This window comes from Kineococcus endophyticus (assembly GCF_040796495.1).
Classification (GTDB): Bacteria; Actinomycetota; Actinomycetes; order Actinomycetales; family Kineococcaceae; genus Kineococcus; species Kineococcus endophyticus.
Genome location: NZ_JBFNQN010000004.1, coordinates 110,530 through 224,718, shown reverse-complemented (window position 1 = coordinate 224,718; position 114,189 = coordinate 110,530). Strand labels below are relative to the sequence as shown.

Below are 114,189 nucleotides of genomic sequence, written 5' to 3'. Positions count from 1 at the left end.
GACGTCCTGCGCCGGTTGGGGCTCGGCAGCGCGGTCGTCGTGCCGTTGCGCGCGCGGGGAGCCGTGACGGGGTCCCTGACCCTGCTGTCCGGTCCGGACCGCCCGCCGTTCACGCCCGACGACCTCGCGACGGCCACCGACCTCGGTGCCCGTGCCGGCGTCGCCCTGGAGAACGCCCGGCTCTACGCGCAACAACGGATGGCGTCGGAGACGTTGCAGCGCAGCCTGTTGACACCACCCACGCCGTCGCCGGGGCTGTCCGTCGCGACGCGGTACCACCCGGCGGCCGAGGCCGCGCAGGTCGGTGGCGACTGGTACGACGCGTTCACCCAGCCGGACGGGTCCACCGTCGTCGTCATCGGCGACGTCATGGGCCACGACGTCCTGGCCGCCGCGGCGATGGGGCAGCTGCGCACGCTCGTGCGGGCGCTGGCCTACGACCGTTCGGCCCAGCCGGCCGAGGTCGTGCGCCGCCTCGACGAACTGCTCGAGGGTCTGGGCGTCACGACGCTGGCGACGGGCGTGGTCCTGCAGCTCGACGCGGGTCCCGGGGAACGCGGCATCCGCTGGTGCACCGCGGGCCACCTGCCCCCCGTCGCCGCCGCTCCCGACGGCGAGGTCCGCATGCTCGAGGGCGACGGCATCGTGCTGGGCCTGGGCTCGGGACAGCAGCGGGACCAGCACGAGGACGTCCTCGCGCCCGGGTCCCTGCTGCTCCTCTACACCGACGGCCTCGTCGAGCGCCGCGACCGCTCGATGGAGGACCGACTCGCCGAGCTGCGGTCCGTCGTGTGCGACCTGTCCGACCTCGACGTCGAGATGGTCTGCGACGCACTGCTGGACCGGATGCTGCCCGACGGCAGCGACGACGACGTCGCCATCGTCGCGGTCCGGGTCGGCTGACCGGTCCGGTCAGTCGGCCCGTTCGGCCAGGTCGCACCAGACGGTCTTGCCGGGCTGTTCCTCGCGCACGCCCCAGTCGGCGCACACCGCCGCCACCAGACCCACGCCCCGGCCCGACTCCGCCGACGTGTCCGGTGAGGTGTGCTGCGGCGGAGCGGAACTGCCGTCGCTGACCTCCAGGTGCAGCACGCCGTCGCGGCAGTCGAGGTGCGCGTGCAGCGGTGGGGCGCCGTGCTCGACGGCGTTGACCGTCAGTTCCGACACGGCCAGCAGGGCGCGGTCGAGGTTCTCGCCGCCGTGGTCGGGGCAGGCGCTGTCCCGGACGAAGGCGCGGGCCCGACGCGCGGCGCTGAGGTCCGCGGGGAGGTCCATGTCCGCTCCCGGAGTGGTTCTGCACACCCCACCATCGTGCGGCCCGGGGACCGTCCCCGCTTCTGGTAGAGCGTGCAACCACCCCGAGGGGCGGCACCGGTTGCCCGGGGTTAGCGTGGTGCACGAGCGCAACGGTGCGCACGTCCCCCCGTCCATCCGACCCCATGGAGCAGTCGTGCCCACCACCGTCAAGGCGTACGCCGCCACGTCCCCGACCGACCCGCTGACGCCCTTCGAGGTCGAGCGTCGCGACGTCGGACCCAAGGACGTCAAGATCGACATCAAGTTCGCCGGCATCTGCCACTCCGACATCCACACCGCCCGCAGCGAGTGGGGCCCCGCGACGTACCCCGTCGTCGTGGGCCACGAGATCGCCGGGATCGTCGAGGAGGTCGGCTCGGAGGTCACGAAGTTCAAGGTCGGCGACCGCGTCGGCGTCGGTTGCATGGTCGACTCCTGCGGGGAGTGCGAGAACTGCGTCGCCGGCGACGAGCAGTTCTGCGTCAAGGGCATGATCGGCACCTACAACAGCGTCGGCAAGGACGGCCAGCCCACCCACGGCGGGTACTCCCAGGCCATCGTCGTCACCGAGGGTTTCGTCTGCGGGATCCCCGAGGGCATCGACCTCGACGTCGCCGCGCCCCTGCTGTGCGCGGGGATCACCACGTACTCGCCGCTGAAGCAGTGGGGCGCCGGCCCCGGCAAGAAGGTCGCCGTCGTCGGCCTCGGCGGGCTCGGCCACATGGGCGTCAAGATCGCCCACGCCCTGGGCGCCGAGGTGACCGTGCTGTCGCAGTCGCTGAAGAAGCAGGAGGACGGTCTGCGCCTCGGCGCCGACCACTACCACGCGACGTCCGACCCGGACACCTTCAAGGCCCTGCGCGGGCAGTTCGACATCATCCTCAACACCGTCAGCGCGATGCTCGACTTCGACGCCTACCTGTCGCTCCTGCGGCCCCACGGCGCGATGGTGAACGTCGGCCTGCCCGACAAGCCGCTGTCCCTCAGCATGTTCTCCGTCGTCGGCGGCAACAAGAGCTTCGCCGGTTCCAACATCGGCGGCATCCGCGAGACCCAGGAGATGCTGGACTTCTGCGCCGAGCACGGCATCGGTTCCGAGGTCGAGGTCATCGCAGCCGACACGGTGAACGAGGCGTACGAGCGCGTCCTCGCCTCCGACGTCCGCTACCGGTTCGTCATCGACACCGCGACGCTCTGACGACCGCTCACACCGCCTGACCGCGCCCTCCGGGGGCGGGATCGTTGTCCAGCGCTAGACGACGATCCCGCCCCGGAGGGCGTTCGCCGTTCCCCGGACGTAGCGTCGCGACCATGGACATCGGCATCATCGGCGCCGGCAACATCGGCGGAAACCTCACCCGCGCGTTCTCGCGCCTCGGCCACACCGTCAAGGTCGCGAACTCCCGCGGACCCGAGACGCTCGCCGACCTCGCGGAGGAGACGGGGGCGACCGCGGTCACCGCGGAGGACGCCGCGCGCGGCGTGGAACTCGTCGTCGTGACGATCCCGCAGGGCAAGGTCCCGGACCTGCCCACCACCCTCCTCGACCCGCTGCCCGACGGCGCGGTCGTCGTGGACACCGGCAACTACTACCCGCAGCAGCGCGACGGCAGGATCGACGCCATCGAGGACGGGACCCCGGAGACGGTGTGGACGGCGCAGCACCTCGACCCGCGCGGGCGCCTGCAGTGGGTGAAGGCGTTCAACGGGATCATGGCCGAGCACCTCCTCACGGCGGGCCGGCAGCCGGGCGACCTCGAACGGCGCGCCCTGCCGGTCGCCGGGGACTCCGCCGACGCCAAGCAGGTCGTGGGCGGTCTCGTCGACGAGCTCGGGTTCGACGTCGTGGACGCGGGCTCCCTCGCCGACTCCTGGCGCCAGCAGCCCGGGACCCCCGTGTACGGCGCCGAGGCCGGCGTGGAGGGCATCACGAAGGCCCTCGCCGACGCCCCGGCCGAACGTCCCGCGGAGTTCCGCGCCTAGACCGTCAAGCCTCCCGCGGAACGTGTCGATCACCAGGCATGACCCCCGCGGGAGGTACCCGGCTGCGCCACGCCTGGCGCGACGCCGGTCTGCGCCGGAAGCTCAACGCCCTGACCGCCGTCGCGGTCGTCGCCGTCGCCTCGCTCAGCGTGCTCACCGTCAGCGTGCTGCGCGACACCGCGACCGCCACCGACGAGCTGCAGCGGGCCACGACGGCCACGCGCGCGACGCTCGAGGCGGACATGGCGCACGACGCCCTGCGCGCCTCGGTCCTGCAGGCCCTGCTCTTCGGCACCGGCGAGCGCTGGGAGCAGGCGCGCGAGGGCGGCGCCGAGGCCGCGACGAGCCTGCTCGACCAGCTCTCCACGGTCCACGACGGCCGCATCGGCGCCGACGTCGACTCCGCCGTCGCCGCCGCGGAACCGGCCGTGACCGCTTACGGCGCAGCGGGTCGCGACCTCATCGACCTCGCCGCGAAGGACCCCGCCGCGGCCCGCGAGGCCTACCCGGCGTTCCTCGACCGGTTCGAGGAGGTCGAGGGTCTGCTGCCGACCGTCGCGGACACCGTGGCCACCCACGTCACCGCCCAGACGCACGAGGTGCAGGCCACCCGCGCGCGCAGCTACCGCGTCCTCGGCGGCGTCGCGGGCGCCACCGTCCTCGCCGCGATCGTCGTCGCCTGGCAGGTCACCCGCAGCGTCGTGCACCCCTTGAACCGCGTCGGTGACGTCGTCGCGGCCATGCGCGACGGCGACCTCACCCGCCGCAGCCGTCCCGAGGCGCGCGACGAGGTGGGCCGCACCGGCGCCGCCCTCGACGAGGCCCTCGACGTCCTCGCCGACCTCGTCCGCGGCATCGGCGGCACCGCCGACCGCCTCGAGGCCGCGACGGGGCACCTCAGCACGGTGTCCGCGGAGATCGAGCGCTCCAGCGCCGACTCCCGCCGGCTCGCCACCTCCGCCGTCGACGAGGCGCACGAGGTCTCCACGGCCGCCGAGGGCATGGCCGCCGCGGGCGAGCAGATGCTCGGAGCGATCTCCGAGGTCTCCTCCAACGCGCACGCCTCCCGCGAGGTCGCCGGGCAGGCCGTCACGGCCGCGCAGGCGACGACGGAGGCCGTCCACCGCCTCGCCGCGTCGAGCGAGGAGATCGGCTCGGTCGTGCAGACCATCGCCTCCATCGCGGCCCAGACGAACCTGCTCGCGCTCAACGCGACCATCGAGGCCGCCCGGGCCGGGGACGCCGGACGCGGTTTCGCCGTCGTCGCCGACGAGGTCAAGACGCTGGCGATGGAGACGGCCACGGCGACGGAGGAGATCACCCGGACCGTCGCGGCCCTGCAGGCCGACAGCGCGGGCGCGCGGGAGCGCATCGCGGAGATCGCCGCCGTGGTCGACCGCGTCTCGGAGTTCCAGGGCTCCATCGCCGCGGCGACCGAGGAGCAGACGCAGGTCAGCGCGGACACCAGCCGCCAGGTCGCGCTCGTGGCCGCGTCGACCCGCACCTCCGTGCAGGACCTGACGACGCTGGCCGCCAGCGTCGGGGAGACCGCCGACCGGGGCCGGCGCAGCGGGGAGGCCGCCGTCGAGGTCGCCGGGCTGACCGGCGAGCTGCGGGCGGCGGTGGGGCGCTTCCGCGTCTGACCGGGCCCCGCCCCGGGCAGACTCCGGACCGTGCCCCGGATCCTCGTCGTCCCCGTCGGCAGCACCCCCGACGTCGCGCCGCTGCACGCGCTGGCCGACGTCGAGGTCCGCGGCCCCGAGGACGCCGGACTCCCCGACGCCCTCGCCCGCGCCGACGGCCTCGTCGCCTGGGACGGCGTGCACCCCGCGCTGGAACGCGCGTGGGCCCTCGCGGACCCGCGGCGGTTGCGGTGGGTCCACACCTCCAGCGCCGGGCCGGACCGCCTCCTGTTCCCCGCCCTGCGCGCCCACCCGTGCGTCCTGACGTGCAGCCGCGGCGTGCTGGACACCGACATCGCCGAGTACGTCCTGGCGGGCGTGCTCGCCGTCCTGAAGGACCTGCCGGGGACGGTGCGCCGGCAGACCGAGCACCGCTGGGAGCACCGCACGACGCGCAGCCTCGCCGGGACCCGGGCGCTCGTCGTGGGCGCGGGGTCCATCGGGACGCGGGTGGGGCAGGTGTTCGCCGCCCTCGGGGTCGCCGTCGACGGGGTCGTCCGTACGCCCCGGCCCGCGACCGCCCCCTTCGGCGGGCTGTTCGGCCCGGGCGACCTGGCCCGTGTGGCGGGTGACTACGACCACCTGCTCGTGACCGCACCGCTGTCGGAGGCCACCCGCGGACTCGTCGACCACCGCGTGGTGGACGCGCTGCGCCCGGGGGCGGTCGTCGTCAACGTGGGCCGCGGGCCCGTCGTCGACGAGGACGCCCTGCTGCGGGCCCTGCGGGCGGGGCGGCTCGGCGGGGTGGTCCTGGACGTGTGGACCCGCGAACCGCTGCCGGCCGGCAGCCCGTGGTGGGACGAGCCCGGTGCCGTGGTCTCCCCGCACCTGGCCGGGGACGCGGCGGGTTTCCGCGAGCGCCTGGAGGCGCTGCTGCACGAGCAGGTGCGCCGGTTCGTCACCCGGGCGGAGCTGCTGCACGTGGTCGACAAGGAGCACGGGTACGCGATCACCCCTACGGTGAGCGCGTGAGCTCGGACATCCGTCGTGTCGTCGTCGTCCTGAACCCCAACAGCACCGGTGACGGGCCCGCGAACGCCGAACGGCTGCGCGGGGAACTGGACGGGACCGTCCCCGTCGAACTCGTGGAGACCCAGCACGCCGGGCACGCCGAGGAGATCGCCCGCGACGCCGTGCGCGAGGACGACGGCACGCTCGTCGTGTCGGCCAGCGGCGACGGCGGGTACCACGAGGTCGTCAACGGCGTCACCACCGCGGGGCGCGGGATGGCCGCCGTCCTGCCGTCGGGGAACGCGAACGACCACGCCACAGCGACGCAGGACCGCCCTCTGGCGCAGGCGATCCGGGACGTCGTCGAGGGCGGGCGCCCGACGCGCATCGACCTGCTGCAGGTCAGCGGTGAGGGCCGGTCGCGGGTCGCGCACTCCTACGCGGGCGTCGGCATCACCCCCGTCGCGGCGGCCGCGCTCAACGAGCACGACCTCGACGCGGTGAAGGAGTCGTTCCTCGTCGTGCGGGCGTTCTGGCGCTACCGCCCGATGACCATCACGCACGACGGGCAGCAGATCAGCCTCGACAGCCTGGTGTTCGCGAACATCGACCGGATGGGCAAGTACGCGCAGCTGTCCGACGACTCCGCGCCCGACGACGGCCGGTACGAGACGCTGCTCATCCCGCACCGCAGCAAGCTGCGCCTGCTGGCCGACTTCACCCGCGTCCTGCGCGGTACGCACCCGGTGAAGTCCCGGTCCGAACCCTTCGAGTTCCTCACGCACTCCCCCATGCCGCTGCAGCTGGACGGCGAGGTGTTCCACGTCGACGGCGGGTCGACCGTGACGGTGCGCTGCCTACCGCTAGCCCTGCGCACGGTCGCCTGACGCGGTGCGGCCCAGCGCGTCCTGCGTCTCGTCGAGGACCTCCCCGGCGCGCCGCAGGGACGCGCCGAGCGCGGCCGGCCCTCGTCCCGGCGCGGCCAGCAGGGTGTGGACCCGTTCGGTGAAACCCGTCGGTGCGCCGGGGAGGCGACCCGTCGCGGTGACGGCTCCCTTCTCGTTGAGGACGAACCGGCCGGCGCCCGCGTGCAGGGCGTGCGCGCACAGCAGCAGGACGCGGAACAGGCACCCCGCGACGTAGGCGCTGTCCCCGCGGGGCACGGCCTTCGCCGCCCCGCCGAGGAGGAACCGCGCCTCGTCGAGCCGCCCGACGACGGCGTCGCGCAGGGCGGGCGGGAACTCCTCCACGCTGCGCCGCACCGAGGCGAGCTCTCCCGTCGGGTCCGCGAGCAGCACCCCGTGGGCGAGTTCCCCGGCGTAGGTGGTGCCCGGGAAACCCAGCGGGTGCCCCACCTGGAAGTGCCACTCGAACCGTCCGGCGACGGCGTCGGAACAGCTGCGGGCGACGCGGTCGACGTCGCGGTACAGCCAGTCCACGGCCGTCCCGTCCACCCGCAACCAGCCGCCGCCGTCGACCCACGGCCCCCACCCGCCCGGGTCGACGAGACCGGCCGGGACGTCCGCGACGTCGTCGGCGAGGGACCGGAGGGCGTCGAGGTCCAGGGGCGCGCGGTAGTACAGGCCGAGGTCGACGTCGGAGTCGGGGGTGTGCTCGCCGCGGGCCCGGCTGCCGCCCAGGCTCACCCCGACGATCCCGGGGACGCGGACGAGGCGGTCGGCCAGGCTCTTCAGGGTGTTCAGGTCCGGGGACACCCGGGGAGCCTCACCGCAGCGTCGGGGCGGTGTCCAGGGGTTTCAGGCGAGGAACCCGCCCACGAGGCCCGCGACCTGCGTCCGGAACTCCTCGACGTACCCGTGCCGGGCGCCGTCGAGCACGACGAGCTCGGCCGCCGGGACGCGGTCGGCGATCAGCCGCGCGTTGGCCGGGGGCGTCAGCCGGTCGTCACCGCCGTGGACGACGAGGGTGCGGGCGCGGACGAGCGGCAGCAGGTCCCAACCGTCGTGGCCGGTGCTGGCGCCGTGGTGGGCACGCCGCACGCGGGGCGTCCCGGTCGGGGCGAACCGGGCCGCCACCTCGGGGTTCCGCGCCGACCACGCCGGGGTGAAGAACAGGTCGGCCAGGGCTTGCCGACCGGCGGGCGACCCGGCGTGCCGCAGGGTCCGGGACACGTCGTCGTCGCACGGGACCTCCTGCGCGCCACCGGGTCCGGTCGCCCCGAGCACCAGCCGGTCGACGCGCTCGGGGGCGCGGGCCGCGAGCACCTGCGCGACGCGGCCGCCCATCGAGAACCCGTGGACGTGGGCCCGGGCGACCCCGAGGGCGTCGAGGACGACGACGGCGTCGGCGGCGAACAGGGTCGTCGTCCAGCCGGCCGGACCCGGCACACCCGTGCTCGCCCCCGTCCCGCGGGTGTGGACGACGACGCGGGTGAGCCCCGGCAGGGCGTCCGCCAGGCCGGCGGCCGTCGCGGGTCCCAGGCTCTGTCCCGCCAGGAGCAGCAGGACGGGACCGGTGCCGGTCACGTCGGCCGCGACCTCGACGGGCCCGTCCGCCCCGGCCGGGTCGACGGGCACCACCACACGTTCGGTCGGGTCGGTCGGCACCGGCCGAACCTACTGCTCGACCCCCACGGGCCCCCGGTGTGCCCGCTTCACCACGTACATGCGCGCGTCCGCCGCGGCGAGCAGCGCCTCGACGACGGCGGGGACGAGGTCGGCGTCGTCCGGTCGCCCGGTCGCGAGCGCACGGGGTTCCTCCCGGACGGCGCCGATGCTGGCCGACGCCTGGACGACGGTGCCCTCGACGGTGAACGGCTCGGTCAGCGCCGCCCGCAGCCGGTCGACGACGGCGTCGGCGCGCGCTTGCGGGTCGGTGACGAGGACGGCGAACTCGTCCCCGCCCCACCGGGCCGCGCAGTCCTCCTCGCGGACGCAGGCCCGCAGCCGGGCCGCGACCCCGCGCAGCAGCTCGTCGCCGGCGGCGTGGCCGAGGGTGTCGTTGACGGCCTTGAACCGGTCGAGGTCGACGAACGCGACGACGACGGTGCCCCCGGTGCGCAGCGACGAGCGCACGGCCTCGGCCGTGCGCTCGGAGAAGCGGCGTCGGTTCTCCAGCCCGGTGAGCGGGTCCACGTGGGCCAGGACGTCGAGCTGGCGTCGCTGCCGTTCGGCCGTCAGCAGCAGGCGGCGGTGCTCGTCGAGGGCGAGGAACTGCCGGCCCATGACGAGGACGGCCATGAGGAGCAGCGCCACCAGGACGAGGCGGTCCGACGTCGCCCACAACCGGACGGCGCCGAGCACCGTCGCCGGGCCCATGGCCAGGTAGGGCACGAACCAGCCGAGGGACCCGACGCTCGGCGCCCGGTCCACCCGCGGCCGGTGCGGGTGGTGGCGCGCGCCGATCGCGAACGTCCCGAAGGCCACGATCCAGGCGAAGTCGGAGAACCCGCCGGTGGCGAAACCGCCCTGGGCCAGGACGCCGTAGACGTAGACGGCGTCGGCCAGGGTCTGCGCACTGGCCGCCACGAGGCAGAAGACGCCGACCCGGGTCGCCCCGAGGCGGGCCATCTGGATGATCGTCGTGGTGAGGAAGACGAGGTCCAGCAGCGGGTAGCTCAACGGCAGGACGAGCTCGGCAGGACGGAAGGAGGAGAGCCGCACGGCCTCCCCCAGCCAGCCGACCCAGACCACCGTCAGCAGGGCGGTGCCCAGGAGCAGGCCGTCGAGCAGCGCGGCCAGACCGAGGTGGGAACGTGCGCGGCCCCACAGGTGGACGAGGCCGGAGCCGACGAGGGCGAGGGAGAACCCGAGGAAGGGACCGTCGGCCCACGTCGTCGCGTCCTCGATGAGGCCCAGGACGTCCTGCGCGGTGTAGACGACCTGGCCCGTCCCCCACAGCCCGCAGGCCGAGGCCAGCAGCACCCAGCTGCGGCGCGCCCAGCCCGAGGGCACGTCCCGCCACGCCGACCGGGCCAGCAGCCCCGCCGCGAGGAAGGCCGCCACGGCCTCGCCCACCCCGAAGAGGAGCAGCGAGGTCGTCGACCCGCGCCCGAAGAGGGACTGGGCGACGGCGAGGCCGACGAGGACGGCGGCGAGAACGCCGAAGTCCGCGCCGAGGCGACCGGTGGCGCTCAGCGCGTCCCACCCTCGCCTCGACCAGGTCCGCACGATCTGTCGATCGTCCCAGGTGCTCGCCGACTGGACCCCCCGTCACCCGTCGGCCGGGTGGTGTCACCCGTCCGGCGGTGGGGCGTCAGCCCTCGGACGCCCCGGGGACGTCGCCGGCGCTCGGCGGGCGCATGAGGCTCAGCAGCGGCGCGGTGGTCAGCCGCTGCCGGACGAGCGCGGCCGACGCGAGCAGGACGACGAGCCCGAGGAAGGCGAGCGGCCAGAAGTTCGTGGCGAAGGCGACACCGAGCAGCGCGAGGACGACGACGACGGGGACGACGAGCGGCACGCGGTTGTACCAGCGCGGCTGCAGGACCGCCGCTGCGTACCACCAGGCGACGGCCGCGACGCGCTCGTCGGGGTGCCGCCGGCCCTGCCGGGCCAGGGCGATCGCGTCCTGCCGGTCCTCCCGCGGCAACGTGTGGAAGGCGCGCAACGCCGTCTCCCGCCGCTGGGGGGTCATCTCCGGCCCCACGACCGCGCCCATCGTCCTGCTCCCCTGCTGCCGTCCGTCCGCGCGCCTCGGCGTCCGCGGGTGCCGTCGTTCCCGCCCGGCGCGGCCTCACCCTAACGCCGGGCGCGGACGGGCTCCGGCCCGTGCAGGTCAGTCCGTTCGTGGAAGCGCCGCGACCTGCAGGGGCCGGAGGCTGGCCCCGTGCCGGACCTCCTCGTGAAGCTCAGCTGGTCGCTCCTCTGCCTGGCCCACCTGGTCCCGGCGGCGGCTCTCCTCCAGCCCTCCCTGCTGGTGCCCCTCTACGACGTCGACCCCGCGAGCGGGGCCGGCCTGCTGCTGCGGCACCGGGCGGCCCTGTTCCTCGCGGTGGCCCTGGTGTGCGCCTACGCGGCCCTCGCCCCGGACGGTCGCCGAGCCGCGGGCCTCGTCGTGTCCGTGAGCGTCGTCGGCTTCCTCGTCCTCTACGTGGGGGCCGGAGCGCCGGCGGGTGCCCTGCGGACCGTGGCGCTGACCGACGCGCTGCTCCTGCCTCCGCTCACCGTCGCGGTGTGGTCCGCCTGGCGCGCGTGAGGGACGGGGAGGTCGGACCGGACCGTGGCCCCGAGGGCGAGCAGGTCGGACGGCGTGAGCCCGAACATTGTCCGGAACGTGCCGCTCAGGTGCGCCGACCCGGCGAACCCGGCGGCGTGCGCGGCCTCCGTCAACGACTGTCCCGCAGCGCTTCCCGTGATGGCGACGGCGAGCCGCCGCCAGAGCCGGTAGCGGCGGAACGGCACCCCCACCGCACGCCGGAACCGCGCCTGGAACCGCGACGGCGACAGCCCGACGAGCGCGGCCGCCGCGGCCACGGACGGCACGTCCTGGGGGCGGACGTCGAGGCGCCGGACGGCGGCCACGAGCCCGGGGTCCACCGGAGCACGACGCCGGACGCCGAGCGCGTCGAAGACCTCCTCCACGCCCCCGTCGAGGTCGAGGTCCGGCACTGCGACGTCCCCGTCCCGGTGGTGCGCGAGCGCCGCCACGTCGTCGCTGAGCGCGTCGAGGTAGGCGAACAGCACCGGGCCGGTGGCCCGGACCCGGTGCAGCGTCCCGGGCGGCACGAACGCGGCGGACCGGGACGCGGCCGGACCCAGCGCCGTCCCACCCCCGTCCGGCAGGCACAGCCGGAAGGGGGCGTCGAGCGTCACGACGAGGGTCGCGGCGGCGTTGCGGTGCGGGCTCAGGTCCAGGCCGGGCCCCGCGTAGAAGGCACGCGCACCCGCGATCCCGATCCGGGTGGGCACCGCGGAACCGACCACGACCGACGACCGCACGCGGCCATCATGGCCGTCGGCGGTGGCGGAGGGCATGGGATTCGAACCCATGAGGAAGGAGTGGGTACCTCCCTAGCGGTTTTCAAGACCGCCGCCTTCAACCACTCGGCCAGCCCTCCCGGCCGCTCCGTCCCCCACGAGCGGGTCGGCGCGGGGCCCAGTCTGCCAGCTAGCCCGACGCCCTCGACCGGGTTCCCGCCCGCGAGCGCAGCACGACCCCTTCGCGCAGCAGGAGCTTGCGGACGCGGGTCAGGCTGTAGCCGGTGTCGAGGGAGATCTGGGCGATGCTGCGGCCCTGCTCGTACTGCTCGCGCAGGACCCGCTGGGCGAGCAGGCGCTTCTCCTCGGTGAACCACTCGCCGAGCTCGGCGGGCGGCAGGTCCTCCAGTCCCATCACGCCTCCTGCAGCGCGGCGACGCGCGCGACCATCGCGTCGAGCCGGTCGCCGTCGCCGGCGAGGACGAGGTGCTCGACGTTGCGCAGCCGGCCCACGGACCCGACCTTCTCCCCCGCCCGGTTGTGGATGCCGATCTTCGCGCCGACGTAGCGGTCGCTCTCGAAGGACAGGGTCCGCACGTCCTGGCCCCGGGCGCGGCACATCTCGACGAGGTCGGGCAGGGCGACGTAGCCCTCGTCGGAGAAGCTGAGGACGACGGTGTCGGCCCGCACCCGGCGGACCGTCTCGGCGAGGGCGGCCGGCATCGTCCGTCGGCCGTTGAAGACGCTGCGGCTCACGGCGTCCCGGCAGTCGGCGCGCTTGGCCGCGACCCCGTACGGCTCGGGGCGGTCCCAGCGGACGAGCGTCTCCCAGACGTGGTAGTTCGCGAAGTAACGGTGCTTGTTGTACGGCGGGTCGAGGTAGGCGACGTCCACGTGCGGCAGGTCGTCGACGACGCTCGCCGCGTCGGCGCGGACCGCGCGTCCCGCCCCCGGCGTGAGGACGGGCGGCCGCAGGACCAGCTCGCGGGCCGAGCGGCGCGACCACTCCTTGAGGTAGGCCATCTGCACCCCCACGGTGGAGTCGACGGCGTCGGCGGCGCGCAGCAGGCTCGTCAGCAGCAGCGACCGCAGCGGGGAGTCGCCGTACAGGTCGTCGATGCCCTGCCGGACGGCGTCGATCCGCATGCCGTTGCGGGGCTGGAAGTACCGCGAGCGTTCGCAGAACACCTCGGTGACGTACCCGCGGACGGGCTCCAGACACGCCAGGCGGTCCAGCGCCCCGGCGACCTCGGCGGCGTCGACGGTGTCCGCGTCGGCCTCCACGTAGCACTGCGCGAGGACCTCCGAGTAGCTGGCGGTGTCGACGGCCGTGACGTCCATCCCGCGGCGGCACATCTCCTGCGCCACGCGCGTCGTGCCCGTGAACAGGTCCAGACCCGTGCGGGCGCCGCTGCCCGCGAACAGCTCGCCCAGGACCGGGACGAGCCGTCGTTTCGAGCCCAGGTACTTGATCACGCGACCCCCTCCGCAGCAGTCGTCCAGCCCGGGGCCGATCGTGCCGCACGGGTGCGACACGACGCCCGGACCGCCGCGCGGACACGCCGCGCCCGGCGGGACGGGCGGTGCGGGTGGGGTAGCGTCGGGCGACCCGTCCGCCGATCACCGAGCGAGTTCCCGTTGGCCGAAGCCCTCCGCTGCGTCGTCGTCCTGCCCACGTACGACGAGGCCGACAACATCACCGGCATGCTCGAGCGGATCCTCGGCTCACCGGTCGCCCCCGACGTCCTCGTGGTGGACGACTCCTCCCCCGACGGCACCGGCGCCCTCGTCGAGCAGGCCGCGGCGCAGTACGCGCAGGGGCGCGTGCGGTTGCTGACCCGGACGACGAAGGACGGCCTCGGCGCCGCCTACCGCGCCGGTTTCGCGCACGCCCTGGCCACCGGCGACCACGACGTCGTCGTGCAGATGGACGCCGACGGCTCCCACCCCGTCGAGGCGCTGGAGCGGATGCTGGCGCAGATCGCGGCGGGTGCGGACCTGGTCCTCGGCGCCCGGTACGTGCCCGGCGGCGCCCTCGACGACGCGTGGCCCTGGTACCGCAAGGCGCTCTCGCGGGGCGCGAACGTCTACGCCCGCGTGCTGCTGCGCGCCCCCGTCGCCGACCTCACCGGCGGGTTCAAGGCGTGGCGCGCCGACCTCCTCCGTTCGCTGGACCTCTCGCAGCTGACGGCCGCGGGGTACGCCTTCCAGATCCAGACGACGCTCGCCGCCCTGCAGCAGGGCGCGACCGTGCGCGAGGTGCCGATCCTCTTCACCGAGCGGACGCACGGGACGTCGAAGATGTCGAAGGCGATCATCCGCGAGGCGATGGTCGCGGTGCTGCGGATGCGCCGCCACGGCCCCTCCGGCCGTCCCTGACGCCCCCTCACCCCCCGTCTCCCACCCCCGTCGCACCGATCTGGGGCGCGCCCCCGGCAGGTGGGTCAGGAGGAGGCGGCGGGGGCGGAGAGGTTCACCATCCAGTGGATCCCGTACCGGTCGACGAGGGCGCCGTACTCGTCGCCCCACATCTGCGCCTCCAGCGGCGTCTCGACCGTCCCGCCCTCGGCCAGGGCGGCGAAGGCGGGGCGCAGGACGTCGGCGTCGTCGCCGGTGAGGGCGACGGTGATGCTGGCGCCGGGGGTGAAGTCCATCCCGGGCGGCACGTCGGAGCCCATGAGCAGCCAGCCCTGCGGCGTGGAGAGCTGGGAGTGCATGACGAGCTCGGGGTCGACGCCGGGCGGGGCGCCGAACTCGCCGAACGTCGTCAGGTCGAGGGTGCCACCGAGGACGTCGCGGTAGAAGGTCATCGCCTCCTTCGCCTGGCCGCGGAAGCTGAGGTAGGGCGACAGGTTCGAGGGCACGACGGCCTCCTGGGACGCACGGACCGGACCCCGTGAAGCTACTGGGGCCACGGGCCCCGCGACCAGAGGCAGCCCGCCGCCGGACTGCGGGGAGTGACGGTCGGTGACTGTGACCTCTTCGTGATTGTGTCGACCCGACCGGTCTGGGATGGTCGAGCGGACAGCAGTGTCACGGGCAGTTCGCGCCGTTCCCGCACGGTGCGTTCCGTCGGGTCCGCGCGGTCACCACGACACGACCAGCGACGGACGGCACGACCGCGGGAGGACCACCGGTGCGAGGTCAGGGCGACGACGCGGACGCCGTCGCCCAGCTCCTGGACCTGGCCCGGGACATCTTCGGCACCCCCGTCGCCGCCCTCACGCGACCGACCCGCGCGAGCCCGCACCACGTCGAGCAGACGAGCAGCGTGCTGGACCCCCACGCCACCGTCCGGCTGCTCGCCGACACCGACCTCGCCGCCGCACCGCTGGGCGTGGACGTCGTCCGGCCCGACGGGGTGCCCGGCGGCCGGCTCGTGGGGGTCGGCCCCGCCGACACGTCCGAGGACGACCTCGCCTCCCGCCAGCTCGAGGCCCTGCACGTCGTGGCGGCGCTGGTCGCCGGGGTGCTGCACCACCGGGACCGCCGCCGCGCCGAGCGGGACGACCGGCTCGCCTCCCTCGACGCCTTCGTCGCCGGCGCCGGCCGCACCACCGTCCTGCAGCCGATCGTCGACCTGCGCACGGGCGCGACGGTCGGGGCGGAGGCGCTGAGCCGCTTCACCGGGCCGGAGGGGTCGCCGCGCCGCCCCGAGCAGGTCTTCACCGACGCCCGGACTTCCGGTGTCGGCGTCCGGCTCGAGCAGGCGGCCATCGCCTCGGCCCTGCCCCTGCTGCGGTCCGTCCCCGCCGGCGCCTACCTGAGCGTCAACGCCTCCGCCGAGGCCCTGCTGGACGGCTCCACCCACGACCTGCTGCTCTCGGGGTTGCCGGACCGGCTCGTCGTCGAGATCACCGAGCACGACCCGGTCGACGACTACGACGCCCTCACCGAGGCGACCGCGGAACTGCGCCGGCACGGCATCCGCATCGCCGTCGACGACACCGGCGCCGGGTTCGCCAGCCTGCAGCACGTCCTGCAGCTGACCCCGGACATCGTCAAGCTCGACATCGCCTTCGTGCGCGGCATCGACGGCGACCCGGCCCGGCGCGCGGTGGCCCGGGCGCTGGTGGGTTTCGCCTCCGAACTCGGCTCGACGATGGTCGCCGAGGGCGTCGAGCGTCCCGACGAGCTGACCGTGCTCGGCGAGCTCGGCGTCGAGTGCGGTCAGGGGTACCTGCTGGGCCGCCCGACCACGGACCCCGTCTGGGGCGGCGGGCCGGACGCGACGACCGCCGTCGTCACGAGCTGACGCGCACCCCGCGGGAACGACGGGAACCCCCCGCCCGGCAGGGCGAGGGGTTCCTGGTCCAGCGCGTCAGAACGTGACGATGCTCAGCGCGCCCTTGCCGTAGCGGGCGACCGAGACCGTGAGGTCCAGGCGGCTGCCCGTGCGGGTCGCCCAGTCGGCCACGTCGGGGCGCAGGGCCTCGCCGGGCACGTAGGACGCGTACAGCTTCAGGTGCGCGGCACCCTCGACGTTGAACAGCGACGCCATGATGTTGAGGACCTCGCGCGAGTTCACCGCGAGGTTCTCCGGCAGTTCCTTGTCGTCGATGGCGTCCTCGCTGGCCCCGGGGGGCAGCAGGCCGATCGCGGCACCGGCGTGGGCGGCCAGCGCGAAGTCGAAGACCACGACGGCCTTGGACTTCAGGTGGTCGTCCACGTACAGGCCGACGAGCGACCCGGGCTTGCCGCCGACGGGCAGCGGACGCCCGTCGGACAGGTCGACGTCGCGGTTGAGCAGGTCCGAGAGCAGGTTGCGGATCGCGAGGTTCGACGGCAACGGGTTGACGTCGAACTTCACCTCGCCCTGCGCCACCGACGTCTCGACGGCACCGGAACCGGCGTCACCACCGAGGACCGGGGCCAGGGCCGCGGCGAACGCCTCGGGGGTGAACGGCTTGGCGATGAGGAACAGGGCGCCGGCGGCCGCCGCCTTGTCCCGCATCTCCTCCGAACCCTCCGACGTCACGAAGCCGAACGGCACGTCGATGCCGGAACCGCGCAGGTTCTGGAGCATCTCGATCCCCGTGGCCTCGGGCATGTTCCAGTCGGAGAGGACGATGTCCGGGTTCTCCTTGCGGACCGCGTCGAAACCCTCCTTGCCGTTCTCGGCCTGGACCACCTCGACCCAGTCGTACCCGGCCTGGCGGAGGGTGCGGATGACGATCTGCCGCATGACGCGGCTGTCGTCGACCACGAGGGCCTTCACGTCGTCATCCCCCCACGTTCTCGGAACCGTTGCCGCCGGCCAGCCACACCTCGAAGGTCAGCCACTGACCCTTCCAGTTGGCGTCCAGACGCGCCGCGAGGCGGTCGGAGGCGCCGTGCAGGGGCAGGGCGGTGGAGACGACCGGCAGACCCAGCGGACCCGCGTCGGGGACGAGGGCCTTGATGTTGCCGCCGACGATGTTGGCGACCTCGCCGAGGGAGTCGTAGACGTCCTCGTCGGTCAGCTCGCCGTCCTCCTGGAGGAGGGCCTGCGCCAGCGGCAGACCGAGCGTGCGCTCGACGCTGACGGTGACGATGCCCGGGCGGGCGCCGGAGATCGTGACCGACGCGCAGAAGATGTCGCCCTCGATGTCGTGCTGGTCGAACGACGGCAGCAGGAACTCGGTGTGCGCGAAGTACGACGCCCACATCGCGTCGACGATCTGGCCCAGGGCCTCGTCCTCGACGTAGTCGGTGGGTTCGTCGTAGAACTCCTCGACCAGTTCGGTCATGCCTGGACCCCTTCCGGGAGCAGGCCGAGCAGGGAGAGCTTCTCCTCCAGCGACTCGACCGTGAACGGCTTGATGAGGTACTCGTGGGCACCGGCGGCGAGGGCGCGGACGATCTGCCCGTGCTCGGCCTCCGTGGTCACCATCATCAGCGTGAGCGCGCGGTAGTCGCGGTTCGCCCGGACCTGGGTGACGAACGTGAGACCGTCCATCACCGGCATGTTCCAGTCGACCGTCGCGAGGTCGGGCAGGGGGCCCGCCTCGAGGACCTTCAGCGCCTCGGCGCCGTCGGCCGCCTCGACCGTCTCGTACCCGAGCTTGCGCAGTGCACCTGCGATGATCTTCCGCATGGCGCGGGAGTCATCCACGACCAGAGCCTTCATGCCTGACCTCCGTTCTTGGGACGGTGGACCGAAACCCGTCCGATGAGTTCGCGGTCCCAGTTCTCATCGACGCCCAGCGTCGTTTCTGCACCCCCGAGGAACATGTATCCCCCGGGCTTGAGCACCTTGCGCACGCGGGACAGGATGTCGCGCTTGGTCTCGAGGTCGAAGTAGATGAGGACGTTCCGCAGGAACACCACGTCGAACTGGCCCAGGGCCGCGTACGAGCTCGTGAGGTTCAGCTGCTGGAAGCGCACCATCCGCTTGATGTCGTCGTTCACCTGCCACTGCGTCCCGACGCGCGTGAAGTGGCGCACGAGCATCGGGGCCGGCAGCCCGCGGTTCATCTCCAACTGCGAGTACCGGCCGGCCTTGGCCTTCTCCAGCACCTCGTTGGACAGGTCGGTGCCGATGATCTCGGCCCGCCACCCCTCGGCGATCAGGCTGTCCTGCAGCGAGATCGCCAGGCTGTAGGCCTCCTGGCCGGTGGAGCTGGCCGCCGACCAGATGCGCAGCGACCGGGTCGTGGCGCGCGCCTGCTTCAGCGCGGGCACGACCGAGGTCGAGAAGGCCGTGAACGGGGCGCCGTCGCGGAACCACGACGTCTCGTTCGTGGTGAGCGCCTCGACGATCGCCGTCTGCGCACGACGGTCCGGACGCAGCCGGATCCCGTCGACGTAGGCCGAGACGTCGCTCGCGCCGGCGGCCCGCGCCAGCGGGACCAGACGCGACTCGACGAGGTACTCCTTGCCCTTCTCGAGGACGATCGCACTCTCCTTGCGCACGAGTGTGCAGACCCAGTCGAAGGCTGTGGTCGTGAGTGCCATGTCACCACCTGCCTTGGGAGGGACGGGCCGCGGGGGCGGCCGGACGGAACGCCGGCGGTCGTGCCGGCGGAAGGGAACTGGTGCGGGCGGGGCTGGGGGTGGTGCTGGGGGCGGGGCGGGTGGTGCTGCTCGGGGTGGTGCTCGCGGTCGCCCGCGGTGGCGGTGCGGACACCGACCGGGCGGGCCCGAGCCGGCGCTGGATGGCGTCGGCGATGGACCCCAGGGGCAGGACCTCGTCCGCGACGCCCTCGCGGGCCACGGCTCCCGGCATCCCCCAGACCACCGAGGTGGCCTCGTCCTGCGCCAGGACCTGCCCCCCTGCGGCGGCCAGGGCCTTGCAGCCGAGCTTCCCGTCCGAGCCCATGCCCGTGAGGATCACGGCCAGGAGCTCGCCGCCGTAGGCGGCGACCGCCGAACGCACCATCACGTCGACGGCGGGTCTGCAGAAGTTCTCGGCAGGACCCTGGTTCAACTTGATCGCCATCGCCGGGCCCCGGCGGACGACCTCCATGTGGAAGTCACCGGGGGCGACGTAGACGGTGCCCGCCACGACGGGTTCGCCGTCGGTGGCCTCCACGACCCGCAGCGCGGACGACTTGTCGAGCCGCTGGGCGTAGAGCCGGGTGAACACCGGCGGCATGTGCTGGGTGACCAGGACGGGGACGCCGAGACCGGCGGGGAGCTTGGCCAGCACCGCCGACAGGGCCTCGGGCCCACCGGTGGAGGAGCCGATGACGAGGGCGCGCGGGGCCTTGGCGGCCGAGGTGCGCGTGCGGGTCGTGACGGGCGTCGCGGGCCGCGCCGGAGCGGGGGCCGCGGCGACGGGCGCGGCGGCGGCCGCAATCCCCGGCACGAGCGCCTTGATCTTGGGGATGAGCTGCTGGCGGACCGACTCCATCGACTCGTTGACGCTGCCGACGTTGGCCGGCTTCGTGACGTAGTCGGACGCACCGGAGGACAGGGCCTCCAGGGTCGCGGTGGCGCCGCGCTCGGTGAGCGTGGAGAACATGATGACCGGGAGCTTCCGGTCGATCTTGCGGATCTCCTTGATCGCCTCGAGGCCGTCCATGACGGGCATCTCGATGTCCAGGGTCACCACGTCGGGCTTGAGCTGGACGATCTTGTCGAGCGCGATCTTGCCGTTGGGGGCCGTTCCGACGACCTCGATGGCCGGGTCGGACGCCAGCACGTCGGTGACGATCCGGCGGACGACGACGGAGTCGTCCACCGTGAGCACCCGGATGCGTGGGCCCACGTCGCACCTGACCTTCCTGCCGCCGGCGCTCCGCGCCGTGGAACACCACCCGGGAGCGGGTGGCTCCCTGTTCATCGGCGCCTGGCCCGCAACCCTGAACCCCGACCCCGACCGGTGTCCGACCCGTTGTCACCCTCGGCATGTTCGTCGTGACGATCCGTACACCTCCACTGTGGCGCGGGCCCGGCGGGAGCGTCGAGCGGACCCGCGTCGTCACGCCCTCGCCGCCCCTCGCAGGCTCGGTCCAGCCACGACCGGGATGATGTGGCCCGTGCGTCGCCTGACCCCCGAGGACATGCCCAGCGGACTGACCGTCCGGATCGACCGGGTCCGTCGGGGCGGCGTCTGGCTGCGCACCTGGACGATGTGGATCGCCGAGACCGAGGACGTCCCGCCCGAGCACCGGCACGACGTGGTCCTCGTGCACGGCCTGGGGGTCTCCTCGGCGTACTTCCAGCGCCTCGCCGTCGTCCTCGCCCGGTTCGGGACGGTCCACCTGGTCGAGCTCCCCGGCTTCGCCGGCATCCCCCACCCCGACCGGCGCATGTCCACGCAGGAGATGGGCGCGCTGGTGGCGTCCTGGATCCGGGACCAGCACCTGACCGCCGTGCTGCTCGTGGGGCACTCGATGGGGGCGCAGGTCGTGACGGAGGCGGCCCTGGACGACCCGGGCGCCGTCGCCCACGTCGCGCTCATCGGCCCGCCGGTGAACCTGCAGGAGCGGTCGGTGCCCCGCCAGGGCCTGCGGCTGCTGCAGTCGGCCGTCTTCGAACCCGCTGCGGTGCGGCGGATGTCGCTCGAGGGCTACGCCAGCTGCGGGTGGCGCTGGTTCGCCCACACCCTGCCGTCGATGATGACCTACCCCATCGAGGAGCGGATCCGGGAGCTGGAGGTGCCCGTCCTCGTCCTGCGGGGCCGGCACGACGCCGTCGCTCCCGCTCCCTGGGTCCGGATGCTCGCCGACCGCGCCCCGCGCGGTCGCTGGGCGGAGGTGCCCGGGGCCCACTCGGTCGTCTTCGACCACGCCGAGGAGGTCGTCGAGCAGCTCGCCGACCTCGTGGGGCGGTGACCGTGGAGGTGACCCCGTGGACGTGACCGCCCGGCTCGCCGACTACGCCTGGCTCGCCCGGGCCCAGCTGCGCCCCGGCCGTCCCGACTGGACCGGGGGCGAGGGGTGCCCCGTCGTCCTCGTCCCGGGGATCTGGGAGACGTGGCACGTCCTCCGCGACCTCGGCGACGCCCTGCACCGCGCCGGCCACCGGGTGCACGTCCTGCCCGGCCTCGGCACCAACTCGGCCGAGCTCGCCGTGGGCGCGGAAGTGCTGCGGCGCACCGTCGAGCGGCTCGACCTGCACGGTGCCGTCGTCGTCGCCCACTCCAAGGGCGGCCTCATCGCCAAGACCGCGCTCGCCCTGCCCGGGGTGGCCGAGCGGGTCGCCGGCCTCGTCGCCGTGGCCACCCCGTTCGAGGGGTCCCGGTACGCGACGTGGTTCCCGGCCCGGTCGGTGCGCCGGTTGTCCCCGCGCGACCCGGCCATCCGCCGGCTGGCCGCCGACCTCACCGCGCACCCGCGCATCGTCGCGATCCGGCCCCGGTACGACCCGCACGTCCCGCGCGCCGTCGACGCGGCCGCACTGGCCGGGGCGGTCGAGGTGGAGGTGCCGCTCGACGGCCACTTCCGGCTGCTGGGCGACCCGCGGCTGCACGAGGCCGTCGTCCACGCCGTCGAGGGGTTGAGCGCGTGACGGCTCGCTCCACCTGGCGGGCGGTGCCGGGACCGGTCCGCCTGCTGCTGTTCAGCCAGTTCGCCTTCAACACCGGCTTCTACCTCGTCGTGCCGTTCCTGGCCGTCCACCTGTCCTCCGGCCTGGGCATGGCGGGCTGGGTCGTCGGCCTCGTGCTGGGGCTGCGCACCTTCAGCCAGCAGGGGTTCTTCTTCGTCGGCGGGGCCCTCACCGACCGGTTCGGCGTCCGGCCGGTCCTGCTCACCGGCTGCCTCGTGCGGATCGCGGGGTTCTGCACGCTGGCCGTGGGCCAGTCCCTGCCGGGCGTGCTCGCCGGCACGGTGCTCACCGGGTTCGCGGCCGCCCTCTTCTCCCCCGCCGTCGAGACGGGTCTCGCGCACGCGGGAGCCCGGCTGGAGGAGGCGGGCGCCGTGACGCGCGCGGAGCTGTTCGCCCTCGACGACGTCGTCAGCAAGGTGGGGTCCCTCGCCGGGCCGGTGCTGGGCGCCGCCCTGCTCGGGGTCCCGTTCTCCACGACGTGCTTCGTCGCGGCCGGGGTCTTCGCCGTCGTGCTGGTGGCCAACGCGCGCTGGGCCCCGCGCGTCGACGGGGTGCCGCGCAGCACGTCGGTGACGGCCGGCTGGGGATCGGTGCTGCGCAACCGGCGGTTCCTCGTCTTCGCCGCGCTGTACTCGACGCTGCTGCTGGCCTACAACCAGATGTACCTGGCGCTGCCCGTGGAACTGGTGCGGGCCACCGGGTCCCAGCGCGCCCTCGGGGCGATGTTCGTCGTGGCCGCGGTCGTCACCGTCCTCGTGCAGGTGCCGGTCGCGCGGTGGGCCCGGCGGCGCGGGGCCCGGCACGCGCTGCCCGCGGGGTTCGCCGTGACGGCGCTCGCCTTCGCGCTCGTCGCGGCGGCCACCGTCCTGCCCCGCCCGGACCTCGTGCCGGCCCTGGCCCCGGCCGTCGGGTTCGTCGTCGTGCTGCACCTCGGGTCGGCCCTGGCCCGACCGGTGGCCCGCGACCTCGTCCCGCCGCTGGCCGGCGAGCGCCACGTCGGCGCCCACTACGGCGTGCTGGCCTCCCTCGGCGGGGTGGCGGTGCTCCTCGGGTCGGGCGTCGTCGGGGCGGTGCTGGAACCGGGGGCGGTGACCCCGTGGGTGCTGCTCGCCGCCGTCGTCGCGGTCTCCGGCGTCGGCCTGGCCGCGCTGTCGCGCCGGCTGGGTCCCGCCGCCGGACGGGCCTGACCCGGCGGGAGGAACGTGACGGCCAGCCCGCCGTGCGGGCCGGTCGCGACGTGGGCGTCGACGCCGTAGACGTCCTGGATCAGCGCGCGTGTCAGCACCTGCTCCGGCGTCCCCGCAGCCACGACGGACCCGGCGCGCAGGACGACGACGACGTCGCAGAACGTGGCCGCGAGGTTGAGGTCGTGCAGGGCGACCACGCTCGTGACCGGCAGCGCGGCCACGAGCGCGAGGAGTTCCAGCTGGTGGCGCACGTCGAGGTGGTTGGTCGGCTCGTCGAGCAGCAGCTCGGCCGGCTCCTGGGCGAGCGCCCGCGCGATGTGGGCGCGCTGGCGCTCCCCGCCGGAGAGCGTGTGCCAGGAGTGGGACGCCTTGGCGCTCAGGTCGACCTGGTCCAGGGCGGCGTCCACGACGGCCTCGTCGCGCGGGCCGGGCCCGCCGAGCAGCCGCCGGTGCGGCGTGCGGCCGAGGCGGACGACGTCGCGCACCGTGAGGTCGACGTCGGTGTCGGCGTGCTGGGTGACGGTGGCGACGCGGCGGGCGACGTCCCGGCGCGGGGTGCGGTGCAGCTCGCGGCCGTCCAGCAGGACGGTCCCGGCGTCGGGGCGGGCGGCACCGTGCAGGAGCCGCAGCAGCGAGCTCTTGCCGGACCCGTTGGGCCCCAGCAGACCCACGGTCGAGCCGGGGTCGGGGCGCAGGGTGACGCCGTCGACGACGATCCGGGTCCCGCGTCGCCAGGTGACGGCGTCGGCGTGCAGGGTCACGACGCCCGCCCGCGGCGGACGAGGAGCAGCGCGAAGACGGGGACGCCGACGAGGGCCGTCCCGACGCCGACGGGCAACGGGGTCGGGGCGAAGGCGACGCGGGAACCGGCGTCCACCCACACCATCGCGACGGCGCCGACGACGATCGTGGCGGGCACCGTGCGGGTGTGGGCGTGGCCGACGAGCAGGCGCGCGACGTGCGGCAGGACGAGCCCGACGAACCCGACGGCGCCGGTGACGCTGACGAGCGTCGCGGTGACCAGGGCCGTCAGCAGCAGCAGGACCGCGCGGGTCCGCGCCACGGGGATGCCGAGGGAGGAGGCGATCTCCTCCCCGAACGCGAACGCGTCGAGCCGGCCCGCGTACCCCAGGCACACCGCGGCGCCGACGGCCACGACCGCCCAGCACAGGACGACGTCGTCCCAGCGCACGCCCTCCAGCGACCCGAGCAGCCAGAACATCACCCCCCGCGTCTCGTCGGAGTCGGCGACGGCGAACACGACGAGGGAGGTCAGGGCGGAGAACAGGTGGGTTCCCGCCAGGCCGGCGAGGAGGATCCCGGCCGTGCCGCCGCGGGTGGCCCGGGCCAGGGCGAGCGTCAGGGCGAAGGCGAGGCAGGCGCCGACGAAGGCCCCGCCCGACAGCCCGATCCCGCCGATCCCCAGGACGGCCACGGCCACCGCGCCGGTGGAGGCGCCGGAGGAGACGCCGAGGACGAACGGGTCGGCCAACGGGTTGCGCAGCAACGACTGCAGCACCAGGCCGCACAGGCCCAGACCCGCCCCGCACGCCGCGGCGACGAGCGCGCGGGGCACCCGGTCCTGCCAGACGATCGCGTCCTCGGAGACCCGGACGGGCACCTGGGCGAGCCCGAGGTGGTTGAGCAGGACGTCGCGGACGTTGACGAGGGACACGTCCGCCGCCCCCAGCGTCGCCGCGGCACCGACGGACAGGACGAGCGCCACGAGACCGCCCACGACGAGGACGGCCGGGTGCAGCCGGCGGCGCTCGAGGACCTGGGGGCGGACGGGGGCCTGGACGCTCACAGGTCCTGACCGTGCTCGCGCCACCACGCGCCGAGCTTCGCCAGGCCGTCGACGTACCGGATGGACGGGTTCAGCTCCGCGCCGTGCAGCGCGACGTACCGCTGCGCCCGCGCGGCGGACAGCACGCTCGCCACCGGGTCGGTGCGCAGGAACTCCTCCTTGGCCGCGAGCCGGTCCCCCGGGAAGCGGTCGCGGCGCAGGTCCCCGAGGACGAGCACGTCGGGGTCGGCCGCGACGACGGACTCCCAGGACACCGACGGCCAGTCCTCGGCCTGGTCGGCGAACACGTTGCGCAGCCCCGTCGACGTCGCGAGCAGCGAGGCCGCGCCCTTGCCGCCCGCCACGAACGGGGTGTCGAGGTTGGCGAACCAGAACGCCACGGTGCGACCGCCGACGTCGACGCCCTCGGTGGCCTCCCGGGCCCGCCGCTGCAGGTCCGCGACGAGGTCCTCGCCGCGCTGGGCGACGTCGAAGACCTGCGCGAGCTCGCGGACCTCCTGGAACAGGCTGTCCACCGTCAGCGGCGTCGTCCGCGCCTTCTTCCCGCCGTTGACGCTCTGGCCGTCGTCGAGGTCGGTGGGCGAGAGGTAGCTCGCGATCCCCGTCTCGGCCAAGCGGTCGCGCGTGACGACCCCGCCCTGCTCGGCGAAGTGCCGGCCGAAGGAGGCGGTGACGAGGTCCGGGTCCGCGCCGAGCAGCACCTCGTACGTCGGCGCGTTGTCGGCCAGCCGCGGCACCCCCTCGTTCGCGGCGGCCAGGGAGTCCAGGACGGGGTCCGTCCACGACGCCGTGCCGACGATCCGGTCGGCCAGGCCGAGGGAGAGCAGGATCTCCGTGGAGCCCTGGTCGAGGGAGACGACGCGCTGGGGGGCCCGCTCGAACCGGACCTCGCGGTCGCCGTTGCGCAGGACGAGCGGGTACGTCGTCCCGCCCTCCCCGGCGCTCGCGGTGCTCTGCGGCGGAACGGCTTCGGAGGCTCCGCACCCGGCGAGGGCGAGGACGGCGGCGCCGGTCAGCGGACCGAGCTCGCGGCGGGAGAGGGGACGCATCGACGACTCCAGGGCAGGCGAGGGCTGTCCCTCGACGAGTTCCAGGGCGTCAGTGAGGCTAGCCTATCCTTTTCCGGGAGCCGGTTCCGGGCGGTGGGGCACCAGGGCGGACTCGTCGCCGCGCCGGGGGCGGCCCCCGCCGCTGGGGGCCTCGTTGCCTCCGCGAGGGCGATCGCCCGCGCCGGAGACGTCCTCGTTGGCCCACCGCGGCCGATCACCGACCGCGGGGAGCCAACGAGGCGTCTCGCACCACGCTGGCCCACCGCGGCCGATCACCGACCGCGGGGAGCCAACGAGGACGGACAGGCAGGCGACGCGTCAGGCGCGGCGGCGGCGCAGCAGGACGAGGACGAGCGCGGCGAGGCCGAGGACGAGGCCGCCGCCGGCGAGCCCGCGTGCGACCGGGTCGGACCCGGACGCCTGCGACGTGCTCGCCGAGGTGGCCGACACCGCCTCCGTCGAGCCGTGGGCGGCGTGGTCGTCCCCGTCCCCGTCGCCGGACGCCTTGGCCGTCGTCGTGAACTCCGGTGCGGGGTGCTCGGGTTCGGCGGCACCCGCGGCGGCGACATCGGTCCAGTTCGCCACCTCGCCGTCGGCGTACGTCTGGACGGCGGGCAGCAGGACGCGCGTGCCCGCGTCCGGCAGGGGGCCGACGTTCACCTCGAACTCCTCGAACTGCCCCACGCCGATCCCCGCGGCGCCGGGCTGGGCGGTCCAGGTGATCGACAGCGGGGCCTGGGTGAGCGTCACGCCGTCGGCCGTGACCGGCTTCGGCAGGGCACCCTTCGTGACGGTCGCGACCCACCCGGGGACGGGTTTCGTCGCGACGTAGGTGAGGGGGTGGTCGGTCGGCAGCGAGACGCGGACCGAGGTGGTGGCCGAGGAGTCGGACTCGTTCGGCACGCGGAACGTCACGACGCTGTAGCCGCCGGCGGCGGTCGAGGACGGGTCGGCGTGGACGTGCGCGGAGGCCGGCACGGCCGCCAGGACCAGTGCGCCGCAGGCGGTCACAGCGGTCGCCAGGGTGACGGCGAGGGCGCGGGTGGGCAGGGTGGAGCGCTTCACGGAGGTTTCTCCAGGGGGTGTCGTCAGGACGAGGTCGCGAGGGCGGGAACCCTCGGTGGACCTCGCCGGCGCACCCGGCGCGCGACGACCGACCGCGGCCGCGTGGGCTCGGCGGCCGGCGCGACCGGCCGCGGCGCGACCGTGCGGACGAGCCGCACGAGCAGCCGCACCACCGGTCGCAACCAGGCCCACACCGACCACAGCAGCGACTCGCCGTGCAGCAGCGCCGCGAGGGCCAGCCCCGTCGCCGCGACGTGCGCGAGGGTCATCGCCGCGCCGGGGTCGGCGGACGCGACCGACGGGCCGGAGAACGCGAGCGTCTGGTGGTGCCCCGTCCCGACGACCGTGGCGGCGGGACCGGCGCACGCGTCGAAGACCGTGTGCAGCGCGACCTGGCCGCCGCCGAGCAGCGCGGTGAGGACGGGCCAGGAGAACCGCCGTCCGGCCAGCAGGAGGCAGACCGCGCCCAGCAGGAGCGCGACGGCGGAGAGGAGGAAGGGGCCGGGCAGGTCTCCCCCGGCGCTCAGGTGCGCCCCGGCCGCGAGGCCGAGGACGGTCGCCGTGACGGCTCCGGCCCGCACCCCTCGCCACGCCCCGCGGGACGGACCGGCGGGGCCGGTCCCGTCCGGGAGTCCTGGCAGCGGGCTGGGCACCGGATCACGGTACCCGGCGGGCCGGGGCGCTCAGGCGGCGCCGAAGGCGGCTTCCCACGGGCGCAGCAGGACCGCGCGCGCGTCCGAGCTCAGCAGGTCGGCGACGACCTCGGCGTGCACGACACCGCTGACGACGTTCCACAGGCCCTCGGCGCCGTCGGCGGCCTCCAGGCCCCCGGCCCGGAAGGCGCGGACGGCGAGGAGCTGGGCGACGGCCGCCGTGCGGACGCGGTCGGACAGGTGGACGGCCCAGGACGCGTCGTGGACGGCGCTCGCCCACTCCCCCGCCGACGGGCGGCTGGTGGCGGCGACGGCGCGCAGGCACGCGCGGTCGGTCCCGTCGAGGCGGCGCAGGGTGTCGAGGACGCGCGCGACCCCGGCCTGCTCGGGCCCGAGGCCGACCGGGTGCTCCGGCAGCGGGGCGAGGTCGCGGGAGGCCTGCAGGTAGGGGTGGGCCAGGACGCGGCGGACGTGGTCGGGCAGCCGGTCGCCGAGGTAGGCCGAGACGGCGGCGTCGGCCAGGACGTCGGCGGCGCGGCCGGCGTCCTCGGTGCGCAGGCGCGGGCCGCCGTCCAGGGACGAGGACCAGGTCCAGTCGAAGACGTCGTGGTGGACGAGCCGGACGAGGGCGTCGGCGTCGGCGATGGTGCTCGTCTGCAGGACGCGGACGACGCCGGCCTCGACGCGCGCGGCGGTCTGCTCGTCGGTGGCCTCGCCCGTGAAGTCGCCGTGGGCCAGGCCGTTGGCGACCTGGTGCAGGACGTCGGTGATCTGGGGGACGTTGCCGGCGGCCGCGCGGACCGACTCCCACGCGCGGGTGCGGGTGGCCGCGTCGTGGCGCGCGGCGAGGACGTCGATCTCGCGGGGGCCGCAGTCCAGGGCGCGCAGCAGTACCTCGGCGGCGGAGTCGCCGTGGGGCAGGCGCACCAGGTCGAACCCCAGGACGGGGGAACTCACCAGGGAGTAGTGCACGGTCGTCGCCTCCAGGCCTGGAACCACCACCGCCGGTCCGGCGGAGTGGAACCACCCTGACACTGCGTGACGCCTCGGACCAGGCAACGTCCACCGTCCGGCCCTGCCCCGGCGTGTCGGACCCTCCGCTCGGCCCACCCAGGGCGACGGCGCTGCGCCGTCCGGGCGACGTGGGCCGGGTCCGGTCGTAACGTCGAGTCGTGAGGGACGACGGGCAGGTCACCGGCGCGGGCGCCACCGCGGAGCGCATCCCTGCGGACGACCCCGACCGCGACGGGACCACCGAGGAGCCGCGCGGGGGCTGGCCGTCCTGGGTCCTCGTCGCCGCGTGCGTGGTCCCGCCGCTGGTCCTGGCCGAGGCCGCGCGCCGTGTGCTGACCGGCGCCTACGACGAGGAGTTCTACGGGGGCTACCCCTCCGGTGCCGGGGCGTTCGACGGCGCGGCGCCGGAGATCTCCACGGGACGGCGGTTCGGCATCCTGTGGGCGCTCGTGGGGGCGCCGGCACCGCTGTGGGGTGGCGTCGTCGCCGCCCTCCTCGCGCTCGTCGTCGTGCTCGCGGGCCGGCCGTCGTGGCTGGTGCCGGACCGGTGGGGCCGCCGCGTCGCGGCCGTCGGGTCGTGGGTGTCGGCGGCGCTGGCGCTGGGGTCCCTCGTCGGGGTCGTGGAGCACGCCAGCGCACCGGCCGACGACGCGGGCCCGGGAGCGCTGCGGTTCTTCCTGCGCACCGGCCTGCCGGACGACCTGCCGGGCGTGGCCGGGGCCCTCGCGGTGCTCGTCCCCGCGCTCGTCGTCCCGGCCGTCGCCGGGGCCGTGCTCTGGCGCGTCCCCGCCCGAGGGCACGGGGAACGGCGGGCACTCGCAGAACCCCGGCAGGCGCGAGAGCTCGAGGAACCTCGGGACGCCCGGGAACTGCCGGAACCCCAGGAGGTGCGGGAACCCCCCGCGCTGCAGGAGGTTCCGGAACCGCCCGCCGGTCCCCCGACGGTGTCCGACGCCGAGCGCGCGTTGTACCGCCGCCCGGGGTGAACGAGCGGGAACGCAGGACGGGGTGGAGCCGCAAGGCCCCACCCCGTCCACGTGCACTGCGTCAGGCCGCGGTCTCCGCACCCTCGATCTCGAGCGCCTTGTCGACGTCGAGGACGAGCAGCAGCGCACCGTCCAGCTTGTAGGCCCCGCGGATGAGTTCGCGGATCGGCCCGGACAGCGTGTCCGGCGGCGGCTCGAACGTCGAGTCGGTGACCTCGATGACGCCCCCGATGGAGTCGACGAGCAGGCTCCAGACCTCCTCGGCGGCACGGACGACGACGTTCATCGCGACCTTGCCCTCCTCGCGGTCGGGCATGTTCAGCCGGCGGCGCAGGTCCAGCGCCGTGACGACCTGACCGCGCAGGTTGATCAGACCCGCGACGGCGTACGGCGCCAGCGGGGCGGGCGTGCGGGGCTGCTCGGTGAGCACCTCCTGCACGCGCCGCACCTCGACACCGAACAGGTGCCCGGCGAGGTGGAACGTGGCGTACTGCGTGGACACGTCAGACCCCCAGTCGCTTGGAAGCTTCGGCGAGCTCGTGCTGAGCCTGCTCGGTGAAGAAGTTCGGGTCCGCCGCGAGGATCGCGGAACGGACGTCGAGGAGTTCGGTCACGCGGTCGCGGATGACCGCGGACCCGACCAGGCCGGCGTCGTCGATGTCGCTGTGCGCGTCCTGCCCGGAGACGATGTCGACGATCTCGTCGACGACGATCGCGACCGACCGGCCGCGCGCGGAGTACACGACACCCGGCACCGACGCGGCTTCCTGGCCGCCGTAGGAGGCGCGGGCGCCGCCACCGAGGTGGTGGGACAACCGCACCAGCGGGAGGATCTCGCCGCGGTAGCGGACGACCTCGCGCCGGCCGACCCGCTCGATCGACTCGGTGCGGAACTCCTCCAGGCGCGTGACGACGTCCAGCGGGATCGCGACCCGGCGGTTGTCGCCGAGGCCGACGACCAGCAGGCGCTGACCGTCGCCGGTCGCGGTCTGCTGCGTGGCGGCCTCGTCGGAGGCGTGCTCGATGCCGTCCGAGCGCATGGTGCGGCGGGCGAGGGACTGCACGTCGAGGATGAGCGAGACGCGCCCGTCACCGAGGATCGTCGCGCCGGCGTAGGCACCGATCGCCTTGAGCGCGCCCGAGAGCGGCTTGACGACGATCTCCTCGGTGTCCAGCACGCGGTCGACCAGCAGGCCGAACCGGCGTCCGTCGCACTCCAGGACGGCGATGACGAGGTTCGTCGGGAGTTCCACGTCGGCGGGGCGCTGCAGTTCCAGCGCCTCCTCCAGGCGGATGAGGGGCAGCAGGGCGCCGCGCAGGCGGTACACCTTGGCGCCACCGACGTCCTCGATCGCCTTGCTCATGCGCTCGGTGTCCAGGCTCACGAGTTCGAGCAGGTTCACCTGCGGCATCGCGTAGCGCTGACCGGCGCACTCGACGGTCAGGGCCGGGACGATCGCGAGGGTCAGCGGGATGCGCAGGCGCCAGACGGTGCCCTGGCCGTTGACGGACTCGACGTCGACGGACCCGCCGATGCGCTCGATGTTCGTCTTGACGACGTCCATCCCGACGCCACGGCCGGAGACGTTCGTGACCTTGGCGGCGGTCGAGAAACCGGGCAGGAACAGGAACTGCAGGATGTCGTTCGGGGTGAGCGACTCCAGCTTGCCGGCCGAGACCAGGCCCTTCTCGACGGCCTTGGCCCCGATGATCGCGGGGTCGATCCCCTTGCCGTCGTCGCGGATCTCGACGACGACCTGGCCACCCTCGTGCGCGGCGCGCAGCTTCAGGGTGCCGACCTCGTTCTTGCCGGCCGCGCGACGGACCTCCGGCGGCTCGATGCCGTGGTCGACCGCGTTGCGGACGATGTGGGTCAGCGGGTCCTTGACCGCCTCGAGCAGGGTGCGGTCGAGTTCGGTCTCGCCACCCTCCATCTCGAGCTTGATCTTGCGGCCCAGCATGTTCCCGAGGTCGCGCACGACGCGGGGCAGCTTCGACCACAGGTGGTCGATGGCCTGCATGCGGGTCCGCATGACCGTCTCCTGCATCTCGCTCGCGACGAGGTTCAGGCGGTGGCAGGCGCGGGTCAGGTCCTCGTCGCGCAGCGTTCCGGCGCGCTGGAGGATCTGGTTGCGGGCCAGGACGAGCTCGCCCGCCTGGCGGACGAGGGACTCCAGGAGTTCCACGTCGACGCGGATGGTGGCGTCGGCGGCCGAGGCCTTCTCCGACGGCGCACCCGCGGCGGGCGCAGGGGCGGCGGCGGGGGCCGCCACGGGCGCAGGCGCGGCGACGGGCGCGGGAGCCGCCTCGACGACGGGTTCGGGCGCGGGGGCCGGCTCGGGCTCGGGCTCCGGCTCGGGGGTCACCTCGGCGGCGGGCTCTTCGACGGGCGCTTCCACGACGGGAGCGGGCGCGGCCACGGGCGCGTGGACCGGGGCGGGGGCCTCGACCTCGGCACCGGCGCCGGCCGACGGCGGCAGCTTGGGCTCCTCACCGTCGAGCACGGCGCGGATGGCGGCGACGACCTCGGCGACCTCGACGGGCCCCTCGGAGTGCGAGGACTCGATGGAGGCGAGCAGCGCGCGGATGGTGTCGACCATGCGCAGCAGGACGTCGGTCGTGGTCGGCGTCATGACCAGCTGGCCGTCGCGGAGGCGGGCGAGCAGGTTCTCACCGACGTGGGCGACGGACTCCAGCTTGGAGAACGCCAGGAACCCGGAGGTGCCCTTGATCGTGTGGATGGTGCGGAAGACGCTGGCGAGCAGCTCCCGCGAACCGGGCTGCTGCTCCAGCGCCACGAGGTCGGAGTCCAGCTGGTCCAGGTTCTCGTAGCTCTCGACGAGGAACTCTTGGACGATCTCGTCCATGTCGTCCACGTGGCGCTCCCACTTCTCGCGTCGGACGGCCCCGGCTGTGGGACCGCTTGTTCTCGTGCTCTGGAGACTCATCGGCACTGGCCGGGGAAAGCTGAAACGCGCCCGCCCGGCGCCTCGACTCAGCCGACGTCGAGGTGGTAGCGACCAGCTGCTCGCGATGGCCTGCGTGAACGTCGCCGGTGGGCCCCCCGATGGGCAAGGCATCGGACATTGACAGGACTTTGAGGACGCCGACAAACTGTCACTCCCCTCAAAAGGAGCTCAAAGCGATGACCGATCCGCGCATCACCTAAGCCCTCGAGGCCATCCACTCCGGGCGCCGGTCCGCAGCGAGCCTCGAGGACGAGACGCTCGACTTCACGACCGAGAAGAGCAACGACAAGGAGACCGCGCAGGACCTCGCCGAGGCAGCTGTCTGCTTCGCGAACGCATCGGGGGGCACCATCGTGGTCGGTGTGCGAGACCGGACGACGGGGCCTGAGGCGTTCATCGACGCGACGATCAGTCGCGACCTCCTCCGGTCCAAGATCCACGAACTGACTGAGCCGGCCATGGTCGTCGACGTCCAGGACGTCTCGCTCCACGGCCACCGCCTGCTGGCGGTCGTCGTGCCCGCGGGCCTCGACGTCTACGCGACACGCAAGGGACTCGTGCTCCGTCGCTGGAACGACCAGTGCCTGCCCCTCAGCCCCACCGGGGTGAGCCGACTGGACGACGAGCGACGCGGTACCGACTGGTCTGCTGGGCGCAGCGGGCGATCGACGACCGAGGTCGACCCGGACGCCATGCACCGCGTCCGCCAGCTCCTGCGTCAGACGGGAGACGAGACACGAGTTCGGCTCGCGTCGGCCTCCGACCAGGACTTGATCACCGCTCTGCGCCTCGACGTCGGTGGGAACGAGCTCAACCGCGCCGGCGAGGTGCTCCTCTGCCGGAACGCGGTCGCCGCGGCAGCGGACGTCCTCGTCTACCAGTACCGCGCGACGCCAGGAGGTGAAGCCACGGCCTCACGACGTTGGGGTACCCCACTGGTCACGGCCTTCGCAGAGGCACTCGACGCGGTTTCCGCCCGGTCCGAGATCACCCCCCTGAACACCGTGCGGGGCCAAGTGCTCCAGATCGCGGACTTCCCCCTGGCAGCTGTCCGCGAGGCGGTGGCGAACGCACTGCTCCACGGAGACCACCGGGAACGCCGGCCCGTGCACATCGAACACTCCCCCTCCACGCTGCACGTTCGATCCCCGGGGCCCCTGGTGACCGGCATCACGCCGGCCAACATCCTGACTGCCGGATCCAAAGCCAGGTTCCCAGCGCTTGCCGGCTCCTTTCGGCAACTGGGCCTCGCCGAGGAGCTGGGTCAAGGTGTCGACCGGATGTACCGCGAGATGGTCCGCTCCGGGCGCCAGGCACCTGAAGTCCTCGTCGCCAGCGGCGGCGGAGAACCCGAGACCACCGTGGTCCTCCGCGGCGGTCCGCCCAACGTCCGCATCGCCCGCTTCGTCGCGGAGCTCCCGGACGCCGAGCGGAACGACACCGATGCCCTGCTCATCCTCCTCATGCTGTGCGAGAAGCGGTCCGTGACCGCCAAGGACGTCGCCCCAGTGGTGCAACGAGATGTGGCCGCGACCGAAGACATCCTGCGTCGTCTCGTCCACGGACCCGCTGGGCTGTTGGAGGCGACCGCCGGGACCCACGCCCGACGCAACCCGAACTACCGTCTGCGGGGCCAAGCGCTCGCAGCTCTGGGACCGGCGGTCACGTACCACCGACGCAACCCCAGTGACACGGACACCAAGGTCGTCGACCACGTCCAGGAGTACGAGTCGATCAACAACGCCACCATCCAGCGAATCTTCGACGTGGACGTCTACCAGGCTCGTGACATCCTCCGAGACCTGGTCGGCCGAGAGATCCTGACCCGGACGTCGACCCAGACGCGCGGGCGTGCCGTGAAGTACGGACGTGGTGCCAGGTTCCCCGAGAAACGACGACGTCGCTGAACGCAGGAGGGCCGGCTCCCGATCGACGGGAGCCGGCCCAGTTCTCGTGCGGTGGCTCAGGAGGCGTTGAGCCGGGCCAGAGCGGTCTGCACGAGGGTGATGAGGCTGTGCTTGGTCGCGGCCTTGGAGCGCGCGTCGGTGTAGACGAGCGGCACGTGGTCCGGCACCGCGAGGGCCTCGCGGACGGAGTCCAGGTCGTGCTGGGCCACGCCGTCGAAGCAGTTCACCGCGACGACGAACGGGATGCCGCGGGACTCGAAGTAGTCCACGGCCGGGAAGCACTGGTCGAGGCGGTCGGTGTCCACGAGGACGACCGCGCCGATCGCGCCCTTGACCAGGTCGTCCCACATGAAGAGGAAGCGGTCCTGGCCGGGGGTGCCGAACAGGTACAGCCACAGGTTCCCCGGCAGCGCGATGCGGCCGAAGTCCATGGCGACCGTGGTCGACGTCTTGCGGTCGGAGTTCTGGCCCGCGTCGTCGACGCCGACGGAGTGCTCCGTCATGGCGGCTTCGGTGCGCAGGGGCTCGATGTCCGAGATCGAGCCGATGAACGTCGTCTTGCCGACGGCGAACCCGCCGGCGACGACGATCTTGACGACGGTGGGCGGCGCTTGGACGTCGGTTCCCGCGGGCGCTCCGGCTCCGGCGGGGCTCACGTCAGAGCGAGGAAATGCCATTGAGAACACTCTCCAGGACGCTGATGGTGGTCGCGGGTTGGGGGGCGGAGGTCATGGTCAGGCCGTGGATGCGGACCTTGCCCGACTGGGCGAGGTCGCTCACCACGACCCGCACGACTCCGACCGGCAGGTGGACGTGGGCGGACAGTTCCGCGATCGACAGGTAGGACGTCTTCGTGAGTTCGAGGATCTTGCGCCGCTCCGGGGTCATCCCGATCTCCGGGACGGCCACGGCCTCCACGAGCGCCTCGACCGGCAGGTCGGCGTTGCTCGGGCGGGTCCGGCCACCGGTCACGGTGTACGGACGGACGGTGAACTCCTCGACGTCCTGGTCGTCGTCGTCGGACCAGAGGTCCGCGCTACCAGGTGCTGTCACTGGATGTCACCACCGCGCTGCGACCGGCGTCGACGTGGGCAGGGCAGCCCGCATCTCCGACACCAGCTGCGGGGTGAGGACGGTCTCGGCGCGCTGGACCAGCATCGCCATCTCGTAGCCGATGAGCCCGACGTCGCAGCCGGCCTCGGCGGCGACGGCCAGGACGGACCCGTCGGAGATGTTGACGAGGAAGAAGAACGCGTCGTCCATCTCGATGATGGCCTGGCGCACCTCGCCGGACTGCAGCTGGTTCGCCGCGCCACGGGCCAGGCTGGAGACGCCCGAGACGATGGCGGCGAGCTGGTCGCCCGCCTCGCGGTGCAGCTTGTCGGACATGGCCATCAGCAGACCGTCGGCGGAGACGACGACGGTGTGGGTGACGCCGGGGACGCTCTTGACGAAGTTGTCGAGGAGCCAGCTGAAGTCGGCGGCCTCGGAGCTAAGCGCGGTCACAGTGGGGTTCCTCTTCTCGGGGCGATCTGCTGGTTGTCCGTGCGGTGGTGGGTGGTGCGCGAGGTCGTGCTGGCCCGGAGGGTCCTCCGGGAGTTCGGGTCAGGCCTCACCGGCGGCTCCGCTCTCGGGAGCGTCGCCGGCCGGGGCGTCGGCCTGGGAGTCCCCGGCGCGACCGCGGGACACGCCGGCCTGGAAGCCGGACAGCATCGAGCGGACGTCGGCGGGAGCGCGGCGCTGGCGGTTGGCCGCCGCACGGGCCGGGGCGGGCTTGGCCGCGGCCGCCGTGGCGCCCGCCTGACGGCGGACCAGCGGAGCCGAGCCGGTGCCCCGCGAGGGGGTGAAGTTCTGCCCCTCGGTGAGGGCGTTCAGCGCCTCGGCCGCGAGGGCGTTGCGCTGGCGCAGGGCCTCGCCGACGGTGCGACCCGCCGTCGACCCCTCCGCGGGGGCGACCGGCGCGACCGGGGCCTCGACGACCGGGGCGACGGGGACGGCCGGAGCCGGAGCCTCGACCACGGGAGCCGGGGCCTCGACGACGGGAGCTGGAGCCTCCACGACCGGGGCCGGAGCCTCGACCACGGGGGCCTCGACCACGGGAGCCGGGGCCTCGACGACCGGGGCCGGGGTCTCGGCGGCCGGGGCCTCGCCGCGGGTGGCGTCGAGGGCGTCCAGCGCCGAGCCCTTGAGCTCGCCGTCGGCGCGCTTGCGGGAGGTCCAGAAGGCCTCGGCCGCGGTCTTCGGCGGCGTGGCGGACTCGCGGACCTGACGCGGCTTCTTGCCGGCCTTGGGCAGGATGTCCTGCGCCGCAGCCAGAGCCGTGGGCGCGGGCTCCTTGCGCTCGCGCTTGGGCATCGCCCCGCCACCGCTGGTGGCGGGCGCCGCGGCGGGCTTCCAGTCCGTCTCGGGGACGGGCGGGAGCACCGGGGCGACCGGCAGGACCGGGGCGGGGGCCGGAGCGGCGTCGACCTTGGCCTGCGCCTGCGCGGACCGCTTGCGGGTCGGCAGCTGCCGGCCCTCGACCTTCGCCTTCGGCGAGGTGACGCCGACGTCGGAGCTCGCGGCCGCCTCGGCCGCGGACTTCGACAGCGTCTCCGACAGCGCGTCACCCAGGCCGGTGGCCGCCAGCGGGTTGCTGACGATGCTGTTCGGCCCGGTCGGGGCGGGGGTGCGGGTCGGCAGGCCGCCGGCCGGGGCGCCACCGGGCAGGGCTGACGGCGCCTGGGGCAGGGCCGAGGGCTGCGGCAGGGCCGAGGCACCGGCGGGGCCGGGCTGACCCAGCTGCGGCAGACCGGAGTCCAGCGCGGCGAGCTCGGGCTGACCGCCCTTGACGCTGCCCGGGGTGAAGAGGGCGGCGGGCAGGACGAGGGTCACGGTCGTGCCCTGGCCCTCGGCCGTCTCGAACTCGACCTCGACGTCCAGGCGGCCGGCGAGGCGGCCGACGACGTAGAACCCGAGGCGCTGGGCGCCGACGAACTCGGAGGCGCGGCCACCGGAGATGCGCTGGTGGGCGGTCTCGACCTCCTCGCCGTTCATGCCGAGGCCGGTGTCCTTGATGGTGACCTCGACGCCGCGGTCGGTCTCGGCGGTGCCGACGACGACGCGGGTGCCCGGGTCGGAGAAGTTCGTCGCGTTCTCGAGGAGCTCGGCGATCATGTGCGAGGCCGAGAGCGCGAGGTGGCCGACGACCGGCGGGTCCACCTGGAGGGCGAGGTCGACGCGGTCGTAGTGCTCGATCTCACCGGCGGCCGTGCGGACGACGTCCGACAGCGGCAGCGGCCGGCGCAGGCGGCGGCCGGTGTTGATGCCGGCGAGGACGAGCAGGGACTCGGCGTTGCGCCGCATACGGGTCGCGAGGTGGTCGAGGGTGAAGAGGTCCTCGAGGGTGTCGGGGTTCTCCTCGGTCCGCTCGAGCTGGTCGAGGAAGGCGAGCTGGCGGGCCAGCAGCGTCTGGTCGCGGCGGGCGACGTTGACGAACATCTCGGCGATGGAGGCGCGCAGCGCGGCCTGCTCGCCGGCGATGCGGAAGGTGGTCTCGTTGAGGTCGTTGATGACCTTCGTGACCTCGCCGATCTCGTCCTGGCTGCTGATCGCCAGCGGGGTGAACTCCACGCCCGGGCCCTCGCCCGGGGTCTGCATGCGCTCGACCATGCGGGGCAGCTCGTCGCGGACCTCGGTCGCGGCGACGGCCAGGCCGCGCAGGCGGCGGCCGATGCTGCGGGCGACGCGGACACCGAAGAGCGTGACGGCCGCGAAGACGAGCAGCGTGCCGGCGAGCAGGGCGATCGTGCCGAGGAGGTCGCTGCGGGCGGCCGCGGCGGCGCGGGTGGAGACGTCGTCGCCGATGGCCGTGGTGGCGCCCTGGTAGGCCGAGATGACGTCGCCGGTCGTGCTCTCCCAGTCGCCCTGGGCCAGGGTCGGGGTGCCGCCGGCGGCGAAGAGGTTGCGGTCCTGGTTGAGGAAGGCCAGCGCGGACGTCGCCGCCCCGCCCTCCAGCTTGCTGTCGAGCAGCGCGACGCCGCGGGCGCCGAGGCGGTAGCGGGCCTGCTGCTCGAAGTACGCGCCGCGCTCGATCGCGGTGCTGCGCAGGTCGTCCAGCGCGGCGGAGGAACGGCCCTGCAGGACCAGGACACCGGCGGTCTGCTCGACCGAGAGGGCGTCGACGCGCTTGAGCAGGTACCCGAAGGAGCCGATCTCCTGCGCCATGTCGCGGTCGGAGGCGTCCTCGGCGACCGCGACCGTGAGGTCGGTGGCCGCGTTGGAGATGCCGCTGTACGCCGACAGCGCGGCGATCGGCGTCGTGGAGGAGTTGTCCACGGCGCTGCGCACCTGCGGGAGCGTCTGCCCGAGGGCCACCTGCACGCTGCCGTAGACGCTGCGCGCGGTGCCCTGCGTGAGGTCGAGGCCGCTGTCGGCGACGGCCTTCGTCACCTTCGCGGTGGCGGCGTCGGTCGCGGCGCGGTCGGTGACGACCTTCGCCTTGGCCGCCTCGCTCGGCGCTGCGAGGTACTCGACGGTGTCCTTGCGCTCGGTCTGCAGCGCCGTGAAGAACTCGTTGATCGTCGCCGTCGACCCCGCGTACGCGGCCAGGTGACGTCGCTCCGACGTGGCCACCGCCTCCCGCGCGCTCGTGGCGACGACGGCGACGAGCAGCAGCACGAGGGGCACCACCAGGAGGACCGCGAGCTTGGCTCGGATGCTCAGGTTCCGCAGCATGTCAACCTTCCGTACACGTGGTGAGCGGTCGAAACTGCTCACCGTGGGTCGAGCAGACTCGTGAGTGATCGGGACGCAGACCCGCGAGGTGTAACCCGCGGGGGCGAGACCCCTCGTTCGGCCCATCGGCAGTCCGGCGCGCCGCTTGACCATTCCGGTGAAACGTGCAACTCCTGCGGGGTGGGCGACGGGGTGGGACCAGGGGTGCGGGAGACGTCGGCGGGGGTGGCGGTCGTGGTGGTCGCGGGCGGTTCCGGCCGCCGCTTCGACCCCTCCGGCGGGCCTGGGGACGGGGTCCTCGCTGCGAAGCTGACCGCTCCCCTGGGAGGGTCGACCGTCCTGGGCACCCTCCTGGAGGGGCTGGACGAGTGGTCGGCCGGGCGCGGCGTCCCCGTCGTGGTGGTCGGTCCGGGGGGCGTGCGGGAGGACCCGCCCGGCGGTGGCCCGCTCGCCGGCTTCGCCGCGGGTCTGGCCGCGCTGCCGGAAGGCCCCGGCGCCGACGTCGTGGTGCTGCTGGGCGCCGACCAGCCCTTCGCCGCGCCCGCCGTCCCCCGGCTGCTGGCGGCCCTGGCGGCCGATCCGTCGCTGGACGCGGTGCTGGGCGTCGACCCGGACGGCCGCCGGCAGCCGCTGCTGTCGGCGCACCGCCTCACCGCCGCCCGCCGCCTCCTCGACGGGCTGCCCGCCGTCCACGACCAGCCGTTGCGCGAGCTGTTCCGCGGCCGCGTCGCCGAGGTCGCGGTCTCGGCGCGCGAGAGCCTGGACGTGGACGACCCCGACGACCTCGTGCGGGCGGCTGAGGCGCTGGACGGCTGAGGTGCTGGACGGCTGAGCGGAGGCGGGCGCGCAGGCCCGGACGTAGTGTCCGCAGGGTGCGCGCCGTGATCGTCGATCCCCCCGGTTCCCTCCGCCTCACCGAGCTGCCCGACCCCGTCGCCGGGCCCGGCGAGGTCGTCGTGCGGGTCGCGGCCGCCGGGGTCAACCGGGCCGACGTCATGCAGCGGCAGGGCAAGTACCCCTCCCCGCCCGGCGCCCCCGAGCACCCGGGGCTGGAGGTCTCGGGCTGGATCGCGGAGCTCGGGCCCGGTGTCAGCGGCTGGCAGGTCGGCGAGCCGGTCTGCGCGCTGCTCGCCGGCGGCGGCTACGGCGAGGAGGTCGCGGTGCCGGTGGGCCAGGTGCTGCCGGTCCCGCAGGGTGTGTCCGTCGAGGACGCCGCGGCGCTGCCCGAGGTGACGTGCACGGTGTGGAGCAACGTCTTCACCCTCGCCGGGCTGCGCCCCGGGGAACTGCTGCTCGTGCACGGCGGCTCCAGCGGCATCGGCACGATGGCCGTCCAGCTGGCCCACCAGGTCGGCGCGCGGGTGGCCGTGACGGCGGGGTCGGACGACAAGCTGGCCCGGTGCGCCGAGCTGGGCGCGGACGTGCTCGTGAACTACCGCACCGAGGACTTCGTCGAGCGGGTGCGGGCCGTCGAACCCGCCGGTGCCGACGTCGTCCTGGACGTCGTGGGTGCCCCGTACCTGGCCCGCAACCTCGACGTCCTCGCGACCGGCGGCCGGGTCGTGGTCATCGCGACCCAGGGCGGGACGCAGGCCGAGGTGGACCTCGGACTGCTCATGCGCAAGCGGATCTCCCTGCACGGCACGACGTTGCGGGCACGTCCGGCCGAGGAGAAGGCCGCCGTCGTGGCCAGCGTCCGCGACCACGTCTGGCCGCTCGTCGTCGACGGCGGCGTCCGGCCCGTCGTGTTCGACCGGTTCCCGCTCGCCGAGGCGGCCCGGGCGCACGAGGTCCTGGAGGGGTCCTCGCACGTCGGCAAGCTGCTCCTGACGACCGGGGCGCAGGCGCCGGCGTGAGCTCGGCCGAGGAGTTCTGCCGCCAGTTCCCCCCGCACGTCCTGCGCGACTACGCCCTCGTCGCCGACGGGGCGCGCGGGGCGGTCGTCGGCCCGGCCGGGGACATCGCGTGGATGTGCGCGCCGCACTGGCACGACGACGCGGTCTTCGCCGCGCTGCTCGGCGGCCGCGGCGGGTTCTCGGTGACGCCGTCGCACCCGTTCACGTGGGGCGGCTGCTACGAACCCGGGACGCTCGTGTTCCGGCACCACTGGACCTCCCGCGGCGACGGCACGATCGACTGCCGCGACGCGATGGCCATGCCCAGCGACCCCGACTGCGCCGTCCTGCTGCGCGAGGTCACCGCGGTCGAGGGCGACGCCCACGTCGACGTCGTCTTCGACCTGCGCGCGCAGTTCGGCGCCCGGGCGCTGCGGTCGCTGAAGCGGGACGACGCCGGTCGCTGGACGGGCCGGACGGGCGACCTGCACGTGCGGCTGTCCGGGCTGGGCGAGGCCGACGTCGACGACGGGGTCCTGCGCGCACACCTGCGGGTGCCGGCCGGTGAGCGCCACCACCTCGTCCTGGAGGTCGGCACCCGGCTGCGCGACGCGCCCCCGGACCCCGAGCACGCCTGGACCTCCACGGTGCACACCTGGCGCTCCGCGGTCCCGGAGGTGCGCGGGAGCGTGGCCCCCACCGAGGCGGCGCACTCGATCGCCGTCATCCGCGGGCTCACCTCCGACGACGGCGGGATGGTGGCGGCCGCGACGATGTCGCTGCCCGAGCACGCCGACAAGGGCCGCAGCTACGACTACCGCTACGCCTGGATCCGCGACCAGTGCTACGCCGGGATCGCCCTCGCCGAGGCCGGCGGGGCCGACCCCCTGTTCCGGACCCTCGTCGGGTTCGTCACGCGGCGGGTGCTGGAGGACGGTCCCGACCTGGTGCCCGCCTACACGGTCCTCGGCGACCCCGTCCCCGACGAGCGGTCGACGGGTCTGCCGGGGTACCCCGGCGGGTGGGACATCGCCGGCAACCACGTCCGCGGGCAGTTCCAGCTCGACGCGTTCGGCGAGGTGCTGCAGCTGCTCGCCGCGGCCGCGCGGGTCGACGCGCTCGACACCGACGGCCGCCGCGCCGTCGCGGTGGCGGTCTCGGCCATCGAGAAGCGCTGGGAGGAACCGGACGCCGGGATCTGGGAGATCGAGGACGACTGGTGGGCCCACTCGCGGCTGGAGTGCGTCGCGGGCCTGAAGGACATCGCGCGGTACTCCGAACCCGGCGAGGCCGCCCGGTACGCGGCCCTGGCCGACACGATCCTGGCGCGCACGTCGCGGGACTGCCTGCACCCCACCGAGGGACGCTGGCAGCGCAGTCCGGGGCAGCCGGGGGTCGACGCCGCCCTGCTGCGCCCGGCGCTGTACGGGGCGGTCCCCGTCGACGACCCGCGGACGCGCGCCACCCTCGCCGCGGTGCGCCGCGACCTCGTCGAGGACCACCACGTCTACCGCTACTCCCCCGACTCGATGCCGCTCGGCACGACGGAGGGGGCGTTCCTGCTGTGCGGTTTCGTGGTGGCCCAGGCCCTGCACGCCGACGGCCAGGAGGTCGAGGCGTTCCGGTTCTTCGAGCGCAACCGCGCGGCCTGCGGTCCGGCCGCGCTGCTCAGCGAGGAGTGGGACGTGCGGCAGCGCCAGCTGCGCGGGAACCTCCCGCAGGCGTTCGTCCACGCCGCCCTGCTGTCGACCTCGGTCCGCCTCGCCCGCTGACCCCTCCCGGGCCCCCGTTCCCGCGTGGAAAACACTCTTTCCGCCCTCAGAAAGCGATTCCCGAGGGCGGAAAGTGTGTTTTCCACGCGGAGGTGGGGGTCCGCGCCCGCTCCCGGGGACCGGCCTGGAGCGGGCGCGGGGTCTCAGGAGGCGGTCGTGCCCGCCTTCTGCAGGGCGTCCTGGTACTCCGTGCGCATCGCGTCGCCGACGGAGTTCCGCCAAGTCGTGACGAGCGTCTTGAGCTCGGAGAACGGCCGCCGCTCCTGGATGACGTCGTTGACGCCGTCGTTGAAGGTCTTGTCCGCCGTGGCGTTCTTGCTCGAGGCGGTGTTGGAGTACAGCCCCGTCGTCGGGTTGGAGATCCCGGTCGGGACCTCCAGCGACTGGTAGGCGTGCTGGGTGTCCGCGTCCTGCGGCCGCCCCGGGACGTAGATGTTGTACGGGCTGTCGGCCAGGTACCGGATGGGCAGGACGGTGTTCGCCGTCCCCGTGGAGGTCAGGACGGGGTTGCCGTCCGCGTCGTTCTCGTGGTCGACCCCCTCCTGCCCGAAGAGCCGGTACTTGTACTCCTCGGTGCCGAACGGGGCGGCCAGCCAGTTGAGGACGCGCAGCGCCGTCTTGGTCTTCTCGGGGTCGTCCTGCTTCTTCAGCAGCGTGATGGAGAAGAACCCGCTGCCGAGGTTCCACTTCGCGAGCTGCCCGCCGGTGCGCGCGTACGCGGGCATCAGGCCCAGCTCGAAGTCGGGGTTGCCGGCGTTGTCGAGCTGGTACTGGACCCAGCCCGGGTAGCCGTCGGCCGCGTTGATCGCCACCGTCCCGGCGTTGAACAACTGCTTGAAGGGCTGGGCCGGGTTGAAGGAGTCGGGGTGCATGACCCCTGACTTCCACATGGCGATGAGGTCGGTGACGGTCTGGGCGTACTGCTCCGTCTCGTAGACGTGGGTGAGCTTGCCGCCCTCCTCGGCCCAGATGTTGGGTTCGTCGTTCATCCGCCCCAGCAGCTGTCGCGGCTGGTTCACGAGCCCGAAGGCCCAGCGCCGCTGCTTGGGGTCGGTGAGCGCCTTCGTCGCGTCGACCAGTTCGTCGTAGCTCTTCGGCTCGGTCGAGACCCCGGCCTTCTCGAACAGGTCGGCGCGGACGAAGTGGTAGTTCGCGATCGCCCCGCGCGGGATGGGGATGCCGTAGATGCCGGAGTTGTAGACCGTCGACAGCCAGTGCCGCGTCGGGATGTTCGCCAGGTTCGGGTACTCCTTGACGGCGTCCCCGGACAGGTGCTCGGACAGGTCGGCGAAGCGCTTCTCGAGCAGCTGCGGCATGTTGGGCACGGGCGGCGGCGCCCCGTTCGGCACCTGCAGCAGGTCGGGCAGCTCGTTGCCGGCGATGACGGTCGGGAACTTCTGCAGGTAGTCGGCGTTGCTGACCATCTGCAGCTGCAGGTCCACACCGAGGCGGTCGTTGAGCCCGGCCCAGTAGCTGTTGCGGTCCGGGCCCGGCGGGACGGCGAAGTAGATGTTCGCCATCCCCGTGATCGTCTCACCGTGCCCGGGGATGTCCTCCACCGACCGCGGGTTCTCCGCCGGGAACCGCCGGTAGGCGGGGTCGACGCCCTGGTCGGTCCCGGGCAGGTCGGGGGTGACGCCGGTGTAGGGGACGTAGGTCGGCAGGGTGGCGGTGTTCTCCCCGCTCCCCGATCCCTGGCTGCCGCCGCTGGAGCAGCCGGTGAGTCCGCCGGCCGCGGCGAAGGCCGCGAGTCCGGAGGTGCCGGCGATGAGCGAGCGGCGGCTGACGGGGCGGTGGGACATGGATCCTCCTCGATCCTGGGAACGGGTGGGGTGGGCACCGGCGACGCGCGGGTCAGCCCTTGACGGCGCCGATCATCACGCCCTTGGCGAAGTGCCTCTGCAGGAACGGGTACACCAGCAGGATGGGCACGATGGCGATGACGAGGATCGCCATCTGCAGGGGCAGTTGCGGCGGCAGCGCCTCCCCGGAGGACACCTGGTCACCGCCGATGGTCGTCTGGTTGACGACGTACGTCCGCAGGACGAGCGCCATCGGCCACTTCTCGCTCGACTGGATGTAGAGCAGGGCGTTGAAGAACGCGTTCCAGTAGGCGACGGCGTAGAACAGGCCGATCACCGCGAGCACGGCCTTCGACAGCGGCAGGACGATGCGCAGCAGGACCGTCCCGGCGCCGACCCCGTCGATGGCGGCCGACTCGAACAGCTCCTTGGGCAGCTCCTGGAAGAAGGCCCGCATGACGATGACGTTGAACGCGTTGACCAGCACGGGCAGCACGAGCGACCAGTACGAGTCGAGGAGGTGGAACTCCTTGACGACGAGGTAGCTCGGGATGAGGCCCGGGGAGAACAGGACCGCGCCCAGCACGAGCATGAGGACGGGTTTGGCCCCCCACGCCCGCGGCCGGGACAGCCAGTACGCCAGGCCCGCCGTCGCGGCGAGCGAGAGCAGGGTGCCGACCACGGTGATCGTGACGGAGATGACGACGGCGCGCGTGACCACACCCCCGGACAGCACGGCCTGGTAGGCGTCGAGGCTGATGCCGCCCGGCCACATGACCATCCCGCCGCCGGCGGCGTTGATGGTCTCCTGGTCGGCCAGGCTGGTCGCGATGACCGACCAGAACGGCACGAGGACGACCGCCACGGCGAAGGCCAGCACGACGAACTTCAGCGCCTGGGTGATCGGGTGCGGTTTCTCCATCCACGGCGGCCGGCGGCCGTCCTTCGTGAACGTCCGGACGGTGTCGTCCCCGATGGTCGCGTTCTCGAGCGTGGTCACTTCTCGTACACCCCTCTCTCACCGAAGACGTGGGCCAGCTTGTTCGCCCCGATCACGAGCAGGACGCCGACGAGACCCTTGACGAGACCGGCCGCGGCCGAGGTCCCCCAGTTCCCGCCGAGGATGCCGTTGTTGTAGACCCAGGTGTCGAGCACCTCGCTGGCCTGCAGGCCCACCGGTCCCTGCTGGAGGATGATCTGCTCGAAACCCACCGACAGGCTGCTGCCGAGGCGCAGGATGAGCAGCAGGATGATGAGTCCCTTGAGCGCCGGCAGCGTGACGTACCACAGGCGTTGGCGGGCTCCCGCCCCGTCGACGGCAGCGGCCTCGTACTGCTCCTGGTCGATGCGGGAGATCGCGGCGAGGAACAGGATCGTGCCCCAGCCCGCGTCCTTCCAGATCACCTGGCTCGTGATGAGCGCCTTGAACAGTTCCGGGGAACCGATGACCTGCAGGACCGGCAAGTCGTTCTGCACCAGGAACGTGTTGAGCATCCCCGCGTTGCCGAGCATCTGCTGGAACAGCGCGACGACGATGACCCAGGACAGGAAGTGCGGCAGGTACAGGACGGACTGCAGGGTCCGCTTGAGACGTTCCCCCGCCAGGCTGTTGAGCGTCAGCGCGAGGGCGAGCGGGACGGGGAACACGAGGACCGTCTGGATGACCGTCAGCACGACCGTGTTCCACAGCGCGTTGCGGAACTCGGGGTTCCCGTCCCACAGGAACGAGAAGTTCTGCCAGCCCACCCAGTCGGACTCGGTGAGGCCGAGGTAGGGCTGGTAGTCCTGGAAGGCGATGACGTTGCCCAGCAGGGGGACGTAGTGGAACACGAGCAGGGCCAGCCCACCGGGGACCCCGAGGCAGACGAGCAGCGCCTGGTCCCGGGTCAGCCGCGGCCGGCGGCGGCGGACCTCCAGGCCGGTGTCGGTGCGGCCCCGCGGGCCGGCGGCCGCGGACCTGGTCCCCTCGCGGGTCGGCTGCGTTCTCACTGTCGGGCTCCTGCCACGAAGGGGATGGGTGAGGGGACGGGTGAGGTCGGACGCGCGCTCGCACGCGAGCGCGGTCCGGGGGGTGGGCGCCCGACCGGTCGGTGCGGGCGAGGGTGCGCTCAGGGGGCGGTGGACGCCCCGAGCACCTCCTGGGCCCACGCGAAGGACAGGCGGTGCGACTCCACGACGTCGCCGACGCTGGGGAAGTCGACCTCGACCATCCAGTCGCCGTCGTAGTCGTCGGGCAGGGCCGCCAGGACGGCGCCGAGGTCGAGGACCCCCCGGCCGGGCTCGGCCCACAACCGTCCGCTGCGGGACAGCGTGCGGTAGTCGCCGGTCGCGTCCTGCGCCGGGAGGTGGTCGGGGTGCAGGTCCTTGAGGTGGATGGCGCCGGTCCGGTCGGCGTAGCGCCGCAGCAGGGCGACGGGGTCGGCCCCCGCCCACGCCAGGTGCCCGGTGTCCGGCCCGAAACCCAGCAGGTCCGGTCCGAGGGCGTCCAGCAGACCGGTGACCTCGGCCTCGGTCTCGAACACCCCGCCGACGTGGGAGTGGTGCAGCGCCCGGACTCCCTCGGCCCGGAACACCTCGCACACCCGTCCGGCGAGGTCGACGGCGTGGTCGAACCGCCCCTGGTCGAACGCCGCGCCGACGGCCGGCCGCTGCATCCGCTCGGGGACGGACATCGACGAGAGCATCGTCCGGTCCAGTCCGAGTGCGGCCTGCTGCGCGGCGAACCGGCGGGCGTCCTCCAGCAGGTCCGGCGGCCGCACCGTGTCGTCCAGCGGGCTGCTGAACAGGCCGGTCGAGGGTTCGAGGCCGAACCCGTCGAGCCAGGAGCGGTACTCCTGCGTGCCCATGCCGTCGGGGACGTCCGCCTTGACCGCGGTGAACCCGATGTCCTGCAACGCCGTGAAGGCGTCCTCGAACACCTCGCGGGTCTTGCCGGCCTGCGACCACCAGGGGATGGGGTTCGCAGCGATCCTCCGCGTCACGGTTCCTCCCGGCCGGTCACGGGCCCCGCGTCGTCGTGGCGCCCTGAGAGCCCACACCGTGCCCGGGGATTCCGGAACCGGTCAAGATCGATCGATCAGGGCTGATCGATCGATCGGACTGCTGGCCCGGGCGCGCCCCGGGCCGTCCCGTCCGGCAGCATCGCCCCCATGGACTACGTGAAACTCGGATCCTCCGGTCTCGAGGTGTCCCGCCTCGTGCTCGGCTGCATGAGCTACGGCGACCCCGGGCGCGGCAACCACGCCTGGACGCTGCCCGAGGAGGACAGCGTCCCCTTCCTGCACCGCGCGCTCGACGCCGGCGTGACCTTCTTCGACACCGCCAACGTCTACTCCGACGGCTCCAGCGAGGAGATCGTCGGCAAGACCCTCCTGTCGGCCGTCCCACGCGACCAGGTCGTCATCGCGACCAAGGTGCACGGTCGCATGCGACCGGGCCCGAACGGCGCCGGGTTGTCACGCCAGGCCATCCTCACCGAGGTCGACAACTCCCTGCGCCGGCTCGGGACCGACCACGTCGACCTCTACCAGATCCACCGCTTCGACGCCTCGGTGCCGCTGGAGGAGACGCTGCAGGCGCTGCACGACGTCGTCCAGGCGGGCAAGGTCCGCTACCTCGGCGCGAGTTCCATGTGGGCGTGGCAGTTCGCCAAGGCGCTGCACCTGCAGGAGCGCCACGGGTGGGCGCGCTTCGTCTCCATGCAGGACCACTACAACCTCCTCTACCGCGAGGAGGAGCGGGAGATGCTGCCGCTGTGCGCCGACCAGGGCATCGGGGTCGTCCCGTGGAGCCCGCTGGCGCGCGGCAAGCTCACCCGCGACTGGGACGCCGTGACGAACCGGTCCGAGACGGACGAGTTCGGCAAGACGCTCTACCGCGACAGCGACGCCCAGGTCGTCGAGGCGGTCGCCCGCGTGGCCGAGGGCCGAGGCGTCTCCCGCGCGCAGGTCGCCCTCGCCTGGGTCGCGCGCAACCCCGTCGTCACGGCCCCCATCGTGGGCGCGACGAAACCGCACCACCTCGAGGACGCCCTGGCGGCGCTCGACCTCGTCCTCACCGACGAGGAGGTCGCCGAGCTGGAGGCGCCCTACGAACCCCACGAGGTCGCGGGGTTCTGAGGATCGGGCGGTCGGCCCGGGTCACACGTCGCGGCGCATGGTCTCCCGCCGCGTCGTGCCGGACACCGGGTCGGCCGTCGTCACGCTCGTCGTGCGCTGGGTGCGCGGACGGAACATGGCGAACTCCAGGACGATCCCGAGGACCCCGATGACCATGAGGATGACCCCCACGGTCTGCAGGTCGACACCGGCCACCGAGTAGGTGACCGCGAAGGTCAGGATCGCCCCGACCGCCAGCAGGAAGATGCTCGTTCCCAGACGCATGGGTCGACTGTGGACCCGGGGCGTGCACGCCGCGAGCCGGCGGTGGGGCGAACGGGTGAGCCGCCCGTCACCCCTCGGCGGTCCAGACCTCCTCCCCCTCTCCCGACGGCGGTTCGAACCGGGCGAGGAACCCGTCGAGGGTGGCCGCGTCGATGGGGAACGCGGCGTTGGCGTCGAACCGGGAACTGCGGACGGCCAGCCGCCGCAGGAGGACGTCCCGCGGCACGTCGAGGTGGACGAGCCGCCAGCGCGCACCCATCTCCTGCACGACCCGCTTGTAGCGGTCGCGGCTGGCCCGGCTCCAGAAGCCGAAGTCGACGACGACGTCCCGGCCCTGCGCGACGAGGCTGCGCAGACGGTCGAGGAGGACGTGCTCGGCCACGTGGCTGTACTCGTCGTAGACCTCCGTCGGGTAGTCGAGGCCGTACCGGCCGAAGCGCGACCACAACTCCTCGTCGATCGACAGCCGCACGTACCCCTCGCGTTCGAGACGCGTGGCGAAGGTCGTCTTGCCGGCGCCGACCATGCCGCACAGCAGCACGACGACCGGCCCCTCAGCGTCCACCACGGCTCACCGGTCGGAGTCGAGCACGGCCCGCGCGTGCGAGGCGTGCGTCACGAGGGTCGAGACCATCCCGCTGCGGAGCACGCTCGCCGTCGCGTCGGCGCGGGCCGGCAGGTCCCCGCACGCCATGGCCGTCACGTCGGGGGTGGCCTTCAGCTGGGCGCCTGTCACCCCGATCACCCGGTCCGCCAGCGCGTCCACCTCGCGCCCGTCACGACCGACGAGGACACCCGTCACCTCGGCGACGACCCCGGCGGCGGTGAGCGCCTCCTGGTCGGCCGTGCCGAGGGAGTCCAGCGCGGTCGACTCCCCCGGGCGCCAGGCCCCGACCGAGACGACGGCCTTGGTCAGCCGGTCGAGCTCGGCCAGCGCCTCGCTGATGCCGGACTGCGAGCGCAACCCCTCGGCCGTGGCGGCGTCGGGGACGGCGAGCGGGGCGTAGAACGTCGTGGCCGACGAGCGGGTCGCGTCGGCCGCCCGCCGGACGAGGTCGACGGCACTGCCCTCGACGTCGGGGCGCGGCAGGGCGCCGGCCAGTTGCACGAAGCGGCACCCGAGGTCCGCTCCCAGCGCGTCCGTCAGCAGCGAGATCGTCCGTCCCCAGGCCAGACCGACCACGTCGTCGGCCGTGACGCTCTCCTCCAGCAGCCCGGCCGTGAACTCCGCGACGACGCGTCGCTGTCCGACCAGCGTCTCCTCCCCCGTCCTCACCACGTAGGCCGCGCGGAGGCCGAACTCGGCGCGGACCGCCTCGGCCAGGTCCCCGTCGAGGGAGCTGGGGGTGACCACCTGGATCTGCACGAGCCCCGACTCCTGCGCCTCCGTCAGCAGCCGGGCGACCTTGAACCGGCTGATGCCGAGCTGCCGGGCGATCTCGACCTTCGTCAGCCCCTCGACGAAGAAGCGCCGCGCCACGACGGCGGCCAGCGCCTGTGCGCCCAGCGACGGGCGACCGGCTGTGCCGGTGCGGACTGACGTCTTCGGCATGACTGCTCCTCGGCGGGTCCTCGGACGGACACCGCACTCGCGGGTGGGGCGGGACTACAGAGTGCCGCCCTGAGGTCGGCGGCGACCAGGGAGGTACCGGCGGGATGCGAGCGACGGACACGGACGCGGTTGACAGCCCCGGTCGACCCGGGCACCATCGTCACAGCTGAGAGTAGCCCGCTCAGATGAGCGGACGCAACGACGGCGGACCCCGCCGGCGAACGGCCCGAGCGCGGGGCTTCGACTGCACCTGTCGACGGAGACACTGGAGAGATCACGATGGCTGGACGTCACGGCATCCACCTGCCCACCACCCTTCCCGGGTCGACCTCGCGCGTCAGCCGCCGCGCCGCCCTGGGGGGTGCGGCCGGCCTCGGCGGCGCCGCGTTCCTCAGCAGCTGCTCGGGCGCCGGCGGAGGGGGCACAGCAGGTGGCGGAGGCGGCGGAGGCGACGACAAGACCGTCAACGTCATCATGGTGAACAACCCGCAGATGGTGGACCTGCAGAAGCTCACGAAGGACAACTTCACCAAGGACACGGGCATCACCGTGAACTACACGGTCCTGCCGGAGAACGACGTCCGCGACAAGATCAGCCAGGAGTTCTCGAGCCAGGCCGGTCAGTACGACGTGGCCTCCATCTCGAACTACGAGGTGCCGTTCTACTCCAAGAACGGGTGGCTGGCCCCTCTGGACGACTTCATCTCCGGGGACTCCGGCTTCAACCAGTCCGACATCATCAAGCCGCTCGCCACAGCCCTGACGGGTGAGGACGGCAAGGTCTACGCCGAACCCTTCTACGGCGAGTCCTCCTTCCTCATGTACCGCAAGGACGTCTTCGAGTCCAAGGGCCTGACGATGCCGGACAAGCCGACGTGGGCCGAGGTCGCCGCCTTCGCCGCCCAGCTCGACGGTGCGATGCCGAACATGAAGGGCATCGCCCTGCGCGGCCTGCCCGGGTGGGGCCAGGTGTTCGCCCCCCTCACCACCGTCGTCAACACCTTCGGCGGGACCTGGTTCGACGAGGACTGGACCGCGAAGGTCAACGCCCCCGAGTTCGTGGAGGCCACGAAGTTCTACGTGGACCTCGTCCGGGCCCACGGCGAGAACGGCGCACCCCAGGCCGGGTTCACCGAGTGCCTCAACGGGATGACCCAGTCGCAGGTCGCCATGTGGTACGACGCGACCTCCGCCGCGGGTTCCCTCGACGCCGAGGGGTCCCCGGTCGCCGGCAAGGTCGGCTACGTCGCCGCCCCTGTCGACCAGACGGAGTCGTCGGGCTGGCTCTACACGTGGGCCTGGGGCGTGCAGAAGGCCTCCAAGCGCCAGGACAACGCCTGGAAGTTCATCTCCTGGGCCTCGAGCCAGAAGTACGAGGAGCTGGTCGGCGCGCAGGTCGGCTGGGCCAGCGTCCCCGCGGGGAAGCGCAACTCGACCTACGAGAACGCCGACTACCAGAAGGCCGCGGCCCCCTTCTACAAGGAGACCCAGACCGCGATCAACGCGGCGAACCCGGCCAACCCCGGCGTGCAGCCCCGCCCGGCCCCCGGCATCCAGTTCGTCGCGATCCCCGAGTTCGCCGACCTCGGCACGCAGGTCTCCCAGTTCGTCTCCTCGGCCATCGCCGGCCAGACGAGCGTGGAGGACGCCCTGAACCAGGGCCAGGAACTCGCGACCAAGCTCGTCAGCGACAAGTACAAGAAGTGACCCGGCCCGCGGCCCCCGGCACGTCCGGGGGCCGCGGTGACCGCACGCCACTCCCCCCGTCACCTCCCGGCGACCCGTCGGTTCCCCCAAGCGTGGAGGACGTCCTTCCATGAGTGCCAGCACCGCCCCCAGTCACCCCAGGGTGGGCCCGGACCGCCCCCAGGGCTCCGCCGGATCGGCGCGCCGGGCCGCGGACTGGGCCCGCCGGGCCCCGCTCCTGCCCGCCCTCCTGTTCACGATCGTCGTGACGCAGCTGCCGTTCGTGGCGACGATCGTCATCTCGTTCATGAACTGGAACTCCTACTACCCCCAGGACCGCGGGTTCGGCGGCGTCGACAACTACGTCTCCGTCTTCACCAACGCCCAGCTGCGCCAGGCCGTCGTCAACACCGTCGTCCTCACCGTGACCGTCGTCCTGGTCAGCCTCGTGCTCGGGATGCTCATCGCGCTGCTGCTGGACCGCAAGTTCGCCGGTCGGGGCGCCGTCCGCACGATGATGATCGCCCCGTTCCTCGTCGTCCCGATCGCCGCCGCCCTGCTGTGGAAGCACGCCCTCTTCAACCCGAACTACGGCCTCTTCAACGGGACGATCAACGCCGTCTGGAAGCTCTTCGGATCCGACTCCGCGCCGCAGGTCGACTGGCTCTCGACGGCACCGAAGATCGCCATCGAGGTCTCCCTCATCTGGCAGTGGACCCCGTTCATGATGCTGATCCTGCTGGCCGGGCTGCAGTCCAAGCCCGCCGACGCCGAGGAGGCCGCGCGCATGGACGGCGCGACGAGCTTCCAGATCTTCCGGTACCTCACGTTCCCGCACCTGCGGCAGTACCTCGAGCTCGGCGGCCTGCTGGGCGCCATCTACATCGTCCAGAACTTCGACGCCGTCTTCACCATCACCGCCGGCGGACTGGGGACGGCCAACCTGCCGTACACGATCTACCAGACCGTGTTCTCCGCCCACGACTACGGCCTCGCCTCGGCCATGGGTGTCGTCGTCGTCATCGCCACCATCATCATCGCGACCTTCGCCCTGCGCGTGGTGTCGAGCATGTTCAAGCAGGAGGTCGGCCGATGAGCACCCTCAGCGTCGGAGGAACGGCCCCGACGGGCGCCACGATCCCCGGGACCAACGTCCCGACCTCGCGCCGCGAGCAGCGGGCCCGCTCGATGAACCGCAGCAAACCGCTGTGGACCGTCCTGGCCTGGGTCGTCGGCGTCCTGTTCGTCCTCCCCGTCCTGTGGATGGTCCTGACGTCCCTGCACTCCGAGACGGACGCCGCGACGAACCCGCCCTCCATCGCGGCCGCGCTCACCCTCGACGGGTACCGGTCCTTCCTGTCCGCCCAGCCGGTCGCACCGCTGCTGAACTCGGCGATGGCGTCCGTCATCTCGACGGTGCTCGTCCTCTGCCTGGCGATCCCCGCCGCGTTCGCCCTGTCCATCCGGCCGGTCCAGAAGTGGACCGACGTCATGTTCTTCTTCCTGTCCACGAAGTTCATGCCGCTGGTGGCCGGCCTCCTGCCGCTGTACCTGTTCGCGACGAAGACGGGGACGCTGGACAACATCTGGCTGCTCATCGTGCTGTACACCTCGATGAACCTGCCGATCGCCGTGTGGATGATGCAGTCGTTCCTGGCCGAGGTGCCCGGGGAGATGCTCGAGGCCGCGTCGATCGACGGGGCCGGACTGATCCGCATGCTGTGGTCCATCGTCCGCCCGGTCGCGATGCCGGGTGTCGCGGCCACGGCGCTGATCTGCTTCATCTTCAGCTGGAACGAGTTGCTGCTGGCCCGCACCCTGACGGCGACGGTCGCCGGGACCGCGCCCGTCTTCCTGACCGGCTTCGTCACCAGCCAGGGGCTCTTCCTCGCCCAGCTCTGCGCGGCGGCTACCGTGATCTCCCTGCCCGTGCTCGTGGCCGGATTCGCCGCCCAGGACAAGCTCGTCCAGGGTCTGTCCATGGGCGCGGTCAAGTGACCCGCACCGCCGACCACGCAGGACGATCCGAGCCCCGGGAGACGACCGTGACCCCGCCCGTGCCCCTGAACACCCAGAACCTGGCCGAGATCGGCAAGGACGTCCCGGTCCCGTCCTACGACCGCTCGCAGGTGACGCCGGGGATCGTGCACCTCGGCGTCGGGGGGTTCCACCGCGCCCACCAGGCCATGTACCTCGACCGGCTGATGAACGACGGCAAGGCGCTGGACTGGGGCATCCGCGGGATCGGCGTGCTGCCGCACGACGCGCGGATGAAGGAGGTCATGGACGCCCAGGACGGCCTCTACACGCTCGTCCTGAAGGACCCCGACGGTTCGCGCGAACCGCGGGTCATCGGCTCCATCCTCGACTTCCTGCACGCCCCGGCCGACCCGGACGCCGCGGTGGAGGCGATGGCCGATCCTCGGATCCGCATCGTCTCGCTCACCGTCACCGAGGGCGGCTACAACATCGACGCCGTCACCGGGGAGTTCGTCCTCGACGAGCCCGCGGTGGCCGCCGACCTCGCCGAGGGGGCGGTCCCGGGGACGACGTTCGGTCTCGTCACCGAGGCCCTGCGCCGCCGCCGCGACCGCGGCGTGCCGCCGTTCACCGTCATGTCGTGCGACAACGTCCAGGGCAACGGGCACGTCGCGCACAAGGTGTTCGTCGCCTTCGCCACGGCGAAGGACGCCGAGCTGGGCGCGTGGGTCGACGCGAACGTGCGGTTCCCCAACTGCATGGTCGACCGCATCACCCCCGGCACCACCGACGACGACCGCGCCGAGGTCCGCGACCGGTTCGGCGTCGAGGACGCCTGGCCCGTCGTCTGCGAGCCGTTCGTGCAGTGGGTGCTGGAGGACGACTTCGGCCTGGGCCGCCCGCCCTACGAGGACGCCGGCGTGCAGGTCGTCGACGACGTCGAACCGTACGAGCTGATGAAGCTGCGGCTGCTGAACGCCAGCCACCAGGCGCTGTGCTACTTCGGGTACCTGGCCGGCTACCGCCTCGTGCACGAGGTCGCGCAGGACCCGCTGTTCGCCCGCTTCCTCCTCGGCTACATGGAGCGCGAGGGCTCGCCCACGCTGCCGCCGGTCCCGGGGATCGACCTCGACGCCTACCGCCACGAGCTCGTGCACCGGTTCTCCAACGGCGAGGTGCGCGACACCGTCGCGCGCCTGTGCAACGAGAGCTCGGACCGCATCCCGAAGTGGGTGCTGCCCGTCATCCGCGAGCAGATCGCCGCCGGAGGGGAGTTCCACCGCGCCACGGCCGTCGTGGCGAGCTGGGCCCGTTACGCCGAGGGCGTCGACGAGCAGGGCGAGCGCATCGAGGTGTCCGACCGCATCGCGGAGCGGCTCGTCGCGACGGCGCAGCGCAACCGCGAGGAGCCGACGGCCTTCATCGCCGACCGTTCGCTCTTCGGCGACCTCGCTGACGACGAGGCCTTCGTCGCCGAGTACACCGCCACGCTCGCGTCCCTGCACGCCCGCGGCGCCCGCGCGACCCTCGAGGAGATCGTCGCCCGCGGCTGACCCCTGCCCTCCCCGGCCCACCCCGGGGAGGGCGCAGAGCACGACATCCGCCCTCCACGGCGCCTCCGGAGGGCGGAAAGAGTGTTTTCCACGCAGGACGGGGGCCGCCCTACGATGACCCCATGGCTTCCAAGGTGGTCCCCGCACGGGGCATGCGCGACGTCCTGCCGGTCGAGAAGGCTCGCCGGGAGCACGCGCTGCACGTCATCCGCGAGGTCTACCGCTCGTTCGGCTTCGACGAGGTCGAGACGCCGGCGCTGGAGGACCTGTCCCGCATGGAGTCGGGGCAGGGCGGCGAGAACGAGAAGATGCTCTTCAAGGTCTTGCGCCGCGGTCTGGCCGCCGACGAGGCCGTCCTGCCCGCGGACGCCGCCGACCTCGCGTTGCGCTTCGACCTGACGGTCCCCCTCACCCGGTACGTCGCCTCGAACGCCGGTGCCCTGCGGATGCCGTTCAAGGCGCTGCAGATCGGGCCGGTGTGGCGGGCGGAACGGCCGCAGAAGGGCCGTTACCGCCAGTTCGTCCAGTGCGACATCGACATCCTCGGCGAGGCGGGCAGCCTCGCGGAGGTCGAGCTCGTCACGGCCACCCACACCGCCCTCACCCGGCTGGGTCTGACCGGCACGACGCTGCGGCTCAACGACCGCGGGGTGCTCACGGGGTTGCTGACGGGGTGCGGGTTCGACGAGTCCGACCACGGCAGCGTCCTCATCACCGTCGACAAGAACGACAAGGTCGGCCTCCACGGGGTCGTCGCGGAACTGCGCTCGAAGGGTTTCGGCGACGAGCCCGTCGCCGCGCTGGAGAAGGCGCTGACGGACCTGCTGCCCCTGCGTGACGTCGCGCGCCTCGGGGACGGGGCCCTGCCCGAGACGGTTCCCGCCGCGTCGATCGAGCGGCTGCAGGAGATCGCGGCGGCCGTCGCCGTCGCGGCCCCGGACCTCGACGTGCAGTTCGACGTCACGCTCGTGCGCGGCATGGGGTACTACACCGGGCCCATCTTCGAGATGTCCCTGCCCGGTGGGGGTTCCTCCATCGCCGGCGGCGGCCGGTACGACGGCATGGTCGGTCGGTTCACCGGCCGCGACGTGCCGGCGGCGGGTTTCTCGATCGGGTTCGAGCGCATCATCGACGAGGTCTCGCTGCCCGCCGACGCGGCGCCGGCCGTGGCCCTCGTGCACCCCGCCGGCGTCGACGCGGGGGAACTGCTGCGCAAGCAGCGCGAACTGCAGGCCGGCGGCGCCCGGGTGGCCCTGGTCAAGCAGGCCAAGCGGCTGCAGCCGTTGTTCGACGCGCTCGTCGCCGAGGGCTACTCGCAGGTCGTGCGGGCCCGCGTCGAGGACGGCCGGCTCACGTTCTCCGAGCCGTCCCCCCTCGAGGCGAGCTGAGGAACTCCCGAGCGGGCCCCGGCGTCACTGCGGCCGGGGCCCGCTGAGGTGCTTGCTGAAGAAGGCGAACACCTCCGGCATCGCCGCCTTGAACGACGTCGTCAGGTGCTTCCCCCCGTCCTGCAGGGAGACCTGGGCCGTCGAGGGGGACTTCACCAGGCCCGAGAACCGCTGCGCCTGCGTGACGTCCTCGGGGCTGTCGGTCCCCGCGACGAGGAGCCAGGCCAGGGTGCCGGGGAACGTCGGCGCGAGGGCGGTGGGGTACTGCGCGAGCGTCGCCGCGTCCTTGTGGGGGAGCTTGGTCTCCATGTCGAAGTACCCCGCGATGCTCACCACCGCCCCGTACTCCCCGGGTTTGCGCAGCGCGATCGCGGCCGCGCAGTAGGCCCCGGACGACGCGCCCGCGGTGCCCCAGCCCTTGCCCGGCGGCAGCACCCGGAAGTCGTGCTGCACCATCGCCGGGACGTCGGTGTCGAGGAACGTGCCGACCTTCGGCTGCCCCGGGATGTCGGTGCACTCCGTGTCGACGTCCTTCGAGACCTGCATCTCCGGCATGACGAACACGAAGGGCAGGACCGAGCCGTCGCGGGAGCCGGAGTCCACGACCTCCTGTGCCGAGTAGGACCGGTCGGTCCAGTTGTTGTACGTGGCGCCGTCGCCCCCGGGGTACAGGAACAGCACCGGGAAGTCCTTGTGCACGTAGGCGGGGTCGTCGTACTGCGGCGGGGTCCAGACCCAGACCTTCATCGTCACGCCCGACGCCGCGCCCTGCAGCGTCGTCTCCAGCACGTTCTCCGCGCCGAAGTTCTTGGTGACGAACTGCTGCCCGTCCGGGGTGTGCGTGCGGGTGGCCGTGGGGGTCTGCGACGACGGGGACGCCGGGCCACCCGCGGCGGTCGCGGAGGACCCGCCCGCCCCGGGCGGCATGGTGCGGTGGTCCGGGGCCGTGCCGGAGCAGCCGGCGACGAGGACGGTGGCGGCGAGCAGGGCCGGGAGCGCGGGGAGTGCACGGAACCTCACGCGCCCGATCGTCCCGTCCTGCGACCGCGACCGGACCCGGCCGCACCGACCTGCACGGTTCCGCCACCGGTCCCCCGCGAAGCGCTCCGCGGGGGGACCGGACGGACTCACGCGGGGGTGAGCCTGGTGGCCGGGGCGCCCTGCCGCGTGGCGGCCAGGGTCAGCTCCTGACGGTCCTCGAGGGCCTCGTCCTGCGATGCGCGGACCTCGCGCGCGTCGAGGAAACCGCGGAGCCGGCCCGGGTCGTCGGTGATGATCCCGTCGACGCGGTGGCGCAGCAGGTCCGCCCAGAGGCGGGGTTCGTCCACCGTCCACGGGTACGTCGCCACCCCGGCGGCGTGGTGCTCGGCGACGACGTGCGGGCTGGCGACCAGCGTCGCGACGTACGGGTTGACCGCCATGACGCCGAGGTCGGCGACGGCCCGCTCGGCCTGCACGCGCGCCTGCCCCGCCGGGGTCGACAGCGCGGTGAACGGGTCGTGCGCCAGGTCCCGCAGCGACGGCTCCAGCCCGTCGGCCGCCGCGGGCGGGCCGGGGTGCAGGACCAGCAGCGCCCGGCGCACGTCCGGGGCCACGTCCCGCAGCGCCCGGACGGTCTCCACCTCGAAGCTCTGCACGACGCTGCGGTCGGCCACCCCGGCCGTCCGCAGCGTCGCGACCGCTCCCGCGACCGCCGCCGGGGCCCACGTCCCCTTGAACTCCACGAGGAGCCCGCCGGACCCGTGCAGCGCCACCAGGTCGACGACCTCGCGCAGCGTCGGGACCCGCTGACCCGCGAAGGCCGGCGAGAACCAGGAACCGGCGTCCGCCGCCCGGACGACGGAACTGGGCAGCTCCGCCACGGCACCGGAGGAGTCCGTGGTCCGGTCGAGGGTCTCGTCGTGCAGGACGACGGGGACCCCGTCCCCGTCGAGCCGCACGTCGAGCTCGAGCAGGTCGGCACCTGCGCGCAGCGCCACCTCGAAGGCGGCGAGGGTGTTCTCGGGGGCGTGCGCCGAGCTCCCCCGGTGCGCGATGACCAGCGGCCGGGCGGGCGGACGGGCGGGCGGTCGGTTCACGGGACCAGCATCTCCCCTGGGGTGTCGACGGACGTGGGCAACGGGTGTCAGGACTTCAGCAGCGGCTTCACGTCGGACGTGTAGGACTGCTCGACCTCGCCCTGCGCGGTGCCCCACGCGTCCTTCGAGGCGGCGCCCTGGAGCATGACCTTCTCCCACGCCGTGACGGTGGACTGGTCCCCGCCCGGGACGAAGACGCGGGCGTAGTCCTGGGTGCGGGTCTTGGACAGCTGGTCGACGGCCGTCTTGAACAGCGGGGTCTGCGCGTACACCTGCTGCATCGTCGAGGAGTTCACGGCCCCCGTCGTGACCGGCATGTACCCGGTGTTCTGGGAGAAGTAGGCCGTGTTGTCGTCCTCGGCCAGGAAGGCCAGGAACCTCGCCGCGGCGAGCTGCTGCTCGGGCGTGCGCTTGACCGGGATCGCGAACCCGGCGCCACCCGTGGGGGTGAACTGGCCGGCGGAGCCACCGGGCAGGAAGGCGTTGCCGACCTCGAAGTTCGCCGCCTTGAGGATCCCGGAGAGCGACCCGGTGGACCCGATGACGGAGGAGTACAGGCCCGCCCCGAAGTCGGAGGCCTGGTCGGAGGAGGAGACCGCCGCGTACCCCTTGGTGATGTACGACCGCAGGTAGTCGCTCGCCGCGAGCACCTTGTCGCTGTCGACCGTCATGGTCCACTCGTCCGACAGCGCGCCGCCCATGCCCCAGATCATGTTCTGGAAGATCCAGGAGGCGTTGCCCGTGCCCTTCCCGAGGCCGTAGGGGGCCTGCGCCCCCGTGCCGGCGGCCTGCAGCTTCGGCAGCCACTCCTCGAACTCCGACCAGGTCTGCGGACCGCGGTCGGGCAGACCGGCCTTGGCCCAGTGGGCCTTGTTGTAGTAGAAGACCGGCGTCGAGCGGCAGTACGGCACCGCCCACTGCGAGCCCTCGTACTGGTAGTCGGCGTACAGGCCCTTCTGGTAGTTCGATGTCGTGATCCCGGCGGCCGGCAGCAGGTCCTGCAGGGGGGCGAGCTGGCCGTTGAGGGCGTATCGGAACCACCAGACGTCGCTCAGCAGGACCAGGTCGGGCAGGTCCGACCCGGTGAGGGCGGCCTGGAACTTCTGGGAGATCTCGTCGTAGTTCGAACCGGCCGTGACGAACTCGACCTTGATGTCGGAGTTGTCCTTGTTCCAGCGGTTCAGGAACTCGGCCTCGACGGCCTGGGACGAGCCGGGGTGGTTGGTCCAGACGGTCACGGAGTCGGCCGGGGTGACCTTGGACCAGTCGGTCGAGGAGGCGCTGACGGTCCCGCCGGAGGAGGACGCGGTGGACGGGCCCGAGCAGGCCGCGAGGCCGAGTCCGGCCGCACCGAGGCCGGCGAGGCCGAGCACGCCGCGCCGGGGCATGACGAGGGAGGAGCTGTTCACGGGGTTCTCCTGGAACGGTGTCGGAGGGAGGGGAGGGTCAGTTGGCGAGCGCACCCGCGGCGAGACCCGCCACGAGCCGGCGCTGGAAGAAGAGGAAGACGAGCAGGATCGGCAGCATGACCAGCACGGTGCCGGCCATGAGGACGCCCCAGTTGGTGATGCCGTCGTTGTTCTGCAGCAGGGTCAGACCCACCGGCAGGGTCATCATCTCGGACCGGTCGGTGACGAGCAGCGGCCACAGGTACTGGTTCCACTCCCCCACGACCGAGACGAGCGCGACGGCCGAGACGGTCGGCGCCGAGAGCGGTACGACGAACTGCCACAGCCGTCGCCAGTGCCCGGCACCGTCGAGCGTCGCCGCCTCCAGGACGGAGGCGGGCAGCGTCTGGAAGTGCTGGCGGAACAGGAACGTGCCGAGCGAGCTGGCCAGCCCGGGGAGCACGATCCCCTGGTAGGAGTTCAGCCAGCCGATCTGCGCGATGAGCGTGTAGTTCGGGATGAGCGTCACCTGCGGCGGCACCATGAGGGCCGCGAGGACGACGAGGAAGACGAGGCGCTTGGCGGGGAACTCGACGAACACCAGCGCGTAGGCGCACATGAGCCCCAGGACGACCTTCAGCCCGGCGCCCGCCACGGTCGTGATGACGCTGTTGAGCAGGAAGTGCGCGAACGGGACCGTCGCGAACACGTCGGCGTAGTTCTGCCACTGCAGCGCGTGCGGCAGCCACTGCGACGGGATCGTGTAGATCTCGTTGCGCTGCTTGAAGGACGCGAGCAGCATCCAGAGCATCGGGACGACCATGACGAGGCCCGCCACGACGAGGCCGGCGTACCCGAGGACGTCGACGCGGCGCCGACGGGGACGCGCGGGTCCGCCGTCCCCGGACCGCGGGGCCGGGATCCGGCCGGAGCCGGAGGTGGCCTTCTCCTGGACGCTCACCGGTAGTGCACCTTCCGTTCCACGACGACCATCTGGACGACCGTCACGACGAGCAGGGCGAGGAACAGCAGGGTCGCGATCGCCGAGGCGTAGCCGGCGGAACCGTCGACGAAGGCCTCCTGGTAGACCTGGTAGACCATCGTCGTCGTGCCCTCCAGCGGCCCGCCCTTGGTCATGGCGCGGATGATGTCGAAGGACCCGCCGGCGTTGGACTCGATGAACACCGTGACGCCGAGGAAGAACGTCGTCGGGGACAGCAGCGGGAAGACGATGGACCAGAACGTCCGCAGGGGCGAGGCACCGTCGATCTGCGCGGCCTCGAGGATGTCGTGCGGCACCGACTGCAGCGCGGCCAGGTAGATGATCGCGACGTACCCGACGTACTTCCACAGGTAGACGACGCAGACCATCGCCAGGGCCCAGTCGGGGTCGTTGTACCAGTTCGGCGAACCGATCCCGACGGCGCGCAGCAGGCCGGAGACCAGGCCGTACTGCGGGTCGAAGACGAACAGCCAGCACATGCCGACCGCGACGCCCGACAGGACGTACGGCGCGAAGACGGCGGCGCGGACGAACGTGCGGCCGCGCAGGTTCCGGTCGAGCAGGCGCGCCAGCGCGAGGCCGAGCGCCATGCAGCCGCCGACCGTGACGACCGCGAAGACGAGGGTCGTCAGCAGGACCGTCGGGGTCTTCGGGTTCGTGAAGTAGTTCACGTAGTTCTGCAGCCCGACGTACGTCGCGGTGTCGGAACCGAGGTTCCAGTGCAGCAGCGAGTACTGGACGTTCTGCACGAGGGGCTTGTAGACGAACACGACGAGGAGCGCGACGTTGGGCCCGGCGAGCAGCAGGAAGGTTCCCCACGACCGCCACGGGAGTTTCCGGGTGCGCGGTGCGGGAACCTGGTGGAGGGTCGTCAACGCGACCTCCTCCCAGGTCGGGAGCGGGCTGGACGTCAGGAACAGTAGTTCGCGTCCGGGGGCCCTCCGGCCACTCGCGCCCCGGGGCGGGGAACGGTCATCGAGTGTTCACCTGCACCGGTCGGCCACGGTGCGCGGGACACCGTCCGTTCACGTTCGTCACCCGGGCTGGCAGTGCGGGCACCACCACGTGCGCCGGCGTTCGGGGTCCCCGGGCACCTCGGCCTCGACGAGCACCGTCGTCCCGCACCGCAGGCAGGGTTTCCCGGCGCGGCCGGAGACCCAGTGCTGCCGGCCGGGGCGGGTGTCGCCCGTCGTGACCTGCGGGGCCCGGGAGGGCCCCACGGAGAACGTCAGCATCTTCACGGCCAGGCGAACCAGCGGTGGCAGGTCGACGTCCCCGACCGGCGCCCACGGGGACCGTCCGCGCAGGAAGCAGAGCTCGTCGGCCCAGAGGTTGCCGATCCCCGCCAGGTTGCGCTGGTCGAGGAGCGCGGCCTTGATCCTCCGCTCGGGCCGCAGCGCGAGGTTCGCCACGGACCGCTCGACGCGCTCGTCGACGGTGAGGTCCGCCCCGAGGAGGTCCGGGCCGAGGTGCCCGACGACGGTGTGCTCGAGGGCCGTGGGGACGAGCTCGACGACGGGCATCCGCAGCGCCACCGCCGTCGGCCCGTCCGTCTCGAGCACGACGCGGACGTCCGGCTGCAGGCGTGCCGGCAGCCGCTTGCCCGGGCCCAGGACCGTCCACTCGCCGTCCATCCGCAGGTGGGTGTGCAGGGTCGTCGGCTCGGTGACCACCGCACCGTCCCCGGGCACCAGACGCGTCAGCAGGTGCTTGCCCCGCGAGACGACCTCCACCAGGTGCGTCCCCGACAGGTCCGCCGTCGCGAAGCGCGGCACCCGCAGGTCGCTGCGGTGCACGGGACGCCCCGCCAGCCGGGCGTGGAGGCGGCGGGCGAGCAGGAACACGGTGTCGCCCTCGGGCACCCGCCCACCGTGCCCGAGGGCGGTCCCCGCCGCGCGGCGGGGGTTCCGGCACGGCCACGCCGGAGGAGTGGCTCCCGGCGTCCGGTCGGGTGAAGCTGGGGCATGAGCTCGCGCCGCCTGCCCCTCCTCGTCGCGCTCTGCGTGCTCGTCCTGGGCACCCTCGCCGTCCTCGCCGTCGCCGCGCTGCCCGGCCAGCGACGTCCCCCGTCCCGGTCGGTGGTCCCCGCGCAGTTCCCCGGCTACAGCGCGTTGACGGCTCAGGTGGCGACGAACCCGGTCGGGGCCGCGCTCGCGGTCTACCGGCAGGACGCGGCCGGCGGCGTCACGGGCACCACGCAGACCCTCGTCCTCGGGGCGGACGGGACCAGCGCGCGGCGGCTGACGCAGGCGGCCGACCGCGGGAGCTCGCAGGTCCCGGCGGCCGCGGTGGTGTCCCCCGACGGGCGCACCGTGGCGCTCGGGGACGGTCCGTCCGGGACGGACCCCGCCCGCGCCTCGACGACCGAGTCCGCCGCGACGACCCTGCCGCCCGGACGGGTCGTGGTGGCCCCCTCCTCGTCCGCCGCGGACGCCGGTGCGGCCCTCGTCCGCCCGGTCGGCGCCAGCTCCACCCTCGCGCTCGTCGACCTGGCCTCCGGCGACACCCGCGTGCACGTCGTCCCCCGCGTCCCGGTGGTCGTCCCGGTGTCGTGGAGCCCCGACGGTGCCCGCCTCGCCTACCTCGGGACCGAGGCGCCCGCCTCCGCCTCGGAGGCCGGCGCCGCACCCACCGGGGGCACCTCCGGCCAGCTGTTCGTCCTGGACACCCGCTCGGACCGGGCCGTCGCGGTCCCCGGGGCCGAACGCGTCGTGGCGGCGGCCTTCAGCCCCGACGGGTCCCGGCTCGCCTACCAGGAACCGGGTGCGACCGTCGTGCACGTCGTCGACCCGTTCACCGCCGGTTCCCAGGACGGCGCGGTGCCGGGCACCGAGCTGGCGGCCCCGGCGGGTGCGGTCCTCGCCGACGGGCCGGCGTGGTCGCCGGACGGCACGCTGCTGGCGTTCGAGGCCGGTGGCGGCACACCGTCGGCGCGCATCGAGTTCGTCGCCGCTCAGGCGGGCCGGGGCGTGCCGGGTGCGGTCCCGGGCCGGGACGTGCTGGGCTGGACCGGAGCCGGCGAGCTCGTCCACCAGTCGGTCCCCTCGGGCGCGGACGGTGTCGACGGGGGCGACCTCACCGTCGTCCGCACGGACCTGCGCACGGGTGCGACGTCGCCCTACCTGCGGGTCCCGACGGCCCGCGGCCACCACCCCGCGGGCGACCTCACCCTGGCGGGCGCGCTCCTGACCCGGGCGGTGACGACGACCTCGACGTCGGTGGACCGCGGGCCGTGGCCGCTGCCGGTGCGCCTCGGGCTGGTGCTGGCCGCCGCCGTGCTGGCCGCCCCCGCGACGGCCGGGTTGCTGCGCCGGCGGGAGCAGCTGGCCGCGCTGACGGCGGTGCCGGACTGGGCTCGCGACACGACCAGGGGCTGACAGGGTGGGGCCCGTGGGTGACACCGGGACAGACCGTGGGGACGACCGCGAGGAGTTCGGCTGGCTGCTGGCGCACTTCCGGGAGGACCCGGACGGCCACGCCGAGAAGATCCACTTCTCGCTGAGCCAGGACGACTCCCCGTTGCGCTGGGACCCGTTGTGGGGCGGCGGGCCCGTCCTGGAGTCCCGGCTGGGCACCACGGGCGTGCGCGACCCGGCGATCGTCCGCGACGACGACGGCCGGTTCCACCTCCTCGCGACGGACCTGCGCGTGTGGGACGGCGGGGGGCTGCGGTGGGAGGAGTGGCGCCGGCACGGCAGCCGGTCGCTCGTGCTGTGGGACTCCGAGGACCTGCTCACGTGGGAGGGGCCGCGCCTGGTCGAGGTGGCGCCCCCGACGGCGGGCATGGCGTGGGCACCGGAGGTCACCACGGACCCCGCGACGGGCGAGCACGTCGTGTTCTGGTCCTCCCGCCTGTTCCCCGAGGACGACGTCGAGCACGCGAGCGAGAGCTACAGCCGCATCCTGGCCTCCCGCACGCGGGACTTCGTCGCCTTCGGCCCCACGGAGGTCATGGTCGACACCGGGGGCCGGGACATCATCGACACCGCTGTCCTGCAGGAGCACGGCCGCGTCTACCGGTTCTCCAAGGACGAGGACCGCGACGGCGGGTACGGCATCTTCCTCGAACGCGGCTCCGCGCTGTTCGCCGACGACTTCGAGGTCGTGACGACGAACATCGCCGGCGACCGCTACCCCGGCGGGGTCGAGGCCCCCCTCGTGGTGAAGGCCCGCGACCGCGACCGCTGGTACCTGTTCCTCGACCAGTACGCCGAGTGGCCCCAGGGGTACTTCGCCCTGCAGTGCGACGACCTGGACTCCGGCCGCTGGGAACCGGTGCCCGCCGGGGAGGTCTCGATCCCGCCCTCGACCAAGCACGGGACCGTCCTGCCCCTTTTCCGGGACGAGTGGGAGCGGTTGCGCGAGCACGGGTTGCGCTGACCCCACGCCGTCCGTCCGCCAGGATGGCCGGGTGGGCGCACACGGACACGGGCACGGACACGGCGGGACCGCCGACGACACCCTGGAACCGCTGCCGCGGCGGACCCGGCGGGCGCTGACGGCGGTCGTGCTGGTGGTGCTCGCGGTCGCGGTCGCCGGGGTCCTGGCGACGTGGCCGCACGACGTCCCGTCGGCCTCCACCACCTACGTCGGCGCGCAGACCGTGCGCGGCGACGTCACGGGGACCCGGATGCTGACCTGCCGCGGGGAGCTGGCCGAGGAGCGCCTGCCGGACGGGACGCTGCCCGAGACGGTGGAGTGCCCGCAGGCGACGGTGCGCGTGGACGGCACCGAGCAGGACGCCACCCAGGACGTCGGGCAGGACGTCACGGTCACGGTTCCGGCCGCGGTGTTCCACGGCGGCCTGTCCGCCGGCGACCGCGTCGTGCTGACGCGGTACCCCGGCGAGGCGGGCGGCGCCGCGACCTACGCCTGGGAGGACGTCGACCGGCGGGTCCCGCTCCTGGTCGTCGTGGCGGTGTTCGTCGTGCTGACCGTCGCCGTGGGCCGGCGGCGGGGGCTGGCCGCACTCGCGGGCCTGGCCGTCGGCGGGGCGGCGATCGCGTTCCACGTGGTCCCGGCCCTGCTGACGCAGGAGAACGCGGTCGTCGTCGGGCTCAGTTCGGCGGTCGCCGTCATGGGGGTGGTGCTCTACCTGACGCACGGGTTCTCGACGCGCACGACGGTGGCGTACCTGGGGACCGTGGCGGGTCTGCTCGTCACCGCGGGCGCGGCGGTCCTCGCGGTCGACGCCTCCCACCTGACGGGGCTCAGCGAGGAGTCCGCGTACACCGTCACGGTGCTGACGGGGGCGGTCGACCTGCGGGGCGTGGTGCTGGCGGGCACGCTGGTGGCGGCCCTCGGGCTGCTCAACGACGTGACCATCACGCAGGCCGCGGCGGTGTGGGAGGTCCGGGCGGCTCGCGGCGGGGGTTTCCGGGAACTGTTCGCCGCGGGGATGCGGGTGGGTCGGGACCACCTCGCCTCCACCGTCTACACGGTGACGTTCGCCTACGCGGGCGCGGCCATGCCGTCGCTGCTGCTCATCGAGTTGTACGAGCAGCCGCTGGGGCAGGTCGTGAGTTCGGCGGCGATCGCCGAGGAACTCGTGCGCTCGGCGGTGGGCGGGATCGCCCTCGCGCTCACCGTCCCGCTGACGACGGCGCTCGCCGCGGCCCTCGTCCTGCGGTCCCGTCCTGCCTCTGCTGCACCGGGATCCGGTACCTGATGAGCCGGGCGGAGTTCACCGCGACGAACACGGACGAGGCGTTGTGCGCGATCGCGGCCAGGACCGGCGAGAGCGCCCCGGCGGCGCCGAGGGCCAGGCCGAAACCGTTGACGGCGATCGAGGCGCCGTAGTTCTGCCGGATCAGCCCCAGCGTGCGGTCGCCGAGGTCGCGCAGCTGCAGCAGCCGGCGCAGGTCGTCGCCGACGAGGGCGACGTCGGCGGTCTCCACCGCGACGTCGGTGCCGGACAACCCCATCGCGATCCCGAGGTCGGCCAGGGCGAGCGCGGGGGCGTCGTTCGTGCCGTCGCCGACGACCGCGACCGTGAACCCCTCCGCCTGCAACGCGCGGACGACGTCCTGCTTGTCCTCCGGCATCACCTCGGCCCGCCACTCGGTGACCCCGAGTTCGGCGGCGACGGCGGCCGCGGTCCGCTCGTTGTCGCCCGTGAGCATGACGATGCGCTCGACGCCGGTGCGGCGCAGTTCCTCGAGGACACTGCGCGATTCCGGGCGCACCTCGTCGCGCAGGCTGACGAGGCCGGTGAGGACCCCGTCGACGGCCAGCAGCAGCGGGGTCTCGGCGGCGGACTGCAACCGGTCGACCCAGTCCTGCGCGGTGGTGTCGACGGCGACCCCCTCGCGGCGCATGAGCCCGGGCGACCCGACGAGCAGGACGCGGCCGTTCGCCTGGACCCGCATCCCCAGGCCGAGGATGACCTCGCACTCCTCGTGCGTCGGGATGACGAGGTGGCGTTCCTCGGTGGAGCGGATGACGGCCTGGGCCAGCGGGTGCTTGGAGTGCACCTCGGAGTTCGCCGCCTCGGACAGCACCTGCTCGGGGGTCCAGTCGTCGCGGAAGCTCAGAACGTTGGTGACGACCGGGCGACCGACCGTCAGGGTTCCCGTCTTGTCGAAGACGAACGCGTCGACGCGGCCGGCGGCCTCGAGGTGCGAGCCGCCCTTGACGAGGATCCCGCGCCGGGCGCCGTTGCCGATGGCCGCGCTGATGGCCGTCGGCGTGGCCAGCCCGACCGCGCAGGGGCAGGCGATGAGCAGCATCGTCATGGCGCGGCGGACGTCGCGCGTCAGGACGAGCGTGGCCAGGGCCAGGCCGAAGGAGGCGGGGACGAACTTGCGGCTGAAGCGGTCCCCGACGGTCTGCACGGGGGCGCGGTCGGCCTGGGCGTCCTCGACGCGGGCGACGATGCGCCCCACGGCCGTGTCCTGCCCGGTGGCGGTGGCGCGCACCACGAGCCGGCCGCGCAGGGCGACGCTGCCGGCGAGCACCGAGTGCCCGACGGTCCGCTGGACGGGCAGGTTCTCCCCCGTCAGCGCGGCCTGGTCGACGACGGCCTCGCCCTCGACGACCTCGCCGTCGACGGGGATCGTCGACTGGTCGTGGACCACGACGAGGTCCCCCACCTCGAGCTCGGCGAGGTCCACGCGCTGCTCGACGACCTGGCCGTCGGCGGCGGTGCGCTGGACCCAGGCGGTGGTCTCGCTGCCCTGCAACAGGTCCGCGATGGCACGACGGGTGCGGCGCAGGGTGAGGTCCTGGAGGTACTCGCCGATGTTGAGCAGCCACAGGACCGTGAGCGCGACGACGTTCTCGCGCAGCAGCAGGCTCGCGACGGTCGCGGCCGAGACGAGGGCGTCGGTGCCGGCGCTGCGGCGGCCGACGAGCGCCCCGACGGCTCCCTTGAGGAAGGGGTACCCGGAGAAGATCGTCACGCCGGTGGCCACGAGACGCGACGTCGGACCGAGCAGGGGCGGGCGCCCGAACGCGAAGCGCCGCAACCCGAGCAGGGCCAGCGCCGCCCCGCCGACGGCGATGCGGGCGACCTCGCCGTTGCCGACGTCGGCCGACCGCGGCGTGCGGGACGGTTCGGCGTCGGCGGGCAGGAGCGCCACGCCGGCCACGGCCGCCAGCAGGTCGTCGAGCGTGAGCGACTCGGGGTCGTAGTGGACGACGACGTTGCCCGTCACGGGGTAGGCGCGGGCCAGCCGCGTGCCCGCGAGGCGGTCGAGGGCCTCCTCGGCGGCGACCGCGCGTGCGGGACTGCGGCGCAGCCAGTCCGCCTGGAACCGCGCCCGCCCGGGGACGTCCGCGAGGACGTTCAGCGGGCTCAGCTCGACGGTCGCGGTCGTCACCGGATCAGTGCTGGTGGTCGTGACCGGCCTGCGGAGTGGGCGGCACGGGCGGCTGCTCCCCCATCTCGTCGTAGGCCTGGGCGACGATGTCCCCGGCGCCGAGGCGCAGGCGCTCGACCCCGGTCTCGGCGGCGCGCGACGTGCGGATGCCGACCTTGGTGCCCCCGACCGCCAGGCGGCGCAGGGCGGCGGTCCCCCGGCCGTCACTGACGGCCTTGACCAGCCCGGCCGACGCGGCGGCGGTGAGCACGAGACGTCCGAGCGGAGCGGCGATCGGCAACACGGTTCCTCCTGGTGAGATCTGTTCTCATTGCACCACACCAGGGTCCGCGGCGCACGACCCTCGTTCCGACCAGCCTAGGCGACGGAGAACCGGAACTCCGTGACGGAACGGAACTCCTCCCCCGGCAGCAGGACGGTCGTCGGGAACTCCGGCCGGTTGGGCGCGTCGGGGAACGCCTGGGTCTCCAGGGCGAACCCCGAGCGCGGCCCGTACGCGGACCCCGCCTTGCCGACGAGGGTCCCCGCCAGCGACCCGCCGGTGAAGAACTGGACGCCCGGCTGGTCGGTGCGGACCTCCAGGGTCCGGCCGGAGACGGGTTCGGTGACGACGGCCGCGAGCGCCGGCGGCCGGGCCCCGCCGGGGACGTCGGCCAGGACGTAGCAGTGGTCGAAACCCTTCCCGCGCTGGAGCTGCTCGTCGTCCAGCTCGACGCGGTACCCGACCGGGACGGCCTCGCGCAGGTCGAACGGGGTCCCGGTCACGTCGCGGAACTCCCCCGTCGGCAGGCCGGCCTCGTCGACGGGCAGGAACCGGTCGGCGAGGACCTGGACGAGGTGGGGGTCGATGAGCCCGGACCCCTCGCCGGCGAGGTCGAAGTACGCGTGGTTCGTCAGGTTCAGGACCGTGGGGGCGTCCGTCGTCGCCGCGTAGGTGATCGTCAGCACCCCCTCGTGCAGCGCGTACGTGACGTGCACGGACAACCCGCCGGGGAACCCGTTGTCGCCGTCGGGGCTGAACAGGGAGAACCGGACGCCGTGGACGCCCTCGACGGGGTGCGCGGTCCACACCTTCTCCGAGAAGGGGTGCGGCCCACCGTGGATGGCGTTCCCGCGGTCGGTGGCGGGGATCGTGGCGCGCCGCCCGTCGAGGTCGAACGTCCCGCCGGCGATGCGGTTGGCGAACCGGCCGATCGTGGCGCCGAACGAGCGCCCCTTCCCGGTGTACGGCTCGAGTCCGGAGAACCCGAGGACGACGTCGGCGCGGACGCCGTCGCGGTCGGGAGCCAGCACGGACTGCAGCCGCGCGCCGTGCTCCACGAGGCCGACCTCGAGCGTGCCGTCCCGCAGGACCCAGCGGCCGACGGGGGTTCCGTCCGCCAGCCGCCCCCAGTCCGCCTGGTGCTCGACCTGCACGTCGGGTGCGCTCCGGTTCGTCACGCGGTGGACGCTACCGGCGGGTGGGCCCCTCGTCGCGGGGACGGCGCACGGCCGCGACGGCCGAGGAGAGCAGCGCGCCGGACCCTGCGACGAGCAGGACGCCCGCGGCCCAGACCTTCCAGTCCCAGCTGAGGCCGAACAGGACGTGGACCGCCACGGCCGCGCCGATGGCGGCGACGACCAGGCCGCCGAGGACGGCCCCGAGGTCGGGTCCGCGCGGCGGACGGGGCGCGGGTGAGGTGCCCGGGGTGGTCACGACGCCTCCAGGGTGGTCGAGCCGGCGGGGCCGATGCGGACCTCGCCGGTCCAGCCGGTGGCCCGGACCCGGGGGGTGCCGGCCGGGACGGTCCAGTCGGCGGGGTCGTCCCCGCGCACGGTGACGGCGCCTGCGAGCGCCGCGGCGCCGGGGCCGGCGGCGAAGACGCGCCGCAGGTTCACGCCGCCCGCGACGGCCGACGAGCCCTCCCGCCGCACCTGGCCGCCGATCGCGACGTCGCCCGGCGGGTCGTCCGTGACCTCGACGAGGTCGTCGCCGGGCTGCCAGCGCAGCGAACCGGCCAGGACGCTCACGTCGAGCAGGACGGTCCGGTCGGCGGGGACGACGACGTCCAGCCGGCCCGCGGCCACGGTCGCGGCGGCCGTGCCGTCCTCGAGCCCGCCCGGGTCGACGGCCAGGCGGCCGACGTAGGTGCTGAGGGCGGAGGTGCCCGTGGGCGCCCAGGTGCGGTCGGTGTCCCCGGTCCAGTTCCCGGCGGGCGGGGCGAGGGCGGTCGCGGCGGCGGCGAGCGCGACGGGCCAGGCGAGACCGACCAGGGCGGTGCGGCGGCCGCGCAGCCCGGCGAGCACGGCGCCCAGGCCGAGGACGACGGTGGCGGTGGCCGCGGCGAGGGGCAGGGTGCGCTCCTGCAGCGGCCGGGCGAGCGGCGTGCCGCTCCACGGGCCCGAGCCGGTGAGTAGGGACGCGACCACGACGAGGCCGACGGCCAGCAGGGCGAGGCCCAGGGTGGCGGTGGTCAGCAGCGGTGAGCCCGGACGGCGGGCGGCGCGGGCGCGGGCCGCCTTCTCGTAGGCCTCGCGCACCTTCTCCTCGGTCCTCGCGTGGACGGCCGCCGCGCGGGCCTGCTCGCGTGCGAGCCGGGCGGCGGCGCGACGTTCGGTGGGCGACCCGAACCCCGCTGCGGGACCCGACGGCTGGGCCGCGGTGGCCGGGGTGTCCTTGACGAGGGAGAGCGGCTGGGTCCGGGCGGTCTCGTCGGTGGGAGCCGGCGCCAGCTGGGCGTCGAGGGCGGCGCGGCGGGCGGGGTCGAGCGGCGGGACGCGGACGTCGCGCAGCAGCCACCACCCCAGGAGGGCCAGCAGCCCGGTGAGCAGGAAACCCCACCCGGGGCCGTCGAGGTTCTGGTTGAGCACCCCGAGCAGCGCGCGGGGCAGCACCACGTCGGCCAGGACCAGGGCCCCGGCGAGCAGGGCACCGCCCGAGACGTCACCGCGCAGGACGGCCTCGGCCTCGATGCGGCCGGGGGTGATCGGCACCGGGGCCGCCTCGGGGGACCCGTCGCCGGCGCTCGCGGACCGTCCGTCGGGCAGCAGGAGCCAGCAGGCCCCGTAGGCGGCCAGACCCAGGCCACCGACGACCGTCAGGGCGACGAGGACACCGCGCACGAGGAGGGGGTCCAGGCCGAGGCGTTCGGCCACGCCGCCGCAGACCCCCGCGAACCAGCGGTCCTGCGAGCGTTCGACGCCGCAGGACCGGACGGTCGCGAAGAACTTCGCGACCCCGCGCTGACCGGTCGTGGCTGTGCTGCTCACGGTCCGACCCTCCCACTCCGTCACGAGCCGGTGGTCAGAAGACCCAGCCGAGGCCGAGCAGTCCGTTGCCCAGGACGAGGTCGAGGACGACGAGGCCGACGGCCAGGGCGAGGGCGGCGGAGACGTCGCCGCGCTGGGCGGCCTGCGCCTCGATGCGGCCGGTGACGTCGGGCAGCAGCGCCCACGCGAGGCCGTAGAGGCCGAGGCCGATCCCGCCGAACAGCGCGAGGACGACGAAGCCGATGCGGACGGCGTTGACGTGGATGCCGGTGCGCTGGGCGATGCCCCCGGCGACGCCGGCGACCCAGCGGTCGCGGGACCGGACGAGGCCGGTGCGGCGGATCGAGGCGAAGAAGCGGTCGACGGCGGTGGGGCGGGCGGGCTGGCCCGAGTGCTGGTCCGAGTGCTGCTCGCTGTGGTCGCTCACGGGGGGCTCCTGTCCGGTGGTCTGCTGGGTCTTGTCGAAGCTGAGGTTCTCGCTGGAGTTCATGTCTCGAGACTGCTCGCCGGCGACCCCCGGCCACATCGGGGACGCCCCTGACCCGACCCTGAACTCCTGCGTCGGGGGGATCCCCCGGGTGCGGGTGCGTGTCACGATCGGCGGGTGCTGACGGCGACGACGAACCCCTCGGGCGGGTCGGAGGACGGGTCCCCCGTCCCCCGTCCGCCGCTCGTGCGCAGCACGGCCCACCGCCGGATCGCGGGCGTGGCCGCCGGGATCGCCGAGCACGTCGGGGTCCCGGCGTCGAAGGTGCGCACGGTGTTCGCCGCCTCGGCGTTCCTCGGCGGTTTCGGCGTCGTCCTCTACGTCGTGCTCTGGCTGCTGGTGCTCGACGACCGGCAGCGCGACCTGCCCGACGACCAGCGCCCCGACCCCGCGGGGTGGGTCCTCGCCCACCGCAACGCCCTCGTCGGGGTCGCCGTCGTCGTCGGGCTCGGGCTCGTCCCGGCCGTGAACCTCGTCGACGGGTCCGCCCGGTACGTCGTCCCCGTCCTCGTCGCCGGAACGGGGATCGTGCTGGCGTGGAGCCAGTTGGACGCGACCCGGCGGCGCCGGTTCGTGGAGGAGGCCGGCGACGGCCGCGGGGCCGTCGTGCGCGTCCTGGCCGGTGCGTCCCTCGTGGTCCTCGGGGCGGTGCTGTTCCCCGTCGTCGTCGGTGACGTGCGGCAGTTCTGGCGCTCGGCGCTGGCCGGGGTCGTCGTGCTGGGCGGGGTCGGGCTCGTCGCCGCGCCCTGGGTGGTGCGGTTGTGGCAGGACCTGGGCGCCGAACGCGCGGCGCTGGCCCGCGAGCAGCAGCGCGCCGAGTTCGCCGCCCACGTGCACGACTCGGTGCTGCAGACGCTGGCCCTCATCCAGAAGCGGTCGGCCGACGCCGGGGAGGTCGCGCGGCTGGCCCGGCGGCAGGAACGCGAACTGCGGCAGTGGTTGTACGGCGACCACGGCACGTCGGCCGGAACCCTCGGCGCGGCGCTGCGGGCGGCTGCGACCGAGGTCGAGGACGTGTCCGGGGCCGTCGTGGAGGTCGTCCTCGTGGGCGACCTGGACACCGCTGCGCTGGACCGCGGGACGACGGCCCTGGCCCAGGCCGCCCGCGAGGCCCTGCTGAACGCCGGTCGGCACGCGGGTGGGACGGTGTCCCTGTACGCCGAACCGGTCGGGGGTGGTGTCGAGGTGTTCGTGCGCGACCGCGGGGCCGGTTTCGACCTCGACGCGATCCCCGAGGACCGGCTGGGCGTGCGCGAGTCGATCGTCGGCCGCATGCAGCGCGCCGGGGGCTCGGCGACCATCCGCCGTCCCGCCGACGGGGGCACCGAGGTGGCCCTGCGGATCCCGGGCGGCGGCACGTGACGTTCCGAGAGGCGGGAGTTCCAGGGTGATCAAGGTCCTCGTCGTCGACGACCACCGGATGGTCCGGACGGGAGTGCGGGCGGAACTGTCGACCGCGGACGACCTCGAGGTCGTCGGGGAGGCCGCGGACGTCGCCGGGGCGGTCGCCGCCGTCGGGCGGTTGCGTCCCGACGTCGTGCTGCTCGACGTGCACCTGCCCGCCGGGCCGGACGAGAACCCCGCCCCGGGCGCCGGTTCGGGTGGGGCGCAGGTGCTCGCGCAGTGCGCCGAGTTCCTGGTGTCCGACCCGCCGGTGAGGTTCCTGGCCCTGTCCGTCTCCGACTCGGCCGACGACGTCATCGCCGTCATCCGCCGCGGCGCCCGCGGTTACGTCACGAAGACGATCAGCGGGGAGGACCTCGCCGCGGCCGTGCGGCGGGTCGCCGAGGGCGATGCCGTGTTCTCCCCCCGCCTGGCCGGTTTCGTCCTCGACGCGTTCGGCGCCGGTGCGGGTGAGGTCGCCGCGGCCGACGACGAGCTCGACCGCCTGTCGGCGCGCGAGCGGGAGGTCATGCGCCTCATCGCGCGCGGCTACGCCTACAAGGAGGTCGCGAAGGAGTTGTTCATCTCCGTGAAGACCGTCGAGACCCACGTGTCCGCGGTGCTGCGCAAGCTGCAGCTGTCGAACCGCAACGAGCTGACCCGCTGGGCCGCCGCCCGCCGCCTCCTCTGACTCGTCCCCTCGCTCCCGGCGAGGGAACGCCCCCAGCGGAGTGCTGGACGGGTGATGACCAGCGGCTGCCCGGACCCCACCTCGTAGCCGAGGTGCTGGATCAGCGACGCCGCCCTCTGCGCGTCCGGGACCTCGGGACCGCCTCGTAGCTGGCTTCCGGGCTGCCTGAGACGGGAAGGTCCGGGTACCAGGCGGGCTCGTAGCGACCTCCGGGCGGCACGGGGACGTGGCGGTTGCGCCGTTCCCGGTAGTGGTGACCGATGAGCGCGCGGATCAGACGCGGGTGGAAGCGGACCACGGGCTACCTCCTGGCTCGGTCGTGCCGAACTGTGCGGGTGCCAGCCACCCTGCCACCAGGAGGGGGCAAGGGGGCGCCGTGACCGCGATGCTCGTCCCGCCGATCGAGCCACGTCCTCGACGGTGCGAGGGCATCATGCGGAGATGAGCAGCACAGCCGCCGGGGCACCGGTGGGGCGACCCGTCTCGCTCGCCACGGTGCTGGCCGTGGCCCTGCTGCTCGGTGCGGTCGGGACGACGGCGTGGGTCGTGTGGCAACTCACCGCCGGCGGCCGCGCGCCGGTGGCCTTCCGGGAACGTCCCGCCCTGCCGCAGTGCACCCCGATCGCGGTTCCGCAAGGCCAGTCCGTCCCGGTGACCGTGCAGGAGTGCTTGCTGAGCCCTGACGCCCAGCGCACCGGCGCGGAGGTCCGGGTCACCTCGCTGACCACCGAGGGAGATCCGATCGAGGCCTACTACCGGGTACTGCCCGGCGGAACGGTGGAGGTCTTCACCGACGCCACCGCGGACTCTTTCGGCTCCGAGGGGTGGAGCCACACCCGCTGCCCCGACGTCGCGGCGCTGGCGACCTGGGAGCGATGCCGGCCAGCGTGAGCGACGTCCACGACGCGCCATCAGGGCCCTCCCGGATGAGGTTCCCGTCATCCGCGGTGCTGCGACTGAGGCGTCGACGCCGGACAAGGTGCTGCTCGACCTCGGCGGCCTGCAGATCAGCGCGGTGCTGAACCGGCGGTGGGCCCCCTCGGGAACCGGGGGACGACGTGGCGTGATGCGCGTCGATCGTGCGCACCCAGCACGCCCGGGCGTCGCGACGCTCCAGGTGCTTCCTCCCGACCCTCACTTGGCCTTGTAGACCCACTCCCAGTAGTTCGCCGTGCGCTGGTAGCAGGGCAGGGACTGCAGCCGCTGCTCCCGGCTGATGCGCAGGCGGTCGGCCTCGCACTGAGCCTGGGTGGTGGCCACCGTCCCGTACTTGTAGTTGGGGTACACGCGCGGTTCGGCCTGGGCAGCGCCACCGCCTGCCAACAGCAGACCTCCAGCGAGCCCCGTTGCGGTCAGGGTGACGGTGAGCCGTCGAGCGGTCAACATCGTCGTCATCTCCTAGGTCGCGCCATCACGGTCCGCCCGCACGGTAAGCCAGGGGGGTCACCGGTGTCACGGGGATCGCCTCACCCCTCTACCTGGTGGCGCAGGACGTGGTCGACCCCTGCGGGGTTGACCACAGGAAGCATCACGCGGCGAACGTCGCACGCCACCTCCGAGGACTACGCCGTGTGGGGTCAGGTCGTCCTTCCTGGTGGACGTCGTCGACGCTGAGCCGCCGGGTGCCCACGACCGACCGTGCGATCAGCCGAGATTGGTCTCGCGAGTCTGCCGTGGCGGACGCTCCCGGCGTCGCCGTGGTCGCAGTTTCCGCCGAAGGCACGGTGCGTCCGCATGCCGACGTCGTCTTCCACGACCAGCCCACAGGCGTCGCCGTCACCGTGCGGCACCCGACCGATCATTCGCTGCAGCAACGGATTTCGGGTCGCGGTGTTGGTTCGACACTGGTCGAATGCCCTCGACGACGTTTCGGCGGGAGCACCCGCCGGGAACACCCACAGCACCGGGAGAACGACCATGGGCCTTCTGAAGGGTCTCCTCAAGGGAGCCGTCCTCGGCAAGATCATCCAGAAGCTGACCGGTTCGGGGCAGCCGCGCCGCTGAACCCTGGCGCGGGGCGGGTCGCCTCCTCCAGCACCTCCAGGACGTGCCGGTAGGGCCGGCCCGTCGCCCGCGTCAGCCCCAGCTCGCACGTGCGGTTCGCCGAGCAGTGCGCGTCGAAGGACCGGGCGGTGACCTCGGCGGCCTCCCGCGCCGTCGCGCTCGCCGTCAGCTCGGGGTGCAGCAGCCCCCGGTCCCCCGCGTAGCCGCAGCAGCCCGCGTCCTGCGGGACGACGACCTCGTCCGCGACGTGTTCCGCGACGGCGACCATCGCGGGCAGCACCCCGAGGGCCGGCGGCGAGCAGGTCGGGTGCAGCACGAGGGATCCGAGGCGCCGGGTGACCGGCAGCCGGTCGAGCAGGCCGTCGGCGACGAACCGCGTGGCGTCGAGGACGCGCAACGGGGGCAGGGCCGGGCCGGCGGCCGGCGAACGCCACAACTGCAGCAAACCCTCCGTGCACGAGGACGCGTCGCAGACGACGGGCAGTTCCCCGCCGCGGGTGGCCTCGAGCAGGGCGGGTGCGACCCGGGACACGACCTCGTCGTAGCCGGCGCGCAAGCCCTTCGACTTCCACGGTGTCCCGCAGCAGGACGAGCCGGGATCGGCGAGGGTGGCCAGGCCGACACCGGCCCGTCCGCACAGCGCGACGAGGGCCGCGACGGCTCCTGAACCACCGCCCGACGGGCCGAAGAGCGTTCCGGTGCAGGCGGAGAAGAGCACCGCCTCGGTCGCCCCGCCACCGTCGAGGCGCGGCCGGGCCCGCCCGCCGCGGGGCAGCTCGGTGCCGTAGGAGGGGACCCGGTCGGCGCCGGCAACGGCCCGGGCGGTCCGGGCGGCGGCGCGCACCACGGGGGCGGGGACGCGGGCCGCGACGCTCAGAGCGGCGCTGCCGACCCGGGTCGCGACGTCCCAGTGCCGGGCGGCCCCCGCCCACGCACGGTCCAGGGGCGCTGGAACCTCCTCGGCCCGCAGGCGGCGCACCAGGTCACCGGTGTTGATGCCGACCGGGCACGCCTGCGCGCACAGCCCGTCGACGGCGCAGGTCTGCACCCCCGCGTACTCGTAGTCCTCGAGCAGGGAGGCGGCGAGGGCCTCGTCGCCGCGAGCGCGGGCCGCCTCCACCTCCCGGCGCAGCACGATGCGCTGGCGCGGGGTCAGGGTCAGGTCCTTGCTGGGGCAGGCGGGTTCGCAGTAACCGCACTCGACGCAGCGGTCGACCTCGGCCTCGACGGTCAGCGTCGTCTTGAGGTGGCGCAACCAGCCGTCCGGGTCGGCGTCGATGACGACGCCGGGGTTCAGCAACCCCTGCGGGTCGAACAACTCCTTGACCTCGACCATGAGGCGGTAGAGGTCGTCGCCGTACTGGCGGCGGACGAACGGGGCCATGGCGCGGCCCGTGCCGTGCTCGGCCTTGAGGGAACCCCCGGCGCCGAGCACCAGGTCGACGAGGTCGGCCGTGAAGCGCTGGTACCGGGCCAGGCAGACCGGGTCGTCGAAGCGCTCGTTGACGAGGAAGTGCAGGTTGCCGTCCTTGGCGTGCCCGAACACCACGGACCCCTCGTACCCGTGCTCCTCGAGCAGGCGGGTCAACCCGCGGCAGGTGTCGAGCAGTCGCTCGACGGGGACGACGACGTCCTCCAGCAGCGCCGTCGTGCCCGAGGGGCGCGCCCCGGCGACCGCCGGGTAGAGGCCCTTGCGGACGTGCCACAGGGCGGCGCGCCGCACGGGATCCGTCGTCAGGGACGCGGGCGAGACGAGGGGCAGCCCCGCCAGGACGGGGGCCGCGACGGCCTCGGCGGCGGCGAGGGCGTCCGGGGTGGCCGCCTGCAGTTCGACGAGGAGCGCGGCGTGGCCCACGACGTCGACGGCCGCGATCTCGGCCGGCACGTCGGCCAGGCCCTGCGCCACGACGAGCGAGGCCGCGTCCATGAGCTCGGCGGTGGCGACACCCGCCGCCACGAGCGCCGGCAGCGCGGCGGTGGCGTCGGCGAGGTCGTCGAAGACGAGCAGACCCGTTGCGACGCAGGGGTGAACCGGTACCGTCTCGAACGTCGCCTCGGCGACGAAACCCAGCGTCCCCTCGCTGCCCACGAGGAGGTGGGTGAGGATCTCCAGCGGGGTGTCGTGGTCGAGCAGGGCGTTGATGCCGTAGCCCATCGTGTTCTTCATCGAGAACTGCCGCCGCACCTCCGCGACGGCGGCCGGGTCGGCCAGCAGCCGTTTCCGCAGCGCCAGCAGGCCGGTGTGCAGGTCGGGCCGTTCCCGCAACAACCGCTCGCCGGCGTCAGGGGCGGCGGAGTCGACGACCGTGCCGTCGGCCAGCACGACCGTCATGGCGCGCATGGTCCGGTAGGTGTTCGCCGTCGTGCCGCAGGCCATCCCGCTGGAGTTGTTGGCGACCACTCCCCCGACGGTGCACGCGACCTCGCTGGCCGGGTCCGGGCCCAGGGCCCGCCGGTGCCGGGCCAGGCGGGAGTTCACCTCGCGGATCGTCGCCCCGGGTTGGGCCCGCACCGTGAGACCGTCCGGGCCGACGTCGACCCCGCGGAAACCGGCCCGGACGTCGAGCAGGAGCCCGTCGGTGACGGACTGCCCCGACAGGCTCGTCCCCCCGGACCGGAACGTGACGCCCAGGCCTTCGCGGCTCGCGCGGGCGAGCGCCGCGGCGACGCCGGCGACGTCGCGCACGGTCGCCACGACCTGCGGGACGAGGAGGTAGTGGGAGGCGTCGTGCGCGCGGGCGCGCCGGTCGAGGTCGCGCCGGCTGGCGGTGAGCCCCTCGGCCCACCGCTCCGAGCCCGGGGCCGACTCCAGCGGCGTGGTCGGCAGCGCGGTGCTGCGCAGGGGGAGGGGGCTGGTCACGGTCGACCTCCGTTCTCGGGCAGGGACAGGACGGTCACGGCGACGACGTGGTCGCGGTGCTCGCCGGGGAGCAGCACCGGCGCCCCGGCGTGCTCCCCGGACCGGTCGGGGCCGAACAGCGGTGCGGTCGAGGGTTCCACGGCCAGGGCCCAGCGCCCCCGCGTGGGGACCACCCACTGGTACACCCGCGGCAGCGACGCCGCGCTCCAGGCGACCTCGACGGTGAACCCGTGCGGGCTGGTGACCACGGCGCGGGCCGTCCCGGTGGCGTCGGCGGGAACGCCGCGGTGCTCGGCCACGGCCTCCACGAGCTCGTCGCACACCGGCGGCAGCCGCAGCGGTTCGGGCACCTGCGGGCAGGGCTCGCGCGGCAGCACCTCGGCGGCCCCGGTCGTGACGGTCGTGCCGGGGAGCACGAGCGGGGCCCCGAGGTTGACGTGGAACAGGACGGCGACGGGGCTCGGAACGGGACCGGTGTTGACGACCCGGTCGTGCACCACGACCCGCGGCCGGCCGGCGGCGTCGAAGCCGGTGGTGACGGTCCGCTCGGTGCGCAGCGACGGGCCGAAGAGGTCGGCACGCTCGACGTCGCCGGACACCACGACGCGCGCCGCCCCGCGCGCGGGGGTCGTGCGCACGTGCCGGGCGGGGGTGTGGTGGTGGTCGCCGTGCAGGCCGTGCCCGTCGCGCGGGGGGCCCGTGTTGGCCGGACCGCACGTCGTGATGAGGCCCCCGAGGAAGCGGGACGCCCAGTCGTCCCCGCGGGGACGGTCCAGGGCGCGGGCGTCGGAGGCGGCCGCGCGCCAGCTGAGCGGCAGCCCCGCGACGTGCGCGTCGCCGACGTCGAGCCCCCGGGCCGGCAGGACGTCGAGGGACAGGCCGCCCGCGACGCGGGCGTGCAGCACCCGGGCGTGGTCACCGCTGCCGGGGACGCCGAGCCGCTCGTGCACGTCGGCGACGGCGTCGTCGCTGGCCAGGAACCCGCCGGCCCGCAGCTCCTCCAACCCCGCCGGAGGCGTCACGGGCGCGGGGGCCGGGCGACGAGGACGCGGCCGCGACCGGTCAGGCGGACCCGCCCCGCGGCGGCCGGGACGAGGGTGGTCGCGCCGCGGGCCACCGGCGTGCAGCCACCGGACCCGGTGGCGACGACGTCGCCCTCGACGCCCACGAGGACCGCGAAACCGTCCTCGAGCTCGACGTCGGCCGGTCCGGACGGGCCGCCCACCGCCACCTCCTCGAGGCGGAACCACGCCTCGGCCCCCGCCGCCAGACCCGACGCCAGACCGGGAGCGGGCCGGCCCCGGACGACCAGCCGGGCGAGTGCCTCCTCGTCCAGCACCCGCGGGTCGACCGCGGTCAGGGCCGTGTCGAAGCCGAGCCCGAGGTGCCCGTGGACGCGGCCGTCGATCGCGAAGCCGCGCCACTCGAGCAGGATCGAGAGGTCCTCCGGCTGCTGGACCTCCACGAGCACGACGCCCTCGCCCACGGCGTGCAGGGTCCCGGGCGGCACGAGGACGCTGTCCCCCGCGGCGACGGGGACCTCGTGCAGCAGGTCGAGCAGGGCCGCGTCGTCCTGCTCGGCGACGGCGCGCGCCAGCTCGCCCGGCGCCACGGCGCGGCGCAGCCCGACGTGGACGACCCCGGGTTCCAGGACGTGCCACGCCTCGGCCTTGCCGTGCGCCGCACCGAGGTGGCGGGCGGCGAAGGCGTCGTCGGGGTGGACGTGCACCGGCAGCCGCTGCCCGGCGTCGAGCAGCTTGACCAGGAGCTGGGGGTCGGCTCCCCAGCGCGCGGCGTGGGCCGCCCCGAGCCAGCCGACGGGGTCCCGCTCGACGGCCTCGCGCAGCAGCTCACCGGACGGCAGGCGCGTCAGGCCGGTGGTGACCTCCCCGCGGACCGTGGTGACCGAGCCCACCCAGTCCTCCGGGGTGTGGGGTTCCCACGTGGCCTGCCCGCGGAAGGTGGCGAGCCGTTCACCCCCCGCGTAGAACCGGGCGCGGGGCTGGTTGGGCGGCAGCGGCAGCGGGGCCGCCGGTGCCGGGCCCACGCCGAGCAGGGCGGCAAGGTCCGGGTCGAGCGCGGCGACGTGCCCCGCGTCGGGTGTGACCCCCGAGACGACCGCCGCCGCGCACGCCCGGGCGAGACGCGCCGCCGCCTCGGGCCCGGCCCCCAGCGACAGGGCGTGCAGCAGCCCGGCGCTGGAGGCGTCGCCGGCTCCGTTGGTCGTGGTCGTCCGCTCCACGGCGAGCGCCGGCAGGTGCAGCGAGGCGCCGGCCCACCGCGCGGCGAGCGGGGCGAGGGCGCGTCCGCCGGCGGCCAGGCGCTCGGCCCCGGCGACCCGCAGCAGCGCCCCCTGGTCGCCCAGGGTGACGAGCACGACGGCGACCCCCCACGCGAGCAGCTGGTCCGCGAGCTCGTCGGCGAGGGCGAGGACCTCCGTCGCGCCGGCCGGGGCAGGCAGGCCCAGCGTGGAGGTGAGGTCGTCGAGGCTGGGGCTGAGCACGTCCGTCTGCGCGCAGGCGCGCTCCAGGAGGGACCGCCAGTCGAGCCGGCCGACGTCGGTCTGCCGGTCGACGACGCCGAGGTCGACGGAGGTGGTCGCCCCGGCCGCCCGCGCCCGGCCCCGCAGCGCGGCGAGGGGCCGGCCGTCGTCGGCCAGGAGGGCGGGCAGCAGCGCCGGGTAGCCCAGGTGCAGGAGGTCGAGACCGGTCACGTCGAGGCCGGCGCCGTCGAAGGTCGCGTTCGCGCCCGTGTGGTGCCAGAAGACGCGGTCAGCCCCGGGGGGCTGCACCACCACCGAGTAGGAGGTGGCGCCGGCCCGCACCTCGAGCGCGGGCCGCACGAGGGGATCGGTCAGACCGTCCCGCGCCACGCGACCCAGCTCGTCGTCGCCGACGGCCGCGTGCACGGACACGGGGTGCCCCAGGGCCGCCAGAGCGCGCGCGGTGTTCGCCGTGCACCCGCCGAGCGCCACGCCCAACGGCCCGACCTCGACCAGTTCACCGGGGACCAGGCGCGGCGTCCCGGGCAGGTCCGGGGTGAGGTCGACGCACAGGTGGCCAGCGAGGGCGATGGTGAGCACGGTGCTCCTCCCCTGCCCGCAGGCAGCCGTAGACAACGTTGTTCCGGGCTCGTACTGTGGCACACGCCGTCCTGCGGTGACCAGACCCGCGACGGGTACCACCACCCCCGAGGGCCGGAAACGGCCAGCTAGGCAGGAGCGATGACGCTGTTCCGGCTCAACCGCCTCTTCAACCCCACCTCCGGGCGGGCGCTCGACGTCGCCGTCGACCACGGGTTCTTCGGTGAGCGGTCCTTCCTCACCGGCATCGAGGACATGCGCTCCGTCGTCGCCACCCTCGTCGACGCCGGGCCCGACGCGGTCCAGCTGACCCTCGGCCAGGCGCGGCTGCTGCAGTCCGTGCCGGGCAAGGCCAAGCCGGCGCTCGTCCTGCGCACCGACGTCGCCAACGTGTACGGGAACCCGCTGGACACCCACGTGTTCAGCCGGCACGTCCCGCACGCGATCGAGGAGGCCGTCCGACTCGACGCCGTCGCCGTGTGCGTGAACCTCATGCAGCTGCCGGGCCGCCCCGAGATCCGCGAGGCCTGCATCCGCTCGATCGTCGACCTGCGGGCCGAGGCCACCCGCTACGGGATGCCTCTCATGGTCGAACCCCTCGTCATGGCCGACAACGCCGGCGGCGGGTACATGGTCGACGGGGACGTCGACAAGATCATGACGCTGGTCCGCCAGGCCGTCGAACTCGGCGCCGACCTCGTCAAGGCCGACCCCTGCGACGACGTCGAGGAGTACCACCGCGTCGTCGAGGTCGCCGGTGACGTGCCCGTCCTCGTCCGCGGTGGCGGGCGCGTCCCCGACGCGGAACTGCTCGAGCGCACCGCCGCCGTCCTGCGCGCCGGTGCGTCCGGCATCGTCTACGGCCGCAACGTCGTCCAGCACCCCGACCCGGCGGGCATCACCGCCGCGCTCATGGCCGTGCTCCACGACGGGACCTCCCCCGCCGAGGCGCTGGCCCGCCTGCAGGAGCGTGCCGCGTGAACGGGGTCCGTCCGCCGGAGAGCGTCGGGGTCGCCATCGTCGGCGGCGGTCTCATGGGCCGCGAGATCGCCGCGGCCCTGGGCCGCTGGCCGGCGCTCGTCGACCACCCCGTGACCCCCCGCCTGGTCGGCGTCGCCGACATCAACCCGGCGGCGCTGGAGTGGTTCCGCACCATCGACACCGTCGAGATCACCACGACCGACTACCGCGACCTGCTGGCCGACGACCGCGTCGACGTCGTCTACGTGGCCGTCCGCCACGACCTGCACCAGCAGATCTACGTCGACGTCGTCGAGGCCGGGAAGTCGTTGCTGGCCGAGAAGCCGTTCGGCATCGACGGCGACGCCGCGCGCGCGGTCCTGGCCGCCGTCGAGGCACACCCCGAGAGCTTCGTGCGCTGCTCCAGCGAGATGCCGTACTTCCCCGGCGCGCAGGTGGCGTTGCGCTACATCGCCTCCGGGGCCCTCGGCGAGATCGTCAGCGCACGCTGCTCCTTCCTGCACGCCAGCGACCTCGACCGGGCCAAACCCTCCAACTGGAAGCGGCAGGCGCGGTTCTGCGGCCAGGCGGGGGTGCTCAACGACCTCGGCATGCACACCTGGCACGTCCCGCTGCGTCTCGGCTGGAAGCCCGAACGGCTCTACGGCGTGCTGCAGGACGTCGTCACCGAACGGCCCGGGCCCGACGGGACACCCGTGCCCTGCGACACCTGGGACAACGCCGTCGTGCACAGCTGGGTCCCCCAGCCCGGGGGCAAGGAGTTCCCGCTGACCACCGAGACCAAGCGCATCGACCCGGGGCAGAAGAACACCTGGGAACTCGAGGCCATCGGCATGGACGGCAGCGTCCGGTTCAGCACCAAGAACCCCAAGTCGGTGCAGGTCTTCGGGATCGTCGACGTGCCGGGCACCGGTCGCGAGCAGGTCTGGCACCAGGTCGACGCGGGCAGCCAGTCGTGCTGGCCGACGGTGACCGGCCCGAACTTCGAGAGCGGTTTCTCCGACGCCATCCTGCAGATGTGGGCGGTGTTCCTCGCCGAGCGGCACGGTTCCCTCGGCGACCGCTTCGGCGCGGCCCGCCCGGAGGAGGCCGCCCTGACCCACGTCCTCTACGACGCGGCGATCACCTCCCACGCCGAGCGGCGGGTCGTCTCGCTGTGACGGACACCGTCCGGGGCGTCGGTGGACCGGCGACCCCGGGCGGACGGGTATGAATGGGGTCGTGACCAGCCGCCCCACCATGAACGACGTGGCTCGCGAGGCGGGCGTGGCGTTGAAGACGGTCTCCCGGTACGTCAACGGCGAGACGAACATCAACTCCGTCATGGCCGAGCGGATCGCCGAGGCCATCGCGCACCTGGGGTACCGGCGCAACCTCTCCGCCGCGAGCCTGCGCCCGGGGTGGACCAGCCGCACCATCGGGCTCGTGATCAGCGACCTCGCCAACCCCCACTGGGCGACGCTGGCCCGCGGCGTCGAACGCGCGGCGACCGACCGCGGCTACCTGCTGGTGACGGGCAGTTCAGAGGAGGACGGCGCTCGGCACGACGCCCTCGTGGACCGGATGCTCGACCAGCGCCTCGACGGCCTGGTCGTGGTCCCACCCCGCATCCCGGGGCGCGCGTGGGACTCCCTCGTCCCGCCGGTGCCGCCGGTGGTCTTCGTCGACCGCGTCGTCGACGTGCCCGGCGCCCGGTGCATCACCGCCGACGACCGGGGAGGCGCCGGGGAGGCCGTCGCCGCGCTGGCCGCCGGGGGCGCCCGGCGCATCGCGTTCGTCGGGGACTCCCTGGGGATCCCGGCGATGGCCGAGCGGCTGGCGGGTTACCGCGCCGCCCTGCAGGCCGCGGGCCTGGCCGAGGACCCGGCGCTGGTCCACGACGGGGCGCACTCGGCCGAACAGGCCGAGCGGATCGTGGGCACGCTGCTGACCTCCGCGCTCGCGTCGGCCGACGCGGTCTTCGCCGCCAACAACCGGTCCTCCCTCGGTGCGCTGCAGGCGTTCCGGGCCGCCGGCCGGCGGCTGCCCCTCATCGGGTTCGACGACTTCGAGGCCGCGATCCTGCTCGACCCACCCGTCTCGGTCGTCGGGCAGGACGTCGGCGCGATGGGGGCCGCGGCCGTGACGATCCTGCTGGACACCCTCGAGGGCGCCGCCGACGTCCCGTCCCGGGTGGTCGTCCCCACGACCCTGCACCTGCGCGGCTCGGAGCGCTGAGCCCCGAGCCGCCCGGGGAGGATCAGCGGCAGCTGTACCCGCCGTCGACGGCGAGCGCGACGCCCGTGACCATCGAGGCGGCGTCGCTGAGGAGGAAGAGGACGGGACCGGCGATCTCGTCCTCGGTGGCCCACCGGTGCAGGGGCATCGCGTCGAGGAACGGCCCCTGGACGTCGTCGCGTCCCCAGTACCAGGCCGACATGGGCGTCATGACGACCGTCGGGTTCACGCTGTTGACGCGGATCCCGTACTGCCCCAGCTCGAGCGCCGAGACGCGCGTCATGCCGTCGAGCGCCGCCTTGGAGGAGCCGTAGGAGATGTGCCCGGGCAGGGCGACGAGGGCGGCCTGGCTGGAGACGTTGACGATCGCCCCGCCGCGGCCGAGGCGCACCATGGACTGCGAGGCGTACTTGGTCACCAGCAGGGCACCGCGGGTGTTGATGCTGATGACCCGGTCGAAGACGTCGACGTCGGTGTCCATCGGGGTGGCGATCTCCCCGCCGTCGCCGGCGCAGTTGACGACGCCCCACAGGTCCAGGCCCTCCAGGGCTGCGCGAACGCTGTCGTGCGACTGCAGGTCGAAGGCCAGGGGGCGCGCGCCGGTCTGCGCGCAGATCGCCGCCAGCGACTCCTCGCTGCGGCCGGCGGCGATGACGTCGGCCCCCGCCGCCGCGAGCTGGCGCACGATCGCGCCGCCGATGCCGCCGGCGGCCCCGGTCACGAGCACGGTGCGCCCGGCGAAGTCGTGGGTGGTCACGGTCGGGGTGGGGCTGGTCGCGGGGGTGGTCACGGTCGAGCTCCTCGGAGGACGGGTCGGTGCGCGGCGGGTCGGATCGCGGACGGGCCCTCCTGCGGCCCGGACGGACCGCAGGAGGGCGGGGGGTCAGCTGCAGCTGGCCTTGTACAGGGCGGCCTGGCTCTCGGCGCTGGACAGGTTGTCCTTGGTGACGATGGTGAAACCGGTCTGGATCTTCGCCTCGGTGGGCTGCCCGTCGAGCGCGGCCACCGCCTGGTCGACGCCGTCCTTGCCGATGGTTCCCGGCTGCTGGGCGATGAGCGCCTGGACGGTGCCGTCCTCCAGCGCCTTGACCTGGTCCGGTCCGGCGTCGAACCCGACGATCTTGACGGTCCCGTCCTTGCCCGCCTGACGGACGCCGGTGGCGGCACCCTCGGCGGAGAACAGGTTCGTGGCGAAGATGCCGACGATGTCGGGGTCCTTGGCCAGCGCGGCCGTCACGAGCTGGGCGGCCGTGGCGGGGTCGTTCTTGGAGTACTGCACGCCTGCGCTGGGGTACTTCCCGTCCGCGGTGGCCGCCTCGGTGAACCCCTTGGTGCGGGCCTCGGTCGTGCTGATGCCGGGCTGGTTGTCGATGACGAGGACCTTGCCGCCGTTCGGCGCGAGCTGCTTGATGGCGTCGAAGGCCGCCTTGCCGCCACCCTCGTTGTCCGAGGAGATCTGCGAGACCGCCATCGACGGGTCGCTGACGGTGGTGTCGACCAGGACGATCTTGATGCCGGCCGCGGCGGCCTGCTGCAGGGGCTGCTGCATGGCCGTGACGTCCGTGGGGGCGATGAGGATCGCGTCGGGCTTGGCCGCGATCGCCGAGGTGAGGATCGGGGTCTGCAGGGTGGGGTCGAACTTCTGCGGGCCCTGGGTGTCCAGGGTCGCCCCCTTGGCCTTGGCCTCCGCCTCGGCGGCGCACTGCATGGAGATGTAGAAGTTGTCCCCGGCCACGCCCTGGATGAAGGTGAGCTTCTTCCCACCACCCCCGCCCGCCGCCGAGCCGGTGGCCCCGGCGGGCGCATTGCCCTCCGCTGCACCGCAGGCGGTCACGGTCAGGGCCGCAGCGACCAGGGCGATGGACAGAACGACGCTGTTCTTGCGCACTCTCAGTTTCCCTTCGAAGAGCCGCGCCCGAGGCGGGCGAGGACGGACTGGCGGGGTTTGCCGGACTGGGCGTCGGCCCGGCGCTTCTGGTCGAGCCAGACGGCGGCGACCAGGACGATGCCGACGACGACCTGCTGCCAGAACGGCTGGACGCCGACGATGACGAAACCGCTCTGCAGGGTGGTGGGGATGAACAGGCCGATGACGGTGCCGAACACGGTGCCGAACCCGCCGAACAGGCTGGTGCCGCCGATGACGACGCCGGCGATGACGTTGAGGTTGGTGTTCGACTGCCCGCCGATGGTCGTGGACTGGAAGAACGCGAGGTTCAGCAGACCGGCGAAACCGGCGAGCAGACCGGCGAACGCGTAGACCTTGATGAGCTGACGGTCGACCTTGACGCCGGTGCGGCGACCGGCCTCGATGTTGGAACCGACCGCGTAGGTGAAGAGCCCGAACCGGGTCTTGTGCAGCAGGACCATGCCGAGCACGACGACCACCGCGGCGATGACCGAGAGCAGGGGCACCTGGCCGACGACGTTCCCGAAACCGACCGAGTCGACCAGGACCGTCGGCGCGGCGCGCAGGTCGATGCCGCCGGTGATGATCTGGGCGAACCCGAGGGCGGCGCCGAAGGTGCCGAGCGTGACGATCAGCGGTGGCACCTTGGCCTTGGCGATGAGCACGCCGTTGAGCAGGCCCCAGGCCAGCCCGCTGCCGGCCGCGACGAGGAGGCCGAGCGCGGCCACGCCCCACCCCTGCCCGCCGGCCGCCTCCATGGTCTTGCTGGCGACGACGCCGGCGAAGACCAGCACGCTGCCGATCGAGAGGTCGATGCCGCCGGTGATGATGACGAAGGTCATCCCGACGCCCAGCACGGCCAGGATCGAGGTGTTCACCACGATGGACCGGATGTTGTAGGCGGACAGGAACGACTGGGGCGCCAGCGTCCCGAAGACGACGACGATGACGAAGAGGATCAGCACGATCTGCAGGGCCTGCAGGCCCAGCACGCGCTGGAGGCGGCGGGGACGGTCCTCGGTGGTGGCGGGGGCCCGTCCGGTGGTCACGGTCACGGTGAGGTCCTCCCGGGACGAGGGGGTGACGGCCGGGCCGTCCTGGCGCTTGAGCGAGGTCCTCATGCCGCCGGCTCCTGCACGTCGAGGGCACCGGTCATGGCGCCCACCAGCTGCTCCACGCTGGAGTCCTTCGCGGCGTACGTGGCGACGCGGCGACCGTGGCGCATCACCTGCACGCGGTCGCTCACCTCGAGGACGTGCGGCATGGAGTGGCTGATGAAGACGACGCCGATGCCCTCGTCGCGGACGCGGCGGATGAGGTCGAGGACCCCCTTGGTCTGCACGACGCCGAGGGCCGCGGTGGGTTCGTCGAGGAAGATGACCTTGCTGGCCCACGCGGCCGCGCGGGCCACGGCGATGGACTGCTTCTGCCCGCCGGACATGGCGCCGATGGGACCGGTGAAGTTGCGCACCGTGGACCCGAGGCTGGCGAAGCTCTTCGCCCCGGCCTCCCGCATCGCGGCGGTGTCCATGAAGCCGAGCTTGCCCAGCAGGCCCTTCCGCATGACCTCGCGGCCGAGGTAGAGGTTCTGGATCGGGTCCAGGTGCGGCGCGAGGGCCAGGTCCTGGAACACCGTCTCGATGCCGAGCGCGCGGGCCTGGATCGGGTCCCCGAGGACGACGGGGCGCCCGTCGAACCAGATGCCTCCGCCGTCCGGTTGCTCGCTGCCGGAGAGCATCCGCACCAGCGTCGACTTGCCGGCGCCGTTGTCGCCGATGAGCGCGACGACCTCGCCGGCCGCCACGTCGAAGTCGGCGCCCTGCAGCGCCTTGACCTGGCCGTACTGCTTGGTGAGCCCTTCGGCCCTGAACAGCGGTTCTGACACGTCTCACTCCTTCGTGGATCGTTCGGTCGACCAAGACAACGTTGTTTCCGCGGGTGGAGTCGAGCAGGGGCCCGCAGCGCTGTCAAGGTGTCGACGAGGGACCACAGCGGTTGACCCATGTCATGACACCGATGTCATCGCCCTTGGCAGTAGAGAACCAGGGCATGACACCCGTGTCAAGGGGGCCACCCTTCCGGGTGCGGCTCCGGCAGCGGGCGGCGCCGTCAGGGCCGGGGGGACTCCCAGACCACGCGCCCGCCGCCGTCCGGCACCGTCCACGGGAAGAGCTCGACGAGGTCCTGCGGCGACCGGCAGGAGGAGCGTTCCAGCAGGCGCACCGGCAGCGTCACGTGCTGCGCGGGGCTCTCGAGGGGCCCGTCCAGCCGCGCCACGGCCCGTTCGGCGGCCAGCCGCCCCAGGGACGCGGGGTCCTGGTCGACCACCGTCAGAGCCGGCGAGAGCATGGCGGCCATCGGGAAGTCCCCGAAGGCGGTGATCGCCAGCCGCCGCCCCACCAGGGCCGGCACGAGGGCCATGGTCGTCTCCGCGTCGGAGGAGAACAGGGCCGTCGGCGCCGCCTCCAGCGCCTCGAGCCGCTGGACGGCCCGCAGTGCACCGCCCGACGTCAGGCTGCTCAGCTGGACGAGCTCCTCGTCGGCGGGGAGGCCGGCCTCGGCCAGGGCGGCCCGGTACCCGACGAGACGGCTCGCGGTCGTGGAGGCCGAGGTCGAGTTGCCGATGAAGGCGATGCGCCGGTGGCCCCGCCCGACGAGGTGCGCCGTCGCCGCCCGGGCACCGCCCTCGTCGTCCTCGACGAAGCAGTCGGCGTCCAGCCCCCGGGGCGGCCGGTCCACGAAGACGAGGGGCAGCTTGCCCGCCCAGCGCGCTAGGTAGCCCTGGTCGTCGGCCGTCGGCGCCATGACGAGGGCCCCGAGCTGCCGCTTGAGCAGGGACTCCACCCGCCCCTCCTCGTGCGCGCCCTCGCCGCCGAGGCTGGTGACGACGACCGACATGTCGTGCCGGGACGCGACCTGCTCCACCCCGCCGACGATGGAGGCGAAGAACGGGTCCGAGATGCTCGGCACGGCGACGCCGATGACCGGGGAGCGCCCGTCGCGGAAGGTGCGCGCCAGCATGTTCGGCGTGTAGTTCAGCTGCGCGAGGGCGTCGGAGACCCGGTCGCGGGTCTCCGGCAGCACGTGCGGGTCGTCGTTGAAGACGCGCGAGACGGTCTTCACGCTGACCCCCGCACGCAGCGCCACGTCACGCATGGTCGCCACCGGCGCCCACCTCCCTCTCAGCACGACCGACCTCGTCCGGTGCCCGCGACCTCCGGTCGTCGACCCGACCGGGTCCGGGAAAGACCTACCACGCGCACCACCTCCCGATACCGCACGCCCGCCCCGCCGCGGCCGGTGGTGCTCCGGCACCTCGGTGCGGCAGCATGAGCAGCACCATGACACCGATGACATCGTCGGAGGCGCAGCGCGCCCCCCACCCCCAGCCGCCCCTCGCCGTCGTGGTGACGGGACCGGCCGGCGTGGGCAAGAGCACGGCGGCCGCGGCGCTGGCGCGCCACCTGGGAGCGGCGCTGCTCGACCTCGACTCGGCGACAGCCCCGCTGCTGCAGGTCGTCGCCGGGCTGATGGGGTCCACCGACCCCGACGACGTCGACCTGGCGCGCGCCACCCGGACGGCGCGGTACGAGGGGATGACCGGCCTGGCCGAGGACTGCCTGCGCTGCGGCACCCCCGTCGTGCTCGTGGCCCCGTACACCGCCGAGCGGACCCGTCCTGCCGCCTGGGCGGAACTGGAGGCCCGCCTGCGGCAGGCGGGCGGGAACCCGTCCATGGTCTGGCTGCACGCCCCCCTGGACGTGCTGCGCGAGCGCATCCTGGGGCGGGCCGCCCAGCGCGACAGCTCCAAGCTCGCCGACCTCCAGGCGCACCTGGCCAGGGTCGACCTCACTCCCCCGGTCGTGCCGCACCTCGCGGTGGACGCCCGCCTGCCCCTCGACGTCGAGGGGCTCACCGCGGCGCTGCGCGGGGCGTGACGCCGAGGGCGCCCCGCCGGTCCGCAGGCCGGGTGGGCGCCCCGGGCGGGATCAGACGCCGACGCCGACCCGGTCGACGGCCTCCTGCAGTTCGCGCAGCCGGGGCAGGGCGCGCGTGCTGAGCATCTCCTCGCGGACCGCCGAGGACACCGACAGGCAGTCCTTCCACAACGAGCGGCCGGCCATCGCGCCGCTCGCGCCGTGGGCCACCGCGGTGCGGACCTGCTCGATGAACGTCGTGTGGTCGACGCCGGCCGAGAGCACGGCCCACGGCACCCCCGCCGCGGCCTCGGTGACGGCCGCGCAGGCCTCGGCCGACCCCGGGTAGGGCAGCTTCAACACCTTGGCGCCGGCCTGCACCGACAGGCGGGTGGCGTCGACCACGAGCTGCGGGAACCGCTGCGCGTACTCCTCGGCGGTCTCGTCCTCGAGCTGGTAGGTCAGGATCTCGACGATCAGCAGCACGCCCTCGGCCGTGCACGCCTCGACGAGCTCACGGACCTGGCGGACGACCTCGGAGTCCACGCCCTGACGGTCGGGCCGCATGTACCAGAGCATCTTCGCGGCGTCACCGCCCAGGTCGCGGACGGTGCGGGGCGTGACGCCGTCGCTGAACCTGGTGTACCGCAGGCCGTCGACGAGGTCGAAGCCCGAGGCGTCCATGCCGACGACGAGCGCCGTGCCGTCCAGGACGCCGTCGTCGACCAGTCCGGGCAACGCCACCTCGGGGTCGAGCAGGATCGCGGGCCCGTGGCTGGCGAGGTGGCGCACGAGGTCGCCCTTGACCTCGGCGAGCTGCTCGCGGGTCACGGAACCGGGGCCGTCGGGGGCGTCCTCGAGGACCGCCTTCATGCCGTTGCGCTGGTCGGCGGCGACGATCAGCACGTGCCCCTCGGCGGTGCTGATCCGGGCCAGGGCGCGCTTCTCGAGGGTGGTGAGCTCGTTCACGGTGGTGCTCCTCTGGGCGTGGGGTGGTGGGAGTGGTGGGTCAGGCGGGGACGGGCCGGGGCGCGCCCCAGACGTCGAGCAGTGCGGCCAGACCGCGCTGGTCCTGCGCGCCGGTGGCCGCGAGCGCGCCGAGGACGGCGGCTCCCCGGCAGCCGGGCAGCTGCACGGAGGAGAAGGTGAGCCGCGGGATGACCTCGCGCTTGAGGGCGCTCACGCAGGTCATGCCCGTCCAGCCGCCGCTCGTGACGGCGGCGGAGTGGGGTCCGACGACGGACTCGACGAGGGTGAGGAGCGCGGTGATCTGCTCGCCCACGTGGTGCAGGGCGGCGGCCAGCACCTCGGCGGGGCCGGCCTCGCGCTCGACGACCACCTGGACGTCGTCCCCGCCGCGGCCACCGGCGACGACGCGCACGCCGGGCCCGGGTCGGGGGGTGGGGGCGGCCGCCTGGGCGAGGGCTCGGCGCAGCTCGCCCTCGCCGCGACCGCCGCCCGCGGCGCCGGTGAGCGCCAGGACGCGGCGCAGGACGACCCCGGCGCTGACGCCGCCGAGGACGGCCTGGAGTCCGTCGAGCACGTGGGCCCCCACGGAGACGCCCGCGGCGGCGAGGCGGGCGCGGTCGGCGGGAGTGACCCGGACGTCGACGGAGCGCAGCAGCACGTCCGCGGTCCCGGCCCCGTTGAAGAGGTGCCCCGGGTGCACCGCACCGGCGCCGACCGCCGCGACGGGGTGGTCGTGCCCGGCCACGGTGAGCACCGCGCCGCGCAGGCGCGCGTCGACCCCGTCGGCGGTGACGGTGCCCGCGCTCGTCCCCGCCGGCCGGGGCGGGGGCAGGAGGTGGCGGGGCAGGCCGAGGGCGTCGGCGACGTCGTCGGAGGCGACGCCGCGGACGGTGTCGAACAGCCCGGTGCGCGAGGCCAGGGAGGGCTCGGCGACGCGGTCGCCGCCGAGGGCGGCGACGACGAACTCGGGGACGCTGAGCCAGGTCGAGGACGAGGAGACCTCCCACCCGTGGCGCCGTCCCCAGGCCAGCGTCGCGGCGCTGGGCTGGGAGTCGGCGCGCAGACCGGTGGTGGCGGTGAAGGCGTCGCGGACCGCGGCCGGCAGTGCGGCCACCTCGTCCCGGCCCCGGGGGTCGTACCAGGCGACGACGGGAGCGGCCTCCGCCCCGGAGGAGTCGAGCAGGACACCGCTCTCGGCCATCCCGGTGACGCCGATCGAGACGACGCGCCGGTCCTCGTCCAGCCGGGCCAGCAGACCGTGCAGTGCGGTGAGTGCCCCGGCCAGCAGAGCCGCTCCGGAGGTCTCGCTCCGCCCTGCAGGCGACGTGCTCCACGCGGTGGCGGTGTCGTGCACCGCGAGGACCGTGCCCACGTCGTCGTGGGCGACGGCCTTCGTCCGCGTCGACCCGACGTCGAGACCGATGTGCAGTCCGCTCGCCATGACCGTCCCTCCCGTCCACGGGTCCCGCACGCTGGGTGCCGCGGATCGCGCCACAGCCCATGTCATCGATGTCATGGGCGCGGAGCACTGTCTATGACATCGGTGTCATGCGTGTCAAGGGCCCACCCGTCCCCGCGTGAAAAACACCCTTTCCGCCCCTCCGGGGCGAGGTTGCGGGGCGGAAGGTGTGCTTCCAGCCCTGTGACGGGGCGCTCGCGTTGACCCCCGAGGCGGGCGGTCCCTACCCTTTGGACCGGTCCACCGCCCTGATCCCCGCCTCTCCGAGAGGACAGAGATGTCCCAGCCCGTCCGCTTCGCGCTCATCGGCACCGGCCGCATCGGCCAGGTCCACGCCGCCTCGATCCACCGCAGCCCCGACGCGGTCCTCACGGTGGCGGCCGACGCGATCGTCGCGGGGGCGGAACGCACGGTGGCGCAGCACGGGGGCCGGGCCACGGCCGACGCGCTGGAGGCCATCGCGGCCGACGACGTCGACGCCGTCGTCATCGCGTCCCCGACGCCCACGCACGTCGACCTGCTCTCCGCGGCACTGGACGCCGGCAAGGCCGTGCTCTGCGAGAAGCCGATCGACCTCGACATCACCCGCGTCGACGCCGTCCGCGACCGCGCCCGCGCCGCGTCGACGCCGGTCGTCCTGGGCTTCAACCGCCGCTTCGACCCGCACTTCGCCGAGCTGCGCCGCCGGGTGCAGGCCGGCGAGGTCGGGCGCCTGGAGCACCTCGCGATCACCAGCCGCGACCCCGAGGCGCCGCCTTCGGACTACGTGCGGGTCTCCGGCGGCATCTTCCGCGACATGGCGATCCACGACTTCGACATGGCCCGGTCCTTCGTCCCCGACATCGTGTCGGTGACGGCGGTCGGCCTGCGGCAGTTCGACGCGGGGATCTCCGAGGCGGGCGACTTCGACGCCGCGGTCACCACCCTCGTCGGCGCGGGCGGGGAGTCGGTCACCATCACGAACTCCCGCCACAGCGCCTACGGCTACGACCAGCGCATCGAGGCCTTCGGAGCCGACGGCCTGCTCGAGGTCGGCAACGTCACCCCGACCCTGGTCCGGTCCTCCAGCGCGAGCGCGAGTTCGGTCGGCGAGCCGTACCGGCGGTTCTTCCTGGAGCGCTACCGCGACGCGTACGAACTGGAACTGGCCGCGTTCGTCGCGGCCGTCCGCGGGGACCTCGCCCCCGGGGTTCCCGGGTTCGAGGACGGCCGGGCGGCCCTCGTCCTGGCCGACGCCGCCGAGACGTCGGCCCGGGAGGGCCGCACGGTCGCCGTCGACCTCAGCTGACGCCGGGGGTCACGGGGCGGTCGGTGTCCGTCGCCCCGTCGCGGACGGTCTGGGCGGGCACCTCCGCCGGGCCGTCCGCGCCCTCCTCGTCCTCGCCCTGGACCTCCCCCGCCGGGGCGGTGCTCGACAGCGGGACCTCGGGCAGGAAGAACGCGATGACCGTGCCGAGCAGGAACATCGGGACGAGCCAGAGGAAGATCGGCACGAGCGAGTCGGCGTAGGCGCCCACGACCCGGTCGGCGACGTCCCCCGGCAGCGACGCGACGAGCGACGGCGTGAGGCTCGAGGCGCTCTCGGCCGAACCCCCCAGCGCACCGCCGAGCCGGTCGGTGAGGCGGCTGGCGAACACCGTCCCGAGGACGGCCGTCCCGACCGTGACCCCCAGTTCGCGGAACAGGTTGTTCGAGCTCGTCGCCGTCCCGATCTCCCGCGGGCTGACCGCGTTCTGCACGGCGAGGACGATGATCTGCATGAACAGGCCGAGCCCGGCGCCGAGGATCCCGACGTAGAGGCCGACGAGCACGAGCGACGTGGAGACCGTCAGCGTCGAGAGCAGGAACATCGCGACGGCGGCGGTGGCCGTCCCGGCGATCGGCAGGACCTTGTAGCGACCCGTCTTCGTCACCGCCGCACCGGAGGCCAGGCTCGTGACGAGCAGACCGGCGACCATCGGCAGCAGCAGCAGACCCGACTCGGTGGCGTCGACGCCGTAGACCATCTGCAGGTACGTCGGCAGGTAGGCCAGCGCGCCCATCATGCCCGCGCCGACGACCAGGCCGAGCAGCGTCGTGACGACGAACGTGCGGTTGCGGAAGAACCGCAGGGGGATGACGGGTTCGGACGCGCGCCGCTCGACGAGGACGAACGCGACCGCCGCGACCACCGTCCCGGCGATCAACCCGACGACGGTCGGTGAACCCCACGCGTACTGCGTTCCGCCCCAGCTCATCACGAGGACGAGCCCGGTGCTGGCGAGGGCGAGCAGCGCCATGCCGGCGTAGTCGATCGCCGCGCTGTTGTGCCGCTTCGGCAGGCGGATGGTGAGCGCGGCGACGGCGAGGGCGACGAGGCCCAGCGGAAGGTTGATCCAGAACACCCAGCGCCAGTCGACCGAGTCGGTGAGCCAGCCGCCGAGCAGCGGTCCGGCGACGGCGGACACGCCGAACACGGCACCGATGGGGGCCATGAACTTCGCCCGGTCCCGGGCCGGGACGACGTCGGCGATGATCGTCTGGGACATGATCATCAGACCGGAACCGCCGAGGCCCTGCAGGAACCGGAACCCGACGAACTCCAGCATGCTCTGCGAGAAACCCGCCAGCGCGGACCCGAGCAGGAACAGCGCGATGGCGACGAGGAACAGGCGCTTGCGGCCGACGAGGTCGCCGACCTTGCCGTAGACGGGCATGGCGATCGTGATGGCGAGGGTGTAGGCCGTGATGGCCCAGCTCATGTGCTGCAACCCGTCGAGTTCTCCGACGATCGTGGGCAGCGCCGTGCCGACGATGGTCTGGTCGAGCGAGGCGAGCAGCATGACGAGCATCAGGCTGGCGAAGATCCAGCCGATGCGGGGCCTCGCCGCCGCGGTGGTGGTCACAGGGTCCTCCGGTCGGTGGTGGTGAGGGTGCGCAGGGCGGCCCATGCCGCCCGCGTCGAACTGAGGGGGTCGGGTTGCCGGCCGTCGATCCAGCTGGTGCCGCTGACGCGGGCGAGGGCGCCGGCCACGGCGGCGACGGTCCGCGCGGTGAACTCGTCGACGTCACCGCGCGCCGTGACGGCCGCGGCCAGCGCCTGCTCGCTCGCGGCGATCCGGGCCAGCAGGCCGGGCAGGAGGTCGGGGGAACCGTCGACGAGGCGCATGACGCGCAGTGCGCGGTCCCGGTCGGGGGTGTCCTGGGCGGCCTGCGTGGCGAAGAGCTCCTCGAGCGCGTCGAGCAGCGGCGCCGGCGAGGCGGTGAACGCCTCCAGCGCGCCCGGGCGCCAGGCCATCGCGTCGTGGAAGAGGGCCTCGTCCTTGGTCGAGAAGTAGTTGAAGAACGTGCGGCGGGAGATGCCCGCGCGCGCGGCGACGTCGTCGACCGTGACCTGGTCCCAGCCGCGCTCGACGGCGAGGTCCAGGGCCGCGGCGGCGATCTCGGCCGTGGTCTCGGCCCGTCGGCGGTCTCGCAGGGTGAGTGGGTCGTTCACGGTTCAAGTTTGCACTCAGTGCAGAGCGTGCGTCAAGTGCAATGCCCCAACGCCCACCGCAAGGCGTCCGGGAGGAGGACCCCGGCGTGCTGCGGGCTGTGGCCGCCGTCCCCGACGACCAGGCGCACGTCGTGCCCGGACTCGGCCAGCGAGGCGGCGACCCGGAGGTTCTCCGCGAACCAGTTGCGCTCGGGCCGGTTCCAGCCGAGGTCCCGGTGCGCGGCCTGCAGGAACCACCGGACGGGGCGGCGCGCGCCGTCCGCGAGGAGCCGCGGGTAGGGGTTGCCGCCCGGCATCTGCGCGAAGCTCGACAGGAAGCAGACGGCCTGCCCGAAGCGGTCCGGCCGGTGCCAGGCGGCGGTGAACGCCGCGTTCCCGCCGCTGCTGCCGCCCACGACGACGGCGTGGGCCGGGTCGTCGGACAGCCGGTGCTCCCGCCCGACGCGGGCGAGGACCTCGTCCACGAGGAAGCCTGCGTAGCGGTCGTCGGCGGCGTCGTACTCGACGTTGCGGTTCACCGGCTCCGGCCCCTCGCGCACCCCGGGGTCGACGAACAGCCCGATCGTCGGGGGCACCGCGCCGGCGGCGACGAGGTTGTCCAGGACGACCGCCCCGCGCACGTCACCGTCCGGGTCGAGGTACCACCAGCCGTCGTCGAACACGGCGACGGCCGCCGGCCGGTCGGGGTCGAGGCCGGCGGGGACGTGCGTCCACACCGTCCGGCTCGTCCCCGGGTACGCCTCGGCGTCCAGCCGCCACGCGGTGGTGACGCCGCGGGGAACCCCCGGACGGGGCGAGGAGTCGGGTCCGTGGGCGTAGCGGACGTCCGAGAGGTCTTGCGGGAGAGGGCGGTACGGGACGGTCACCGTCCGACCCTGGCACCGGACGGGACGTCCCGTCGACGGGGTTCCGGCGGCCCGTCGGGGCTCATTCGGGGTGGCGGTACAACTCGGTGACCAGGTCCACGAGGTCGTCGACCCAGCGGGCCGGTTCGTCGCGCCACCACGCCAGCCACACCGGGACGGGCTCGGCGTCGAGCACCGGCCGGTACACGACCCCGGGCCTCGGGTGCTGGAACGTCGTCGCCTGCGACGTCAACCCCACGGCCTGACCGGCGGCGATGCACGTCAACCACTCGTCGCTGCTGTGGGTCTCCCGCATCGCCGTCGGGGCCGCCTGCGCCGGCCACAGGTCCTGCGTGGTGGTGCCCGTGCGCGCGTCGACGGCGACGGTCTCCTCGACGAAGTCCCCCAGCCGCACCGACCGGCGGCGGGCCAGCCGGTGGTCGGACGGCAGGGCGGCCCAGCGTGACTCGGTGCCCACGAGCGCGGTCTCGAACCGTCGCCCGTCCAGGCGGCGACGCGTCACGGCCACGTCGGCGGACCGTTCCAGCAGTCCCGCCGTCGTGGTGTTGACCTGGACGAAGACGAGCGACGACCCCGGCTGCTGCGCGGCCCACCGCCGCTGCGCCGATGTCGTGTGCTGTCCCAGCGCCGCCCAGGCGTAGCCGACGTGCACCTCGACGCCCGCCGACGCCCCCGCGGCCTGGCCGCCGCCGCGGGCGATGGCCTCGACCTCGGCGAGGACCCGCCGAGCCCGCACGGTGACCGCCTCGCCCGCCTCGGTCAACCGCGCTCCACGGGGGACGCGCTCCACGAGCCGGACCCCCACCTGCCGTTCCAGCGACGCCACGAGGCGGGAGACCGACGCCTGGGAGGTGCCCAGCGCGATCGTGGCGTCGGTGAAGGTCCCCTCCTGCGCCACGGCCACCAGGGCGCGCAACTGCCGCACCTCCACCGAGGGGTCGGGGTTCGAAGGCCCCCGTTCTGCCATGCGCCGAGCGCATGGCAGGGACGTGGCGTGCATTTCGCGGCAAGCGCGGGGATGACGAGCCTGGAGGTCATGGACACCTCCACCGGCTGCACCAGCCCGGCGGCCACCCAGGTCACCCGGGAGACTGCCGCCCGGCCGTGGACCGGAGTGCTCACCGCCCTCACCGGCGCCGGCAGCAACCAGGTCGGCGCCGCCATCGGCGCCCAGGCGTTCACCGCGATCGGCCCCGCGGGCGTCGTCGCCGTCCGCCAGCTCGTGGCCGCCGCGGTCCTGCTGCCGGTGGCCCGGCCGAAGCTGCGCTCCCTGACCTGGTCGCAGTGGTGGCCCGTCCTGCTGCTGGCCGCCGTCTTCGCCGGCATGAACCTCTCCCTCTACACCGCCGTCGAGCGGATCGGGCTGGCCCTTGCCGTCACGCTGGAGTTCCTCGGCCCCCTCGCCGTCGCGCTCGTCGCCTCGCGCAGCCGCCGCGACGGGCTGACCGCCGCCCTGGCCGCGGTCGGGGTGTACGTCCTGGTCCTCCCAGGGCCGGCCAGCGACCTCACCGGGATCGCGCTGGGCCTGGCGGCCGCGGGCTGCTGGGCCGGGTACATCGTGGTGAACCGACTCGTCGGGACTCGTCTGGACGGCCTTCAGGCCCCCGCCCTGGCGAGCGGGCTGTGCGCTCTGGGCTACCTGCCGGTCCTGCTGCTGACGACCACCGTGGCCTCTTGGACGCTCCCGACGGTCGTGCGGTCGCTGGCCACCGGCCTGCTGTCCTCGGTGGTGCCCTACGCCGCGGACCTCACCGCCCTGCGCACCGTTCCGCCGCGACTGTTCGGGATCCTCGCCAGTGCCCAACCGGTCCTGGCCGCCCTCACCGGGCTGCTGCTGCTGGGCCAGCACCTCCAGGCGCACGAGTGGGTCGGCATGGCCGTCGTCATCACCGCCAACGTCGTGGCGGTCACCGGTGCGGCCGCGCACCGGCGGGGCTGATCCCTAGGGTTCGTCCTGGCCGGCGAACCAGTCGGCGTACTCCGTCGTCCGCGCCAGGTGCCGGGTCAGGTCGGGGGCGCCGTCGTCCCACCACACCGGACCCCGCTCCCCCAGGCCGTGCTTGGCGGCGTCGACCCGCGCCCGCGCCGCATCACGGGAACCGTCGTCGGCGGCGTCACGCTTCGCGCGGCGGGCGGCCATGAGTTCGTCGACGAGTTCCTGGCGCCGCTCCTCCGGCAGGTCGGGGTTCGTCCGCCGCCACAGCCGACCGCGGACGACGAGGTAGCGCCCGTCCGGGGTCACGAGGGGTTCGGCCACGGGAATGATCCTCTCCCCCACAGAGAATGAACGACTGCTCAGGGCACCGAGGTCGGGGCGACCTCGACGGCCAAGAAACGGAAGTCCGCGGCAGGGGAATCGAAGTGGGAGTAGTCGCGCCAGTTCATCTCGTACCGACCCGCGAGTTCGAGGTCGTTCGCGGGGAAGTCACCGTCGCCCCATGCCAACGCGCCCTGCATCGTCACCCCTTCGTGGATGCGGTACGCCCGGTCCCGCGTCGTCGTCGCGGCCGCCGTCGGAGGTCGCCACAAGGACGCCACGTTGGTCAACATGACGGCGATCCCGTTCTGCGACGGCGAGCTCGACGCTTCGAGCCGGGCAATGTCCCTGACGAAGTTGAGGCGGGCCAGGTCAGACGCGGCGTGCTCTCTGAGCATGAAGGCCTCGCCTGCCACGTCGACCTCGAGGCGGCCCGTGAAGTACTTCAGCTCGATCGCCGTGGACGACGAGTCGGGGTCTGTCACGACCACGTCGACGTAGCTGGAGCGTCCGCCGCTGCGTACGGGGACCTCGAGCCGGACACGCCACGTGGGCCGCATCCGCGCGAAGCGAGCGGCAAGACTGTGCTGGAAGTCCGCCTCCGAGTGGAAGACGGGTCTTTCCTGCGCCAGACCCGTGAGGATGTCGTCCAGCTCCAGATCTCCAGCGATGAGGCCCATGTCCTGCAGCCTGCCGCGGGGAGCCGACGCGTCCAACCGCACTCGTGTCGCCGACGGCCGGCCCCCTCGCGGGAACCGGCCGTCGCGGGCGAGCTCAGTGGACGGGCGTGCGCGGCCCGGGGACGACGGGCGGGCGCCGCACGAGCAGCGACAACCCCAGCGCCACGAGCGAGATGATCCCGCCCCACAGGAACGCGGCCTGGACACCGTCGGCGACGGCGTGCAGGGCGTCGGTGCCGGCAGCGAGGCTGTCGGCCGAGCGCGTGGACAGGACCGTGACGAACAGCGCCGTCCCGGCCGCGCCCGCCAGCTGCTGGACGGTTCCGACCGTGGCGGACCCGTGGGCGTACAGCTCCGCGCGCAGGGAACCCAGCGCCGAGGTGAACAGCGGGGTGAACATGAACGCCAGCCCCACGCTGAGGATCGTGTGGACGACGACGACCATGCCCGCGGGAGTTCCCGGGTGCAGCGTCGTCAGCAACCACAGGGCCCCGCTGACGAGGACCGCGCCCGGCGTCACGAGGGGTCGGGGGCCGAAGCGGTCGAACAACCGGCCGACGATCGGCGACAGGATCCCCATGACGGCCCCGCCGGGGAGGAGCAGCAGACCCGTTTCGAGAGAACCGAGCTGCAGCACCGTCTGCAGGAAGATCGGCAGCACGATCAGGGTCCCGAACAGGCCCATGAAACTCGTGACGAGCACGATCGTCGACACGGTGAACGAGCGGTTCGCGAAGACGCGCAGGTCCATGAGGGGCGTCGACGTCCGGGTCAGGCGGAGCTGACGCACGACGAACGTCGCCAGCGAGGCGACCCCGACGAGGACGGGGATCCACGGCGCGACCGGCGCGTGGCCGCTCGCGGACTCACCGATGCTCGACAGCCCGTAGATCAGCCCGCCGAAACCGACGGCCGACAACGCGAGCGAGAGGACGTCCAGGCGCGCGGGACGCGGGGTCGTCACGTTGCGGACCTTCCACGCGCCGGCGCCGAGGGCGAGGAGCGCGATGGGCAGGACGATGATGAACATCCACCGCCAGGACAGCGAGTTCAGGATGATCCCGGAGATCGTCGGGCCGATGGCCGGGGCGACGGAGATGACGACGGAGATCATGCCCATCGTCCGGCCGCGGCTCGCGGCGGGGACGAGGGTCAGGGCCGTCGTCATGAGGAGCGGCATCATCACGGCGGTGCCGCTGGCCTGGACGATGCGCCCGACGAGCAGCACGCCGAACCCGGGAGCGACGGCGGCGATGGCGGTCCCGAGGCTGAACAACCCCATCGCCGCGACGAAGACCTGGCGCAGCTGGAACCGCTGCATGATGAAACCCGTCGCCGGGATGACGACGGCCATGGTGAGCATGAACCCCGTCGTCAGCCACTGACCGGTGGCGGCCGTGATGCCGAGGTCGGCCATGAGCCGCGGCAGCGCCACACCCATGATCGTCTCGTTGAGGATGACGACGAAGGCGGAGACGAGCAGGAGCCCGATGACGGTCGCGTCGCCGGGGGCGAGGCGGTCGCGCTCGCCGGGGGATCCGGGCGCGGCGGTGGGCGGTGCGGACGCGACCGGCTGCAGGGTCGCGTCCTCGTTCGTGGACATGGGTGAGGACTCCTCGTGGTGGTGACAGTCACAACCCTACTGGCAGTCGCTGCCAACTCGTCAGTCGATATCCTCATTCCGTGACCACGACGACCCCCGCCCCCGACCTGCGCGAGCGACGCCGCCTCGCCACCCAGGCGGAGATCGAGCAGGTGGCCCTGGACCTGTTCGCGCGCAACGGCTCCGAGCGGACGACGGTCGACGACATCGCCGCCGCGGCTGGGGTCTCGCCGCGGACGTTCTTCCGCTACTTCGGCACCAAGGAGGACGCCGCCCTCGGCGCGAACCGCGCCTTCGACGCCGCCCTGGCCGCGCGCCTGGAGGACCGGGTCGGCTCCTCCACGTCCCTGGGCGACCTCGAGGACTGCATCGCCGACGTCCTGACGGCGTTCACGGCCGAGGCGGGCTCCATCGAGCGGATGCTGCGGGTGCGGTGCCTCGTCATCGAGGACGCGGGCCTGCGCAGCGCTCTCCTGCGCCTCGACGCCGAGCAGACCGCCGCCTTCTTCGCCCGCATCGCCGCGGCGACCGGGGCGCCGACGGTCGACCTGCGCACCCGCGTCGTCGCGGAGACGCTCGGCGCCGGGCTGCGCGCCGCCCTGGACGACTGGGCCGCCCGCCGCGACCAGGGCGAGGACGCCGACCTCGTCGCCACGTACCGGCGCACCTGCGCGACCCTGCGCGACGTCACCGCCGCCTGACCCGCCCCCACCACCGCCTGACCGACCCACCCACTCCCGCGTGGAAAACACTCTTTCCGCCCTCGGAACGCGTGTTCCGAGGGCGGAAAGAGTGTTTTCCACGCGGGAGCAGGACGGTCCGTGGCGGCGCGTGGCGGGCGGGCGTCAGAGGGTGAAGGCGGCGGTGAGCTGCTGGAGGCGGGCGGCCGCGCGGGAGACGTCGGCCGCGGTGGTCGCCGTCTGGTGGGCGCCGGACGTCGTCTGAGTGGCCGCCGACGCCACCCCGGAGATGGTCACGGCGATCTCCTGGGAGCCCGTCGACACCTCGCTGACGTTGCGGACCATCTCCCCCGTCGTCGCGGACTGCTCCTCCACGGCGGCCGCGATGGTCGACTGCAGGGCGTCGATCTGCGTGATGACGTTCCCGATGCGCGCGATGGCCGCCGAGGCCTCCTCCACGTCCGCCTGGGTGGCACCGACGCGGGCGGTGATCGACTCGGTGGCACGAGCGGTCTGACCGGCCAGCTCCTTCACCTCGCCGGCGACCACGGCGAACCCCTTGCCGGCGTCGCCGGCCCGCGCGGCCTCGATGGTCGCGTTGAGGGCCAGCAGGTTCGTCTGAGCTGCGATCGAGGTGATCAGCTTCACCACCTCGCCGATCTCCCGGCTCGAGGCCGACAGGCGCTGCAGGGTCTGACCGGCCCCCTCGGCGGCGCTGACCGCGGAGGCGGCGGTCGCGGACGCGTCCGCGGTGGAGGTGGCGATCTCGCCGATGGCGGCGGTCATCTGCTCGCCGGCGGCGGCGACCGTGCCGATGTTCGCGCTGATCTCCTCCGCCGCAGCGGACACGACCTGCGCCTGCGCCGCGGACTCCTCGGCGCCGGCCGAGAGCTGGGTGGCGACGGCGGACAGCTCCTCGCTGGAACCCGCGAGCACCTGGGCGGTCGCGGTGATCTCGGTCATCGTCGTCGCCAGCGTGTCCATGGTCTCGTCGACGGCCTGGGACAACCGGCCGATCTCGTCGGCGGCGGCGTACCCGACGCGCTGGTCCAGCCGACCCTGCGCCAGCCCGCGGACGACCTCGGCGGTCCGCCCCAGCGGGCGGGTGATCGAGCGCGCCACGAGGACGGCGACGACGGCGGCGGCGACGAGGGCCACCGCCCCGAGGCCGAGGAGCAGCCACAGCGCCTCGCGGTAGCGAGCGGCCCCGAGCGCCGAGGTGTGCGTCGCGTTGTCGACCTCGGCCTTCTGGATCCGGTCGAGGGTCGTGTTCATCCGGGTGGCCAGCGGCAGCAGGTCGCGGTTGCGCACCGTCTGGAACCCCGGCAGGTCGCCGTTCTCGGCCGCCGTGACGGCGGGCCCGCGCAGCTGGCGGAACGAGGCGAGGTCCGCCTGGAAGGAGTCGCGGTCGGCCTGGGTGGAGACGGGGAACGTGTCGAGGTACCCCTTCCAGCTCGCGTCGAGCTCCGCGTCGTCCGCCGCCATCGCGCTCCGGGCGCTCGCGCGGCCCGCCGCGTCGGTGGCCAGGCCCATCGAGGTGACGTCGAGCCGCGTCTGGGCGACGCCGTACTTCACCAGGCCGCTGTACTTGACCCCCGGCACCACGACGTCGGACATCGACGACACCGTCGCCTGGGACGTGTGCAGGGTCTGCAGCCCCAGGCCGACCGCCGCCACCAGCAGCAGGCAGACGGTGCCGAAGCCCAGTCCGAGCTTCGTGGTGATGGAGAGGTCCCGCAGTCGTTTGGCCATGCACAAGGTTTCGGCCGGTGAACGAGACGGTTGAGGCCTCAACAGTGTGTCGGACGACAATCGCCCGTACGGGCGAATCGGTACCGGTTCCGGCGGGCTTCACCACGCCCCCCGGAGGATGCTCACCACCCCCTCAGAGCGAGGCGCCCCCGCAGACGACGACGGCCTGGCCCGTCACCGACCTCCCGGCCGGCCCGAGCAGGAACCCGACGAGTGCGGCGACGTCCGCCGGGTCGACGAGGGCACCGAGCGGCGGGACCTTGACCGGGGTGCTCGCGCGACCGGGGTCGTGCGTCATGGCGGTCGCGGTGGGCCCGGGGGCCACGACGTTCACCGTGATGCGGCGCGGGGCGAGTTCCTGGGCCCAGCTGCGGGACAGCCCGGTCAGCGCGGCCTTGGTCGCGGCGTACTGCGACTTGCCCGCCACCCCGACCATGGTGCGGCTGCCGAGCAGCACGACGCGGCCGCCGTCGACGACCCGGTCGGCGAGCGTGTCGACGAGCAGCGCGGCCGCGGCGACGTGGACGTCGAACATGGCCCGCAGGTCCTCGGCGCGCAGCGAGCCCAGCGGGTTCGTCCGCTGGAAACCCGCGCAGTGCACGACGGCGTCGACCGACTCCAGGTCCTCGACTCCCTCCACCACCTGCGCCGCGTCGGCGAGGTCGGCCGCGACCCAGTCCACGGCGGGCAGGTCAGGGGCGGTGCGGGACAACCCCCGGACCCGGTAGCCCTGGTCCAGCAGGTGCGCGGTCACGGCGCGGCCGATGCCCGAGCTGCAGCCGGTGACGACGGCGAGCGGGCTCACCCGTCCACCAGCAGGGCCAGCGGCAGCCGGGCGTAGCGGATCGCGCGGCGGTGCCAGGTGTAGGCGACGTGGACCGTGTCAGCGACGACGAGGACGCTGGGGTACGACAACTCGTGGTTCGCCCCGGCGCGGGAGTCGTTCGTCAGGCAGTTCCCGTCCCCGCCCTCGAGGTCGAGCGAGCGGTCCCAGGTGAGGCCGCCGTCGGTGGAACGGGCCAGGGTCATGGGCGCGCGCGGCGTTCCCCAGACCGCCCGGGGTCCGTCGGCCGAGGTGGGGGTCGAGGAGACCTGGTCGACGATCCCCTCGTCCCCGATCTCGTCGTAGAGGGATTCGCGACGGGGGGTGTCCTCGGTGGCGCGGATGCGGTTGAAGGCGATGACGAGACCGCCGCCGGGGTCCGTCGACACCTGGACCGAGGAGTTGTTGTTGGGCAGCGGCGTGGGTTCCGGCGCCGACCAGCTGTCGCCCCCGTCGGTCGACGTGGACCGGTGGACCGCGTCGGCCCAGCGGCTGCGGTAGAACGCCACGAGCGAGGAGTCCGGGCGCACCTGCACGTTCATGTGCACCATCCCGGTGCTGCCGGGGACGACGACCTCGCGCCAGGTCCGGCCCTCGTCGTCGGAGGTGAGCACGACGCTGTCGTCCTCGTCACCTCGCCACCGAGCTCCCGGCGCGACGGGGCAGCGGAACAAGGGCAGCAGCCAGCGTCCGGCCGGGGTCACGACGGGCGGCTGCCGCACGAACACCCCACCCGCGGCCGACGCCGGCACGAACGTCTCCGTCGGCCCGAACGTCCGGCCACCGTCCGTGGACACCCGGCGGCGCACCTCGGCGGTGTCCTGGTTCCCCGCGGTCTGCGCCGTGTGCAGCAACCACACCTCACCGGCGGGCGTGGTCCACAGGATCGGGTTCTGCTCCGAGCGCTCGGGATCGGACGACAGGCGGACGGGGTCCGACCACGCCGTCGCGTCCGGCGCGAGGACCGACATCCACACGTCGATGTCCGCGACACCCTCCTGGGTCCCGCCGAACCACACGCAGGCGAGGTCACCGCCGGGCAGGACTGCGAGGTTCGCGGCGTGGCACTGGACGGTCGGGGCGGGCAGGAAACCCGACACCACGCCGCCGTCCGCCACGAGGGTGGTCACCGACGGGTCGTCGACCTCCGGCAGCAGGAACTCGCTCACGCCTGCCCCCTCGCGGTCGAGAGGTGCTCGCGCGCGGCGTTCTCCAGGTGCACCACGTCCGAGGCGACGGTGACGAACGTCCAACCGGCCTCGATGCGTCGCCGGGCGACGTCGCCGTGCGGAGTGTGGATGCCCGCCGCGACGCCCGCCGCCTCGCACGCGGCGAGGACCCGGGTCAGGGCCGCGTCGAACTCCTCCTGCACGGCGGGGTCGCCGGGGAACGCGCCCCCGAGACCGATGGACAGGTCGGAGGGCCCGACGTACAGACCGTCGAGCCCGGGGGTCGCGGCGATCTCCTCGACGTTCGCGAGACCGTCGGCGGTCTCGATCATCGCCAGCACCGCCGTCTGCTCGTCCGCCTGCGCGGGGACGGGTCCGACGCGCAGCCCGGACCGCATCGGACCGTAGGACCGGACGCCGTGCGGCGGGTACTTCGCGGACCGGACGGCCGCGGCCGCCTCCGCCGCGGTGTTCACGAGGGGCACGACGATGCCGCGGGCACCGGCGTCGAGGGCGTGGCCGATGGCGGTCGGGTCGTTGGCCGCGACGCGGACGACGCCGGCGGATCCGCCGCAGTCGACGGCGAGCATCCCGTGCAGGACCCCGCTGTGCCCGAGCAGCCCGTGCTGGGCGTCGATCGCGACGTAGTCGTAGCCGAGCCGCGCGACGCGTTCGGTGGCGAACGGCGCGTCGAGGGTGATCCAGTACCCGACGACGAGCTCGCGCGCGCGCACGCGCCGGGCGAAGTCGGCGGGGTCCGGTCGGTCTGCTGCCTGCACGGTCGGGTCTCCTCAGGTGGTGACGGGGTTCAGCGGTTGTAGGCCGGGGCGGGGCCGCGCAGGGCGGCGCCGACCTCGTCGCAGGCCTCGAGCACGTCGGCCGGCAGCGGCCCCGCCGCCAGGGCCTCGAGGTTCTGCTGCAGCTGCTCGGCGCGGGAACCCCCGAGCAGCAGGGAGTCCACGACGTCGCGGTGGGCGGTCCAGCGCAGGGCCAGTTCGGCCATCGGCAGACCTGCGCCGTCGGCCACGGCGCGCAGCCGCTCGACGGCCCCGAACAACTGCTCGTCCCAGTACCGCTGCGAGTACATCTCCGCGAGCCGCGAGGAGCCGAACCGACCCTCTGACGGACGGTCGGAGAACCGGTGCCGCCCGGTCAGCAGCCCCCCACCGAGGGGGTTGTAGACCATGGTCGCGAGGTGGTGGACGGTGGCGAACTCGACGTACTCCTCCTCGATGCGGCGGGCCAGCAGGTTGTAGAGCTGCTGGGCCACGACCGGCCGCGGAGCGCCCACACGGTCCGCAGCGGTCTCGACGTCCGCGATCTGCCAGGCCGCGTAGTTCGAGACGCCGAGGCTGCGCACCTTGCCCTCGGCGACGAGTTCCGCGACCGCCGCCAGCGTGTCCTCGACGGGCGTGGACCGGTCGGGCTGGTGCAGGTACAGCAGGTCGAGCCGGTCGGTCCGCAACCGCCGCAGGCTCGCCTCGACGCAGCGCCGGACCGCGACGGGTGAGAGCAGGGCGTCGTCGCCGGCGTCCGGGTGCGGCATGCCGACCTTCGACGCCAGTTCCACCTCGTCGCGCCGGCCGACGAGGAGGGTCCCGAGGAGTTCCTCGGTCGCGCCGCCGGCGTAGGCGTTGGCGGTGTCGACCGCGGTCACCCCGTGGGTGAGGGCGACGTCGAGCATCTCCTTCGCCGTGCCCTCGTCGACGGTGTCGGCGAACGTCATGGTGCCCAGCACGGGGCGCGCCCCGATGCCTGTGGGGGTGCCTGTCGTGGAGCCGGTCATGCGGCGGTCCCTCCGGTGGTGGTGAGCACGCCGCGGACGACGTGCCGGGGTTTGCGGCCGACCATCGCGGCCGGGTCGAGCGCCGCGCGTCGCAGTCGGCGCGTGTAGTCCTCGGCCGGGCTGGTGAGCACCCGCGCGGTCGGGCCCGACTCGACGACACGACCGCCGCGCATGACGACGACCTCGTCGCTGATGCCCTGCACGACGCCGAGGTTGTGCGAGATGAACAGGCAGCTGATGCCCGTGTCGCGCTGGACCTCGCGCAGCAGGTCGAGCACCTGCGCCTGCACGGAGACGTCGAGCGCGCTCGTCGCCTCGTCGCACAGCAGGAGTTCGGGTTCGGAGGCCAGGGCGCGGGCGATGCCGATGCGCTGCCGCTGCCCGCCGGAGAACTCCGCCGGACGACGTTCCAGGCCGTTGGCGGGCAGACCGACCCGGTCGAACAGCTCGCGGACACGGGCCTCCCGCAGGCCCTTCGCCGTCCCGCGCTGCCGCAGCGCCTCCGCGACGATCTCGGACGCCGTCAGGTGCGGGTCGAGGGAACCGTAGGGGTCCTGGAACACCATCTGCCAGCGGTGCCGCAGCGGCCGCAGCCGGCGGTCGGGCAGGTGGGTGATGTCGGTGCCGTCGAGCACCACCCGGCCGGCCGTGGGTACCAGCAGCCGCATGACGGCCTTGGCGACCGTCGACTTCCCGCAGCCCGACTCCCCCACGACGGCGACGGTCCGCCCGCGCGGCACCCGGAACGAGACGCCGTCCACGGCACGGAAGGAGCCGTACTCCACGACGAGGTCCTCGACCTCGAGAACCGGGGTCTCGTTCACGACCGTCCTCCGTCCGGACCCGTCGCGGGGTCCTCGTCCCAGGGTCCCAGCGTGGGCACCGCCGCGAGCAGGGCCCGGGTGTACTCCTCGCGCGGGTCGGCGATGACGGACTCGACCTCGCCGGACTCCACGAACACACCGCCGCGCATGACGTGGATCCGGTCGGACACGAGCCGGGCCACGCCGAGGTCGTGGGTGATGACGAGCAGCGCGACACCGCGCTGCTCCTGCAGTTCCAGCAGCAGGTCCAGGACGCCGGCCTGCACGGTGACGTCGAGGGCCGAGGTGGGTTCGTCGGCCACGATGAGCTGCGGTTCGCTGGCCAGCGCCATCGCGATGAGGACGCGCTGCAGCATCCCCCCGGACAACTGGTGCGGGAACTTGCGCAGCTGTGCGGGCGGGTCGGGGATGTGGACCTGCTGGAGCAGCCGTTCGGCGCGGGCCTGGACCGCCGCCGCACCGCTGGCCGCCCCGGCGTGCCGGACGGCCTCGCGCAACTGGCTGCCGATGCTGTGCACGGGGCTGAGCGCCGTCATCGGGTCCTGCGGCACGAGCGCCACGGTGCGTCCGCGGGCGGCGGCCAGCGCGCGGGGTTCGCGCAGCACGTCGACACCGTCGAGCACGACGGACCCCGACAGCACCGCGAGGTCGTCGGGCAGCAACCCGAGGATCCCCATGGCGGTCGTCGACTTCCCCGAGCCGGACTCGCCGATGAGCGTGACGGTCTCGCCGCGGTCGACGGAGAACGAGACCCCGTCGACGGCGCGGACGATCCCCCGCGCGGTGATGAGTTCCACCTGCAGGTCCTGGACCTGCAGCAGCGGCGGGGCACCGGCACCCCGGGGTTCGCCCGCAGCGTCACGCACCTGCGGTCCCGTGCGGTCGAGCGTCTTCACGCGGTCCTCCCTCGGCCCAGCAGTCCACGGACGCGACTGCGCCAGGACGTTCCCGCCCCGTCCCGCAGCGCGTCCCCCAGCAGGTTCACCCCGACGACGAGCAGCACGATCGCCACACCCGGGGCGGTGACGAGCCACCAGGCGGTGCCGATGTAGTCCTGGCCGTCGGAGACGATGCGGCCCCAGGTGGCGAACGGGCGTTCCGGCCCGGCGCCGAGGAAGCTCAGCGCGCTCTCCAGCAGCACGGCCTGCGCGAGCAGCAGCAGGACGACGAGCAGGGTCTGCGGCACGACGTTCGGGACGACGTGCCGGACGAGGATCGAGACCCGTCGCAGCCCCAGCGTGCGGGCCGCCGCGACGTACGGCTTCTCCCGCTCCACGAGGACGAGGGAACGGGTCAGCCTCGCCACCTCCGGCCACTGCGCGACGGCGATCACCAGGGTGATGACGGGGATCGACTGCCCGAACAGCGCCACGACGAGGAGAAGCATCATCAGCAGCGGCAGGGACATCTGCGCCTCCAGCAAGCGGGAGACGACGACGTCGACCCAGCGGCCGTAGAACCCCGCCGCGGCACCGAGCACGAGGCCGATGGCCCCCGAGACGACGACCGCGAGCACGCCGACGGCGAGCGAGACCTGACCGCCGTGCAGGACGCGGGAGAGCAGGTCGCGGCCGAGCTGGTCGGTGCCGAGCAGGTGGCCGGCGCTCAGCGGTGGGAGCAACCGGTCCCCGAGGTCCTGCGCGTTCGGGTCCGGCAGCGGCAGGAGGTTCGCGAGCAGGATCGGCACGACGACGATGAGGGCGCACACGAGTCCCGCGACCGTCTTGGTGCGGTTCGCGCGGGCCTGCCGCGTCGTCGCCGCCCGGGCGAGGTGCGCAGCGGTGACCGCGCTGGGCCGCGAGGGGCGGCTGGGGGTTTCCGTGCTCATGCTGCACTCGCCTTCCCGAGACGCACGCGTGGGTCGAGCAGGGGGTAGAGCAGGTCGACGAGGAGCTGGACACCGACCGCGAGGACCGAGGTGACGAGGACGGTGGCCTGGATCAGCGGGTAGTCGCGGGTCTCCAGGGCCCGGACGACGAGGGAACCGACACCGGGCCAGGCGAACACGACCTCGACCACGACGACGCCGTTGAGCATGGCGGCGAACCGGGTGCCGAGCGCGGTGAACACCGGGATCGCCGAGTTCCCCATCGCGTACCGCCAGGTGAGGACGTGGCTGGAGAAACCCCGCGAACGCGCCACCACGAAGTACGGCGCCGCGAGGTTCTGCACCATCTCGCGCCGCACGAGGCGCGACAGCAGCGCGACCTGGAGGATCGCGATGGTCACGGCGGGCAGCAGCAGGCCGCTCCACGTCGTGAACCCCGACGCCGGCAGGACCGGCAGGGCCACGGCGAAGACGCTGAGCAGGAGCACACCGATCCAGAAGTCCGGCATGGACTGCCCCGCGATCGTCGCGACGTTCGCGGCGAGCTCGGACCGGCTGTCGCGACGGCGGGCCATCCAGACGCCCAGCGGGATGGAGACGACCGCGGCGATGACGATGGCCGTGCACGCCAGCGTGAGCGTGTAGGGCATGCGGTCGGCGACGACCGTCAGGGCGGGCGCCTGGAAGCTGTAGGACTGCCCGAGGTTGCCGTGCAGCAGCTGCGACAGGAACGTCAGGTACTGCGACCCCAGCGGGTCGTCGAGGCCGAACCGGTCCCGCACCTGCTGCAACTGCTCCGTCGTGGCCAGGGGCCCGGCGAAGGCGCGGGCAGGGTCGCCGGGCGCGAGACGGATGAGCACGAACACGGTGGACACCGTGAGGAACACGGTGAGGAGGCCCTGGCCGGCCCGCTTCAAGACGTACGTGACCACGGCCTCAGCCCTTCAGCTCGACGGCGGACAGGCGGTAGTTGTTCGCGGGCGACAGGTCGATCCCGTGGACGCGGTCGCGACGGGCGAGGATCGCCTTGGGGTTGAACTGCCAGGCGCAGGGCCAGGTGTCCCACACGGCCTGCTGGGCCTGCTCCGTGAGGTCCTGCCGCCGGGTGGGGTCCGTCTCGGACGACGCGGCGACGATGAGGTCGGTGACGGCCGGCACGACGTAGCCCTGGTAGGTGTCGCGGGTCTCCTCCTTCTCGGCCGTCCCCGCGTACATCCCCTGCAGCATGACGATCGCCTGGCCGGTCGGTCCGGGGAAACCGTTGCCCAGCAGGTCCCAGTCCCCCGCCCGGCCCTGCCGCCACGACATGATGTCGCCGCCGGGCTGGAACTCCCGCAGCCGCGCACGGACGCCGATGTCGCCGAACATGTCCACGAGCGCCTCCATGACGAACGTGTCGCCGGGGAACTCGCCGGACTCCCAGATGATGGTGATCTCGAGGTCCTCCGCGCCCATCGAGGCGAGGATCTTCTTCGCCGCGCCCGGGTCGTAGACGTACTCCCCGGTCTTGACGTACCCGGCCTGGTTGGAGGTGACGACCCCCTCGGCCTGCACGGCGGTCCCCGCGAGGACCTCGTCCACGAGGGACTTGCCGTCGATCGCCATGCTGAGCGCCTGGCGTCCGCGCGGGTCGGCGAGCGGGTGGCCCGGGGGTTTGCGGAAGTTGTAGAAGATCTGGTTGAACCGCAGGCTCGGCACCTCGGTGAGGTGGATCCCTGCCAGCCCCTTCAGCTGCTGGGCCGAGTCGGGGGTGATGGAGTCGATGACGTCGACCTCACCGCTGCGGATCGCGATCACGCGGCTGGACTCCTCGGGGGAGAACCGCACGTCGACCGTCTCGACCCTCGCGGGGGTTCCCCAGTACTTCTCGTTCCGGCGGAGCC

The 114,189-nt window shown here is 73.6% G+C and carries 107 protein-coding genes, 1 tRNA gene and 2 pseudogenes (2 of these 110 cut by a window edge); 36 read left to right on the top strand and 74 right to left on the bottom strand.

Translation table 11 applies throughout. The annotated features are described in order from the left end of the window. Window positions 1-903, top strand: partial view of a PP2C family protein-serine/threonine phosphatase gene (locus AB1207_RS07175; RefSeq protein ID WP_367637257.1) — the final stretch only. 1,200 nt of this gene lie to the left of the window's left edge; the window shows 903 of its 2,103 coding nt (coding positions 1,201-2,103); the start codon falls outside the window, past its left edge; it ends in the stop codon at window positions 901-903. Between the two features lie 9 nt (window positions 904-912). Here the strand turns inward: AB1207_RS07175 and AB1207_RS07170 are convergent, their stop codons facing one another. Continuing rightward, window positions 913-1,275 carry an ATP-binding protein gene (locus AB1207_RS07170; protein WP_367637256.1) on the bottom strand — a complete coding sequence of 121 codons (363 nt, stop codon included), beginning with the start codon at window positions 1,273-1,275 and terminating at the stop codon, window positions 913-915. A gap of 175 nt (window positions 1,276-1,450) precedes the next feature. On the opposite strand from AB1207_RS07170, the gene AB1207_RS07165 reads away from it, so the two are divergent. Genes AB1207_RS07165 through AB1207_RS07145 form a run of 5 tightly spaced genes read left to right on the top strand, consistent with a single transcriptional unit; the run spans window position 1,451 to window position 6,799 of the window. Beyond that, the gene (locus AB1207_RS07165) at window positions 1,451-2,494 is read left to right on the top strand and encodes an NAD(P)-dependent alcohol dehydrogenase (protein WP_367637255.1); all 1,044 of its coding nucleotides are present in this window, start codon (window positions 1,451-1,453) and stop codon (window positions 2,492-2,494) included. 44 nt (window positions 2,495-2,538) lie between these two features. Beyond that, window positions 2,539-3,279: an NADPH-dependent F420 reductase gene (locus tag AB1207_RS07160; RefSeq protein ID WP_367637254.1), complete on the top strand. Its 741-nt coding sequence runs from the start codon at window positions 2,539-2,541 to the stop codon at window positions 3,277-3,279. Window positions 3,280-3,317: 38 nt separating this feature from the next. Then, the gene (locus AB1207_RS07155; protein WP_367637253.1) at window positions 3,318-4,922 is read left to right on the top strand and encodes a methyl-accepting chemotaxis protein; all 1,605 of its coding nucleotides are present in this window, start codon (window positions 3,318-3,320) and stop codon (window positions 4,920-4,922) included. A 30-nt stretch (window positions 4,923-4,952) separates the two neighbouring features. Beyond that, window positions 4,953-5,933: a D-2-hydroxyacid dehydrogenase gene (locus AB1207_RS07150; RefSeq protein ID WP_367637251.1), complete on the top strand. Its 981-nt coding sequence runs from the start codon at window positions 4,953-4,955 to the stop codon at window positions 5,931-5,933. After that, a complete protein-coding gene (locus AB1207_RS07145; RefSeq protein WP_367637249.1) occupies window positions 5,930-6,799 on the top strand; it encodes a diacylglycerol/lipid kinase family protein in 870 nt (289 codons plus the stop codon). The genes AB1207_RS07150 and AB1207_RS07145 overlap by 4 nt, the downstream gene beginning before the upstream one ends. Here AB1207_RS07145 and AB1207_RS07140 read toward each other — a convergent pair. From AB1207_RS07140 to AB1207_RS07125, 4 genes are all read right to left on the bottom strand, one after another. Next, a complete protein-coding gene (locus AB1207_RS07140; protein ID WP_367637247.1) occupies window positions 6,776-7,627 on the bottom strand; it encodes a nucleotidyltransferase family protein in 852 nt (283 codons plus the stop codon). The genes AB1207_RS07145 and AB1207_RS07140 overlap by 24 nt on opposite strands. A gap of 42 nt (window positions 7,628-7,669) precedes the next feature. Beyond that, window positions 7,670-8,479, bottom strand: a complete 810-nt coding sequence (locus AB1207_RS07135; protein ID WP_367637246.1) for an alpha/beta fold hydrolase — start codon at window positions 8,477-8,479, stop codon at window positions 7,670-7,672. 9 nt (window positions 8,480-8,488) lie between these two features. Next, window positions 8,489-10,042 carry a diguanylate cyclase domain-containing protein gene (locus AB1207_RS07130; RefSeq protein ID WP_367637244.1) on the bottom strand — a complete coding sequence of 518 codons (1,554 nt, stop codon included), beginning with the start codon at window positions 10,040-10,042 and terminating at the stop codon, window positions 8,489-8,491. Between the two features lie 85 nt (window positions 10,043-10,127). After that, window positions 10,128-10,529 (bottom strand): hypothetical protein, encoded by a 402-nt coding sequence (locus tag AB1207_RS07125; protein WP_367637242.1) that lies wholly within the window; start codon window positions 10,527-10,529, stop codon window positions 10,128-10,130. 168 nt (window positions 10,530-10,697) lie between these two features. Between AB1207_RS07125 and AB1207_RS07120 the strand changes: the two genes are divergently transcribed. Further along, complete coding sequence (locus tag AB1207_RS07120) at window positions 10,698-11,066, top strand: hypothetical protein (protein WP_367637240.1); 369 nt, start codon at window positions 10,698-10,700, stop codon at window positions 11,064-11,066. On the opposite strand, the gene AB1207_RS07115 is transcribed toward AB1207_RS07120, so the two are convergent. From AB1207_RS07115 to AB1207_RS07100, 4 genes are all read right to left on the bottom strand, one after another. Continuing rightward, window positions 10,958-11,845: an AraC family transcriptional regulator gene (locus tag AB1207_RS07115; RefSeq protein WP_367637239.1), complete on the bottom strand. Its 888-nt coding sequence runs from the start codon at window positions 11,843-11,845 to the stop codon at window positions 10,958-10,960. The genes AB1207_RS07120 and AB1207_RS07115 overlap by 109 nt on opposite strands. Next, window positions 11,833-11,928: transfer RNA gene (locus AB1207_RS07110), tRNA-Ser, on the bottom strand. The genes AB1207_RS07115 and AB1207_RS07110 overlap by 13 nt, the downstream gene beginning before the upstream one ends. Before the next feature lie 50 nt (window positions 11,929-11,978). Continuing rightward, entirely contained in the window at window positions 11,979-12,203 is a 225-nt protein-coding gene (locus AB1207_RS07105) for a helix-turn-helix domain-containing protein (protein ID WP_367637238.1), read from the bottom strand. Next, window positions 12,203-13,264: a DNA adenine methylase gene (locus AB1207_RS07100; protein WP_367637237.1), complete on the bottom strand. Its 1,062-nt coding sequence runs from the start codon at window positions 13,262-13,264 to the stop codon at window positions 12,203-12,205. The genes AB1207_RS07105 and AB1207_RS07100 overlap by 1 nt, the downstream gene beginning before the upstream one ends. A 162-nt stretch (window positions 13,265-13,426) precedes the next feature. Here AB1207_RS07100 and AB1207_RS07095 point away from each other — a divergent pair, with 162 nt between their 5' ends. Then, window positions 13,427-14,167: a polyprenol monophosphomannose synthase gene (locus AB1207_RS07095; RefSeq protein ID WP_367637235.1), complete on the top strand. Its 741-nt coding sequence runs from the start codon at window positions 13,427-13,429 to the stop codon at window positions 14,165-14,167. A 65-nt stretch (window positions 14,168-14,232) separates the two neighbouring features. On the opposite strand, the gene AB1207_RS07090 is transcribed toward AB1207_RS07095, so the two are convergent. Continuing rightward, a complete protein-coding gene (locus tag AB1207_RS07090; RefSeq protein ID WP_367637234.1) occupies window positions 14,233-14,652 on the bottom strand; it encodes a VOC family protein in 420 nt (139 codons plus the stop codon). Between the two features lie 272 nt (window positions 14,653-14,924). Between AB1207_RS07090 and AB1207_RS07085 the strand changes: the two genes are divergently transcribed. Next, a complete protein-coding gene (locus AB1207_RS07085; protein WP_367637233.1) occupies window positions 14,925-16,043 on the top strand; it encodes an EAL domain-containing protein in 1,119 nt (372 codons plus the stop codon). A gap of 606 nt (window positions 16,044-16,649) precedes the next feature. Here the strand turns inward: AB1207_RS07085 and AB1207_RS07080 are convergent. The 5 genes and pseudogenes from AB1207_RS07080 to AB1207_RS07060 form a co-directional block, all read right to left on the bottom strand. Then, window positions 16,650-17,006 (bottom strand): annotated as a pseudogene (locus tag AB1207_RS07080) (response regulator); the annotation flags it as partial. A gap of 4 nt (window positions 17,007-17,010) precedes the next feature. Continuing rightward, window positions 17,011-17,517 (bottom strand): chemotaxis protein CheX, encoded by a 507-nt coding sequence (locus AB1207_RS07075; protein WP_367637232.1) that lies wholly within the window; start codon window positions 17,515-17,517, stop codon window positions 17,011-17,013. Further along, window positions 17,514-17,897, bottom strand: a complete 384-nt coding sequence (locus tag AB1207_RS07070) for a response regulator (RefSeq protein WP_367637230.1) — start codon at window positions 17,895-17,897, stop codon at window positions 17,514-17,516. Before AB1207_RS07070 ends, AB1207_RS07075 begins: the two co-directional genes overlap by 4 nt. Continuing rightward, window positions 17,894-18,724, bottom strand: coding sequence for a CheR family methyltransferase (locus tag AB1207_RS07065; RefSeq protein WP_367637229.1), 831 nt, complete (start codon window positions 18,722-18,724; stop codon window positions 17,894-17,896). Before AB1207_RS07065 ends, AB1207_RS07070 begins: the two co-directional genes overlap by 4 nt. 1 nt (window position 18,725) lies before the next feature. Further along, window positions 18,726-19,979, bottom strand: coding sequence for a protein-glutamate methylesterase/protein-glutamine glutaminase (locus AB1207_RS07060; RefSeq protein ID WP_367637228.1), 1,254 nt, complete (start codon window positions 19,977-19,979; stop codon window positions 18,726-18,728). A 271-nt stretch (window positions 19,980-20,250) separates the two neighbouring features. Here AB1207_RS07060 and AB1207_RS07055 point away from each other — a divergent pair, with 271 nt between their 5' ends. From AB1207_RS07055 to AB1207_RS07045, 3 genes are read left to right on the top strand one after another with little or no spacing between them, the layout of a single operon-like run. Further along, window positions 20,251-21,048 (top strand): alpha/beta fold hydrolase, encoded by a 798-nt coding sequence (locus AB1207_RS07055; protein ID WP_367637227.1) that lies wholly within the window; start codon window positions 20,251-20,253, stop codon window positions 21,046-21,048. Between the two features lie 16 nt (window positions 21,049-21,064). Next, window positions 21,065-21,724, top strand: coding sequence for an esterase/lipase family protein (locus AB1207_RS07050; protein WP_367637225.1), 660 nt, complete (start codon window positions 21,065-21,067; stop codon window positions 21,722-21,724). Further along, window positions 21,721-22,950, top strand: a complete 1,230-nt coding sequence (locus AB1207_RS07045) for an MFS transporter (protein ID WP_367637223.1) — start codon at window positions 21,721-21,723, stop codon at window positions 22,948-22,950. Before AB1207_RS07050 ends, AB1207_RS07045 begins: the two co-directional genes overlap by 4 nt. Window positions 22,951-22,958: 8 nt before the next feature. On the opposite strand, the pseudogene AB1207_RS07040 reads toward AB1207_RS07045, so the two are convergent. From AB1207_RS07040 to AB1207_RS07015, 6 genes and pseudogenes are all read right to left on the bottom strand, one after another. Further along, window positions 22,959-23,711, bottom strand: a pseudogene (locus AB1207_RS07040) (ABC transporter ATP-binding protein); the annotation flags it as partial. Further along, window positions 23,708-24,757: a FecCD family ABC transporter permease gene (locus AB1207_RS07035; RefSeq protein ID WP_460624163.1), complete on the bottom strand. Its 1,050-nt coding sequence runs from the start codon at window positions 24,755-24,757 to the stop codon at window positions 23,708-23,710. The pseudogene AB1207_RS07040 and the gene AB1207_RS07035, both read right to left, overlap by 4 nt. Continuing rightward, window positions 24,754-25,806, bottom strand: coding sequence for an ABC transporter substrate-binding protein (locus AB1207_RS07030; protein WP_367637221.1), 1,053 nt, complete (start codon window positions 25,804-25,806; stop codon window positions 24,754-24,756). The genes AB1207_RS07035 and AB1207_RS07030 overlap by 4 nt, the downstream gene beginning before the upstream one ends. A 318-nt stretch (window positions 25,807-26,124) precedes the next feature. Beyond that, window positions 26,125-26,871, bottom strand: a complete 747-nt coding sequence (locus tag AB1207_RS07025) for a YcnI family copper-binding membrane protein (protein ID WP_367637219.1) — start codon at window positions 26,869-26,871, stop codon at window positions 26,125-26,127. 23 nt (window positions 26,872-26,894) lie between these two features. Then, the gene (locus tag AB1207_RS07020) at window positions 26,895-27,524 is read right to left on the bottom strand and encodes a hypothetical protein (RefSeq protein ID WP_367637217.1); all 630 of its coding nucleotides are present in this window, start codon (window positions 27,522-27,524) and stop codon (window positions 26,895-26,897) included. Window positions 27,525-27,554: 30 nt separating this feature from the next. Then, window positions 27,555-28,496 (bottom strand): hypothetical protein, encoded by a 942-nt coding sequence (locus AB1207_RS07015; protein ID WP_367637216.1) that lies wholly within the window; start codon window positions 28,494-28,496, stop codon window positions 27,555-27,557. A 200-nt stretch (window positions 28,497-28,696) separates the two neighbouring features. Here AB1207_RS07015 and AB1207_RS07010 point away from each other — a divergent pair, with 200 nt between their 5' ends. Next, entirely contained in the window at window positions 28,697-29,524 is an 828-nt protein-coding gene (locus tag AB1207_RS07010) for a hypothetical protein (protein ID WP_367637215.1), read from the top strand. Window positions 29,525-29,585: 61 nt separating this feature from the next. Here the strand turns inward: AB1207_RS07010 and AB1207_RS07005 are convergent, their stop codons facing one another. Next, entirely contained in the window at window positions 29,586-30,026 is a 441-nt protein-coding gene (locus tag AB1207_RS07005; protein WP_367637214.1) for a chemotaxis protein CheW, read from the bottom strand. Window position 30,027: 1 nt separating this feature from the next. Further along, window positions 30,028-32,400, bottom strand: coding sequence for a chemotaxis protein CheW (locus AB1207_RS07000; RefSeq protein ID WP_367637212.1), 2,373 nt, complete (start codon window positions 32,398-32,400; stop codon window positions 30,028-30,030). A gap of 305 nt (window positions 32,401-32,705) precedes the next feature. On the opposite strand from AB1207_RS07000, the gene AB1207_RS06995 reads away from it, so the two are divergent. Then, window positions 32,706-34,400, top strand: coding sequence for an RNA-binding domain-containing protein (locus AB1207_RS06995; RefSeq protein WP_367637415.1), 1,695 nt, complete (start codon window positions 32,706-32,708; stop codon window positions 34,398-34,400). A 56-nt stretch (window positions 34,401-34,456) separates the two neighbouring features. Here AB1207_RS06995 and AB1207_RS06990 read toward each other — a convergent pair whose 3' ends face one another. The 4 genes from AB1207_RS06990 to AB1207_RS06975 all read right to left on the bottom strand — a co-directional run bounded on the left by AB1207_RS06990 (window position 34,457) and on the right by AB1207_RS06975 (window position 39,116). Beyond that, complete coding sequence (locus AB1207_RS06990; RefSeq protein WP_367637211.1) at window positions 34,457-35,077, bottom strand: GTP-binding protein; 621 nt, start codon at window positions 35,075-35,077, stop codon at window positions 34,457-34,459. After that, window positions 35,058-35,453, bottom strand: a complete 396-nt coding sequence (locus AB1207_RS06985; RefSeq protein WP_367637210.1) for a DUF742 domain-containing protein — start codon at window positions 35,451-35,453, stop codon at window positions 35,058-35,060. The genes AB1207_RS06990 and AB1207_RS06985 overlap by 20 nt, the downstream gene beginning before the upstream one ends. Before the next feature lie 6 nt (window positions 35,454-35,459). Then, entirely contained in the window at window positions 35,460-35,906 is a 447-nt protein-coding gene (locus tag AB1207_RS06980; protein WP_367637208.1) for a roadblock/LC7 domain-containing protein, read from the bottom strand. Window positions 35,907-36,005: 99 nt separating this feature from the next. Next, the gene (locus AB1207_RS06975) at window positions 36,006-39,116 is read right to left on the bottom strand and encodes a sensor histidine kinase (protein WP_367637206.1); all 3,111 of its coding nucleotides are present in this window, start codon (window positions 39,114-39,116) and stop codon (window positions 36,006-36,008) included. Window positions 39,117-39,320: 204 nt separating this feature from the next. Between AB1207_RS06975 and AB1207_RS06970 the strand changes: the two genes are divergently transcribed. From AB1207_RS06970 to AB1207_RS06960, 3 genes are read left to right on the top strand one after another with little or no spacing between them, the layout of a single operon-like run. Next, complete coding sequence (locus tag AB1207_RS06970) at window positions 39,321-39,932, top strand: NTP transferase domain-containing protein (RefSeq protein ID WP_367637203.1); 612 nt, start codon at window positions 39,321-39,323, stop codon at window positions 39,930-39,932. 56 nt (window positions 39,933-39,988) lie between these two features. Next, window positions 39,989-40,972 (top strand): NAD(P)H-quinone oxidoreductase, encoded by a 984-nt coding sequence (locus tag AB1207_RS06965; protein ID WP_367637202.1) that lies wholly within the window; start codon window positions 39,989-39,991, stop codon window positions 40,970-40,972. Next, window positions 40,969-42,723, top strand: coding sequence for a glycoside hydrolase family 15 protein (locus tag AB1207_RS06960; protein WP_367637200.1), 1,755 nt, complete (start codon window positions 40,969-40,971; stop codon window positions 42,721-42,723). Before AB1207_RS06965 ends, AB1207_RS06960 begins: the two co-directional genes overlap by 4 nt. Window positions 42,724-42,866: 143 nt before the next feature. On the opposite strand, the gene AB1207_RS06955 is transcribed toward AB1207_RS06960, so the two are convergent. The 4 genes from AB1207_RS06955 to AB1207_RS06940 form a co-directional block, all read right to left on the bottom strand. Beyond that, window positions 42,867-44,525 (bottom strand): type 2 periplasmic-binding domain-containing protein, encoded by a 1,659-nt coding sequence (locus AB1207_RS06955; RefSeq protein ID WP_367637199.1) that lies wholly within the window; start codon window positions 44,523-44,525, stop codon window positions 42,867-42,869. Window positions 44,526-44,577: 52 nt separating this feature from the next. Continuing rightward, window positions 44,578-45,447 (bottom strand): carbohydrate ABC transporter permease, encoded by an 870-nt coding sequence (locus AB1207_RS06950; protein ID WP_367637414.1) that lies wholly within the window; start codon window positions 45,445-45,447, stop codon window positions 44,578-44,580. Between the two features lie 74 nt (window positions 45,448-45,521). Beyond that, window positions 45,522-46,514, bottom strand: a complete 993-nt coding sequence (locus tag AB1207_RS06945; RefSeq protein WP_437178883.1) for an ABC transporter permease — start codon at window positions 46,512-46,514, stop codon at window positions 45,522-45,524. A gap of 119 nt (window positions 46,515-46,633) precedes the next feature. Beyond that, window positions 46,634-47,506 (bottom strand): sugar phosphate isomerase/epimerase family protein, encoded by an 873-nt coding sequence (locus tag AB1207_RS06940; RefSeq protein ID WP_367637197.1) that lies wholly within the window; start codon window positions 47,504-47,506, stop codon window positions 46,634-46,636. Window positions 47,507-47,674: 168 nt separating this feature from the next. Here AB1207_RS06940 and AB1207_RS06935 point away from each other — a divergent pair, with 168 nt between their 5' ends. Next, window positions 47,675-48,643, top strand: coding sequence for an aldo/keto reductase (locus AB1207_RS06935; protein WP_367637195.1), 969 nt, complete (start codon window positions 47,675-47,677; stop codon window positions 48,641-48,643). A gap of 21 nt (window positions 48,644-48,664) precedes the next feature. On the opposite strand, the gene AB1207_RS06930 is transcribed toward AB1207_RS06935, so the two are convergent. The 3 genes from AB1207_RS06930 to AB1207_RS06920 all read right to left on the bottom strand — a co-directional run bounded on the left by AB1207_RS06930 (window position 48,665) and on the right by AB1207_RS06920 (window position 50,459). Beyond that, window positions 48,665-48,907 carry a DUF6458 family protein gene (locus AB1207_RS06930; RefSeq protein WP_367637194.1) on the bottom strand — a complete coding sequence of 81 codons (243 nt, stop codon included), beginning with the start codon at window positions 48,905-48,907 and terminating at the stop codon, window positions 48,665-48,667. A 67-nt stretch (window positions 48,908-48,974) separates the two neighbouring features. Beyond that, entirely contained in the window at window positions 48,975-49,475 is a 501-nt protein-coding gene (locus AB1207_RS06925; RefSeq protein WP_367637192.1) for a P-loop nucleotide/nucleoside kinase family protein, read from the bottom strand. A 3-nt stretch (window positions 49,476-49,478) separates the two neighbouring features. Further along, window positions 49,479-50,459, bottom strand: coding sequence for a sugar-binding transcriptional regulator (locus AB1207_RS06920; RefSeq protein WP_367637191.1), 981 nt, complete (start codon window positions 50,457-50,459; stop codon window positions 49,479-49,481). 279 nt (window positions 50,460-50,738) lie between these two features. Between AB1207_RS06920 and AB1207_RS06915 the strand changes: the two genes are divergently transcribed. The 5 genes from AB1207_RS06915 (at window position 50,739) to hisS (ending at window position 57,066) form a co-directional block, all read left to right on the top strand. After that, window positions 50,739-52,166 carry an ABC transporter substrate-binding protein gene (locus AB1207_RS06915; protein WP_367637189.1) on the top strand — a complete coding sequence of 476 codons (1,428 nt, stop codon included), beginning with the start codon at window positions 50,739-50,741 and terminating at the stop codon, window positions 52,164-52,166. Between the two features lie 109 nt (window positions 52,167-52,275). Continuing rightward, the gene (locus AB1207_RS06910) at window positions 52,276-53,241 is read left to right on the top strand and encodes a carbohydrate ABC transporter permease (RefSeq protein ID WP_367637188.1); all 966 of its coding nucleotides are present in this window, start codon (window positions 52,276-52,278) and stop codon (window positions 53,239-53,241) included. Next, window positions 53,238-54,143, top strand: a complete 906-nt coding sequence (locus AB1207_RS06905) for a carbohydrate ABC transporter permease (protein ID WP_437178882.1) — start codon at window positions 53,238-53,240, stop codon at window positions 54,141-54,143. The genes AB1207_RS06910 and AB1207_RS06905 overlap by 4 nt, the downstream gene beginning before the upstream one ends. 47 nt (window positions 54,144-54,190) lie before the next feature. After that, on the top strand, window positions 54,191-55,678 hold the full coding sequence (locus AB1207_RS06900) for a mannitol dehydrogenase family protein (RefSeq protein ID WP_367637187.1): 1,488 nt from the start codon (window positions 54,191-54,193) through the stop codon (window positions 55,676-55,678). A 122-nt stretch (window positions 55,679-55,800) separates the two neighbouring features. After that, on the top strand, window positions 55,801-57,066 hold the full coding sequence (gene hisS, locus AB1207_RS06895; protein ID WP_367637186.1) for a histidine--tRNA ligase: 1,266 nt from the start codon (window positions 55,801-55,803) through the stop codon (window positions 57,064-57,066). 24 nt (window positions 57,067-57,090) lie between these two features. On the opposite strand, the gene AB1207_RS06890 is transcribed toward hisS, so the two are convergent. The 6 genes from AB1207_RS06890 to AB1207_RS06865 form a co-directional block, all read right to left on the bottom strand. Then, window positions 57,091-58,086, bottom strand: a complete 996-nt coding sequence (locus AB1207_RS06890) for an alpha/beta hydrolase (RefSeq protein ID WP_367637185.1) — start codon at window positions 58,084-58,086, stop codon at window positions 57,091-57,093. Between the two features lie 107 nt (window positions 58,087-58,193). Further along, window positions 58,194-59,144, bottom strand: a complete 951-nt coding sequence (locus AB1207_RS06885) for a glycerophosphodiester phosphodiesterase (RefSeq protein WP_367637184.1) — start codon at window positions 59,142-59,144, stop codon at window positions 58,194-58,196. 47 nt (window positions 59,145-59,191) lie between these two features. Beyond that, entirely contained in the window at window positions 59,192-60,553 is a 1,362-nt protein-coding gene (locus tag AB1207_RS06880; protein WP_367637183.1) for an ABC transporter substrate-binding protein, read from the bottom strand. Window positions 60,554-60,590: 37 nt separating this feature from the next. Next, on the bottom strand, window positions 60,591-61,493 hold the full coding sequence (locus AB1207_RS06875; protein WP_367637182.1) for a carbohydrate ABC transporter permease: 903 nt from the start codon (window positions 61,491-61,493) through the stop codon (window positions 60,591-60,593). Beyond that, the gene (locus AB1207_RS06870; protein WP_367637181.1) at window positions 61,490-62,410 is read right to left on the bottom strand and encodes a carbohydrate ABC transporter permease; all 921 of its coding nucleotides are present in this window, start codon (window positions 62,408-62,410) and stop codon (window positions 61,490-61,492) included. The genes AB1207_RS06875 and AB1207_RS06870 overlap by 4 nt, the downstream gene beginning before the upstream one ends. Before the next feature lie 159 nt (window positions 62,411-62,569). Further along, the gene (locus AB1207_RS06865) at window positions 62,570-63,397 is read right to left on the bottom strand and encodes a DNA-formamidopyrimidine glycosylase family protein (RefSeq protein ID WP_367637180.1); all 828 of its coding nucleotides are present in this window, start codon (window positions 63,395-63,397) and stop codon (window positions 62,570-62,572) included. 102 nt (window positions 63,398-63,499) lie between these two features. On the opposite strand from AB1207_RS06865, the gene AB1207_RS06860 reads away from it, so the two are divergent. From AB1207_RS06860 to AB1207_RS06850, 3 genes are read left to right on the top strand one after another with little or no spacing between them, the layout of a single operon-like run. Further along, window positions 63,500-64,912, top strand: coding sequence for a TolB family protein (locus tag AB1207_RS06860; protein ID WP_367637179.1), 1,413 nt, complete (start codon window positions 63,500-63,502; stop codon window positions 64,910-64,912). A gap of 13 nt (window positions 64,913-64,925) precedes the next feature. Then, window positions 64,926-65,915, top strand: coding sequence for a glycoside hydrolase family 43 protein (locus AB1207_RS06855; protein WP_367637178.1), 990 nt, complete (start codon window positions 64,926-64,928; stop codon window positions 65,913-65,915). Window positions 65,916-65,946: 31 nt separating this feature from the next. Continuing rightward, entirely contained in the window at window positions 65,947-67,203 is a 1,257-nt protein-coding gene (locus AB1207_RS06850) for a YibE/F family protein (protein WP_367637177.1), read from the top strand. Here AB1207_RS06850 and AB1207_RS06845 read toward each other — a convergent pair. From AB1207_RS06845 to AB1207_RS06820, 6 genes are all read right to left on the bottom strand, one after another. Further along, complete coding sequence (locus AB1207_RS06845) at window positions 67,118-69,355, bottom strand: heavy metal translocating P-type ATPase (protein WP_367637175.1); 2,238 nt, start codon at window positions 69,353-69,355, stop codon at window positions 67,118-67,120. The genes AB1207_RS06850 and AB1207_RS06845 overlap by 86 nt on opposite strands. A gap of 4 nt (window positions 69,356-69,359) precedes the next feature. Then, window positions 69,360-69,638: a DUF1490 family protein gene (locus tag AB1207_RS06840; protein ID WP_367637174.1), complete on the bottom strand. Its 279-nt coding sequence runs from the start codon at window positions 69,636-69,638 to the stop codon at window positions 69,360-69,362. Window positions 69,639-69,712: 74 nt separating this feature from the next. Then, window positions 69,713-70,795, bottom strand: a complete 1,083-nt coding sequence (locus AB1207_RS06835; protein WP_367637172.1) for an aldose epimerase family protein — start codon at window positions 70,793-70,795, stop codon at window positions 69,713-69,715. 10 nt (window positions 70,796-70,805) lie between these two features. Continuing rightward, window positions 70,806-71,051, bottom strand: coding sequence for a hypothetical protein (locus tag AB1207_RS06830; protein ID WP_367637171.1), 246 nt, complete (start codon window positions 71,049-71,051; stop codon window positions 70,806-70,808). After that, window positions 71,048-72,604 carry a PspC domain-containing protein gene (locus tag AB1207_RS06825; RefSeq protein WP_367637170.1) on the bottom strand — a complete coding sequence of 519 codons (1,557 nt, stop codon included), beginning with the start codon at window positions 72,602-72,604 and terminating at the stop codon, window positions 71,048-71,050. The genes AB1207_RS06830 and AB1207_RS06825 overlap by 4 nt, the downstream gene beginning before the upstream one ends. A gap of 34 nt (window positions 72,605-72,638) precedes the next feature. After that, the gene (locus AB1207_RS06820) at window positions 72,639-73,094 is read right to left on the bottom strand and encodes a PspC domain-containing protein (protein WP_367637168.1); all 456 of its coding nucleotides are present in this window, start codon (window positions 73,092-73,094) and stop codon (window positions 72,639-72,641) included. Window positions 73,095-73,208: 114 nt separating this feature from the next. Between AB1207_RS06820 and AB1207_RS06815 the strand changes: the two genes are divergently transcribed. The 3 genes from AB1207_RS06815 (at window position 73,209) to AB1207_RS06805 (ending at window position 76,056) form a co-directional block, all read left to right on the top strand. Continuing rightward, window positions 73,209-74,453, top strand: coding sequence for an ATP-binding protein (locus tag AB1207_RS06815; RefSeq protein ID WP_367637166.1), 1,245 nt, complete (start codon window positions 73,209-73,211; stop codon window positions 74,451-74,453). Between the two features lie 25 nt (window positions 74,454-74,478). Then, window positions 74,479-75,165: a LuxR C-terminal-related transcriptional regulator gene (locus AB1207_RS06810; protein ID WP_367637164.1), complete on the top strand. Its 687-nt coding sequence runs from the start codon at window positions 74,479-74,481 to the stop codon at window positions 75,163-75,165. 441 nt (window positions 75,166-75,606) lie between these two features. Continuing rightward, entirely contained in the window at window positions 75,607-76,056 is a 450-nt protein-coding gene (locus AB1207_RS06805) for a hypothetical protein (protein WP_367637162.1), read from the top strand. Between the two features lie 243 nt (window positions 76,057-76,299). Here the strand turns inward: AB1207_RS06805 and AB1207_RS06800 are convergent, their stop codons facing one another. The 4 genes from AB1207_RS06800 to AB1207_RS06785 all read right to left on the bottom strand — a co-directional run bounded on the left by AB1207_RS06800 (window position 76,300) and on the right by AB1207_RS06785 (window position 83,111). Continuing rightward, complete coding sequence (locus AB1207_RS06800) at window positions 76,300-76,560, bottom strand: hypothetical protein (protein ID WP_367637160.1); 261 nt, start codon at window positions 76,558-76,560, stop codon at window positions 76,300-76,302. Between the two features lie 568 nt (window positions 76,561-77,128). Beyond that, entirely contained in the window at window positions 77,129-80,029 is a 2,901-nt protein-coding gene (locus AB1207_RS06795; protein ID WP_367637159.1) for an FAD-binding and (Fe-S)-binding domain-containing protein, read from the bottom strand. After that, on the bottom strand, window positions 80,026-81,051 hold the full coding sequence (locus AB1207_RS06790; RefSeq protein ID WP_367637158.1) for a DUF4432 family protein: 1,026 nt from the start codon (window positions 81,049-81,051) through the stop codon (window positions 80,026-80,028). Before AB1207_RS06790 ends, AB1207_RS06795 begins: the two co-directional genes overlap by 4 nt. After that, the gene (locus AB1207_RS06785; protein ID WP_367637157.1) at window positions 81,048-83,111 is read right to left on the bottom strand and encodes a PfkB family carbohydrate kinase; all 2,064 of its coding nucleotides are present in this window, start codon (window positions 83,109-83,111) and stop codon (window positions 81,048-81,050) included. The genes AB1207_RS06790 and AB1207_RS06785 overlap by 4 nt, the downstream gene beginning before the upstream one ends. A gap of 141 nt (window positions 83,112-83,252) precedes the next feature. On the opposite strand from AB1207_RS06785, the gene AB1207_RS06780 reads away from it, so the two are divergent. The 3 genes from AB1207_RS06780 to AB1207_RS06770 all read left to right on the top strand — a co-directional run bounded on the left by AB1207_RS06780 (window position 83,253) and on the right by AB1207_RS06770 (window position 86,309). After that, the gene (locus tag AB1207_RS06780) at window positions 83,253-84,092 is read left to right on the top strand and encodes a class I fructose-bisphosphate aldolase (RefSeq protein WP_367637156.1); all 840 of its coding nucleotides are present in this window, start codon (window positions 83,253-83,255) and stop codon (window positions 84,090-84,092) included. After that, window positions 84,089-85,252 (top strand): Gfo/Idh/MocA family protein, encoded by a 1,164-nt coding sequence (locus tag AB1207_RS06775; protein ID WP_367637155.1) that lies wholly within the window; start codon window positions 84,089-84,091, stop codon window positions 85,250-85,252. Before AB1207_RS06780 ends, AB1207_RS06775 begins: the two co-directional genes overlap by 4 nt. 61 nt (window positions 85,253-85,313) lie before the next feature. Then, on the top strand, window positions 85,314-86,309 hold the full coding sequence (locus tag AB1207_RS06770; protein WP_367637153.1) for a LacI family DNA-binding transcriptional regulator: 996 nt from the start codon (window positions 85,314-85,316) through the stop codon (window positions 86,307-86,309). A gap of 22 nt (window positions 86,310-86,331) precedes the next feature. Here AB1207_RS06770 and AB1207_RS06765 read toward each other — a convergent pair whose 3' ends face one another. From AB1207_RS06765 to AB1207_RS06745, 5 genes are all read right to left on the bottom strand, one after another. Continuing rightward, window positions 86,332-87,066: an SDR family oxidoreductase gene (locus tag AB1207_RS06765; RefSeq protein WP_367637410.1), complete on the bottom strand. Its 735-nt coding sequence runs from the start codon at window positions 87,064-87,066 to the stop codon at window positions 86,332-86,334. A 126-nt stretch (window positions 87,067-87,192) separates the two neighbouring features. Next, complete coding sequence (locus AB1207_RS06760) at window positions 87,193-88,197, bottom strand: ABC transporter substrate-binding protein (protein WP_367637152.1); 1,005 nt, start codon at window positions 88,195-88,197, stop codon at window positions 87,193-87,195. Between the two features lie 2 nt (window positions 88,198-88,199). Then, a complete protein-coding gene (locus AB1207_RS06755; RefSeq protein WP_367637151.1) occupies window positions 88,200-89,339 on the bottom strand; it encodes an ABC transporter permease in 1,140 nt (379 codons plus the stop codon). After that, window positions 89,336-90,103 (bottom strand): ATP-binding cassette domain-containing protein, encoded by a 768-nt coding sequence (locus AB1207_RS06750; RefSeq protein WP_367637149.1) that lies wholly within the window; start codon window positions 90,101-90,103, stop codon window positions 89,336-89,338. Before AB1207_RS06750 ends, AB1207_RS06755 begins: the two co-directional genes overlap by 4 nt. 224 nt (window positions 90,104-90,327) lie before the next feature. Beyond that, complete coding sequence (locus tag AB1207_RS06745; protein ID WP_367637409.1) at window positions 90,328-91,374, bottom strand: LacI family DNA-binding transcriptional regulator; 1,047 nt, start codon at window positions 91,372-91,374, stop codon at window positions 90,328-90,330. Between the two features lie 194 nt (window positions 91,375-91,568). On the opposite strand from AB1207_RS06745, the gene AB1207_RS06740 reads away from it, so the two are divergent. Continuing rightward, on the top strand, window positions 91,569-92,156 hold the full coding sequence (locus tag AB1207_RS06740; RefSeq protein ID WP_367637148.1) for a P-loop nucleotide/nucleoside kinase family protein: 588 nt from the start codon (window positions 91,569-91,571) through the stop codon (window positions 92,154-92,156). Between the two features lie 51 nt (window positions 92,157-92,207). On the opposite strand, the gene AB1207_RS06735 is transcribed toward AB1207_RS06740, so the two are convergent. Continuing rightward, a complete protein-coding gene (locus AB1207_RS06735; protein WP_367637147.1) occupies window positions 92,208-93,104 on the bottom strand; it encodes a tagatose-bisphosphate aldolase in 897 nt (298 codons plus the stop codon). A gap of 40 nt (window positions 93,105-93,144) precedes the next feature. After that, complete coding sequence (locus AB1207_RS06730) at window positions 93,145-94,545, bottom strand: FGGY family carbohydrate kinase (RefSeq protein WP_367637146.1); 1,401 nt, start codon at window positions 94,543-94,545, stop codon at window positions 93,145-93,147. A gap of 295 nt (window positions 94,546-94,840) precedes the next feature. Between AB1207_RS06730 and AB1207_RS06725 the strand changes: the two genes are divergently transcribed. Further along, a complete protein-coding gene (locus AB1207_RS06725) occupies window positions 94,841-95,851 on the top strand; it encodes a Gfo/Idh/MocA family protein (RefSeq protein WP_367637145.1) in 1,011 nt (336 codons plus the stop codon). Here AB1207_RS06725 and AB1207_RS06720 read toward each other — a convergent pair. From AB1207_RS06720 to AB1207_RS06705, 4 genes are all read right to left on the bottom strand, one after another. Then, a complete protein-coding gene (locus AB1207_RS06720; protein WP_437178881.1) occupies window positions 95,844-97,493 on the bottom strand; it encodes an MDR family MFS transporter in 1,650 nt (549 codons plus the stop codon). The two genes, AB1207_RS06725 and AB1207_RS06720, sit on opposite strands and share 8 nt — an antisense overlap. Further along, window positions 97,445-98,038 (bottom strand): TetR/AcrR family transcriptional regulator, encoded by a 594-nt coding sequence (locus AB1207_RS06715; RefSeq protein WP_367637141.1) that lies wholly within the window; start codon window positions 98,036-98,038, stop codon window positions 97,445-97,447. Before AB1207_RS06715 ends, AB1207_RS06720 begins: the two co-directional genes overlap by 49 nt. A gap of 32 nt (window positions 98,039-98,070) precedes the next feature. Then, the gene (locus AB1207_RS06710; RefSeq protein ID WP_367637140.1) at window positions 98,071-98,904 is read right to left on the bottom strand and encodes an alpha/beta hydrolase; all 834 of its coding nucleotides are present in this window, start codon (window positions 98,902-98,904) and stop codon (window positions 98,071-98,073) included. 61 nt (window positions 98,905-98,965) lie between these two features. Continuing rightward, entirely contained in the window at window positions 98,966-99,871 is a 906-nt protein-coding gene (locus AB1207_RS06705; RefSeq protein ID WP_367637139.1) for a LysR family transcriptional regulator, read from the bottom strand. Between the two features lie 69 nt (window positions 99,872-99,940). Between AB1207_RS06705 and AB1207_RS06700 the strand changes: the two genes are divergently transcribed. Further along, a complete protein-coding gene (locus AB1207_RS06700; protein ID WP_367637137.1) occupies window positions 99,941-100,843 on the top strand; it encodes an EamA family transporter in 903 nt (300 codons plus the stop codon). 3 nt (window positions 100,844-100,846) lie between these two features. Here AB1207_RS06700 and AB1207_RS06695 read toward each other — a convergent pair whose 3' ends face one another. The 3 genes from AB1207_RS06695 to AB1207_RS06685 form a co-directional block, all read right to left on the bottom strand. After that, entirely contained in the window at window positions 100,847-101,161 is a 315-nt protein-coding gene (locus AB1207_RS06695) for a hypothetical protein (protein WP_367637135.1), read from the bottom strand. A gap of 38 nt (window positions 101,162-101,199) precedes the next feature. Continuing rightward, on the bottom strand, window positions 101,200-101,841 hold the full coding sequence (locus AB1207_RS06690; protein ID WP_367637134.1) for a hypothetical protein: 642 nt from the start codon (window positions 101,839-101,841) through the stop codon (window positions 101,200-101,202). Between the two features lie 94 nt (window positions 101,842-101,935). Then, window positions 101,936-103,444, bottom strand: coding sequence for an MDR family MFS transporter (locus tag AB1207_RS06685; RefSeq protein WP_367637132.1), 1,509 nt, complete (start codon window positions 103,442-103,444; stop codon window positions 101,936-101,938). Window positions 103,445-103,524: 80 nt separating this feature from the next. Between AB1207_RS06685 and AB1207_RS06680 the strand changes: the two genes are divergently transcribed. Further along, on the top strand, window positions 103,525-104,145 hold the full coding sequence (locus AB1207_RS06680; protein ID WP_367637131.1) for a TetR/AcrR family transcriptional regulator: 621 nt from the start codon (window positions 103,525-103,527) through the stop codon (window positions 104,143-104,145). A gap of 144 nt (window positions 104,146-104,289) precedes the next feature. On the opposite strand, the gene AB1207_RS06675 is transcribed toward AB1207_RS06680, so the two are convergent. The 10 genes from AB1207_RS06675 to AB1207_RS06630 all read right to left on the bottom strand — a co-directional run. After that, window positions 104,290-105,876: a methyl-accepting chemotaxis protein gene (locus AB1207_RS06675; RefSeq protein WP_367637129.1), complete on the bottom strand. Its 1,587-nt coding sequence runs from the start codon at window positions 105,874-105,876 to the stop codon at window positions 104,290-104,292. Window positions 105,877-106,009: 133 nt separating this feature from the next. After that, window positions 106,010-106,681 (bottom strand): SDR family NAD(P)-dependent oxidoreductase, encoded by a 672-nt coding sequence (locus tag AB1207_RS06670; RefSeq protein WP_367637126.1) that lies wholly within the window; start codon window positions 106,679-106,681, stop codon window positions 106,010-106,012. Beyond that, window positions 106,678-107,868, bottom strand: a complete 1,191-nt coding sequence (locus AB1207_RS06665) for a sialidase family protein (protein ID WP_367637124.1) — start codon at window positions 107,866-107,868, stop codon at window positions 106,678-106,680. The genes AB1207_RS06670 and AB1207_RS06665 overlap by 4 nt, the downstream gene beginning before the upstream one ends. Then, complete coding sequence (locus AB1207_RS06660; protein ID WP_367637122.1) at window positions 107,865-108,647, bottom strand: HpcH/HpaI aldolase family protein; 783 nt, start codon at window positions 108,645-108,647, stop codon at window positions 107,865-107,867. Before AB1207_RS06660 ends, AB1207_RS06665 begins: the two co-directional genes overlap by 4 nt. A 29-nt stretch (window positions 108,648-108,676) precedes the next feature. After that, a complete protein-coding gene (locus AB1207_RS06655; RefSeq protein ID WP_367637120.1) occupies window positions 108,677-109,654 on the bottom strand; it encodes an aldo/keto reductase in 978 nt (325 codons plus the stop codon). Continuing rightward, window positions 109,651-110,478, bottom strand: a complete 828-nt coding sequence (locus tag AB1207_RS06650; protein ID WP_367637118.1) for an ATP-binding cassette domain-containing protein — start codon at window positions 110,476-110,478, stop codon at window positions 109,651-109,653. The genes AB1207_RS06655 and AB1207_RS06650 overlap by 4 nt, the downstream gene beginning before the upstream one ends. After that, window positions 110,475-111,344 (bottom strand): ABC transporter ATP-binding protein, encoded by an 870-nt coding sequence (locus AB1207_RS06645; protein WP_367637408.1) that lies wholly within the window; start codon window positions 111,342-111,344, stop codon window positions 110,475-110,477. The genes AB1207_RS06650 and AB1207_RS06645 overlap by 4 nt, the downstream gene beginning before the upstream one ends. Window positions 111,345-111,370: 26 nt before the next feature. After that, window positions 111,371-112,306, bottom strand: a complete 936-nt coding sequence (locus AB1207_RS06640; RefSeq protein ID WP_367637116.1) for an ABC transporter permease — start codon at window positions 112,304-112,306, stop codon at window positions 111,371-111,373. Beyond that, the gene (locus AB1207_RS06635) at window positions 112,303-113,238 is read right to left on the bottom strand and encodes an ABC transporter permease (protein WP_367637114.1); all 936 of its coding nucleotides are present in this window, start codon (window positions 113,236-113,238) and stop codon (window positions 112,303-112,305) included. Before AB1207_RS06635 ends, AB1207_RS06640 begins: the two co-directional genes overlap by 4 nt. A gap of 4 nt (window positions 113,239-113,242) precedes the next feature. Then, window positions 113,243-114,189 carry the 3' portion of an ABC transporter substrate-binding protein gene (locus AB1207_RS06630; RefSeq protein WP_367637113.1) on the bottom strand. It continues 643 nt past the right edge of the window, so the window shows 947 of its 1,590 coding nt (coding positions 644-1,590); its start codon lies beyond the right edge, outside the window; it ends in the stop codon at window positions 113,243-113,245.

What these genes read in the sequence shown, in the direction of transcription:
- AB1207_RS06910 (WP_367637188.1), top strand. Translation starts at nt 52,276, where the DNA reads ATGAGTGCCAGCACCGCCCCCAGTCACCCCAGGGTGGGCCCGGACCGC.
- hisS (WP_367637186.1), top strand. Translation starts at nt 55,801, where the DNA reads ATGGCTTCCAAGGTGGTCCCCGCACGGGGCATGCGCGACGTCCTGCCG.
- AB1207_RS06720 (WP_437178881.1), bottom strand. Translation starts at nt 97,493, where the DNA reads ATGGGCCGCCCTGCGCACCCTCACCACCACCGACCGGAGGACCCTGTG.
- AB1207_RS06725 (WP_367637145.1), top strand. Translation starts at nt 94,841, where the DNA reads ATGTCCCAGCCCGTCCGCTTCGCGCTCATCGGCACCGGCCGCATCGGC.
- AB1207_RS06920 (WP_367637191.1), bottom strand. Translation starts at nt 50,459, where the DNA reads ATGCCGAAGACGTCAGTCCGCACCGGCACAGCCGGTCGCCCGTCGCTG.
- AB1207_RS06780 (WP_367637156.1), top strand. Translation starts at nt 83,253, where the DNA reads ATGACGCTGTTCCGGCTCAACCGCCTCTTCAACCCCACCTCCGGGCGG.
- AB1207_RS06805 (WP_367637162.1), top strand. Translation starts at nt 75,607, where the DNA reads ATGAGCAGCACAGCCGCCGGGGCACCGGTGGGGCGACCCGTCTCGCTC.
- AB1207_RS06640 (WP_367637116.1), bottom strand. Translation starts at nt 112,306, where the DNA reads ATGAGCACGGAAACCCCCAGCCGCCCCTCGCGGCCCAGCGCGGTCACC.
- AB1207_RS06860 (WP_367637179.1), top strand. Translation starts at nt 63,500, where the DNA reads ATGAGCTCGCGCCGCCTGCCCCTCCTCGTCGCGCTCTGCGTGCTCGTC.
- AB1207_RS06685 (WP_367637132.1), bottom strand. Translation starts at nt 103,444, where the DNA reads ATGTCCACGAACGAGGACGCGACCCTGCAGCCGGTCGCGTCCGCACCG.
- AB1207_RS06990 (WP_367637211.1), bottom strand. Translation starts at nt 35,077, where the DNA reads ATGGCATTTCCTCGCTCTGACGTGAGCCCCGCCGGAGCCGGAGCGCCC.
- AB1207_RS06745 (WP_367637409.1), bottom strand. Translation starts at nt 91,374, where the DNA reads ATGCGTGACGTGGCGCTGCGTGCGGGGGTCAGCGTGAAGACCGTCTCG.
- AB1207_RS06700 (WP_367637137.1), top strand. Translation starts at nt 99,941, where the DNA reads ATGGACACCTCCACCGGCTGCACCAGCCCGGCGGCCACCCAGGTCACC.
- AB1207_RS07170 (WP_367637256.1), bottom strand. Translation starts at nt 1,275, where the DNA reads ATGGACCTCCCCGCGGACCTCAGCGCCGCGCGTCGGGCCCGCGCCTTC.
- AB1207_RS07155 (WP_367637253.1), top strand. Translation starts at nt 3,318, where the DNA reads ATGACCCCCGCGGGAGGTACCCGGCTGCGCCACGCCTGGCGCGACGCC.
- AB1207_RS07125 (WP_367637242.1), bottom strand. Translation starts at nt 10,529, where the DNA reads ATGGGCGCGGTCGTGGGGCCGGAGATGACCCCCCAGCGGCGGGAGACG.
- AB1207_RS06755 (WP_367637151.1), bottom strand. Translation starts at nt 89,339, where the DNA reads ATGAGGACCTCGCTCAAGCGCCAGGACGGCCCGGCCGTCACCCCCTCG.
- AB1207_RS06690 (WP_367637134.1), bottom strand. Translation starts at nt 101,841, where the DNA reads ATGGGCCTCATCGCTGGAGATCTGGAGCTGGACGACATCCTCACGGGT.
- AB1207_RS06705 (WP_367637139.1), bottom strand. Translation starts at nt 99,871, where the DNA reads ATGGCAGAACGGGGGCCTTCGAACCCCGACCCCTCGGTGGAGGTGCGG.
- AB1207_RS06820 (WP_367637168.1), bottom strand. Translation starts at nt 73,094, where the DNA reads ATGAACTCCAGCGAGAACCTCAGCTTCGACAAGACCCAGCAGACCACC.
- AB1207_RS07115 (WP_367637239.1), bottom strand. Translation starts at nt 11,845, where the DNA reads ATGCCCTCCGCCACCGCCGACGGCCATGATGGCCGCGTGCGGTCGTCG.
- AB1207_RS07075 (WP_367637232.1), bottom strand. Translation starts at nt 17,517, where the DNA reads ATGACCGAACTGGTCGAGGAGTTCTACGACGAACCCACCGACTACGTC.
- AB1207_RS06655 (WP_367637120.1), bottom strand. Translation starts at nt 109,654, where the DNA reads ATGACCGGCTCCACGACAGGCACCCCCACAGGCATCGGGGCGCGCCCC.
- AB1207_RS06955 (WP_367637199.1), bottom strand. Translation starts at nt 44,525, where the DNA reads ATGTCCCACCGCCCCGTCAGCCGCCGCTCGCTCATCGCCGGCACCTCC.
- AB1207_RS07030 (WP_367637221.1), bottom strand. Translation starts at nt 25,806, where the DNA reads ATGCGTCCCCTCTCCCGCCGCGAGCTCGGTCCGCTGACCGGCGCCGCC.
- AB1207_RS07065 (WP_367637229.1), bottom strand. Translation starts at nt 18,724, where the DNA reads ATGGCACTCACGACCACAGCCTTCGACTGGGTCTGCACACTCGTGCGC.
- AB1207_RS07070 (WP_367637230.1), bottom strand. Translation starts at nt 17,897, where the DNA reads ATGAAGGCTCTGGTCGTGGATGACTCCCGCGCCATGCGGAAGATCATC.
- AB1207_RS06675 (WP_367637129.1), bottom strand. Translation starts at nt 105,876, where the DNA reads ATGGCCAAACGACTGCGGGACCTCTCCATCACCACGAAGCTCGGACTG.
- AB1207_RS06930 (WP_367637194.1), bottom strand. Translation starts at nt 48,907, where the DNA reads ATGCGTCTGGGAACGAGCATCTTCCTGCTGGCGGTCGGGGCGATCCTG.
- AB1207_RS06800 (WP_367637160.1), bottom strand. Translation starts at nt 76,560, where the DNA reads ATGACGACGATGTTGACCGCTCGACGGCTCACCGTCACCCTGACCGCA.
- AB1207_RS06935 (WP_367637195.1), top strand. Translation starts at nt 47,675, where the DNA reads ATGGACTACGTGAAACTCGGATCCTCCGGTCTCGAGGTGTCCCGCCTC.
- AB1207_RS07105 (WP_367637238.1), bottom strand. Translation starts at nt 12,203, where the DNA reads ATGGGACTGGAGGACCTGCCGCCCGCCGAGCTCGGCGAGTGGTTCACC.
- AB1207_RS06975 (WP_367637206.1), bottom strand. Translation starts at nt 39,116, where the DNA reads ATGCTGCGGAACCTGAGCATCCGAGCCAAGCTCGCGGTCCTCCTGGTG.
- AB1207_RS06950 (WP_367637414.1), bottom strand. Translation starts at nt 45,447, where the DNA reads ATGGAGAAACCGCACCCGATCACCCAGGCGCTGAAGTTCGTCGTGCTG.
- AB1207_RS06915 (WP_367637189.1), top strand. Translation starts at nt 50,739, where the DNA reads ATGGCTGGACGTCACGGCATCCACCTGCCCACCACCCTTCCCGGGTCG.
- AB1207_RS06730 (WP_367637146.1), bottom strand. Translation starts at nt 94,545, where the DNA reads ATGGCGAGCGGACTGCACATCGGTCTCGACGTCGGGTCGACGCGGACG.
- AB1207_RS06740 (WP_367637148.1), top strand. Translation starts at nt 91,569, where the DNA reads ATGACATCGTCGGAGGCGCAGCGCGCCCCCCACCCCCAGCCGCCCCTC.
- AB1207_RS06905 (WP_437178882.1), top strand. Translation starts at nt 53,238, where the DNA reads ATGAGCACCCTCAGCGTCGGAGGAACGGCCCCGACGGGCGCCACGATC.